Here is a 115041-nt window from a genome sequence, read left to right on the forward strand (position 1 = left end):
ACTGGTATTCCACCAAGAAATAAGCAGCCAGACCCGTGCGTCCTGCGGACTCCGGCAGCAGCATAGAATCGGCAGCACACACAGGCAGCACGCGACTAAGAGACTGCGACGAAATAAAGTACCGCTAATTTGCCGACAAAACTCCTAAAACCATCGAGATTTTGTCTTCAAAAGCGGGTACTAATTTCCTCGCAGCTCCTAAGCGGCTGCCTGTGGTTTAGAATCGGAGGAATTTCACCTGTTTGGGACGCCGGGACAACATAGCCCGGCCCTGTGCCGGGGATCAGCACCACTATCCCATCCCGTCAGGAGTGTGAATGATGACCTTCGTTTCTGTCAGAAAAACCATGGCATTATGGACTGTTGTACTGCTGATTGCTGCTTTGCTTGCCCCGATTTTCCCGGCTGGCGCCTTAACCGCTTCGGCTGCCGAGCCGGACGGAGAGGGTGCTGTCACCCAAGGAATAACCAGTGTTACCGAAAACGTGTATTCTGTAACTGATGCGGTTTATTTGGTTTCGGCGAATGGTAATGATCGGCTTGAGATGAAATATATTAATTTTAATACGGACGCCGATCCGCAGAAAGCGGATTATGCGGCTCTGTTCACAAGTGGAGCAGGAGTCACCAACCGTTCGGATCATCCTAATGAGGTTTTTGTAAAAGCAGGGAATATCGCCATTGCTGTAGATGCAACCGGTTTGGTTAGCGGTCTATATGGTCCCACCAATAAGAATCCTACAACGAATGACAAGCCAACCGCTTGGGATCCCGCTCTATATGCAGTCATTCCTCAAGGCGGCTATATTGTTTTGGCCAATGATAATAATTGGGAACAGAAGGATTTTCGCAAAAACTTATACATGAACTACCGGATCGGCCATCAGGTAACCCTCGTCAAAGGGACTCAAACCCTGACTGCCGCCGATTTTCTGAACCTGCCACCGGCTTTGGCGTTAACCACGGCCTCAGGTACGGAAGTCTCCTTGCCCACCTTTAAGATAGCAGGGGAAATCGACCATCACGCAGCGGACTTGAATCTTGCTGTTATGGTTGGAGAAACGGCTGCTGTCATTAGCGCGGACGGGAGCTTCACCGCCACGGTTTCCTTAAAGGCAGGGCTGAATACCTTAACGGTCCAGCTGCTCTCCGGAGCTTCCATTTTGGATACAGAATCGGTCACGGTGACCTACAAGCCTGTTGTGGCCGGCAATGGGGTGGAGGTAGAAGCAGCCCCGGAGGATATCACCGTTAGTATTGAAGGGCCCCGGAAGAATATCGACTACATCGATCAGGACATCACCGGCATCGACAATATTATCGCTCTGTTCACCCGGGAGTCCGGAGATACCATCACGATTCCCCAGTTCAATGTGGCGGTGCAAGTAGGCGCCGACAGCAAGGTGATGCAGGTGGTTAACCCCGCCTCTAGTGGCGGCGGTGCCCCAAATTGGGCCGGTCCCACAGAGCTGGCTATTCCCCAAGGCGGCTATGTGCTGTACGCCCAGGATACCAGCTATGCCAACAATAACATTAAACGGTTTTTGGCTACCAAGTTCAAGGTTGGGGATGTGATCAAGCTCCGCAAGAACGGCGAGGTGGTGCCGGTTACGGAGCTGATGAGCGGCCGGGTCAAGCTGACGCTGGACAATTACCAGATGGTCACCTCTACGAAAGCGCAGGAGCTGATCAGCGGGAATATTAGCGACGCGGGGGGCCTTGCTGCCGTACAGCTGCTGATTAACGGCACACCTGTGCCTGTGGCGGCGGACGGTACGTTTTCCTACAGCTATTCCCTTCAGGCCGGCATCAACTATGTCAATGTGAAGGTGATGAAAAACGGTGCGGAGAATACAAGCCGTGACCTGGTTATTTTCAGCCGGCCGGGTTTTACCTCCAACAAGGGTGTAATCCTGTGGGTGGATCAGGCCGCCAATGCCCGGAAATTCCAGACCAGCGAGCATGTATACGAATTCCTGAAGAAGGCCAAGGATAACGGGGTCACGGAAGTGGTCTTCGACGTGAAGGGTGTGGAAGGATACGCCTCTTATAAGAAGAATGATCTGACCGGGCGTCCTTATGTCAGTGAAATTACGGCTCCGGCCAAGGCCGGGTCAAACCCGGATCTGGATCTCCTGGAGGAATTCGTCACCCATGGGCACGCATTGGGGCTGAAAATCCATGCGGCAATTAATGTATTCGCCGAAGGCTCCATTGCCAGCGATGAATATGCCGTATTGGACGATCACTTGGATTGGGAGGAACGGATTTACGTTCCCGAAAACAATGGACAGATCAAACGTGTGCGGGAGAGCGCCAAGCAGGGATTGGTGGCTTTTGTAAACCCGTCCAATGACGAGGTCCGCCAGTATGAGCTGAAGACCTTCGAAGAGGTCATCAAAAACTATGATGTGGACGGTGTGGTCCATGACCGGGGCCGTTATGACAATGAGTCGGCGGATTTCAGCGATCTGACCCGGGCCAAGTTCGAAACCTTCCTCCAGGCCAAAGGCAAGCAGCTTCAAAATTGGCCTGCGGATGTGTTTTCCTACAATGGCACTACCCGGGTAAACGGGCCGCTGATTCAGGATTGGTGGGAATTCCGCTCGGGCACCATCAAGAGCTTTTTCGGCGAAGTGAAGAGTCTGGTGGATTCCTACGAATCCTCTACCGGCAGAACCATCCAGGCCTCCGCCTATGTGGGCTCCTGGTACGAAACCTACTATCTGAACGGCGTAAACTGGGGCAGCCCCAACTTCCGTTTTGACAGCAGATTGGGCTTGAAGGATGAATATGTGTATACACCGGGGTATTATGAGACCGGATATATCGAGTATATCGATTTCCTGATGATCGGGGCCTATCAGACCACCGGGCAGGAGGTAAGTAAGTATATTACCTTGGGCAACATTGTGACCAACGGGGAAATTCCTCTTTATGCAGGAATTGCTTTAACCAACGTTCAGGCACCTGAGCTGCAGCGTGATGTGTTCCAATCCGGGTTGGCCAACACCAATGGCCTGATGCTGTTCGATGCCTCCCAGGTCAACTGGCCCATCGCTTCTGCGGCTCTGAAAAACCAGGTATATGTGAAGGACTATCAGGTGGGCTTCAGCCTGCCGGGCAAACCGGAGCAGTTTTTGGAGGGGAATTTCCATAATATTAACCTGATCGAAGGAAATATCAACGCCTATACGGATTCCTTCGGTTATTCCACCGGCACCTCCCGTTTTGGGGTGGAGGTAGTGGTTGGGGCAGACGGCACAGTTTCCAAGGTTCTGAACCGGAACCAGGCCATTAACTGGAGCTGGGGCTCTCCGGAGGAAAATAACAGTGTGATTCCTGCCGACGGTTTTGTCATCTCCACTCTGGACCCGTCCGGCACCCGGACCAAACGCCAGCTTGTGGCCAATGCCTTTAAGGCGGGTGACACTGTACGTGGCGCATTGCTCAGCGGCTACCTTCCTTATGAAGGGTTGAAAACAGCCGACAGCCAGCTTGCGGTGAAAGGCAATGTTGACGTTCTGGGCAAGGGCACTGCACAGGTACAGGTAGCGGGCAAAGCGGCTGCAGTCAGCAGCACCGGCGACTTCCAGGCCACTGTTCCGCTGGTGGTGGGTGCCAACTCCGTTACCATGGCCGTGTATGTGGACGGCTACAAAACCAATGAAAAAACCGTCCAGATTACCCGGACCGAAAGCACAGGCAGCGGTAATCCGGGAGGCGGCTCCTCCAGCTATGGCGGAGGCGGCGGAACGCCGGATTTGGTGGGCAAAACAGCATTTACCACTCCGGACGGGACTGCAGGTACGCTCTTCCGGATTGATGAAGGGCAATTGGCCGCCAAGCTGAAGACGCTGGCGGAGGCTGCCGGTACGGCAGGCGGCCAGCAGGAGCTGCTTATTCCGGCAACGGACAATAGCGCCTCTGCTGCCAAGGGTGTTGTGACGGTAAGTATACCGGTTGGCCCATTTGCGGCAGCGGCTGGCACTTTGCCCAGCGGCGGGAAAATTGTGGTGCAAACCAATTTAGGTGAGGTTGTATTGCCTGTGAATGTCCTCTCCCAGTGGACAACGGAAACAGCAGCAGGGAAACATGTGGAGCTCAGCCTGCGTCCGGTCTCTGAATCTGTGCAAACCTCCCTGGCCGGCAAGCTTCAGGCTAAGGGGGCTTCCGGGCTGGTAGAGGCGGTAGAGCTCAGCTTGGGAGTGAAGGAAGGGGAAACCCTTAGCACGCTTTCTCTTCCTGCCAACAGCAAAGGTATGCTGAGTTTGTCTTTGGTAACAGATGCGGCCCCTGCTCAGCTTACTGTGATGAAGCTGAATAAGGAGGGCGGACTGTCCTTCGTGCCGGCCAAGGTTGGAGCGGCAGCTTCCGGCCGGGTGAATGCCCAGGTACGTCTGGAAAGTGCAGCCGTTACTTTGGCGGTGGCCCAAGTGGAGCAGGCTTCCTATGGGGATATGACCGGTCATTGGGCAGAGCAGGCAGTGGGTCTGTTGTCCTCCAAGCTGGTTGTGGACGGCATGGAGGGTGGCCTCTTCCAGCCGGAATCCCTGCTGACCCGGGCACAGTATGCGGCTATGCTGGTGCGGGCCTTGGGACTTGAAGCCTCCGTTTCGGCGGCAGGCGGCACCTTCACGGATGTGGCTGCAGATTCCTGGTATTCCGCAACTGTACTTGCAGCTGTAAATGCCGGGATTACCGACGGTTATGAGGACGGCAGCTTCCGTCCGGAGGCGCGGATCACCCGTGAGGAAATGGCGGTGATGCTGAACCGGGCGCTGCGTGCAGTAAACACCGCTCCTGCGGCGGATGCTTCTGCCCTCGCCGGGTTGTCCGACGGTGAAGAACTTGCCGATTGGTCCCGTGATGCTGTGTCTGCTCTGGTAAGCAGCGGCTTGCTTAACGGGCGCACCGACGGCTTTGCTCCCGCGGCGGATGCCACCCGGGCTGAAGCTGCAGCTGTACTCCAGCGGCTGCTGGGTTATCTGGAAGCCCGTTGGTTCTAGTTCTACTTCAAGGGCAACAATGCGGCAGCTGCTGCGTTGTTGCCCTGTGCTTATACAAGGCGAAGAAGATGTAAATAGAAGAAAAGGGGGCATTTTTCCATGAAAGCGGATGATGCTGTACCGCAAGAGGTAACGCGGGCGGAAGGGATTGAGGTGGAGGCGGCGCCGGAGGATATTACCATCCATGTGCAGGGGCCCCTTTGGAGCATTGCAGGTATCGACCGGGAGCGGGGGGAGTTGGAGGGCATCCTTTTGTTTACGCGGGAGTATGGAGAAACGGTGTCCATTTCCTCAGCTTATGCGGCGGTGCAGGTTGGTGCGGATAGCAAGGTGGCACAGGTGGTGCTTCCCTCATTAACGGACGGCAATGATGCCGGTGTTTCCACAACAGAAGCGGTTGAATTGGAGATTCCTGAAGGGGGATATGTGCTTTTTGCCGGGGATGAAGGTACGGTGCCTGAAGGTGCAGGGTATTTTTTGGCGGAAAGGTTTAGAGTGGGCGATTTGGTGAAGCTCCGCAGGAACGGTCAGGTTGTGCCTGTTGAGGAGATGATGGGGAGCACGGCTAAGCTGGTGCTGGACAATTACCCCATGGTGACTGCTATGGAAGCGAATCACTGGGTTACCGGAACAATCCGCCATACGGGGGATATGTCCGGCATGCAGCTTTTCGTAAATGGAGTGGAGGCGCCGGTAACACAGGACGGCAGCTTTTCCCATTGTTCTCCGCTTCAGCCGGGAATCAATTATATTCGGGTGCAGCTGCTGAGGAAGGGCGTGGAGGAGACATCGCGGGAACTGGTCATCTTTAGCCGCCCCCGTTCTGCTCCGGAGAAGGAAGTGGTGCTTTGGGTGGACCAGACGGTGAATGCCAAAAGGTTCCAAAGCAGTGCGGATGTGCTGGACTTTCTCCAGTTGGCCAGGGACAACGGGGTGACCAAGATCGCGCTGGACGTAAAAGGGGTAGAAGGGTTCGTCTCCTACAAAAAGAATGATCTCACCGGACGCCCTTACGTGAGTGAGATCAAGGCCCCAGCCAAGGCCGGGGCTAACCCGGAGCTGGACATGCTGGAGGAATTTATCACCCATGGACATGCACTTGGTCTGGAGATTCATGCGGCCTTGAATGTGTTTGCGGAGGGCTCCATTGCACGGGATGAGTATGCCGTGTTGGACCAACATTTAGACTGGGAAGAACGGATTTACATACCGGAAAATAACGGGGAAATCCGGCGCCAGCGGGAAAGTCTCAAGAAAGGACCGGTGGCCTTCGTCAATCCCTCCCATGACCAGGTCTGGGAGTATGCGCGGCTGACCTTCGAGGAGATTATTAAGAATTACCGGGTGGACGGGGTCATTCATGACCGGAGCCGCTACGATAATGAAGCAGCGGACTTTAGTGACGTCACCAGAGCCAAGTTCGAGGTGTTTCTCCGCGCCAGGGGCAAACGTCTGGCGAACTGGCCGGCAGATGTGTTTGTCTATGACGGCACCATCCGGGTGGACGGCCCGCTGATCCAGGACTGGTGGGAATTCCGGGCGGGGACCATCAAGCGTTTTTTTGCCGAGATTAAGGAACTGGTTAACTCATACCGGAACTCTACCGGACGCCCAATCCAGGTTTCCGCCTACGTGGGCTCCTGGTACGAAATATACTACCTGAACGGGGTCAACTGGGGCAGCCCCAGCTTCCGGTTCGATGAACGGCTGGGTTTGCAGGACGCCTCCTTGTATACGCCGGAATATTGCCAGACGGGCTACATCGGGTATCTGGACTTCCTGATGATCGGCGCCTACCAGACCACCGGTCAGGAGGTGGAGAAATACGCCACCTTGGCCAACATTGTCACCAACGGGGAAATCCCGCTGTATACAGGAATCGCGGTCACCAATGTCCCGGCTCCGGCGCTCCAGCGGGAGGTCATCCAGGCCGGACTCGCCGCCACCGACGGCGTTATGCTGTTCGACGCCTCCCAGATCAACTGGCCCGTGGCGCGGGCGGCTTTGCTGGGAGAGGAGTATGAGGGGGAAGTATAGAGAATAAAGAAGTTAACATTATATTTCCGTGGCCAAAGAAATCGTGAAGGTACCTTATTATGAAGTGGTGGCTACTGAATAAGTCTAATTGAAGAATAAGAGGCTATCCAGCAGTCAGTTTTAACTGGCTTTCTGGACAGCCTTCAACTTAATTTTGATTATGTAGCTGTTCATTATTATTTAAAATATACAATATGAAAGAATGATTAATCAAAAACATAATTCCGGCAAGAATTAGAACAAAATATGTTTGTCCATCCATGTTATTAAAGCTGCAATAATATTTGTAAGGCTAAAGAACGAAATGTTTTTTTTAGTGTGACTGATTAATTTCTTTCTCTTAACGATGAGAAATAAATACGCAATTTCTACACTAAGCAATAGGAGCAACCAATTGAACATAATATCCTCCCGATTTGCAATTAGAGAACAAGACGATATCCCCTTGTTGCTTAGCTTGCAAAACTACATCACAAATAAGGTGTTATAAGCTCTATTAATATCATTATCAGCGTTATTTAATGCACTATAAACATCATAACCAATGGCTCCACCAGCAATTAACTCAACAATAAGCGCAATTGGATTAAAAATAGAAGGGATTGCTAAACCTAATGCAATTGCTGCAGCTACACATGCAGCATTTAGATCATCAATGTCGTTAGCAAAAGCATTCGCATACATTTTATAATCACTGGCATAAGTGTTTGTGGATGCAAAATACTTAGAGATGTTATCCCCAGCGACACCATCGCTATCAAAGTGTTCATAACAAGCGGCATAATAAGTTCCACCTGGGGAAGATTCATAATTATCATAATAACACGAAGCTCTGGTTCCACCAAACTCCATAGTGGACATCCCTCCATTTGAAGGGCTAGTACCAGCAAATTTTTGGAATTGTTCTTTAGTAAGGGTCAATGTGTTGAGTTTGCCATTTACATAATAATTACCATCTTGTTTTTTCTCAAAGACAGTTGTAGTTTGTTTATCCTTATATATTTCCCGGTAGTTTTCCATTCCAGGTGATAGAGTATATTTGCGTATATCAACAATAGTAACTTTGGTAGTGTTTTTAGATTTTTCATTTGAAATGTTTAACGTTTGAAGTTCCACACCTATTTCGTTTCCGTCCAGAGTTTTCAATACCTGAGTTTTTTCAATAATCTCAGCATTTGTCTTGGCTGCAATTGCACTGAATGGTAAACTCGCTAACAATACCAAATTGATAGAAATACACAAAAGGATCTGATGGCTTTTTTCAAGTTCGTTCCAACCCTTCTCTAGTTAATTTTATAAAAAGGCGGGCCCGTCTTGATAATTGAAGTATTTCTATTTTATGGGTTTAGGTTACAACTATATGGTAAAATTGTCAACAATATTATAACCGCAAGGTATTTTGTGTAGTTGGTTCGCTTTCGTATAGGGGGAACTTCATGCACAGCCTCAAGACCTTTTACTTTATATTTGTAAAGTAAGAAAGATTGATTTCATAAGTCCCTTTTTGAGATATAGTATTTGGTGATAATGGAATTCCAGTCATAACCTGAACCTTTGGAGGAGACCTGGCCTAGCCTGATCCTCAAAAAAAGCTGCCCCGCCGGCAGACTCATGTCTGCTTCGGGACAGCTTTTTTTAACCAAAGCCGACGGCCAAGGTAGGCCAAGGTAGGCCAAGGTAGGCCAAGGTAGTCCGATTACCCGACTGCCTCGCCGCCTGGCTGCTCTAATCAGCGATAACCCTTGATGAACTGTACCGCCCGGCGGATGTCCTCTCCGGGGTTGGCGCCTACCTCGCGTTCGATGGTGAGGTAGCCCTTGTAGCCGATCTCCGCCAATGCGGTGAAGTAGGCATCGAAGTCCACCTTGCCCTCGCCCAGGGGCACCTCCCGGAAAAACTCGCCGGAGCTCACCATCACGGCGATCTTGGCGTGGTCCATGGGCTCAAAGCCCAATGCCCCGTACACCAGACGGGGATCGATTTCCTTCAGCCGGACCCCGTCCTTCACGTGGGTGTGCACCACATAATCCCGTAGAAGCTTAACACCCTCCACAGGATCGTCGCCGGTGACCATCACCATGTTGGCCGGGTCGAAGTTGACGGATACCCCGTTGCCGCCCAGGGAATCCAGGAACTCCTTCAGATGGGCCGCCCGCTCGGGTCCGGTTTCGATGGCGAAAAAGGCATTGCGGCTGACGGCATATTCATTGAGTTCTCTGCAGGCCTCCTGCATCGCCTTATACACGTCGCTGTCCTTATCCTCCGGCACAATGCCGATGTGCGTGGTGACCACGTTGGTGCCCAGGTCCAGAGCCAGGTCGAGAATTCGCTTGGATTTTTCCACCTTGGCCGGATTCTCGGTTTTATCCTGGAAGCCGTGGCCCCCCAGGTCGCCGCAGAGGGCGCTGATCTCCAGGCCCAGCGAAGCGATATATGCCTTTAGGTCCTGGCGGGCAGCCGCGTCCAGATTGTCCGGGTCCATCTCGCCGGAAACGGCGTAGATTTGCACTCCGTCCGCGCCAACCTCCTTGGCCTTCCGCAGTCCCTCACGGACACCAACGCCAAAGCTGTCCACGATAACGCCGATGGGATTGCCGATGCGCACTTTGGTTTCCCCCATGGGATGACCCTCCTTTTTATTCACCGCAGTCTCTTGGAGACTGTGACGAAATAAGTACCGCTAATTTGCTGATAAAACTCCTAAAACCGTGGAGATTTTATCAACAAAAGCGGATACTAATTTCCTCACAGCTCCTTAGTCGAAATAAATTTCCTTGCCGAGACGGGCGGATTCGTATACGCCGCAGAGAATCTTCATGATCTCCACGCCGTCCTCCACCGGGCTCAGGGTGGTTTTGGTGCCTTGGCACACCTCGATAAAGAAGTTCATTTCGTCCTGGAAGCCGGACACAAAATCGAAGGACAGATTATCGATTTGCGGTGTGGAATTGAGGATGGTGTCATGCTTTTCTGTGATCAGAGTCAGCTTGGGCTCCAGCTCCACGCCGCCCTTTTCGCCGAACAGCTTGACGGTCAGCTCATCTTCCTTGGCATGAAGGGTGAAGCTCACATCCACGATGAGGGAAGCGCCATTTTCGAAACGGATCATAGCATTGGCCATATCCTCAACGGTGTTCAACTCCGCATTATAATCCGCCGCCTTGTAAAAGCGCAGGTTCTTCACATTCGCCCGGTTGCCCAGACGGTTGTAGGTGTTGCCGCTGATGGACTTCACCTTGGGTTTGCCCATCAGGTACCAGCACAGGTCGATGACATGGACACCCACGTCGATCAGCGGTCCGCCGCCGGAGCGCTCCACATCGGAAAACCAGCCGCCGGGGTTGCCCAGCTTGCGGATACAGGAGGCCTTGGCATAGTAGATGGGACCGATTTCGCCCGCATCCATAAAGGATTTGACGATCCGGGTATTGGAGGCATACCGGCGGACAAAGCCGACATGCAGGGTTTTACCGGATTCCTTCACAGCCTGCTCTACAGCCAGCGCTTCCTCGACGGTTTTGCAGAGGGGCTTTTCGCACAGCACGTTTTTGCCTGCTTTCAGGGCGGCGATGCTGATTTCGGCATGGCTGTTGTTCCAGGTGCAGATGCTCACCGCGTCGATGTCCGGGTTGGCGAGAAGCTCATGATAGTCGGTATAGATGTTGGGGATATTGTACTTCTCAGCCTTGGCCTTGGCCCGTTCTTCCTTCAGGTCGCAGACAGCGCTCAGGACAGCGTCGGGATTTTTGGAGTAGGAGCTGAAGTGCATTTCGGAAATAGAGCCGGCGCCGATAACGCCGATGCGGATTTTGCCGCTCATGTGGATCACCTCATGAATTAGTGGGTTGGGATTGCTGCTTCTAAAAGATATATGCATCCGCCAAGCCGAAGCGGATATGCTAAACGCTCAAATCTGCTGCTTACACCGGCCGCAGTGCGGGCCACTTCAGCTCTACACCCTCACGGACAAGCAACTGCTGGAAGCTGGCCAGCTCCGGTGCGAAATCCCGCAGGTCCTTGGGAGTAAAGCCTTTATCCAGGCAATAGCTGGCGCAGTAGCCGGCCGCTTCACCGATGTTCCATTCCACCGGATGAAGGCGGTAGCAGCCGTTGGTGATGTGAGTGACGCCGATATTTTTGGCGGCCGCCAGTACGTTGGTGACTCGCACTGGAATCAGACTGCCCAGGGGAATCTGGAAGGGCAGGGAGGAAATATCTATATACGGCACACCTTGGGTGCTGGGATGCAGGTCGATGCGGTAACAGCCTACACCCACACTGTCAAAAAACTCCTCGGCCTTGCCATCGGGACGGCAATCTGTGGCTACATGCTGCTCCAGCACGGTGAACTGGGCCTTGATCCGCCGGGATTCCCGGATGTATGGATACATAGCCAGACCATCCTCGGTGCCCGTAACATCGGGGCGCAAACGCAGGCCGGGGTAGCCGGTTTTGCCGTCGGGGCGGGGGGCTTCGGTCTGCAGCCAGTACAGCAGGGACAGGCTCAGCTGCTTCGCCTCGTACAGATGCTTCTGCCGTTCCTCCTCCGTCACGTCGATGATCCCGCCCAGCCAATAATCGTTCTGGGGCCAGTTGATCAGTGAGATGGAGCTGTTGAACAGACCCAGCCGGAAATGCCAGCGGTCAAGAATCTGCCGATACGCGAATAAGGGGAATTTCCCCTCTGCATTGGGAAAAAGCTCGTAGTCCACCTTTTCCATGGTGGAGGGTTTTACGCCGGTGAGGCTGAGCAGCCGGTCCGGCCAGAAGTCGGCCTTGTAGCTGCGCCAGAAATCGTACATTTCGGGCTTCGGGATAGTGTGGTCCTCGTTCTCCAGGTAGTCCACCGCGAAGCAATAGGTGAAGCTCTGCATATCCATCGGCTGCGCGTCCCCGTCAACTGCGTGGGGCTCGCCGGTTTCGGCACGGCTTTCGGCGCCGGTGACATATTCGATCCCGGCTTTGGGCAGCAGGTCGCCGCATTCGGTGGCGTCGATGTAATAGGACGCCGACAATTTGGCGGTGTCGCCGCTGTCCAAGTGCTTGACGGTGACCGACGTCACCTTGTCACCGGCTGTCTCCGCCGCTTCAATCCGGTAGCGGTGGAGGATCCGGATGCGCCCGCTGTGCACATAGGGCGCCAGCATGTCCTGGAGCACCGCCAAGGCTGCGCGGGGCTCGTGGCACAAGCGGCTGACAATGCCGCTGCCGGGATTCAGGCGGGGGTTGGAGGCAGCGTCCGGCGTCAGGGGGAAGTGGTCCCGGTAATACTGCCGTACGCCCTCCCGGAAAAGCCGGTAGCTGGTCGTACAGCCGAAGGATTCGATCCAAGGATGCTCATCCGGGGGCACCGCCTGGCTGGTCAGCTGGCCGCCGACCCAGTCGGTTTCTTCGGTCATGATGACCTGTTTGCCGGCTTTGGCCGCCGCCAGTGCGGCCGCGACGCCGCCGGTGCCGCCGCCCAGGATGGCAATGTCCGCGTAGAGGTTACGTTCCATTCAAGCTGTCTCCTTTTGCCGTAAGGAGCTGTCAGGAAATGAACGATACTTTATTTCCTGACAGCCTCAAAACGTTATAGTCGGTCGGAAGGCGGGAGGCGTTCACCGCCGGCCGTTGTTGTTCAAGTTTTTGTAGGCGGCAGTGCCGATTGTGTGCATGGTGCCGCCGTTTTTCGCGTGGCTGCTGCTCTGACAGGGGCTGCAGAAGCCTAGTGAACCAGAGCGCGTTTGGCTAACGGACTCCAGAAGCGCTATTCCGCTGAAAAGCGCCTTTTCCGGAAACTAACGGACACCAGCGCGCTTAATGGAGCATCAACTGGACGAATCCGGCTCAAAAGTCCCATATAGCGGCTGCTGAGTCCGTTAGAATGCGAAGGAGGTCATTTTGAGCGGAATAAGGTCTCTGATGTCGTTGGGGTTAGGAGTGCAGGAGCGCGCTCGTCAGCAGAGCGGGTGCAACAGCAGGTGCACGTCCGTCAGCAGGGGTACACCCATCGGAAGGGTGTGCGCTCATCAGGGAGAGAGAGTGTCCCCCGCGCCAGTCGGCACTCGGCAGGAGCTCGCCCAACAGCAGGAGCGTCCCGCTCTGCTTGGAGGCTTTGCCGCTGCTGTGCCCGCCGTACCACCCCTCGGCGGTTCTTTTACACCAATGTGCCGAAATATTCGTAGCTCTTGCGGATGCCTTCGGCCTCGCTGCCCAGTCCTTCATACTCCAGCACATACGCGCCTTCGTAGCCGCGATCCTTCAAACGGCGGACAATCTCCGCCAGGTCCACATCGCCCAGACCCAGGCTGACACCTTCGAAGGAGGTCCCGGCCAGCGATTTATAACGCCCATCAGGCAGCCGCACAAAATCCTTGAAGTGCACATGCGCCACCTCGCCGATCAGCACATCCAGCGCCGTCAGCGGCTCCTCGTCCACCAGCAGGAAGTTGCCGGTATCGAAGGTGGACTTCAGATAAGGAGAATTCACTTTGTCCAGGATCGCCTTCACCTGTACGCCGCTTCCGGCAAGCTTGCCGTGGTTTTCCAGACAAAGGGTGATGCCTGCCTTGCCCGCCGCTTCTGCAGCTGCACGCAAACCCTCTACAATCCAGCCCAAGGCATTGTCGTAGGTTACATGTTCTGTCAGATTACCGGAAAATACCCGGATGACGTTCACACCCAGCGCCTGCGCTACCGGAATGGCATCCAGAATTTCCTGGAGGGCGGCTTGGCGCTCCTCGGCATTTTCCTTGGCGAAATCATTGGCCACAGCATAGCTGGAAGCCCGGATGCCTTTGCTCTTCAAGGCGGCTACCACAGTGGGCAGCTCAATAGCGGCATTTTTCCAGAATACATTCAACAGCTCAACCTGCTTAATGCCTTCCTTATTGCAAAAATCTACAAAGTCCAGTACGGTCCAGCCGTTTTCTCTCACGGTCCGGTGGACGCTCCACATGCTCAATGAAAGTTCCATCTGATCCTCCTTGGTCATTCCATGGGAAGTTTAGTGACGTTCATATTACAAGAGATGTATAGGAGTGATACCAACTATCTTTATTGTAGGAGAAGGGGTGGGGGAAGAACAGGGTAGACCGATGACCTTTTTTGGTAACTTGATGCGGATTGTGGCAGACCCTAAGCCGCAGCCCGCGAGGTCGGCAAAAAACCGCCGGCAAAGCCCGTTGTTATTGGGGCGGACAGCCAAAAAGCCTAAACCGGCTCACTGGAAAGCCGGTCCAGGCTCAAGCTGCGGAAGAAAAGGAACCTCTCCGGCGGATATGGCTGGACAACGAAGCAGAGACAGGAAAGGTACCGCTTACAGTTCAAGCTCCTGCAGGAATTCCGGGTCCAGCTGCTCGGACAGCCGTTGGGTAATCCGGATGTTCAGAGCCGAAATGACTGTGCTGTGAAGGGACTCGGGAAGATCCTTGCGCACCGCGTCAAACTGGTTGTGGACGATTACGTCCATTACCCGCGGAGCCTGGTATTCCTCCGCACTGTTCAGATAACGCTCCGAAGAGCTGAAAACGGTTTCCCCAATCGCTTGGCCGTTGCAGTAGTGGACCTCCTTGGCCACAGACTTCTGGACGATCAGGTTCCCTTTTGCTGTCAGGAAAACTTCCGTCAGGGTTGAGGGGTAGATGATGCCGCAGAAGTTGGGGTCGTTCAAATGTGTATTCTCATCTTGTTTTTTCTCGAAGTGGGCGATGCGCTTGCAGTAGACGCGTTTGACCTCCTCGAAACGGCGGAGGCGGAACAGCGTTTCCTTAAACCCCATGGATTCCAGTCTGGATTTGTTAATGTACGTGCGTAATGCGCCTGTCAAAAATAGGGATACCGGACGGCTGTCGCCTTGGGACAAGTCGATGGCCTTTACCAGCAGATCCCTGTCAATTTCCAGATCGGGACCGGACAGACTGGAGAGATACTCCATGGAACAATCCTCCATTTATACATAGGATAGGGCTTACAATCTCATTATAAGAAAAAATAGGGTGCTTTCCCCGGGAGAAAAATGATAATATCATGAAACTTTGCCCTTGCGATCTCCGCTTGCATAGGGGGAGGGGGTATGTTATGATGAATGTGTTGAAGATACCCCCACAGGGTATATTGGATCGTAATCACAAAGCAGGAATATGAGGTGATTCAGATGGAAACGACAGGAACAGCCCAAAGCTCCTTTCAGATTACAGGCATGACCTGTGCGGCTTGCGCTGCCAGAATCGAAAAGGGGCTGTCCCGGATGGACGGGGTTACCCAGGCTAATGTGAATCTGGCGCTGGAGCGGGCAACGGTTGCATATGATCCGGCCAAGGTGACCGCCGAGGCGCTGGAATCCAAGGTGGAGGCACTGGGCTACGGCATTGCCCGCCAGTCGGTGGAGCTGGACATCAGCGGTATGACCTGCGCTGCGTGTGCCGCCAGAATCGAGAAGGGATTGGCCCGGATGCCTGGTGTCACCAAGGCCAATGTGAATTTGGCTTTGGAAACGGCCCATGTGGAGTGGGGCGGAGAGCTCTCGGCGGAGGACCTGATCCGCAAGGTTACTCAGCTGGGGTATACCGCTTCCCGGAAGGAAGCGCAGGGAGGAGACCGGGAGGGCCAGCGCAAGAAGGATATCCGGCACAAACAGATTGTGTTCGGGATTTCGGCGGTTCTGTCGCTGCCGCTTTTATGGTCCATGGTGGGGCATTTCTCGTGGACCTCCTTCCTGTGGGTGCCGGATGCCTTCATGAACCCGTGGGTACAGCTTGTGTTGTCCTCTGTAGTTCAATTCTGGATCGGCTGGCCCTTCTATAAAGGAGCGGCCAAGGCTCTGTGGAACGGCAGCGCCAATATGGATGTGCTGGTGGCGCTGGGAACGTCGGCGGCCTATTTCTATAGTGTATACCTTACCGGGGTATGGGCGGCGGATGGCGGGAGTGCGCATCATATGCCGGAGCTGTATTTTGAGACCAGCGCCGTGCTGATTACCCTGATTCTTCTGGGCAAGCTCTTCGAGGCCATGGCCAAGGGCCGGACCTCGGAGGCCATCCGCACGCTGATGGGACTCCAGGCCAAAACGGCGCTGGTGATCCGGGACGGAGCCGAGCTGCAGGTACCCATCGAGCAGGTGGTGGCGGGAGACGTGCTGCTGGTGAAGCCGGGTGAAAAAATTCCCGTGGATGCGTTGGTGCTGGAGGGCAGCTCGGCGGTAGACGAATCCATGATCACCGGTGAGAGCATTCCGGTGGAGAAGGCGCCCGGGCACCAGGTGATCGGGGCAACTATTAACAAAAACGGGGCCCTAAAGGTCCGTGCGGTCAAGGTGGGCCGGGACACGGCGCTGGCCCAGATCATCCGGGTGGTGGAGGAGGCCCAAAGCTCCAAGGCTCCCATCCAGCGGGTGGCGGACAAAATATCCGGAATTTTCGTTCCCGTAGTGGTCGCTTTAGCGGCGATTACCTTCCTTCTGTGGTATTATGCCATTGCACCGGGAGAATTCGCCGGAGCGCTGGAGAAAGCCATCGCGGTGCTGGTTATCGCCTGCCCCTGTGCCTTGGGGCTGGCTACACCCACCTCAATTATGGCAGGCTCCGGACGTGCCGCTGAGGCGGGCATCCTGTTTAAGGGCGGCGAGCATCTGGAGCAAACCGGGCACATCGATACCGTTGTGCTGGACAAAACCGGCACCGTCACCCACGGCAAGCCGGTGCTCACGGATGTGATTCCCGCCCCGGGCTGGCAGGGCGGGGAGGATCTATTGCTCCGCCTGGCGGCCGCGGCGGAGAAGCCGTCGGAGCATCCCCTGGCCGAGGCCATTGTCAGGGGGGCGGAGGAGCGGGGGTTGGTTCTGGCCGCCGCCGGAGAGTTCGCCGCGGTGCCGGGCTACGGCATCCGCGCCACGATAGAGGATCGGCGTTTGGCCGTTGGCACCCGCCGTCTCCTGGAGGAGAGCGGCGTGGATTTTGGCGGCGCCGGCCGGGAGATGGAACGGCTGGAGCAAGCGGGCAAAACCGCCATGCTGGTGGCGGTGGACGGGACTTATGCGGGCGTCCTGGCCGTGGCGGACACCATGAAGGAGTCCTCCCGCGAGGCGGTGGACCGACTGTTGAAGCTGGGCCTGACCGTGGTGATGCTAACCGGCGACAATCAGCGCACAGCAGAGGCCATTGCCAAGCAGGCGGGGATTCCCCGGGTGCTGGCGGAGGTGCTGCCGGAGGGCAAGGCGGAGGAGGTCCGCAAGCTCCAGCAGGAGGGCCGCAAGGTGGCGATGGTAGGCGACGGCATTAACGATGCTCCGGCCTTGGCTACAGCCGACATCGGTATGGCTATGGGCACCGGCACGGACGTGGCCATGGAGGCCGCGGACATCACGCTTCTCCGGGGCGACCTGAACGGCATCGCCGACGCCATCTACATGAGCCGCAGAACCATGGGGAATATTAAGCAGAATTTATTCTGGGCTCTGGCTTACAACTCCCTGGGCATCCCTATTGCCGCCGCCGGGTTCCTGGCTCCTTGGCTGGCCGGTGCGGCCATGGCCATGAGCTCGGTATCGGTAGTGCTGAACGCTCTCCGGCTGCAGCGCATCAAGCTGTAACCCCTGTAGGAAACCGCCTTTTCTAAAGCATTCCCATAAAAAAAGCAGAGCCGCCCCGCTTCGGCGGACGGACTTTGCCAGAGAGGAGGCTCGAGTAAAATGGAAGACAAAATGAATCAGGACAGCCAAAACCACTGCAGCCCTTCACATGGAACGGGCCATGAGGGAGCGGGCTGCTGCGACTCCACCCAGCCCCGCAAAAGCCATCATTCCCAGGAGATGAAGTCCAGCCTCGTAAACCGGCTCAACCGGATTGAAGGACAGATCCGTGGTGTGAAGGGGCTGATCGAGAAGGATGTTTATTGCGACGATGTCCTGAACCAGATCGCGGCGATTCAGTCCGCTCTGAACGGAGTGGGCAAGCTGCTGCTGGAGGGCCATATGAAATCCTGTGTGGTGGAGCGTATTTTGGAAGGGGACAATGAGGTTCTGGATGAGCTGCTGATCACCGTCAACAAACTGATGCGGTAATTGAAGGTGGCAGCGATCAAATATAATTTTTCAAAGGAGAGATTGAACATGGCACAAGCAACTCTGAAGGTAGAAGGCATGTCCTGCAATCATTGCGTAAAATCCGTAGAGGGCGCCCTGCAAAATATCGGAGCCAAGGGCACGGTGGACCTGGCGGCCAAAACCGTCACCGTGGAATATGATGCGTCCAAGCTGGATGAAGCCGCATTGAAGAATGCTATTGAAGACCAAGGCTACGACGTAGTCTGAAACAGGTGAAAACAGGGAAGCAGCACTTGGCGGGAAAGCCGTCTGTGCTGCTTTTTTCTTGTATACGGACTTCTCCGATACTGGGTGTGAAAAGTTTCACAATAATATGATAAAAATCATATCTCCCGTCTCGCTTCCCGTGCTACGGTGGGGAAAAGAGACAGCCGGAGGCCTGTGCACCACATGGAGCGGCCGGCAAGGAGGATAACATCATGACGGATCTGCTGGATCAGCTGTTTGAGACCCATTCGCTTACCAAGGATGAGATTATAGATGCGCTCCGCATGATGGAGGACCCGCAGCATAAATCGCGGCTGTTCGATTATGCTAACCGAACCCGTCTTGCCCACTACGGGCCGCGGGTATTTATGCGGGGGCTGGTGGAATTCTCCAACTACTGCCGCCGGGACTGCATGTATTGCGGCATCCGCGCCGGCAACCGCAATGCGGACCGGTACCGCCTGGCCCCTGAGGATATCCTCGCCTGCTGCCGGGAGGGATATGAATTGGGCTACCGCACCTTCGTGCTCCAGAGCGGGGAGGATATGTGGTACACGGTAGACCGGCTTACGGATATTCTGGGTATGATCAAGGGGGAGTTCCCCGACGCCGCGGTTACGCTGTCCATTGGGGAACGCAGCCGCAGTGAATACGAGGCGTTGTACAAGGCTGGCGCTGAGCGGTTCCTGCTCCGCCACGAGACGGCCTCCCGGGAGCTGTATGAGTCTCTCCATCCAAACATGTCCTTCGATAACCGGATGGAATGCCTGCGTATGTTGAAGGAAATCGGCTACCAGGTAGGCGCCGGATTTATGGTGGGGCTGCCGGGACAAACCCTTGAGCATCTGGCGGAGGATTTGGATTTCCTCCACCGTTTCCAGCCGGATATGATCGGCATCGGTCCGTTTATCCCCCACAGTGATACCCCCTTGAAGGGTTCGAAGGGCGGCACCGTGGACAATACCTTGGTGATGGTTGCATTTGCCCGTCTGTTGGTGCCCAAAGCAAATCTGCCGGCCACCACAGCTATGGGCAGCCTGGACCCGCAGGGCCGGGAGAAGGCCATCAAGGCCGGAGCCAACGTGGTGATGCCCAACCTGTCTCCTACCTCTGTCCGGGAAAAATACGCCCTCTACGAGAATAAAATCTGCACCGGTGACGAAGCGGCCCACTGCCGCGGCTGCATCGAGATGCGTATCAAGGTCAGCGGCTTCGAGGTGGATATGGGCCGGGGCGATAGCCTGAACTGGCAGGAGCCTGTGGAGGCGTAGCGCAATTGCATATATTGGGCGGCTGCCCGTTTTCATTGCACCAAACAAACTGAAAGACCCGCACACGGCTGCGTTCTGCTGCCGGATGCGGGTCTTTTTATTAGCTGGGCCTATTTTGATGTGAGATGTGAGGGTGGGAGATGGGCGATGGGAGACGGCGACTGGCGAAACGTCCTCGACTATCCTCAACTGTTCTCAACTGTCCTCGACCGTCCTCGACCGTCCTCGATCGTCCGCTACAACCCGGAAAATCCGCCTGGATCCTCGAAATGTTCATCCACAGTAACTGTAACGGAACTGAGAAGCGCTTATAGGGAGAAAATCGGCTGGCTCCAGCGTTAACGGAACTGAGAGACTGTTAGATGGGATGTGAGCGGCCTTAAGGCTGAGTTTGCTTCTGTAAGAGCCTCTGAGTTCCGTTAAAATTCCAATAAGCCGATTTTACTTTTTTAAGAGTCGCTCAGTTCCGTAAGTGATCAGGCCGCGGGGTGTTAGTCAGCCTCATACGGACCAAACCGCGCGCGGTTGGAAGGATGCGGGCAAGCTGCGTAAGTAATCAGTGCCGTAAGCGGTCAGGCTGCGGAAGCGGGTAAGCCGCAGAAGGAAACAGGCTGCGTCAGTGAGCCGATGCGTTTAGAAGCAGAGGGAACACCATCAACGGTGTTCCTTTGTTACTGCTGCCGGTAGATCCGGTACAGCAGGACGGCAGCCTCGGCGCGGGTCAACGGGTCCCGGGGCCGAAGCAGGGCGCCATCTCCCTCGATCAGCCCGGCGTTGATGAAGGCGCCTGCTGCTTCGAGAGCGTAACCGGCCACCTGGGCCGAGTCTTCAAAGGCTGATAGCGGCTCTCTATCTGCCGGAGCGGAGGCGGCATGCGCTGTGAGCGCTTGGCCGCCCAAGGCCCGATAGAACAGCGCCATCATCTCCTGGCGACTGACGGACTCATCGGGGGCGAAACGGTTATTCTCCCGGCCTTCGATCCATCCGGCCGAGCGGGCTTGTGCTAGTGCTTCGTAGTAATACGCGGAGGCACTGACGTCGGCGAAGGGCTCTGCCCAGGCTGACGGATTAGCGGCGGCGGGTTGAAGCAGGCGGGTGAGTACCAGGGCCAGGTCCGCCCGGGTCAGCGGAGCCCCGGGATCGAAGCGCCCGTCTGTTCCGCCTTCGAAAAGCCCCTTAGCCGCCAGTACCTCCGCTGCTTCTTGGACCCATGAGTAGCTGCCCAGATCAGGGAAGTTTTTCGGTTCAGCCAGCACAACGGCAAATGTGCCCAAGTGAGCGGGACGGAACACGATGCTCTTGGTGTCCGCATCGTAGCGGCCGCTGGGTACGGGCACAGCCTTTCCTCCATCAGACAGCGCATAGACACCCAGGTAGCTTAACATGGATTGCTCGGCAGCCGCCGGTTCATAAGCCACAGCTAGTCTGACGGTGGTTTGTCCGCTGTCCCAGGACAGGGCTTTCCCGCCTGCATACAGGGTGAACTCCAACACCGGGCGTTTCCCGGTAAGGGTGGCCAATTGCAGGTTTGTTGTTTCGGGTGCCACTTTGGAAACGCTCAGGGTCACCGGCACGCCAATTGTTTGACCTTCCAGCATGTTGCCCGGCAGTGTCAGATCTACACCCGGGATTTCCACCCTGATGCGGCGGTCTGAACCGCCGGAGGTTAACGCTGCAGCAGGCAGCTCCAGCATATACCGCTCTGCTCCGGCTGCCTCCGCGATGCGGATAACCGTCTCCTTAACACCTGCCGGACCAGGGGGCGCTTGGCTGAAGGCTTGCTCCAGAAGGGCCGCCTCCACCTTGGCCAGAGCTTTGCCTTCCCCGGCCAGCGGCTGGGCGGCAATTTGCCCCTTCTCCAAAAGAATGGAGGATTGGGAGGACGCAGTGGTTTCAGAGGGAGTGGAAGCAGCGCTGCCACTGGTAGAAGAGCCGGAGCCGCTCTCCGAGCCGCTGCTGGAACCACTGCCCGATCCGGAGCCGCTGCCGGAACCACTGCCCGATCCGGAGCCGCTGCCGGAACCACTGCCCGATCCGGAGTCACTGCCGGAACCGCTGCCCGACCCGGTGTCGCTCCCCGAGCCGCTGCCCGTTCCGGGTTCGTTCCCGGAGCCGCCTCCGTTATCGCCGCCATCTCCACCTGCGGCTGCGCTCTTGAACACTGCTGTGAAGGTATGCCCCGCGGCTCCATCCGTTGCCGCCGTCAAGTGGACGCCGTCCGCATCCACCACTACGTCCACGCCTTCGTCCTTCTCCACCAGTTCCAGCCCCTCACGGGCTAACGTGATGGTGACGGAAGCCTGCTGCTGTGTGGGATCAGCTACGGACACCTTCACAGTTCCGCCGCCGCTTTCCTTCACCATCACGGCCGCCGGTTGAATGGCGGTGATGCTCTCTACCGTTCCCGCCTGCCAGAAATTAGCTGCAGTCAGCCCCAGCTTGCTCTCCTTTACGGCGTGAACAGCATTGTTGCTGCTGAGCACCTGCACATCGGGATGTGCGCTGTAGTCTGCAGTGGCGCCGGCGCTTTTGCCCGGCAGGAGCACATAGGAGTACCCGGCATTCTGCGGATTGCTCCCATGATTGAAGGCCAGACTCAGATAATTGCGGGTCCTGAGTGTGTCGGATTGAGTGGTGTTGATGTCCTTCCAGGCACCGGTTCTCGCTTCACGCAACCCGTTCACCGCCGGGGCTTCAGGGAATACATAACCAATGTCCGCCCCCGGCACATTGCCGGAGAGATGGGCCCATCGGGTGCCTTCCATCGTCTCCGACCAACCCAGGGACCCATCCTTCACAGTCCCGTTTACAGTCAGCGTGTTGCTGTTGTCGCCGGACAGCTTGCGGTTCTCCACAATGGTCTCCACCGTCCGGCCGTCCCCGCCGCTGATGCCGGAGCCAACAGCGACAATTTCGTCGTCGAAGGCGAACCAGGATTTTTTGCCGGCCAAGGAGCTTCCCGTGCTTCCGCTTAAGGAAAAGTCCATACCCGCTCCGCTGTACAGACTGTCCATGGTCACACCGCCTACCCAATTCTGCGGGTTATAATAGGCGGCCCAGGCTACCGGAGCCTGGTAGGAGCCGTCGGTGGTGGTACCGGCCAGGCGGTACGAATCCACGGTAGGCCAATAATCATCCATATATTGGGTCAGGTCACTGTTGTACAGGTAGGTCATGCCCAAGCCGGTGTACCAGCCCTTGAGATTCTCGCCGTTGCCGAACTCGAAGGCGGAAATCCGGTCGGAGAACATGGCCGTGGCGAAACCATAACCCTCCCGCAGGTTTACCACTCTGTCCATTCCGGCGAACACCTGGCTTTTCACCAGCTCGCCACGGGGTCCGGTGCCGGGGTCATCCATAATGGCCTTCAGCAGCACCATATCGTACAAGGACAATCCCGTATACGGATTTTCCACGGTAGTATCCGTAAGAAACCATTCCTTGACCATCCGCTTCATCTCCAGCGCCTGCCCGGCAGGGGCCGACTGGGCCAGCCTCAGGATGCAGAGAATGGTGGACTTGGCTTTGCCGCTGCTCTCCCGGGACATGCCCCGGCCATTGACAATATCCATCATCAGGCCCTTGTAGATCACCGGCTCGAAGGTGCTGGAAATCCAGTTGAACACATTGTTCACGTTAGGATCGGACACGGCCCATTTGGACCCTTTCAACAGATACATGATGTCCGCCGTATTGTTCAGCCATACGGAGCCGTAGCCGCCTGTGTAAGCGATGTTAAAATGCTGCACCAGAGAGCCGTCCTCATACACGCCGTCCCCTGACTTGGTGTAGATGTACTCCGGCCCGATGGCGGCGCTGCCCTGGACGATCTTGTATGGGGACTGGCCGACAATCCCCCGCACCGTAACGGCGACCGCCTTGTCCAAAAGATTGGCTCCCGTTTCCCGGAAGTCGTCGTTAAGGGACTTACGCTTCACCGGATCAGGCACAAACCGGTCGATGGCCCGGAGATAATTGGCGATCCGCACAGGACCCAGTTCATCGTACATCAGCACCATGGTATCCCCCAAGGCCTTGGGGATGCTGATCTCCCAGTGGTACCAGTTGTCGTAAATTTTGGCGATATTCTCGTTGTAGCGCTGGGCGTAAAGCCAATCCAGAGCGGAGATGATGTCATCCCGCAGCTGTATATCTTGATAGAGAGGCGACCCGGTGTAGGAATAGGCCAAGGCCATATTTTTGACCAGACCGAAGGTGTTGGAAAGCTGGGCGGACAAGGTGGTGGAGCTGTTGTCCTGCCACAGATAGGTCCGGTTGGCAGACTTGTTCAAGGTGTCCCAACGGCCTGTTCCGCCGGGATTGGTGATCTGGTAGACGGCGTTTATGACCGTCTCCTTCATGTCAGGATCGCCGGGATTGTACAGGCTGTTGCCTGTAAGCCGGTCATACCAGCGGAGCCTCAGGTCCGCTGTGGCGGCAATATCCGCAGGAGCCTCCACCACCACCGTGCATTCCGCGTACAACGCACCGTCCGGAGTAGCCGCCCGGACCACCGCCTCCCCCAGGGACAGGGCTGTTACCGCGCCGTATACCACCCCGGCCACCGTCGGATTGCTGGAGCTCCAGACCACGGTTTTGTCTGCGGCGTTGGCCGGCTGGAGAATGGGCGTAAGCTGAATTTGCCCGCCCTGCTGCAGCTCCAGGAAGGAATCCGGCAAGGCAATGCTTGTCAGTCCGTCAAATTGCACAAAAGAAGCGTCATCCAACCATACCACTCCCGTTCCCGTCTCGAACATGACTTCCACCCGGACATTGTTGGCAGTGGAGGGTACGGTAACGAACAGCTCCCGAAGGGTCCAGTCCGTTGTCCCCTTCACCGTTAAGGTGGGGCCGTTGCCGGTTTTGGTGCTGCCGTTGTAATAATACGTGCGGAATATGACGCCGCTGGAGGAAGTGACCTGATCCGTTTTCATCCAGATGCCCAGCTTGTAATTGCCGCCGGGCTGAACCGCCACACCTCCGTTAACGGACACGTTGGTGCGGGATTGTTTGGTCTGATCAATCTTCACCGAAGACTGTCCGCTGCGGTAAACCGCCTGATCCACGGATACCACTCCTCCGGCGGTGGCAAACCAGACGCCCCAGCCTTCAGGCGCTGCTCCGTTCAGCCAGGCCGAATTGGCCGCCGTTTCCTCAAAGCCGGGATTGGGAATCAAATTTTGACCCCCACTGCCGCCGCCGGCTTTGGCGGAAGGAACAATGCCGGGCCACATTCCGGCCACCAGGCTGATTGCCAAAAACAGGCATATTCTTTTGATCATGTCCCGTCCTCCTTTATACGTTAGAAGTATCATTTTCTATCATTGCGGAAGCGGGGGGCGGAAGACAATCGACGATTCATGCCTGCATCGTTGATTTTTTGTATCGGAGGTGCTGGCCCTGAAAAAATCCGTGTCATCCGGGCGGATGTCCATATCCTTCAAGCTGCAGTTCCATATAATGGGATGAACCCCTGGTATCCATGCACAACAGGGCAAAGGAGGCACAAGAGGTATGGAATTGATCAACCCCATTTGCGACGAAAAGCTTCGTCCCCATATGGGTAAACATGTGTGCGTTGTGCTGGTGGACGGCACCACCATCTACGGGACCCTGGACGGACTGAACGGCCAACAATTGATGTTGAAATCCTGCTTTGCGGGCGGCGAGGCTGTCTCCACCAACAGCACCAAAGCCAAGGCGCAGCTGACCAAAAAACAAAAAACCGCCCAAACCTCGGCATTAGGCGGTTATCCCTACGGCGGCGGCTTCGGGTACGGCGGCGGAGCTTGGGGACTGGATCTGGCTCTGATCGCGCTGCTCTTCGCCATTCCTTTCCTCTGGATCTGACGAAAGCAGCGGACCATATCGGCATTTCCTGCATAAACGGGCTTCCGGCCTCTTCAACCGGGCCCGTTTTTTGCCGTCCGGAGGGACCAAAAGCAGTACTAATTGCCAAGCCGAAAGGAATACATATGAAACTATCCGGAAGGTTAGGGACTGTTCTACAACCCGGCACAATCAGCTCCCGCATGGGTTATAAAAAAACAGCCCCGAGGAAATTTACTTGCAAAAAGGAGGTGGGCCTGCCGCTTGAATATTCAAGGGCAGGAGGGGTGTTGGATTCCGTTCCGTTGCCGCTTGGCATAAGCCTGCTGCTTGCGCTGCTTCTTGTGTTGATGAATGCCTTCTTTGCAGCGGCCGAAACAGCCATTGGCCGAACCCGGCCCGGACGGTTTCATGCGTTGAAGGAACTTGGATCTCTCTCTGGCCGGAGCGCCGGCAAAATCGGGGATAATCCGAAAGGCTTTCTGTTCGTTTGTCAAATGGGTGTCACCCTGGCCTCCCTCTGTATGGGGCTGTGGGGCGCGCTTGCTGTTGGTTCCCTATTGCAGCCGGTACTGGATTCCGGCATGCTGGCCGCATTAATCGGTATGGTTCTGGTGCTGCCGGTACATCTATTGGCCGGAGAGCAGCTGCCGAAGCATGTGGCCGCATCCAACCCGGAAAAAATGCTGCTCCATTGTGCGGTTCTTTTGACCTTCATTTACCGGATCGTTCATCCGGCCTATCGGCTGTTGACCGCCGGCTTCCGGCGAATTGCGGAAGGGGCGGGTATGGAGCCGGAAAAAAATGTGGAAGCCCTTCACAATAGCACCGACATCCGCCTTCTGGTGGAGGAATCCCGCGGCAACGGCTCGCTGGACCACACGGAGTTTACGCTGGTGCGCAATATTTTCAGCTTCTCGGAAACCAGTGCCCGGGAGGTGATGATTCCCCGTACGGAAATGGTCTGTCTGTTCGCCCAGCTCCCTTACCGGGAGAATATGGCCATTGCCCTGGAGGAACAGCTGACGCGGTATCCGGTATGCGACCCGGATAAGGATAATATTATCGGGTTTATCCATATTAAGGACTTGCTCCGCCCCGGTGTGGGGGAGAAGGACCTGCGCAGCGTCATCCGGCCGCTGATCAGCGTTCCGGAGACCATTCCCATCAGCTCCCTGCTGGGACTGATGCAGAAGCGCAAAACCCAGATCGCCCTGTTGATCGACGAGTATGGAGGAACCTCTGGTCTGGTGACCGCCGAGGATATTCTGGAGGAAATTGTCGGGGAAATCCAGGATGAATTTGATGAAGAGCGGCCTGCCGTGGAGGCGGCGGGAAACGATATATGGTCTGTGGACGGTCTTTTGCTTCTGGAGGAGGTGAATGAGCGGCTTGGCCTCAGCCTCATCTCGGAGGATTACGATACCCTGGGTGGGTGGCTGTACGCCCAGTTGGAAAGCCCGCCCCACCGGCACCAGCGCATCCGGACGGGTGGGTGTGAGCTGATGGTAGAGGAGGTGGACCATCTCCGCATTTCCCGGGTTTTGATCCGGCTCTATACGCAGGAGGAAGAAGGGGAGATCGCATAGCGGTCTCCTCTTGCTATCGAAACCTGGCCGGGGCTTTTGGCCAATTGGGCGTTGACCGTGAGGGTCAACGTTTTTTTGTTGAAGCCTTCACGGCCCGTCCGGGCGGACGCGGACTGCCGCAGTCGATACTGGTATCGCCCCGACTGAGCTACCGCCACCATCGCCACCACCATCGGCTGCTTCCTAACGAATCTCAGCAACGTTATTTTGCCAATCGCCTCTTTTCTCTGTACTAACGAATCTGTGGAAGCTTATTTCGCAGAAAGAAGCTCCCATTAGCCCGGTGACTACGAAATAACGCGGCTCAAATTCGTTACATGTTTCAACCGGGTGTTTTTGCCGAAATAAGCAGTCTCATATTCGTTAGAAGTTGGCGGGCCCGATTTGCAATTACGGCATGGTCGAGACCCCGATCACGCCGCGGTCACTTTTTTTCACTTTCTTTATTTACTTTTCTTGAAAATAATAAGCGTCTAATTGTATAATATAAAAAGCGATAATCATTTTCATTTAGGAGGCGTTATTTATGAGTTCTGTATTGTTCATTAAAGCCAATTCCCGCCCTGCCGATCAGTCTGTTACAGTTCAGTTGTATGAGGGCTTCCTGCAAGCTTACAAAGCAGCCCATCCCGGGGATGAAGTCACCGAGCTGGATCTGTTCCAAAACCCGCCTCCATACTACGATACCGTACATATGACCGCCATGTATAAACTGGCCAACGGTTACGGGCTGACAGAAGAAGAAACAGCGGCTGCCGCACAGGTGAACGGTTATCTGGATCAATTCCTGGCCGCGGATAAGGTGGTTATCGCCTTCCCGCTGTGGAATTTCTCCGCTCCGGCACAGCTGGTCAGCTATCTCCACTTCCTGAGCCAAGCAGGCAAAACCTTCAAATATACCCCGCAGGGACCTGTCGGTCTTGTGGGCAACAAAAAGGCCCTGCTGTTGAACGCCCGCGGCGGCGTTTATTCCGTGGAGCCCATGCAGTCTCTGGAAATGTCCTTGAGCTATGTCCGCAATGTCCTGAGCTTCTGGGGCATCACCGATATTGAAACCATCGTGATAGAAGGCCACAACCAGTTCCCTGACCGTTCCCAAGCCATCGTCAAGGAAGGCGTAGATCAGGCGGTTGAATTGGCGGGCCGGTTCTAACAGGCACGTCTTATAAGTAAAGCTCCTTTCCCCGCGGGGGAAGGAGCTTTTTGCCGTTCCGGCACATAAATGGACTGCAGAGGAGGGACCCTAACGGCATTCGTAAGCCAAAGGAAAAGAAGGAGCAAACGGACACATGGACAAAAAAATGAATCTGCTGATGTTCTCCGGCGAATACGACAAAGCCATGGCCGGCTTAATATTAGCCAATGCGGCCAAGGAAATCGGCGTGGATGTGACGATGTTCTTCGCCTTCTGGGGGTTGTGTCTGGTGCGGGACCCGGAGCATATGACCCTGGAGGACAAAACGCTCTACGAAAAAATGTTTGCCATGATGACACCCAAAGGGCCGGACCAGCTGCCTCTGTCCCGGATGAACTATGCCGGCTTGGGCAAGCACATGCTGGAGGAGATGCTGAAGGACGATGAAGCGCCGCAGCTGATCCATTTTTTGAAGGGAGCCCGGAAGAAGCACATCAAGTTTTATGCCTGCCGCCTTTCGGTGGAGGTGATGGGCTTTAAGCCGGAGGAGCTTCTGCCCGAGGTGGAGATAATCGATGCCAAAACCTATCTGAAGGACGCGCTGGATTCGGATATGCAGCTGTTTATCTGACAAAATATATATGGGGTGCTTGCCGGGACGTTGTCACCGGGGCGCCCTTTTGTTTATGGGATTATTTATTGAACCGTGCGGAAATACCGGTACACCCGCTCCAGCTTCGCCTGTTGTTTGCCCTTGGGGCTCTCCATACTCCCGAATTGGAAAAACCTCACGTCCTTCATGCCGACATAGTTAAACAGCGCTTTGCGCATCAGCATTTTGTGGGCGTTATTCAGCCACAGGCGCAGGTACAAGGCCGGTCCCATCATGGTGGAAATGCAAACAACAGACTTTCCCTTCAGCAGCCCCTCCGGAAGCAGTCCGCCATTGGACCGGTACCCAAAGCCGGAAACAAAGATCCGGTCGATAAAGCCCATCAGCATGGCCGGCGGCCGCCCCCACCAGATGGGATAGATGAATACAATTTTGTCCGCCCACCGGATATTGTCCCAATAAGGAACCAGCTCCGGGTCCTTGTCCAGATCCCGCCTGCGCTTCTGCTTGTTGAACACCAGCACCGGATTGAACCCCTCCCCGTACAAGTCTGTTACCCGGACCTCCTCAATCTTCCCGTTTTCTCCTGCTCCTTTTATCACCTGCTGCAAAAAAGCGCCGTTCAGACTTTCATGATTGGGATGGGTGTAGATAATCAGCAGCTTCATGCCGTTCACTCCTTTTCATTATCATTGGATAACTAAAAGGTAGCATGGGAAACACATTGTTGTCAAATGATAATTATAAATTGATAATTGTATATAGATAAGTAATTTGGTATGGTGTCAGTAAGTGAGGTGATCCCATGGACAAACATGAATTGTTCCGGCAGTTTGTTGTTTTTACGGCGGCTGTCCATCAAATAACCGAGGAGCTGACCCAGGGGGTACGGTCCGAGGACGTTACCCAGGCCCAATATAAGATTCTGGAGTATATCTCCATCAAGCAGCCGCTTACCTTGAGTGAAATCAGCAGCTGCATGCATATGTCCCTGCCTAATACCAGCCGGGAGCTGAGGAAGCTGACGGAGAAGGGGCTTTGCCAGAAGATTACCGATCCGGAGGACCGGCGCAAGCAGCTTTTCCGCCTAAGTGAAGCAGGAGAAGAGATGATGGGGCAGGCATTCCAGCGGATTGAGGAGCGGTTTGCGGCCCATATAGGAGGCATCGGGGACAGTGAGCTGGAGGAGATTGGGGCAGCCCTGAAGCTTCTGCAGGATAAGGTGTTCCGCTAGGGAGTGTCTTCATCCCCTAAGCCCTAAGACCACGGGAGGAGACTCCCGGTCGGGCTTAAGGAGCAGGCTGGAGAAGCCCGCGGCTGTAGAGGGAGGTTCAGCGGAAGGAGGAGGCAGATATGACTTATTTTGTGACTTCCGCCATGACTGTTATCACTACGAGGAACCGCATCTGGCGCGTATAGTGAAGCTATTGTTTTATTACCTATGCAAAGCAGGTGTGTGTTCATGAAAGACTTATTCAAGAATCCCAGGTTTATCAAGCTATTTGCTGCGGGAGTCACGTCCCAGTTGGGCAATACCATCGGGAATATGGCGCTGGCGTTCTTTCTGCTGGACCGTTTCTCCACCCAACCCTTCTATGCCACTCTGGCGGAGCTGATGTATTCCGCACCGACGCTCCTGGTTTTCTTCCTGGTGGGAGTTCTCGCCGACCGGATGGACCGCAAGCGGATCTGCGCCTACAGCGACTGGATCCGGGCAGGCCTGACAGTGGGGCTGTTGGGAGCTGTGACGGCAGGCTGGATGCCGCTGGTATTTCTCGTGTTATTTATCCGGAGTGCCGTCGGCAAATTCTTCTATCCTGCTCAATCGGCCCTGATGCAGAGCATTCTGAAGGAAGAGCATTACACCACGGCTGCGGGTATGAATCAGATGGTATTCAGCCTGTTTATGCTGTTCGGAACCGGACTGGGGGCTTTGGCTTATCATTACATCGGCATCCAAGGAGCCGTTCTGGTGGACGGTCTCGGATTTCTCATATCCGGGGTGCTGATCCAGTCCATGCGGATTGAAGAGAAGGACCGGCTGCCTAACGGCCGCACACGCTGGAAGGATATCGGGCTGCCGCTGATCGTGGAGGATTTCCGCAAGGGCATCGGGTATATCTGGACCAATAAGCTGCTGCTGGCGCTGATTACCGGCTTCTTTATGCTTGGTTTCATTAACGGATCCTTTGCGGTGCTGCCGATGTTTACCATGAAATACAAGCTGGCTCCTGACGATTATCAGCGCTACAGCTCGCTCTTTTCCATTTTCCTGGGGATCGGTGTTTTTCCGGGTAGTCTGGCAGGGGCTTGGCTGATCCGCAAATGGGGGTTTATCCGGATCATGATAGCAGGTCTTCTGGCATCGGGGATTGTGGGGGTGGGAATGCTCTTCGCAACCAACGTCTGGGTGTATCTGGCGGCTACGACTTGTGTTGGCCTTACTATTGGTCCGCTGAACGTAGCCATTGGAGGCTGGATGCCCCGGATTATTGATTCCGGCATCCGCGGCAGAGTCAACGCCTGGACCGACCCTATTATGATGGCATCGCAATCGGCTGCTCTGGGTCTGATTGCCGTACTGTTCCCGAAATATATGACGCTAGAGGCCGCTTATACGGCGGTGGGCGTCTGTCTGATATTGACGGCAGCCTTGTACCTGTGGAAGCTGCCGCGGCTGGCAGCCAGCCAAGGGGGCTGGAACGCCGGCCGGGAGACAGCCGGTGCCGTCCCGGAAAACAGCGGAGCTTCACTGGCCGGTGTCTCCTCTCTGGAGGAAACGCTGTAAAACGCAGGCTGGCGTGAAAACGCAGGATTGCAGTTGCATCCCGGCCCATCCCCACCCATAATATACCTATACAGGTATGATGTCTGATTATAGAGAATGGGAGGATGCCGGGATGAAATTTGACGATGACGTGAAGAAGCGGCTGAAGCGGATTGAAGGCCAGGTCCGTGGTGTGCTCAAAATGATGGAGGAGGGGGAGTCCTGCAAGGATGTGGTCAGCCAGCTGGTGGCTGTCCGCAGTGCCGTGGACAAAACCGTAGCCTATGTAGTGGCCTCCAATCTGGAGAAAACCCTTCTGGAGGAAAAAGCCGGGAGCAAAGCCAATAAGGCTGTGAAGGATGCCGTTGATCTGCTGATCAAGAGCAAATAATGGCCAAGTAACATTGGCCAAGCAGCAACAGGAGGAGGAAGCAGGTCAGTCGCCCCCGCCGCCTCCTCCGCAATCGCCTCCGCCTGAATCCGACGAGCCGCCATCATTGCTGCAGCTATCGCCGCCCCAATGGCTGTCGGAATCACTGTGGCGATGGCCGCTGTCATAAGAATCTCCTCCGTGGTAGAACCCGGAGGATTCCCCGCCGCCATTGTAATACCGGTTCCTGGCGTTTGTTCTTCGGCCCGCGAATACCGCCCCCGCAATAATCACCATCAACACTACAAAAAATCCCATGGCTGCTCCACTCCCATCTCTATATGATTGCAAGCATGGATGTCAGCACCGGGCTGTCACAAGACATCGGCGCTTTTTTGCTTGTCCAGCTTCCATTTGGTAAAGGCAAGGAATTCCTCCAATTGCTCCTTGGTGACGCCGCTTTTGCGCGCTTCCTGAAGAATCGCCACCCAATCCGCATCCAGCGGCTCCTCGTCATGATGCTGCAGCAGGTCCTGGGGAGCAACCCCCAATACCGCAGCCACCTTCTCAATAAACGAAATGGAGGGGTTTTTCTGAATGTCCCGTTCAATGGTGCTGAGATACGATTTTGCCACGCCCGCCCTGTCGGCCACATCCGACAAGGACAATCCCCGTTCCAGGCGGAGCTTCTGAATCCGTTTCCCGATCATAGCTGATGCCTCCTCATGCTGTTACCAAGATGGTTACAGTATACCATAATTGTTCGTTTTGGAGAACTACCTTCACTGGAAAAAGGAAACCGTCTTTTCCGGCTGAATTTCCTTCATTGACAAAATTCTGTAACAATTTTATAGTTATCCGTGAAGGAGATTATTCAAATTATCAATTTAGAATAATTCATTATTCGGTCGGTTGTACAGATTTTTTCACCTTTTTCGGCAAAATTTTCGGATAATAATTTTTTCTTCCCATAGGCAGAGAATCCTGTTGGTCAATTAAGGCCGGCAATAATTCCAGAAGCGGCAGCGGCAGGTGCTTTTTGGACTGTTTTTCCTATCCGGCGCGTTAGATGATTATTTAGTCCCGGTATCCTCTGCGCCGGTATCGGAGGGGGACGTTTCCTCCGACTTTGATGAAAGCCTCTTCCTTTTTTCCATTTGGCGGGAGCAAGAGAGTTCGTTTTGGGAAACAGCCGTCAGGAAAAAGGCTGTTAACCGGCTCATATTGGAGGAAAGGCGGGATGGTTGTGAGCCTCGAGCATAAAAACAGGGAAGAGTCTGCAGGCCCGCAGATAGCGGTGCAGACAATGGCTGCGGCAATGGAGGGTCAGGTTATGGAATGGGGTGGCGGAACGGTGGGAAGGGAAAGGGAGAAGCTGGCTGCCTCCGGCTTTCCCCCGGACACCCGTAAGGAAACGGGCAGCCGTATTCATCTGTTTTCCTTCACGGTTTCTGTGCTGCTCACCGTTCTGGCCTTCGGGGCCGCTCTGTACGGAGAGCTGCCGGCGGATCTGCTAGTGCCGTTTTTGATGCTTATGGCTGCACTCCAGCTGTTTCTGCAGCTGATCCATTGGACGCGGCTGAAAAGCCGGAACGACCTCTTATCTATCCTCAGCCTGGCCTTTGGAACCATTCTCACACTTGTCGCCATGGGGGCGGCGTTGTATTGGGTTTGGATCTGAGACTGGCGTGCGGCTTCATGAAATGGTATCGTTAGGAAAGAAGGGAAGGCGCCTGTCCCGGAGGGTGTGTAAGCAATCACAGCCTCGGCAGCGCTGCCCTACTTTTCATGAAACGGACGGGGATCATTCGGATATGGAAAATGTGCTTCCGACAATATGTACACTGCTGATCGCCATTAGCGCCACTTTCGTGGGATTTGGCTGGTATGCCATCGTGAAGGGCCGCCGGGAGCGGCACCAGAAGCTGATGCTTTGGGGCGCCGCGACGGCTCTGTTGTTTTTCCTTTTATATGTGGGGCGGACTGTGTTTGTGGGGAATACCTCGTTCTCTGAGGAAGCGCCGGTTTGGGTGAGGGATGCATACTACGTGTTCCTGCTGTTCCATATTGTACTGGCGACGGTGGCCGGTGCCTTCGGGCTTGTCACCTTGTACCAGGCCTACAAGAAGAATTTCGTCCGGCACCGGAAGCTGGGAAGAATTGCCGCTGTTCTGTGGCTGTTCACCGCCCCCACCGGGATTATGGTCTATGTGCTCCTGTATCTGCTGTATCCGGGCGGCGCCACCAAACCAATGATTGACGCCATTTTCCGGTAAGCCCATCGCCTGCGAAATGCGGTTTTCGGCTATTCTTCCTTGTCCTTCTTGTCCAGGCCCTTCACTTGGGAGAAGATAACCGCGAACAGAATGCCCATGGAAATCCCCAAAGCGGCATTCTTTAGAACCATGCCAAACAGAAGACCAAAGGATACACCAAAAGGAATAGCAAGTGCCAACGATTTTTTCTGCATAAGCTCCTCCTCCTTTTTATGACATACGTATTTGGAAGCAGGAGGGTTTCACAAAAATGACACAAGTTCAAAAAGCCCCCGCCAATAGTAGCGGAGGCTTTTTGTTTAGAGAGCCAAACCTTAACAGACTTACGGGGCCTGATAATAATCCATCACGGACATTTCCTGAAAGCCGCAGGAGGTGTAGATGTGCAGCGCGTTGGCATTTTTGGCTTCCACATCCAACTCCGCTTCGGGAATATTCCGTTCCCGGATCAGGTGCAGCGCTTCCCGCAGCGCCGCCTTGCCGAAGCCTTGACCCCTCAGCTCCGGCACAATGCCGAAGCCGCTGATAAAGGCGGATGAATCGGCATAGGTGATTTTGATCCGGCCGATATCCGTTCCGTCCCGCTCTATCAGATAGGTAATCTCATTGCGTATTTCCTCTTCCTCCGGAAGAACATTCTCCTCCCCGATTCCGCCGAAAATCGCCACATCCAGCCGCTCCAGCCCCGGTACATCCCCATTGTTGGCCTTCCGCAGCGTCACCAGACCTGAACGCTCCGCCGCAGGCTGCCCTCGCAGCCGCATGCGGTACTCCGAGAAGTCATACACCCCGCGGACCGAGCGGATAAAACCCTGGCCGGATTCGGATTTCCCGTCGGACAGAAGCAGAATTTTGTCGAAGCTCCGTTTACCGCATTCCTCCAAAGCCAATCCGCAGAGCCGGGTGAAAATCCCCTTCCTCCGGTAATCCGGATGGGTCATGCCGTTGAGCTCGGCAGCATTGCCGCCAAAGCTGGCGATGCCCAGATAGGACACCAGCTCTCCGTCTGCATAGTACAGGAATTCGTTCAGCTCCTTAATGCCGGGTTCGGCGGATTTGGGGCGGTGCAGCCGGTAGTCCGTCTCCAGCTTCAGGTTAGTGCCGTCCTGGCTGTGGCAGATCGCCTCCAGCCGGTTAATCTCCGCAAATTGCGTGTGGGTAATATATTGTTTGATGACGATGCTGTCATTGCGGACCGCTTCGTTTTCGTTACCATTCATGCGCATTCTCCTTTCCCTTGCCCGATAAGCATAGTATGGCAAAAGGAAGAAGAAAAGAGGCGAGTTCCGTTTTAATAAAAATTGCCGTTAGGGTTTGCAAACACAGCCTAGGGAACGGTGTAGATATTCGGCTGGGTGACAGCGCCCATGCCGTCTCCCAAATAGAAGCTGGTATGCGGCGGCTGGTTATATGCTACATTCTGCCAAGCCACACCCAGACGGTAGATGGGATCATGCATCAAGGTATAAATCTTGTTGGTCGTTACCGCTGTAGTAGTGTAAACCCGCAGCGCGCTGCTGTCGGCTGTCCGCCAGATGGCTTCCTCTCTCCAGTCGCCCAGGAGATCGGCCTGCAGGGAGGGGTTGCCCTTGGTGCCGTTGTTGGAGCTGGTGCCGGTAGCCGTCAGCAGGTTGCCGGTGGTTTTGGCGGTGTAATTCCACTTATCGATTTTGCCCACATTGGAGCTGTGGTCCAAGAGCTCACGAAGCAGATCGCCGTCCCACCAGATCCCGAAGTTAATGGAGGAGGGAATGGTTGAGCTGATCAGCGTGCCTGTGGCCGAGCGCAGGCCAACTCCGTTGGAGGCCCACACCTCCTCACCCTTGTAGGTGGGATCGATATCGGCGGACATGCCGCGTCCCGTATCGGCGCTGGTTTTGACACCCCACAGCACGGTGCCGTTTTTGGCGTCGAACATATACGCACCGTAGGCCGCCGAGGTGTTTTCATTCACCTTAAACACCTCCAGGCCTGCCCGGTCCGGGTTCAGGTCGCCCATATGCATCGCATCCCCATGGCCCATGGCGGTGTTATACAGCTTGGCCCCGTTGTCGTCAATCGTCAGGGCGCCGTATACAATTTCATCCTTGCCGTCTCCGTCCACATCGCCGACGCTGAGGTTATGGTTTCCCTGCCCGGCGGTACCGGAGTTGGTGGAGCTGTTGCTGTCGAAGGTCCACTTGCGGGTCAGGGTATTGTTCCGCCAGTCATACGCCACCACTACGGAGCGGGTGTAATAGCCCCGGGCCATAACGATGCTGGGATGTACCCCATCCAGATAAGCGACACAGGCCAAGAAACGGTCTACCCGGTTGCCGTAATTGTCGCCCCAATCGGAGACATTGCCCCGGGCAGGCAGGTAATCCACGGTGGTAAGGGCTTTGCCGTTGGTGCCGGAGAATACTGTCAGGAATTCCGGGCCGCTCAGAACATAACCGCTGGAATTCCGGTAATCCGCGGAGGCGCTGCCGATGACCACACCTGTGCCGTCCTTGGTGCCGTCCGCTGTTTTGCAGACCACCTCGGCTTTGCCGTCCCCGTCGAAATCATACACCAGGAACTGGGTGTAATGGGCCCCGGCCCGGATATTCTTGCCCAGGTCAATGCGCCACAGCCGGGTGCCGTTCATTTCGTACGCGTCCAGATAAACATTGCCCGTGTACCCGGATTGGGAATTGTCCTTGGAGTTGGAGGGATCCCACTTGAGGATGATTTCATAGTCGCCGTCCCCATCCAGGTCACCCACGCTGGCATCGTTGGCATTGTAGGTATAAGCGACACCGTCAGGGGTAGTGCCGCCGGCCGGCTTCTGAAGCGGGATATCCAGATAATTGTTGGCCCACACGGTGACGGTAGGCGAGGCGGCCTGTTCGGCGCCGTTCACCACTGCCTTCACATAATAGGTGGAGGAGGCGGTGCCTCCGGCATCCTGATAATTGGTGCTGTTGGTGATGGGGGCGGAGTTCAGCTTGGTGCCATTGCGGTATACGTTGAAGCTTGTATTGAGAGCTTCCGTTCCCAGAAGGCGCCAGCTTACAAAAACACCGCCGTTTGCTTGTACAGCTACCAGTCCCCGGTTCAGCTTTTCCATCTGCCGGGCGCTTGCGGCGGATACCGGCTGGGGAGCGGGACTTAGTCCCAAGGGGATCAGCAGGGCGGCGGCAAGCAGAAGACAGCCTGCTTTCCGGGGGTTCAACCATTGGCGCAATTTCATCATAATTCCTCCTTTGTTTTTTGAAGTAAGCGATTACAAAAATTCCGGTTGAGCAGAACGTGGCTGATTGCAGCCTCCTTTCCGTGAGGTTGTGGGAATATATGGATTTTCTTGTTGTATACCCCTAGTATAGGGAAAATGGGAAATATTGCATTCTAAAAAACCGACATTATTGTTTAAAAATCAGGGATACTCGTCCAAATTTAGGGTTTTAATGTCAAAAATATGCTATGTGATCAGGCGATGCGTTGGGCTGGATGGTGTAACGGAACTCAGTGACTCTTACAGCGGAAATTGGCCCTGCTGCAGATTTAACGGAACTGAGAGGCTGTTAGAGGAGGGGGGAGACGCCAAGCAGCGCATTTTTCAGCTCTAAGGATCAATCAGTTCCGTTATAGAGCAAAAAGTGTGATTTTGGAGCGCTAAGAGCCGTTGATTTCCGTTAGCGCATGGAGGAGTAGAGTTAGCTTGGCGAGTGTAAGTGAGGGAGGCGGTTAGCGTATGATTTGGAGGAACAGGAAGATTGGGGAAAGGGGCGGCGGCACAAAATAGGTTGCCAATCCCAGAACATCGTGTATACTGTGTATATAGATATATACAGAATAACACTGGAGGCGAGGATATGCCGAAAGGCTATGTCTACATGCTGGTGAAGCAAGAAACCCGGAAGCTGCTGCTGCCTGCTATTCTGACAGGGATTCTCTTCGCATTCCTGGGTGCGGTTACGGGGATTATGTACCTGGGGCAGAATGACCCGGATTTGATGGAAGGGGCAATACGGATCATACGGCACACCGCGGCGGATCTGGTGACCGTATCCATGACAAGCACCTTGGGCTTTGCTTTTACCAAGGAGTATCTCAGCCATTATTGGACCGATGCCTTCTCCCGGAAGCTGGCCTTCTACCGCAAGCTGCCGGTGACGGATAAGGAAATTGTGGCAGCGCGGTATCTGGTGTTTTTAATCACCCTTCTGCCCATGGCGCTGTGCTATTTTGCCGCTTTATATCTCCCGGTCAGATTGGAGCATTTGGCTACTGGGACCGAGTTTGTCCAGGCTGCCGTGTTGTGGTTGGGATTCTCATTGGCAGGCGGGGCGGGATTTATGTATATGGAGCTGGGGATGGCCGGCAAAACCTATATGCGGATGACTCTGTTGGTGATGGTGGTGCTTTTGCTGGTTATCGTGCTTCTGAATTTGAGCGGCATTCATCTTGTGGCCGGCAGCTTGGCCCTAGTGCGGAGCTACGGGTTATGGGCGTCTTTGGCCGGGGTGGCCGTTGGCGGAGCCATTGCCTGGGGAATGGCTCCGCTGATGGTTCGAAGGCTGGCTTCACGCGACCTCATATGATGAATACCCTTATGAAGCAGAGCTGGAAGGAGGAATGCCTATGCTGCTGCCGATACAATTATCCCCGGCCAGTCCTGAGCCCATGTACCACCAGATCGAGGTGCAGCTAAGGGGGCTGATACTGGGAGGCAAGCTGACAGAGGGAACACCGCTCCCCTCCATCCGGGAGCTGGCGTTGGACCTGTCCTGCAGCGTGATTACCATCAGAAGGGTATACCAGGACCTGGAGAACGAGGGTTTAATCCGGACCCGGCAGGGCACGGGCACCTTCGTGGCTCGAGTGGAGACGGAGGACCGGGAGCGCAATCGGCTGGAGACAGTGAGCCGGGCCTTCCGGGAGGCCGTCTCGACGGCTTCCCGTTATGATTGCAGCCCCGAGGAGATGCGCCGGCTGCTGGAGCAGGCTATTGCGGAGCGGAAGCTGGAGAGCAGACAGGACGGGAAAGGAGAGCATGCCCATGAGTGAGCAAACGGTGCTGGAAGTGAAGAATCTGGCCAAGTTATACGGGGAGTTTCAGCTGGGTCCTGTGAGCATGATGCTGGAGGAAGGCTACGTTTATGTGATTATGGGACGCAACGGCTCGGGTAAAACAACATTGTTCCGAATGCTGAATGCCATTGTGCAGCCGGAGAGGGGAATGCTGGAATGGTTCCCGGCAGCAGCCGCTCCAGTGACGGAAGCCCCCTCCGGGCAAAACAGCAGACCTGCCGCCCCGGAGAATCGAACACCTGCCTCCGCAGAGGTTGAGACTTTGCGGGAAAAGCGGCGGCGGATCGCCTATATGCCCGATGAGCTGGATATTCCCGATTTGGGCTGGAGCCTCCGGGACTGGCGTGATGCCGTCTTCCCGTTTTTTCCGGCGTGGGATGATGCCTGCTACCGGCGGCTGGTTGGCCGTTACGGTCTGGATGACCGGAAGGCGATGCGGAAGTCGTCCAAGGGCACCAAAAAGCTGGCTGCCTTTATTATCGCCCTGTCCCAGTCTCCCCGGGTCCTGGTGCTGGATGAGCCGTCGGCGGGTCTGGATCCTTTTTCCTGGAAAATGATGCTGGAAGACTTGTCCGCCTTTATGTCCGCCGGAGACAAAACCATCCTCATGGCCACCCATATCATAGAGGAAATACGGAGGCTGGGGGACTATCTTCTCTTTTTGGAAAATGGGAAGGTGCACGGCCCCTTTGAGAAGGATGCGCTGTCCGAAAGCTGGCGGACGCTGTGGGTCAGTGAACTGCCGGCCAGTGCGGAGGCCCTTCCCGGTGCCGCTGCCGTGGAGAAGGGAACACCCCACCGGCTGGTCACCCGGTCGCCGGGGGCAACCCGGGAGGCGTTGGAGAAGCTGGGGATTGCTGTGACGGATGAACGTCCGTTGGAATGGGATGAACTTTTTTGGCATGTGGTACGTAATAAAGGCAAGGATATGTAATAGAGAGGAGAATGAAGCCATGAGTGTGCTGGATGTCTCGAATGTAAGCAAGCAGTACGGCGACAAAACAGCGGTGGACAGCATCAGTCTCCAGGTGGAGCGCGGGGAAATCTACGGACTCCTGGGCGCCAACGGTGCCGGCAAAACCACCACCATGCGGATGGTGCTGGGACTGATTTATCCCGATGCCGGGTCCATCCGTTATAACGGGAAGCCCTACACCAATGACATTACCCGGATGCTGGGGTACTTGCCGGAGGAACGGGGACTGTACCCCAAGATCAAGGTCAGCGAGCAGCTGGTTTATCTGGCCCAATTGAAGGGGATGGAGAAGAAGAAGGCGGATGCCAATCTCAAGCGCTGGCTGGAACGCTTCGGTGTGCCGGAGTATTACGACAAGCGGGTGGAGGAGCTGTCCAAGGGCAACCAGCAGAAGATCCAGTTTATTGCAGCGGTAATTCATGAGCCGCAGCTGATTATTCTGGACGAAGCCTTCAGCGGCTTGGACCCGGTGAATGTGGAGATCTTGAAGGGTACGGTGAAGGAGCTGCGGGACAGCGGCGTCAGCATCCTGTTCTCCACCCACCGGATGGAGCATGTGGAGGAGCTGTGCCGCAACATTACCATTTTGCACAAGTCCAAAACAGTCATGAAGGGGAATCTCCGGGACATCAAGAACCGCTTCCCCAAGGAAAGAGTGCTGCTCTCTACCACAGGGGAGGTGGACGGTCTGGCGTCTATTCCCGGCGTGACGGCCGCCCTCCGCCACGAGAACGGCTACGAGCTGCGGGTGAGCCGCCCGGAAGCGGCGCGGGAGATTATTACTCTGGCGCTAAGCCAGACGGATGTGCACCACTTTGAGGTCAAGGAACCGACGCTGAATGAAATTTTCATCAAAACAGTAGGAGGCGATGGACATGAATAACGGCTTTCTTACGGTGATGGGGTTTACCGTCCGCAATAAATTCCGTTCCAAGTCCTTTATTGTCACCTCCGTGATTTTGGCGCTGCTGGTGATTGTCGGCTCCAACCTGCCCTATATCATCTCCAAGTTCCAATCGGGCGAAGCTTCGGAAATTGGTATGGTGGCGGGGGATGTAGCCGCGCGGCTGGACCAGTTTTACGGATCCCAGGAGAAGGCGGAGGTTATTGTGCGTCAATTCCCGGACCAGGGCTCCGCTGCCGCTAATGAAGCGGCGATGAAGGAGCGGATTTCCTCAGGCGAAATCAAGGGTTATCTGGAGCTGGGAGAAATGGACACGGCTTCGGGTTTCCCCAAGGTGGCCTACAAGTCGAAGGCAACCATGGATTTCGGCTTTACCAACAAGCTGCAATCCGGCCTGCAATATGTAAAGAATGAGGATGCGGCCAAAGGCCTGCCTCCCGCAACCCTGCAAAAGCTGATGGCCCCGGTGGTTATCGACAATGTGCAAATATCCACTACAGACGGAGGCGCCGGCTCTGTGGGCAAAAACGGCAAATCCGCCGAAGAGGTGGTGATTGCCACAGGTATGGTTTATATTCTGGTGATTGTGCTGTTTATGGGCGTGATGATTACCGGCCAGCTCATCGCAACCGAAATTACCGCGGAGAAAAGCTCCCGTGTCATGGAGGTGCTGATCACCAGTGTGTCACCGCTTAAGCAGATGTTCGGCAAGATCGTCGGTATGCTGATTGTGGGCTTAAGTCAAATCCTGCTGATCGCGGGTGTGGCGGTGATTAATCTGACGCTGCCGCATAATATCGATACGCTGAAGGATCTGAATATCGATCTGGGGGCGATCGATCCGCTCTTGATCGTGTTTGCAGTCATCTTCTATCTGCTGGGGTATTTCCTCTACTCCACGCTGTACGCGGCGGTGGGCTCCATTGTCAGCCGGACGGAGGATTTGGGGCAGGCGGTAATGCCCTTGACGCTGTTTTCCCTGGCGGGCTTCTACCTGGCCATCTTCGGGCTGACTACGCCCAACGCCACCTATGTGGTGATATCGTCCTTTATCCCCTTCTTCTCGCCGTTCCTGATGTTCATGCGGATCGGCCTGACGGACCCGGCCTGGTGGGAGGTGGCCCTGTCACTGGCCATCCTCTGCGGCACCATCTTCGGCCTGGGCTGGCTGTCCGCCAAGATCTACCGCACCGGAGTACTGATGTACGGCAAACGCCCCACCATGAAGGAGCTGCGCAAGGCCATGAAGGCGTACAAGGTGTAAGGAATTGGTTAGTTGGAAGAGCCGGGGGCTGGATGCCTCCGGTTCTTTTTTTGGATGGTATAAAGGAATTCTTTTATTTAATAATTTTTTGTGCTTTCATAAAAGAGAAACGCTGAGGAAGGCGTGAATAAAGGGGAGATGAAACCATGACAAAAGCATATGTAATTGGAATTGCAGGTGGCAGTGCCAGTGGGAAATCTACTTTCTCGGACTCCTTGGAAAAGGAGCTTCAAACTTTAAGGATTCAAACCTTTCATATGGATAAATATTTTAAGCCTAAAGAAAACCGCCCTGTAACCGAGGCGCCCATAACCGGAAAGATATATATGGATGACAATCATCCGGAGACGGTTGATCTGGCAAAGCTGAAGGAGGATTTTTTTGCGGTACTGGAGGAGCAATACGATGTAATTATTATTGAGGGACTGCTCACCCTGTGGGATAAGGATATTTATCAAGCCTGTGATTTGAAGCTGTTTGTCGATTGCAAGGCTGATGAAAGAATTGTCAGGCGAATCCGCCGCAATATGACATGGGGACTCACCTATGATCAAATAACAGATGTCTATTTGGACATGGTCCGCTATCGCCATGACGAATATGTAGAGCCTACAAAATGGCGGGCGGATCTGATCTTGAACGGATCTCTTCCGATCAGACAAGCTCTTGACATCATTGCCTGCTATATTAAAACAGCCCATTCTACTGGAAAAGATGGATGAGGACAAATTGGCAAAATAACGAATCCTCTGTCCACAGTGGACGGGCAGAGGAAAGATCATTTGCAAAAACTAATGATATTAGTTAAAATGTTAATATAATTATTTATTCGGTTAATGTGAGTAATCAATAGGAGGAGGAACCCCGATGAAAAGCACAACGGTTCAAACCGTCACCCAACTGGCTTTTTTGCCGCGGCTTTTCCCGATTAACTGCTACCTGGTGGAGGAGCAGGATGGACTGACCCTGATTGACTCCGGTATGGCCTTTTGCCAAAAGGGGATTCTAAGCGCTGCCTCCCGTTTGGGAAAACCCATCCGCAGAATTGTGCTCACCCACGGCCACCAGGATCACGTGGGGGCTTTGGATGGTCTGAAGGCTGCTCTGCCTGACGCGAAGGTATATATTTCCGCCAGAGATTCCCGGCTGCTGGCAGGGGATGTCTCCCTGATGTCCCATGAGCCGAATCTACCCATCCGGGGAAGTGTGCCTAAAGGGATCAAAACAAAGCCCGACATTCTCCTCCAAGACGGGGACATGGTCGGCTCCCTCCAGGCAGTGGCGGCCCCCGGGCATACTCCCGGCTCTATGGCTTTTCTGGATACGCGCAACCGGATTCTTATTGCGGGGGATGCTTTTCAGGTGCGGGGAGGTGCGGCCGTTTCGGGGAAGCTGAAGCCCTTATTCCCCTTTCCGGCCATGGCCACCTGGAGCAAACAAGAGGCCTTGGCCAGCGCCCGCAAGCTGCGGAGCCTGGAGCCTTCGCTGCTGGCCGTGGGACATGGGCGGATGCTGCAGCAGCCGATTCCCCTCCTGGACCGGATCATCGCAGAGGCGGAAGCGGACACCGGATTCCTTCCCCAGACAGGGGGCAAGCGGCTGTGACCTCCAAAACCAGATTAAATTCCGACCTGATTATCCGCGCAGCGGTCCGCATTGCGGATGAGGAGGGAGTGGAGGCGCTGACTCTGGCCACTCTGGCCCAGCGGCTGGACATCCGCTCCCCCTCCCTGTATAACCACATCGCCGGACTTCCCGAGCTCCGCAGGCTGCTGTCTCTCCATGGTCTGGAGGAGCTGCGGTCCGAGCTGCTTCATGCCGCCGTTGGCCGGGCGGGAGAGGGCGCTATCCGGGCTATGGCCTACGCCTACCTCGGTTTTGCCAGAGCTCATCCCGGGCTGTATGAGCTCACGCTGCTCTCCTCCAAACAGGAGGATGCGGAGTGGGCGAAGGTGGCCAACGGGATTGCGGAGCTGGTGGTCCGGGCATTGGAGTCCTACCGGCTGGACCCGGCCGCCGCTATTCATACCGCCCGTGCTCTGCGGAGCCTGCTGCATGGTTTTGCTTCTTTGGAGCGGCATGGCGGGTTCGGGCTTCCGTTTGACCTTAACGAGAGCTTTGCCGAAATGGTGGGTTTGTTTCTGGCGGGTCTGCAGGCGCAATCTGCCGGTCCGGAAAACGGGCGGAAATCCGATTGACAGCTCTGACACTGTATGTTATCGTGTGGGAATACTTGAGGCATTCCGTGAAAAAAACGGGATGTCTCGTTGTATTTTTAAGAAAATTTTACATTTAATGTATGAACCACCCGCAACTATAACATGTAATGAGGTGCTTTTGGTGAAGCTCACCCTGGAAACCTTTTTTAAGCTGGTTTCAATCGGATCAACTGCTGCCATCGCAGTTATTTTTCTATACCTGCTGCTGATCCGTTAAGCATGGAAACCGCCCCCGACACATAAGATGTATTCTCCCCTTATTCCTCTATTTTTCCAAAAAAATGCATAACAAATAGAGGAAATTGAAAATTTTTGTAGAATATTGGGGAGAATGCGAGAAATGTACGTCAAATGTGGAGGGAGTCCATGCTGCGGATTCAAAGAAATGATAATCAGCCCAACATGAAGAACAAAAAAAAGGGCGGCGAGCTGCCCTTGGCTCCCTTGTCCAAACAAGCCTTCAGCCCCTGGAAGGGCGCAGGCAGGATTGCGCTGGTCTACCTGGTTTTGGGCTCTCTGTGGATTCTGTTCACCGACCGTGCGGTATCCGCCCTGGCACTGGATGAACAGTGGATCACCAAAATCAACATGATCAAGGGCTGGTTCTTTGTATTTACTACAGCCGTGCTGATCTTTAGCCTGATCTTCCGGATGCTGGCGGAAATTAAGCGCAAAGAGACGTTTCTGGAGCTGGCCTACAAGGATGCGGTGGGCAGCCATGAGCGGCTGGAGTCCGCCTATGAGGAAATCATCGCCACCGAGGATGAGCTTCGGATGCAATACAGCCAGCTCATCGAGAACCAGCGGAGGCTGGCGGAGAGCGAGGAGATGCTGCAGCATCTGGCTTACCATGATCCGTTGACGGGGCTGCCCAACCGGCTGGCGCTGTTCGAGCTGGCGGGCAAGGAGCTGCTGGAGACGGGTGAAACCCGGGCTGCACTGTTGTTCGTGGATATAGATAATTTCAAATATGTCAATGATACCATGGGCCACGCCTTCGGCGACCGCCTGATTCAACATGCGGGACAGCGCCTGGAGGAGATTATCGGGGAGAGGGGCGGCATCTACCGCTTCGGCGGCGATGAATTTATCGTGCTGCTTGCTATGTCCCGGGAAGAGGCGGATGAGGCTGCCGCAGAAATTTTGTCCGCTTTTAAGGAAACGGTGGATGTGGACGGAAGTCTGCTGCGGATCAGCATGAGCATCGGGATGAGCTTGTATCCGGAGCATGGCAAGGATATCGAGGAGCTGCTGAAGTATGCGGATATCGCCATGTTTCAGGCCAAAAGCGCAGGCAAGGGCAGTTATGTCGTATTCGAGTCCTGGCTGACCGACTCCTTCTCGGAGCGGATGCGGATCGAAAACCGGCTTTACGCGGCCATGGAGAACAACGAATTTCATCTGGTATACCAGCCTCAAGTGGATCCGGCGGGGAAACGGGTGACGGGCCTGGAGGCGCTGGTGCGCTGGAACAGCCCCGAGCTGGGGCAGGTTTCCCCGGTGCGGTTTATTAAGGTGGCCGAGGATACTCATTTTATAATCCCGCTGGGAGCGTGGATTCTGGAGGAGGCCTGCCGCTACTTGAAGTCCCTCCACGACAAGGGCTTCCCGGAGCTGACCATGTCCGTGAACATCTCCATGCCCCAGCTTCTGCAGACGGATTTTTATGAGCTGGTGCTGGAGACGCTTGCCTCCTCGGGACTGTCTCCCAAGGATCTGGAGCTGGAGCTGACGGAGACGGTTCTGTTGAAGTCGTACGATCATGTTCTGCCTAAGCTGGCCGCGCTGCGCGGCATCCAGGTGAAGATTGCGCTGGATGACTTTGGAACGGGTTATTCCTCCCTGAGCTACTTGACCAATCTGCCGATTACCACGCTGAAAATTGATAAGTCCTTCATCGATCTTCTGTCCACAGATGATCCCCAGGGTTCGCTGGTGGAGGAGATTATCCGCATCGGACGCCGGATGAATCTGACCGTGGTGGCGGAGGGTGTGGAAACCCGGGATCAGTTGGACCGGCTGACGGAGCAGGGCTGCGACCGGATTCAGGGCTATTATTTCAGCCGTCCGCTGCCGCCGGAGGAGCTGGAGGTATTCCTGGCGGGCTGGAGTAGTACACCTGGAGCTAACGGGTAAAATAATTCAAAAAAAAGCCGGCTTTGCAGATGCAGCCGGGAGAATTGTCTCCCGCTGCTCTGCAAAGCCGGCCTTGTAGCTGTTACGGCAATTAGGGCAGTTTGTTGCCTGCCGCCCGGTAAATCTCGTACCATTCGGGGCGGGTGAGTGTAATGTCGGATGCCCGGCAGATATCGGTGAGCCGAGCCTTGCTGGTGGTGCCGACAATCGGCTGCATCCGGGCCGGGTGGCGAAGCAGCCAGGCGATGGCGATGGCCGTATTGGGCACACCTTTGGCTTCGACGAGCTCATCGATCTTGGCATTCAGCTCCGGGAACTTGGGGTTGTCCAGAAACACCCCTTCGAAGAAGCCGTACTGGAACGGAGACCAAGGCTGGATGGTGATATCCTTCAGCCGGCAGTAGTCCAGGATGCTGCCGTCCCGGTCAATGGACCGGTCGATCTTCATGTTGACGTTGATTCCGGCGTCGATCATCCCTGTATTGGTAATGGACAGCTGAAGCTGGTTGGCAATAAGGGGCTGCTTGACGTATTTGGCCAGAAGCTCGATCTGCATGGGGTTCTGGTTGCTGACGCCGAAGTGGCGTACCTTGCCGCTTTTGTGCAGCTGGTCAAAGGCCTCGGCCACCTCCTCCGGCTCCACCAGCGTGTCCGGGCGGTGCAGGAGCAGCACATCGATATAATCGGTGCGCAGGCGCTTCAGGCTGCCTTCCACGGAAGCGAGAATATGCTCCTTGGAGAAATCGAAAAATCCCGGACGGATGCCGCACTTGGTTTGCAGCAGCAGCTTGTCCCGGCCAATGCCCTCCCCGGCAACCGCCTCCGCGAACAATTCCTCGGACTGGCCCTTTGCATAAATATCCGCATGATCAAAAAAATTGATTCCCTCCGCCAGCGCCGTCTGAATCAGCGCCCCCGCTTCCGCTACATCCAGTTCCGTGATCCGCATACACCCCAGGGAAATTTCCGAGGCGTGAAGCGCGCCGTTTGCCATGCCAATCGTTTTCAAAACAAGCACCCCCTCTGGTAAAATGGATTCATGTCTAAGCATACCAAAAGAGGAGGGTGAATGTGAAACAACACGCTATGCCGCAATTCGATCTGTTCATCCGCAGTGCGGTGCTGAAGCGGGAGCAGGTGGATCAGTGGGGGAGCTATCCCTTTTGTCTGCCGGTGGTCCGAACGCTGGACAAGCTGGATTTCCGCAGCCGTGTTACCTTCCTGGTCGGGGAAAACGGTACGGGCAAATCCACTCTCCTGGAGGCCATCGCCGTCAACTACGGCTTCAATCCGGAGGGAGGCTCCAAAAATTTTAATTTTTCCACGTTTGAAACCCACTCGCCGCTGGGCGATTTTCTTACCCTGTGGAAAGGACCTTACCGGGCGGAGGATGGTTTTTTCCTGCGGGCGGAAAGCTTCTACAATGTGGCATCCGAGGTGGACCGGCTGGCCTTGTGGGAGAGCTATGGCGGTTCCCTCCACCGCCAGTCCCACGGGGAAAGCTTCATGTCGCTTCTGCTGCACCGCTTCAGGGGCAAGGGCATCTACCTGCTGGACGAGCCCGAGGCAGCCCTGTCGCCTATGCGCCAGCTGGCCATGATGGCCCGGATGCGGGACCTGGTGGAGGACGGTTCCCAGTTTATTATCGCCACCCACTCGCCGATCCTGCTGGGTTACCCAGGGGCGGATATTCTGGTGCTGGGGGAGGACGGGCCTGTTCTAACGCCTTATGAGGAGACGGAGCATTACACCCTGACTCGAGCCTTCCTCCAGCATCCACAGCGGATTCTGGACGAGCTGTTCCGGGAGTAGGAGTGGGCGATGTTAACCAGCTCACACAGACCAACCATGTCCACTCAGTAAACGGGCAGAGAGCGGGCGGAGTGGTACTGGGGAGTACGTGGTGACGGGAGAAAGGTGCGGGGACCGCGAGTGTAGCATGGTGATGGGAAGCGGCGTATTGGAAAACGAGCAATAAGGAGCAGAATGCAAAATGGAGGTAAGTGGAAACTGGGCAGCAGCGGTTGGTGCCGGACTGGAGCTGAGGCTAACGGCAGCAGGAGCCCTTATTTCCCCGGATTTGCCTCCGAAAAAAATCTAACGGCGGTGACAGACGCTATTTGACCCTTTTGGCCTGCTGATGGCCCAAAAATGAGGAAATAGCGTCCGTGGCCGCCGTTAGATTTTGGGAAGGACAATTTTGGGCCCAATAGCGGCGCTCACCGCCGTTAGAATCAGGACAGCGCTGGTAGCGGGGCAGGTTGGGTGGCTGAAGCAGCAGACTGGTGGAGCATTCCGGGGATACGCCGGACCGCTAACAGAACTCAGAGGCGCTTAGCGGCTGAAAAGGGACCAATTTGATTTTTAACGGAACCCTGCGCCTCTTAGCGCACATTATGCACCCAATTTGCCCTAGCTGCCCCGGCTAAGCATCTCTTAGTTCCGTTAGAGCGCCAAGGCAGCCGATTTCGGCCTCTAAGCGCCTCCTGGTTCCGTTAGCGGATAACCGGCTCAGCCGGTTCCCCCCTAGCCGGCCAACCGGCCACTCTGGCCACACTCCGCCAGCCGGCCAACCGACCACTCTGGCCACACCTCCGCCAACCGGCCAGCCGGCCTCTCTGTCTAACCCTAGCTTAACCGACCAATCTGGTATCCCTCGGCTCCGGCTGTCAGCCCGCCATATTATTCTTTGAGTCCTGGGGCGAAAACACCGAGATGTGGCTCACCTTGCCGGTAGCCGCCGGAATAATGAACTTCAGCTCGAAGTCCTTCCCGGCGGGGTAGACATAAATGGTGTCGTCGCCGTTTTTGCGGATGTCCTCCGATTTGCCAAGGGCTGCTTCAATGTCGGCCAGCTTCAGTTCTTGCAGGTTAGGGGCACTGGAGCGCACATCGAAAATCTTGCTGCCTTTATTGAAGCCGAATACGGTATTTTTCTTGCTGTAGGTGGAGTAGATGCCCTGACCGGCAGAATCCTTATTGTCCGGCTCGCCCCAAGCCTTCTCCACATCTTCGATCAGGCTGGTATGCGCGGCGAATTCCACCCCCGGCGCCTTGCCTTGTTTGGCTAGCTCCAGAACCTCGTGGAGGAGCTGTTTTTTATCCGTCGCAGGGGAGGCGGTCGGCGCAGCTGTAGCCGGTTTCGATGAGGCCGCGGCAGAAGCGCCCGGCGAAGCGGCAACCGGCGGCGATGCTGCCGGGACAGAGGCTGCCGGAGCAGTAGCGCCGGACGGAGCCGTAGACGGAGCGGCCGTGCTGCCGTCATTGCAGCCGGCCAATACAGCAAGGGCTGCGGACAGGGCAATCGCGGCGATAGCAGAATATTGAAGCTTCATCATGATGCCTCCTTGTGTGTACATGGTGTGGACAACAGGATTAAAAGAACCTCTCCATATCTTTACCCCATTTCTTCAACCTATGGACATGGGGCCTCCGGCGGGAACCAGATTTGCCGCAGATCAATCCAGCCCTGGCTGTTGAAGGACAGCCCGCGGACAGAGGGCAGATAGGCGGTTTCCAAGGGTTTCTCATAGAGAATCCCCAGCAGCCGTTCCTCGTCCAGAAGCTCCTCCAGCTGCCGGAAAAACCCGGCACGCTCCTTCACATCTGCCTTATGCCGCACCCCGGAAAGCAGGCTCTGGACCCTGCTTTTGATGGAAGGCTCCATATGCTCACTCACCGTATGGTAGAGGTCGAACAGCCGCAGTTCCTCGTCCTGGTCCCGGATTAGCGAAAAGATAATCAGGTCGGCCTGCAGCCGGGCCGACCCCTTGAACGCCTCCGGCTCCAGAAGCAGCAGCCGGCTGGGAATGCCCCGCCCGAGAAGCCGGGCGGCAACAAGCTCACCATCCTCCCGGTACTGGGGGATGGTGGCAATTAACAGCGGCCTGTCCGCCAAAAGCGGCAGAGCCGTGTCCTTCACCTCTCCGATGTCCCCGGTATCACCCGCCCCATCAAACTCCCCGCCACGGATCCCCTGCATAACCGCTGTTCTTAACGCCGGCTGCTGAAGCGGCCCGCCCGACCCGGTATTGCAGGTGACGAACTTGCGGATGGACGCATGGGAATGCATCCGGCTCCAGCCCGTTTCCGCTTCTGCTCCCGGGTTGTGGATCAGGTGGAAGGGAGAGCCCTCCACCTCCGGTCCGGCAGGATCGCCGCCGGTCCAAGGGACATGGATAATCTCCGCCCGGTCCAGCTGGGCCCTGCCCAAATGGTAGGCGGGAAAAGCCTCCAGAATGCAGTGGCGGCCGTTCAGCTCCGCTACCCGGAACGGCCCCGTACCCACAGGCTTCAGTCCGAAGGCCTCCTCATCCGTCCCATGCAGCTCCTCCGGCAGGATGGAAGCCCGGCTGGTGCACAGAAACGGCAGGAAGAGCTCATTGGGCTCCGCCAGCTCCATCATCACCGCCAAGGGACCCAAGGCTTCGATCCTGCGCAGGGTTTTGACAATAGAGCTGTACAGAAGCGGCCGTCCGCTGCCGGACAGGCGCCGGAGGGAATACACCACATCCCGGGAGGTCAGGGGCTGCCCGTTGTGGAACTGGATCCCCTTGCGCAGATAAAAAACCCAGCGGGTGCGGCTGCCGTCTGTTTCCCAGGCATGGGCGGCAAGGGGCTCAATCTCCCCGCTCCTCCCGTTCCGGCGGACCAGACCGTCGAAAACATGGCTCGCCACAAAGGACTCTGCCGTAAGATTCATATACAGCGGGTCAACGGTATGCAGCTTTTGCCGGAGGGGGAGACGCAGGGTATCAACCTGGCTGTCTGGCCCGCTTTCCCGGTGATGACCGAAAAAACCCAACAACCGGCTTTGAAGCGCCTGCTCCAGCTGGGGGGTCTGCACATATGCACGGATCTGCCTCACCGCCTGCTCCAGCTCCCGGCCGCTTAATGCCGCTGTCACCGCCTCAACGGCGATTTGCTCTGCGGCGACCGCAAATTCCAGACCGGAGCGGCTGCCCCGTCCCCGTTTGGGAGACCAGACGATCCACCCCAGCCGCACCATGGCCGTAACCACATTCAGGGCGTGACGGTGGGTGCAGTCCAGCACCCGGGCGATTTCGTCCAGAGTGGTTTCCGTTTTGGCGCCGGAGCCGCCGTAATGGGCATGGAGCCTCAAGAATTGGGGATGCAGCTTCATGGATCCAACCCTCCCGGACTTTATAGTCCTTGTTCCTAAAATACGAAATAAACCGTGCCCAGCTTTCTATTTATTTTCTTATTTTATCAGGTAAGATGGGAGATAGAAAGAATTAGGAGGTTATTTCCATGAAGGCTGCGGCCAGCCGGCTTTACGGCAAACCGCTTGCGCTGCTGCTGGTGGCGGTGCTGGTGGGAGCGGTGCATCAGTGGCTGTTTTTTGAGCATGAGCCCGGAGTTTCGTTTCCGTTGTTTGTGCTGCTGTTTTATCTGTTTATGTATGCGGGGGCAAAGGACAAGCTTCGCCCTGTAACCGGATTCGCTTGTTATCTGGGGGTTGTGGTGGGGCTGCTGGCGTTGTCCTTCCTGTTTATTGATTCGGATCTGTTCAGGGGGCTGAATGCGTTGGCTGTTCCCGGGCTGGCGCTGGTCCACATGGCGTACTGCCTGGACTGGAGACGTCCGGATTGGGGCCGGGCCGGCCTGATTTTGATTGCCCTCGATCATGTCATCACCCAGAACCTGCGGCATTGGAAAACCGCGATGGAGCTTCTTTTTGCTTCTGTGGCCGGAAGGATGGAGGCGAAACGCCGGGAAACGCTGAAGGCGGTGCTGCTTGGGCTGGCTATTGCTATCCCGCTGTTGGCGGTAGTGGTATCCCTGCTGGCATCTGCCGACGGTATTTTCCATCAGGTGCTGGGCGGCATTCCCGGCTGGTTCGCCGGATTATCCCTGACTGAAGGCGGCATTAGGCTGCTGTGGACGGTTCTGTTGGGGCTGGGCCTATTCGGATATGTATACGGCTTCCTCAAGCCTGACCGGGGGGATGAAGAGGAAACGGAGACGGCTGTCCGGGATGAACGGGAGACCCGTGACGGGCTTCTTATGGACTTTAGAATAAGCCCTGTTACAACGGCAACGGTGCTGGCTATGATCAATGTGGTGTATGTGCTGTTCGTGGCCCTTCAGTTCAGCTATTTGTTCGGGGCATGGGAGGGTGTGCTGCCGGAAGGGGTCACCTATGCGGATTATGCCCGCAAGGGCTTCGGCGAGCTGGTGGCGGTTACGGCGCTGAATTATATTCTCCTGCTGGCCAGTTTGACTGCCGCAGATGGTCCCGCCAAAGGGGCTGCCCGCTTCAACCGGTGGATGCTTTATCTTCTGGTAGGCTGTTCCTGTGTCATGCTGTATTCGGCATACAGCAGGCTTGCCCTGTACGAGGAGGCTTACGGCTACACGGTGCTGCGTTTTCTGGTCCATGCTTTTATGATTTTCCTGGCGCTCCTGCTGGTGCTGGCCGCCATCCGGGTAAGACTGCCCCGTTTTCCACTCATGCGCTGTTATATTGTGCTGGGACTGGGCGCTTATGTACTGTTGAATTACATCGGGATGGAATCGATAATCACAAGGCTGAATATAGAGCGTTACGAGCAAAGCGGGAAGCTGGACACGGACTATCTGATGGGCTTGTCCAGCGATGCCCTGCCCAGACTGTCGAAGCTGGACAGTACGGCTGCTCCGGATTTCGAGGAACGCCTGCGCCGTAAGCTGGAGCTGATCCGCCAGAAAAAGGACTGGCAATCTTTTAATCTGGCGGACTACCGGGCGGAGCAGGCATTGAACAAACGCTTCGCGGACTGATCTTGTAGTGACCTCCGGCCGGGACACTGCGGCACATAGGACGACTTCCCTCTTTCATAAAGTAGTAAAAAGACAAGGGAGGCGTTGGTATGAGCGGCTTGCGCCAGCTGGATTGGCAATTGGTGTCGTTCGTGGCGGTAAGCGTATGCATAGAGCTGCTGGGCGGCTTGCGTTATCCCCGCATCTATTACTGCGGCCCCAGACGGGATACGGGGGACAAAATGTAACGGACGGAGTGGCTGCTGACGTTACATGTCTGCAAGCGATGAGGCTGATTTGAGGGTCATCTCCGAAGTAAGGCTTGCCGGAAAACGGCAGGCCTTTTTTTATGGGGATCGGAATAATGAAATAAAGGATATGGTCCGAATAAAGAATGTGTATGTTAAAAGGGTAACTCCTGATTTACAATGAAATGGAGGATAAATACTATACTTGTTACGGGGTGATCCTGCAATGAGGGAAGAAGTGGTCCGCTCAGATATTACGGTGGTCGGCGGCGGTTTGGCGGGAGTATGTGCAGCCGTGGCGGCAGCCAGACTGGGACAGACAGTGGCGCTTATTAACAACCGTCCGGTGTTGGGCGGCAATTCCAGCAGCGAGGTAAGAGTGTGGGTATGCGGAGCCACGGCTCACGGTACCAACCGTTATGCCCGGGAAACAGGGATTATGGGAGAGCTGTTTACGGAGAATCAGTACCGTAATCCGGAGGGGAATCCGTATTTTTGGGATTTGACCATTCTGGAAACGGTGCGGGCGGAGCCGAACATCAGTCTCTTTTTGAATACGGATGTGCATGAGGTGGAGGCGGACGGAGATGCGGACAACCGGGTGATCCGTTCCGTCACCGGCTGGATGATGGGGTCCGAGCGGCGGATCCGTTTTGAAAGCAGCATGTTTCTCGATTGCTCCGGAGACGGTCTGGTGGGGTTCCTGGCGGGAGCCAAATACCGGATCGGCCGGGAGGCGTTCAGCGAATACGGCGAGGATTGGGCGCCGGAGGTTTCCGACAGCATCACGCTGGGAAGCACCCTCCTGTTCTATACCAAGGACACGGGCAAGCCGGTGAAGTATGTACCGCCAACCTTCGCCAAGGACATTACCCAAACCAATATCCCCCTGCGCCGGGTTATCCGGAGCGGCGACAACGGCTGCGCCTATTGGTGGATCGAATGGGGCGGCGAGCTGGATATTGTGGACCAGAATGAGCGTATCCGCGATGAGCTGTGGTCGGTGATTTACGGGATTTGGGATTATATCAAAAATTCCGGCCAATTCGACGCGGACAACATGACTCTGGAGTGGATAGGCTCTGTGCCGGGCAAACGCGAGTACCGCCGCTTCGTCGGAGATTATGTAATGAAGCAGCAGGATATTATCGCCCAGGAGCCTTTTCATGACCGGATCGGCTTCGGCGGCTGGTCCATTGATCTCCACCCGCCCCAAGGGGTGTATTCCGAGGAGAGCGGCTCCAAGCATCTCCATGCGGACGGGGTGTATCATATTCCGTATCGCTCCTTGTACTCTGCGAATGTATCCAATCTGCTGTTCGCCGGACGGAATGTCAGTGCATCCCACGTGGCCTTCGGCACCCTCCGGGTGATGGCGACCTGCGCCATTATGGGTGAAGCGGCAGGCACCGGTGCAGCGCTGGCCTCCTTCATGGGCATCACCCCCCGTGAGGTTGGGGAGCGGCATCTGGCTGATTTGCAGCGGACCATGCTCCGGCAGGATGCCTCCATTATCGGTTTGGCGCTGGACGATCCGGAGGATCTGGCCCGGTCGGCCGAGGTCCGCGCCTCTTCCACATTGGCGTACCCTGTTTTGGAAAAGCCCGGTGCTGAAGCGCACCCGCTGACCCATGATACGGGGCTTTTGTTCCCGGTTGGCTCTTGTGGCCTTGGCAAGCTGGAGCTTCTGGCAGATGTGAAGGCGGATACTGTGCTTCGTGTGGAGCTGTGGGATACAGGGAAACCCGAGAACTACGTACCGGCCGGTTTGGTTGGCGAGGTTTCCGTTGAAGCTGCTGCAGGAGAGGGACAATGGCTGGCGCTGCCGCTTTCGTGGAAGCCGGAACACCTGCAAAATGCCTTTGTGGTTATCCGGGCCAACGATGCGGTTTCCCTGCGGCATGCAGACGGGACGTTGACCGGTGTGCTCACCTTCCTCAAAGGTGACAAACCCCGGGTTTCCTCCGCCATGGAGGACCATCAGCCCGACCAGCCGGTGGTCCAATGGAGCATGCGGCAGCTGGTGCGCAAGGCATTCTGCTTCCGGGCTCTGCCCATGGGGACTGCTGAGGGCGTTGGGGCCGGTGAGGCGGCAGCGGCTGTTTCACCCTATGCGCCAGCCTCCGTTACCGACGGTTATCTGCGTCCGTATGGCGGCCCCCATTCCTGGGTATCCGCCCCGCTGGCGGAGGAGGGAGAGGCGTGGCTGGAGCTGGTATGGCCGGAGCCGGTGCGTTTTAACGAAATTCAGGTGATTTTTAATGATGATGTAAATGAGGACCTGATTAACCTGCATCACCACTTCACCCCTTTCCCGGTTATTCCGGAGCTGGCCCGGGCGTACCGCCTGGAGGTTCCCGCCCCCGAAGGGGACGGGTGGGTGGTCCTGGCGGAGGAAGCCGGCAACCGCAAGCGCAACCGGGTGCACCGGCTGGCGGCTGAGGCCAAAACCAGCCGGCTGCGTCTCACCGTCGCCGGCACCAACGGCGGCGAGTACGCCGAGGTGGTACACATCGGCGTTAGGGTGTAGGGCGCGCAGCGGCGGGGTTGGCCCCCGCTGCGGAGAGGGGATTCGAATAGCGGAAACGGATTTCCGCTATTCGAATCCTTGGTTTGTGAAACGGGGGATAACGGAAGCACATTTCCGTTATCCCCCGTTTTTGGTGGGGCGCCGGCCCATGGGGGAGGGAATAGCGGAAGAGGGCTTCCGCTATTCCAGGGCCGCGGGCCGCGTGGGGGCTCATAGCGGAAAGGTGCTTCCGCTATGGGCCCAGCGCAGCCTGCAGCTAAGGACCCCGCCGCGGCAGCATAACGGATAGCGGAAGGCTGATGGCCGCTATTTTGCCCGATAAACAGCAAACAAGCGAATAACGGAAGGGTATCTTCCGCTATTCGCTTGTTTTGATGCTCGCAGAGCCTTGGGTGGGCTCAATAGCGGAAGACCTCCTTCCGCTATAACCCTTCGCAGGCCTGTCGGTTGAAGATAGCGGAAGAATCCCTTCCGCTATTGACCTTCGCATGTGCTTTACCGGATACAGTTAGCGGACGCGCCTCCAAGTTCCCGTTGCCAGCATCCGATCCACGCCTTCAGCGTAGCCATCCGCTCTTGCACTCCGGTCCACGCTTCCGGCGCAGCCGCCCGCTCTTGCCCCTCAGCTGCCCTTACCCTCAGCCCTTAGCCTCCGCCACCAGCTTGGGCAGCGCCTCCGCCACGGGAGTGGCCGGACGGCCCAGCAGCTTTTCGAAGTCGCTGCTGGCTCCGTCCAGGGAGCCCTTGCGGATGTCGGCTTGGATGGCCACCAGCATGGGAATGACGAAGTCCGGCACACCGGCGCCCTTCATAATCTCGCCGTAAGTGGCGTCATCCACCTGCTGCACCGGAACCTCCTTGCCCAACACGGTTCCCAAAGCAGCGGCAAATTCCCCTTGGGTCAGCGGCTTGCCGGACAGCTCATAGATGGAGTTCTCATGCCCGCTGCCTGCCAGCACAGCTGCTGCTGCCTCCGCATAATCCTCCCGCAGCGCCCATCCAACTCTGCCCTCGCCTGCGGAGGTTACCCACGGTGCTCCCGCCAGCACACCTTGGATGCTGGACAGCTCATTTTCCAGATACCAGTTGTTGCGCAGGAAGGAGTAAGGGATGCCGGTGGCCTGAATAGCCTTCTCCGTGTGGCTGTGGACCGGGGCCAGGAACAGAGTGCTTTCCTGGGCATTGCCCACGCTGGTATATGCGATAAAGCCCACCTTGGCTTTGGCTGCGGCTTCAACGGCATGGGTATGTTGGCGGATGCGGGTTTCGTTGTCCCCGTCTGCGGAGATGATCAAGAGCCGGTCAATGCCGGCGAAGGCCTTCTCCAGTGTCTCCGGCTGGTCAAAGTCGCCATGCCGCACTTCAATCCCCAAGCTGCGGAGTCCCTCGGCTTTTTGCGGATTGCGGACACTGACGGCCAGTTGATCCGCAGGAACCTTCTTCAAGAGAGCTTCCACCACTTTGGAGCCCAGTTTACCGGTTGCGCCTGTCACAAGAATTTTCATGTTTCTATTCCTCCTAAAATATGATGGTGTATTTTGTTATAACTTGATTGGTTACAACAAGTCTATAAAAAATGCTTCAACAAAGAAGCATTTTGGCAAAACCATTCTTCATGATAACGGACCGCGGCAATAACCGCTTCTGTTCTAAGCTTACTCTTGGAATTGGCATACAAGCTGATCCAGAGTAACACCGGATAACTGCCGCTCCATAGCCAATTGCGCCGCTTGGAACTCGGCCTGGAGGACGTTCTCGATATTGCGTCCAACGGGGCACTTGATGTTGGAATTCACATGGATTCCGAACAGCTGCTCCTCCTCGGCCGCGTCCACCGCCCGGAATACGTCCAATAGGGTAATCTCCTCCGGACTGCGCAGCAGGTACGCACCGCCTACGCCGGGCCTAACATCCACCAGCCCCGCCTTCTTCAGCATGCCCATAATTCTGCGGATCACCACAGGATTCGTGTTCACACTACCGGCGATAAAATCCCCCGTGCATTCCTGGGGCACCATCGAAATGAGGCATAGGGTATGGACAGCCATGGATAACCGTGTGCTTATTTGCTTCATGTATGTCACCACCGTTGTAACTAGTATAGTTATAACAAGGACGGATGTCAACCCAACACAGTATTCCGTTTCCCTACAGGTTTTCATTCAATTCCTGCTGATGGGCGCATATATTAAAGAACGCTCCACGCATGCGCAGGGAACGAAGTCGGGAGAGGCATGCTGCCGGGCGGAGGAGGCATTTTTGTGCTCGGGAGGGTATGCAATGGATTATATGGATATGCTGGCGAAGCTGGGAATTGGCAATGCCCATCCCGGCGGGTATGCAGGGACCCTGCGGCTTATCACCCATTTTGGCTTCGGGCATGGCCAGTCCGTGCTGGAGGTAGGCTGCGGAACCGGACGGACGGCCTGCCGCCTGGCAGCATTGGGCTGTCATGTAACAGCGGTGGACAGCCATCCGGTCATGCTGGAGAAAGCGGAGAAACGCGCCGCCGCGGAGGGGGCCCGTATCTGTTGGCTGCGGGGAGAGGCGGAGCGGCTGCCTTGTCCTGACAACAGCTTTGACCGGGTGCTGGTGGAATCGGTAACCGTATTTGCGGACGCGGGGAAGGCGGTTTCCGAATATCTCCGCGTTCTGAAGCCGGGAGGGTTACTGCTGGACCGGGAGCTGTTGGCAGCGGGGCCCCTTCCGGGAGAGCTGGCGGCGGAGCTGGCAGGCAGCTACGGGATCGGGCATTTGCGTACAGCGGAGGAATGGAGGCGGCTGCTGGAGGAAACAGGCTTCGGTGAAACGGGAATTTGGGATCACCGTTCCATGACGCCCCAACTCTGGGAGGATGTTGTGATGTTTCCGGACACCCACCAGTTTGCGGACCGGGATCTGGGACGTTTCCCCACCTTATGGGAAACCGCCCGCCGTTACGAGGAATTGATGAATGCTAACCAGGCTTTGTTTGAGCATGGGGCGATCATCGGGCGCAAGCGGCAGGCGGGTATTTAAGCGGAGCTTACCATCCCGAACACATTTGGCAGTCTGTTTAACCGATGTCACGGCTTCATTACAGCATCTTGTTTTTGCGCATCAGCTTCAGCACCTTGCCGAAGGAATAGTCCGGGGATCCGTACAGCTTCATCAGATCCTCGGACCAGTCTGGAGCCGTCCCCGCCCGCGCATGTTTGCGCAGGGTTTTCATGGACCCCTTCAGCCTGGCCCTTTCCTTCTCCAGCTCCTTCCTGAGCGTGGTCATGCCCTTCATGGCATCACGGGCTTCTTTTTTGCTGATCATGGCTGTTTAGCTCCTTTACAGGTATTTTCACCGGACATATGAAAAAGCGGCTGCCCGAAGGCAAGCCGCTTTACCGGTTTATACATTACAGGATAAACGGGCGGGAGATGATAACCAGCAGAATGAACAGAACCAGAATAAATCCAGTCGAGGTGTAAAGCCCGGCGGCTGCGCTCATGGTTCCTTCCTCCTTTCGTTCTTGATCTGCTGTATCTTATGCGGAGGAAGGCACCTGTGCATGGTTATCTGTCCCGGTTTGGCGGGCTGCTGTTACTTTTGGGCGGTTGTACCGTAAGATATCTACCCACCCGGCTGCCCGGTGGAGGCTTCCCCGGCCAGAGCGCTGGTGCCTCCTCCGGACTCCGCCAGCCCCTGGTAGGGCTCCTGCTCCTTGGCTTCCTCGGCTGTATCATATTGCCGGATATGGTAGGTCCGGTTTTCCAGATCGACGAGCTTGGAACTGCCAATCTGCAAAACCGCCGCCGCGGATAACCCGTAAATGGACACCGTGCCCACCCGGATTTCCCGGCAGGCATCCCGTCTGTTCATCGTTACCTCTCCACCGGGTGTAATGACCGGGAACTCGCGGTTATAAAACGGATACCCGCTCCAGTCATCCCCCTCGCTGCCCCGAAAGTTGGCTGTTTCCTGCTGCACTGCCAGCACCCGGGACGCCGCCGCCATTCCCAGGGAATCCCCGAACTGCACAATGGAGCTGATTTGGCTGGAGATAATCCGGACCCCGCCGACTATGGAGGTCCGCATGGTCAGGTCGACCCTTCCGAGGCAAAAGGCACCAGCGGGCCGATAATCAGGGACTCCGCAGGGGTGTCAAAAACGGAGGAGGCGGTAATTGCCTCCGTATCCCCGATGAGCACCACCGAGGCGCTGCCCACCCCGACGATATGGATGCTGCCTACCTGCAGCCCGTTATTGGTCACATTCATCTCAATCATGAAGGACTCTCCTTTCCATATCCGGCAAAAAAGCTCCTGAGACCGTCGCGCACATCCTGTCTGACCTTCTCCACGACGGGAGCGGCATCCGCTGCCGCCGCATTCTCAGCAAAGGGATGCTCCTTTATATATAGCATAAAGCGCTGCTCCGCCTGCCGGGACAGGTCCTCGATAATCCGTTCCCGCAGCTCCGGAACCAGCGGAATGCCGGCTTCGTCCGCCGCCTCTTCAATATCCCGGGGTAAATCCTGCCGCAGATAGTCCTGCATGGAAGCCATAGCCTGGGTGTATGCCTGGTCGGGGGAGGCTGGACCGGACAACTGGAGATCCTTGGCATCCACATTGGCTGCCTGCAGATCCTCAATCAGCCCTTGCGCTCCGTGGGCCAAGCCGATATGTAAGGAGCCCGACAGCGTATCCACCTTCAGCTGCTCGAACCTGTATTCGATTTTATCGATGCGGGTGGAGGGCTGATTCTGAAGGTCGGTAACACTTGCCTCCAGTCCGTCCAAGGCGGGGGCAAGACGGGCCAACTCCCGTTCCACCGCCTTCAGCTGCGCCGACAAACCGGCTACGGACTGCTCCAGTCCCGCCAGCCGTTCTTCGGTTTGGATTTGTTTCTGGGCCATCCATCCCAACCGCCGCAGGATCTCCTGAAGATGCCATAGCAGCACCGGGTCCATCCCAACACCCCCTCGTCTCATGTGTACGCCCGGGAGGCGGGAACTATTACTTCATCGGAGCTTCATGGTAACGCAGCGCAGGCAGGGGCACCAAGGGCACGGAGGGCAGCGCCGACTGGGGCGCGGAAACCGTGTCCCCCAATTCGGGAGCCGGTGAGGTGAACCCTCCTGTGTTGAAGTTGTTGGACAAGCTTTTGACCAGACCGGCCGATCCGACCTGGAAAACCGAGGAATTGGCCAATGAGCTGATGGTCAGGCTGCGGATAGTGATGGTCTGGTACACATTCACAATCATGGCGACGCCACCTTGCTGTTGGAGGCATCTACCAGATCGGGGTCGTTGGTGTTGGTGGAGCTCAAGCCGTTATTGGTGACCGGCAGGTCACCTGTTATGAAGGAGCCGGAGCCGGCAAAGGTTTTGGTGCTGCTGGTGGGGGAGAGGAACACAGCGTCACCGAATTGGACGATGGAGCTGGAGCCTACGCTCACGATTTTGACATAACCGACAATGGCGGGCATGCAGCATTCTCCTTTCCGCGCTGGCGTTAAATACGTTGTGACTTAGTATATGTGGGTGAACGCCCAGATGTGCCGCTTTTTGCCCGGCGGAGTGTGGCATATGCCCATTCTGCGCATAGAATAATCTAAGATGAAGGCTGTTCTGGCCAAAAATTCCATCAGAATGCGGAAATGGGGGGGCACCATGGCACAACGGGGAAAGAGCGGCCCGGATTGGGGCGGAATGGAGCAGTTTATGGGCGGGCATTTCCCGTTCATGAACGATAAAATCAAAAAGAAAATGGGAGCGGGCGGCACGGACTGGGTGGAGGAGTATGTCCAGGATGTGCTGAAGAAGTCTTTTTCCCAGCGGACAGGGTCCTTTTTCCCCGAGGAGAGCGCCCGCGCGGAAACCTCCGAATCGAGCCAGGGGCTGGATTATGATTACGAAACCTTCGAAACTCATAATAATGTCATCGTCCGGATCACCGTTCCGGAGGATGTGCAGGTGAAGAACGTGCGTCTATATGCAGGCAGTATGCAGCTGAAGGTGGAGCAGGATCCCACACGAAGCAGCATGTACATCCCGCTGCCGTCGGAGGTGGACGGAGGCAGTGTCAAGGCCAGCCTGAAGGACCGGGTGCTGGAGGTGCGCTGCCCCCGCCGGCAGGAGGCGGAGGTTTTCCAGGAGGTGCGGGTCCGGTTTCTGTAGAAGTTGGGCGCCGAAACCGTCAACATTGCGGTGCAGATCGCTTATGATATACAAACAGCCTGTGCAAAAGATCGAAAGCGGGGCAAGCGTATGGACGAGGAACGCCAGGAGCAGTTTCAGGACGCCTATCTCATCATTGCGACGGTGGTTGTGTTTACGCTGCTGTTTGCCGGACGGGCGACGGAATTTTACGACGGGGATGATTAGGAGGCTGCCGCAATGGCCGGTGGGGATGCCGTGGACAACGGCGATGAATTCAAACGCAAGCTGCTGCTGGTGGTAGGCATTGTGGTGATACTCTCTTTTTTATATGGCTATGGGAAACCCGGTGGCACTACGGAAACCATAATTCCGGGAGGCTGACCGGCGTTCCCGCTGAATCCGGTATTCCCGAGGGGTTGGATCTGGAGGGAGGGCAGGCAGAAGTGGCGGCGTACAGCGGTGGACAGAAGGGCAAGGGCTGCAGCAACGGCAAGCGGGGAAAGAACGGCAAACCGGACAAAGGCTCTCTGTTCCCGACAGGGTTGCCCCTTTCCTTAGGCAAGCTTTCGCCTCAGCAGCTGGCGGTGATTACAGCATTGTTGTCCAATGCCCTGAAGGTGGATTCGGTGCTGGTGGACCGGAACAAGGACCTGCAGATTGTCCTCACCGGAACCCTCCGGCGGAAAACCAAAACCGACAAGCTGCTGGAGGAGCTGGAGGAAATCAATATCGGCGATCTGCTCGATGCCATCTCCAACCGCTGATGCCGGGGGGGAAGGCGCCGGGTTTTTCGGCGTTCTACCCGTCCTCCGGCACTTCCTGGTTCACCTTTATATGACCATCCCGTTATTCGGGCTGATAATTTGTCCGGTCATAGAATCTTGAGCAGCGATAGCACATATTAAATCCGCGATATCCTCCGGTGAGGATATCCGTTGTAAAGGAAGATGTCCGCTTAACCGCTTCATTTTCTCCTCCTCCCCTTTCCACCAACGCGTCGAAACCGCGGCGGGGGCAATACAATTTACACGTATTTCCGGGGCAAGGGCATGGGCCAGTGATTTCGTCAGTCCGTGGACAGCCGCCTTGGATACGGCATAGGGCAGAGAAGAGCCGGAGCCGGTAATGCCGGCAATGCTGCCCATATTCAAAATCGACCCCATTTTTTGCTGCTTCATCACAGGTGCAACCGCCCGCGCACAATAAAACATCCCTTTTACATTCACATCCAGCAGATTACGCCAAATATCATCGGTCACCGCTTCCAGATCGGACAGTTCAATTTGCTTGGTTATGCTTGCGTTGTTTATCAGGAAGTGGACACCCCCGAAGTGGTCTGCCGCTTTTTTTACCATTTCGCGGACTTCGTCATCGCAAGACACATCTGCCTGAAGCAGCAGAACCTCCGCACCGTTATCCTTCAGTTCCTTTCCCGTTAGGACCGCTTCCTGCTCCGATCGGTTATAGTTCAGTACGATTTTGGCTCCTCTTTCCGCAAATCGTTTGCAGGTGGCCTTACCAATTCCAGTCCCGCCTCCGGTTACAAGGACAACCTTGTTTTTCATATCCATGATATAACCTTCTTTTTTCTAAAGTTTATGCCTTTATTATATCTTTTCCGAAGGTACTGTATAATAGTTAGGACTGATACCATCCATCTGTTTCGATGATGAAAGGAACCCCTATGGAAAGCTTGGAGTTGCGCATTTTTAGAGAGGTGGCCTATGCCCAATCCATATCCGGAGCGGCGGAAAAAATGGGATATGTCCAATCCAATGTAACCGCCCATATCCGCAGGCTGGAGGAGGAGTTAAACACCGGGCTGTTCATCCGCCACAGCAAAGGAGTTTCTCTTACCGAAGCGGGAGAACGGTTATTATCCTATGCGGATCAAGTGATCCGGTTATTGGATAATGCCAAGAGCCAATTTGCACAAAGCCCGCCAACCTTACATATCGGAGCCACTCAAACGCTTGCAGCGCACAGGCTGCCGGTGTGGCTGTCCGCCTTTCAAAAACAATATCCGCAAGTGGGCCTATCCGTTACAACGGGCCTGCAGGCTGATCTGATACAGTCCGTTGCAGACGGACATTTGGATTGTGCCTTCGTGAATACCGAGTTCAATCATCCGGGACTGGCGTCGGTGTTTTCGTTTCAAGAGGAGCTTGTGCTTATTGCACCCAAGAATCTAAGCGATGAAGAAATTCCCCATCAACCCATTGTGGCGGCCAAGCTCAACGGCTGTCCTTACCGCAAGCTGCTCGAAGCCTGGATAGTCCAAAACACGTCCCGCCAGCCCGCTGTCATTCAATACGATACTGTGGAGGGAATCATCAAGGCGGTATCCCTGGGCATGGGAATCTCCCTGTTGCCCCGGAATGTATTGCCGGAGGCAGAGGGAGAGGGGATTCAATCCTATCCGGCGGATGATATAGGCGCAGTGTATGTTCAACTCGTCCTGCCCAAGATTAGGTCCAACCCCGCTGTGGACCAGTTCCTCGCCATGATTCAAGATTATTCCGGGTTATAAAAGTGAAAAAACAGCGTTCTCCGGATGGCCGGACGAACGCTGCCTGATGATACGCCAAGCTTTGGCGTATTTTTTATTTTTCTACTGCGGTCAAATGGTATAGCTTGCTCTTGAAGTCCCCGCCCAGGTCCGGGACGGGCAGGCCGGCATACATCAGACGGTCGCCTCCGTACACCTCTCCGGTTTCCTTCAACAGATAGTCCTTCTCGGGATCAAGCCCGGCCAGACGGACCCTTGCCCGCGGGGCATTGGGCTCCGCCAGCACCTGGAAGTAACCGGCCAGGGCTTCGTTCTTGTCGGCGGATACAAACATCCATGCCGTCACATTGCCCTCGAAGGGGCTTTTCAGCCGGTACATATCCCCTTGCTGCACCAGGGTGCGGATTTCCTTATAGAAAGCCACCTGGGCCTTAACCGCTTCTTTTTCCTCCTCGGTAAATACCGTCAGATCCAGCTCATACCCGAAGTTACCGGACATGGCTACGTCGCCCCGCATGGAGAGCGGAGTCGTCCGGTGCACCTGGTGATTGGGCACGGCGGAAACATGGGCGCCCATGGCACTGGCGGGATAGGCCAGGCTGGTGCCGTATTGGATTTTGAGCCGCTCCACGGCATCCGTGTTGTCGCTGGTCCAGGTTTGCGGCATGTAGTAGAGAATGCCCGGGTCGAACCGTCCGCCGCCGCCGGAGCAGCTTTCGAACAGTACCTTCGGGAAGCGGGTGGTGATGGCGTCCATCACCTTGTACAACCCCAGCATGTAGCGGTGGGCGGTTTCGCCCTGGCGCTCTGCGGGCAGAAGGGCGGAGCCCACCTCCGACATATGGCGGTTCATGTCCCATTTCACATAGGAGATGGGGGCGGAGTCGAGAATGGCGGATACGGCCTCAATAATATAGGTGCATACATCCTCACGGCTCAGGTCCAGAATCAGCTGGCTCCGCGCTGTGCTTCTGCGCCGGTCCGGCACATGCAGGCACCAGTCAGGATGGGCCTTGTACAGCTCGCTGACCGGGGATACCATCTCCGGCTCGAACCACAGGCCGAACTGCAGGCCCAGTGCGTTGACGCGCCGCGCCAGATCGTCCAGACCCTGGGGCAGCTTGTTGGTGTCCACCACCCAGTCTCCCAGAGAGGTGGTATCGTCATCGCGCTTGCCGAACCAGCCGTCATCCAGCACCATCAGCTCAATGCCCAGCTCCTTGGCTGTTTCGGCGATGGCGACAATCTTGTCGGCGTTAAAATCAAAGTAGGTGGCCTCCCAATTGTTGACCAGCACCGGACGGGGTTCATCCCGGTAGAAGCCCCGGACGAGACGGGTGCGGTACAGGCGGTGGTAGGTGCGGGACATGCCGCCCAGTCCTTCCGCGGAATACACCATCACGGCTTCGGGAGTCTGGAAGGCGGTGCCCGGCTCCAGGAGCCAATTGAAGCCAAAGGGGTTGATACCTATGGCCACGCGGGTATTCTGGATCTGGTCCACCTCGGCGTATGCGGTGAAATTGCCGCTGTACACGAGGTTCAGTCCGTAGGCATCCCCATGCTCTTCACCGGTTCCGGGGGAAACCAGCGCCAGGAACGGGTTTTGCTGATGGCTGCTGGCCCCGCGTTTGCTGTTGACGCCCTGATAGCCGTATACCAGCGGACGGCGGACAATGTGGCGTTCCCGCCCCCATGCTCCAGAGAGCTGGATCAGCTCCATACCCGCGCCGTGAAAGTCCACGCTGAGGGATAAGGCCCGCAGCAGCTTCAACGGGGCGGAGCCGGTATTGCTGAACCGGACGGAGCGGGTAATGGCATCCAGCTCCTCCAGAACCGTATACGAAAGCTCCGCTTGCAGTCCGGCCAGCTTGTCCTCCAGGACGATAACCAGCGTATCGGCTTCGCTGTCGTTTTCCACATACACCGCGGGCAGCCCCTCCAAAGCGGGTTTGCCTTTTTGGATGGAGTGGGACACATAGGTCAGTTCGGTAATTTTTGTGCCGTTCGAAAGCTCAGCCTGGTAAGCGGGCTCGCGGAAATCACCGGCTCCATACGCCGGGTACTCCTGGGGAATCGTATCCAGGGAAACCGTCCGGTTATCCGTCAAATTGGGGGAAAACGCCACGTCCTTGAAGATCAGCAGATCGGACAATTGGGGAGAACGGAGCTTTTTGCCCCAGTAGAGATGAGTCAGATAACCGCCCTCCATCAGGGACATGACGTAGCTGGTGGTGCGGGTTTGCAGATGGAACAGCTTGCTCTCGCGGTCAAAAGAAATGGACACAGGGAAACCTCCTCAGGGCTTTCCGCAAGGAAAGCCGGCATCGTAAGCATAAACTGGGCATTCCGTCAGGAAAGCCGGCACCGTAAGCGTAAACTGGGCATTCCGTCAGGAAAGCCGGCATCGTAAGCGTATTTGGAAAATATCGCATCATCTCAGAACACGCCGCAATTGGCAAAGTATCGCGTCACCTCCATTATATCCGGCGCCGGCCCGCTTTCGAATGGAGCGAAGCAGGATACATATGGACAAATGTAGTTTTTAGTAGAGTTGTGGATAAGCTTAACATGATAAAACTACACGGGGACATCTTTTGGGTAAAAGGATGGACGGAGGGTGATTACACGTGTTATCATAGGCTCATCAGTACACGTGTTATCACTCGGGAATGTTATGATCCAAGCTTACGGAACTCAGAAGCTCTTAGCGGTGCAAAATCGAGCCGTTACGATTCTAACGGAACCAAGAGGCTCTTAGAGCAAACTTTTGCGGGAAAAATAGCGAATTCAGGCGTTTAACGGCGTCTCAGTTCCGTTACAGCTGCCGAAGCTCCATTTTTGCCTTCTAAGGTCCGCTCCGTTCCGTTACGCCACCGTCACCGCCACCGCACATAGTAATCATCATTATCCTCATACAAAGGAGCTAAACCCATGAAACGGCCTACCAGCCAAGATGTAGCCAAGCTGGCCGGGGTCTCCCGGGCGGTAGTCTCCGCCGTGCTGAACCGGACGCCGGGCATCCGCGTCAGTCCGGACAGGCGCCAGGCCGTATTGGATGCCATCGCCCAACTGGGATACCGGGTGGATGCCCAGGCCAGAGGGATGCGCACCGGCCGCAGCCGTACCATTGCCGCTTACGGCAATTTGGACAATCCGATGTTTTTGCAGGTGCTCCAGGGGGCACAGCAGAGCTGCATGCAAGCGGGTTACCAACTCCTTCTCTATGGCAAAAACGGCCAGCCCCAGGAGCAGGAGGAGCTGCTGGCCCTCTATCAGGAACGCCGGATCGACGGGCTTCTGACCAAGGATACTACGGGCTTTGCGGATGAAGCCTTCGCCGCCCTGGTGCAGCAAGCGGGCCTGCCCTTCATCTCCGTGGAGGGCTATCCGGACGAAGTCAATGTCCTGTCCATCCTGATGGATTACGGCGAAAGCATCCGCATGGCATTGGACTATATTTGGCAGCGAACCGGAGGTTACCCGGTATATATTGCGGCTTACCACGGCAAGCCTGGTGAGCCCCGCTGGGGGGACCGCCACCGCCTGGCGGCCTATGAGGCTTGGATGGGGGAGAGGGGGGAATCTCCCCGGATCTTCCGGCTAAGCCTAGACGAGCCGGAAGCGTTGACCGAGCTGATGGCCGGTCTTCCTCAGCCATCATCGGTGCTGTGCAATTGGTTTGCAGCAAGCGCTCTGGTGTACCGGGCCGCCGCCGGGCTGGGGCTGGCTGTTGGCCGGGACCTGTATGTCATGTCCGCCGACAACACAGCCCAGGCCAACCGCTACATGGTGCCTAGTCTCAGCTCCATTGAGGTGCCCTACGCCCAGATGGGGGCGGCCGCCGCTGAACGGGTCATCCGTTTGGCCGAGGGCAGAGAGCCATCGGATGCACCGCCCAAAATCTGGATCCCCCCGCGCCTTGCGCCGGGTGAGAGTGTGTAGGACTCAACAAACTCAGTGAAATCAAAGGAGGATAAAGCCATGTTTTGGACAGTGGAAAAGCTGGAGCAGCGCATCCGGACCCTTGATCCCTTCAGATACAGGGATGCGCGGGCGATCGGAGGAATGATATTGACCGAGGATCCCCATGGGGAGATTGGGGCCCGTCCGCGTGAAGCAGGCGCCGGGAACAATGAAGCTCCAGCCATCCCCTCCGGTGGGGAGCCCGGGCGTATCGTGGAACAAGGAAGCGCTTGGAGCGGGCGGGACCGTTATCTGTGGCTGTCGGCCTCGGTAACGGTGCCCGCAGAGTGGCAGGGCCGCAGGGTACTGGGCCGCTTCGATTTTGGGCAGACGGGAGGCGGCAACAACAGCGGCTTCGAATCTCTCCTGTATGTCAACGGCGACCCCTGGCAGGGGGTGGACAGCAACCACCAGGAGGTTTTTCTGACGGAGGCGGCTCCGGGTGAAACCCTTCGCCTGGATTTCCGCCTGTGGTCCGGGCTGGGCGGATACCAGCCTAACGCCGTGCCGGAGCACCGCCTGAATCGGGCGGAGCTGTGCTGGCTGGATGAAGCGGCGGATGACCTGTTTTTTACCGCGTGGTCGGCTCTGGAGACGGTAAAGCAGCTCTCCGAGGACAATCCGGACCACGCGTCACTCCTGTCCCTGCTGGACGCTGCCTTCCTGCGCCTGGACTGGTCCCGGCCCGGGTCCGAGGCCTTCTACGCCTCTGTGGCCGAGGCCAATACGGTGCTGGCGGAGGGGCTAGGCCGGATGAAACGGGAGCATCCGGTGGAGGTTCGCTGCGTCGGCCACACCCATATTGATGTGGCCTGGCTGTGGCGGCTGGCGCATACCCGGGAGAAGGCGGCGCGTTCCTTTTCCACAGTGCTGCGGCTGATGGAGCAGTATCCGGAGTACCTGTTTTTGCAGACGCAGCCCCAGCTTTACGATTACATCAAGCAGGATTATCCCGACATCTATGCCCGCATCAAGGAGCGGGTGGCGGAAGGCCAATGGGAGGCCGGAGGGGCTATGTGGCTGGAGGCGGACTGCAATCTGACCTCCGGGGAGTCCCTTGTTCGGCAGCTGCTGTACGGGACTCGGTTTTTCCGGGATGAATTCGGGGTGGAATGCAAGTACCTGTGGCTGCCGGATGTTTTCGGCTACAGCTGGGCTCTGCCGCAGATTCTCCAAAAAAGCGGCATCGAGATGTTCATGACCACCAAAATCAGCTGGAACCAGTACAACCGGATGCCTCATGATACCTTTCTGTGGCGGGGGATGGACGGTACGGAGATTCCCGCCCATTTTATTACCACCCCTGATCCGGGCCATCAGGAGGGCTCTTTTTTCTACACCTACAACGGGTTAATCACGCCTTATACGGTGCAGGGCATCTGGAAGGCTTACCGGAACAAGGAGCTGAACCGGAAGCTGCTGCTGGCTTACGGGTACGGCGACGGGGGAGGCGGGGTCAACCGGGAGATGCTGGAGGTGCGCCGCAGGCTGGAGGATATGCCTGGGCTGCCGAAGGTAACCACAGGCCGTGCGGATGAATACTTCCGCGAGCTGAAAGAAACGCTGGACGCCTCCCCCGCCTATGTTCATACCTGGGACGGGGAGCTGTATCTGGAGCTCCACCGAGGCACCTACACCAGCCAGGCGTACAACAAACGGATGAACCGCAAGCTGGAGCTGGACTACCGGGAGGCGGAATGGCTGGGGGCGGTTTCCAGGGCGGTGTCCGGCAACTGGGCAGGTTTCCTGCAGCCGGATCTGGCTGAGGGGTGGCGGATTATTCTCCGCAACCAGTTCCACGATATTATCCCCGGCTCCTCCATCCGGGAGGTGTACGAGGACAGCCGTATGGAATATGCGCAGGCGGAAGCCCTGGGGCAGGCTGTCAAGCAAGCCGCGCTGGAGCCCCTGGCCGAGTCTGCCCACAGCAACGATTCAGTCGGGCCGGAGACGTACACCATTCTCAACAGTGCTTCTTTCCCGAGGCAGGAGGTGGTCAGGATTCCTTTGGCATCCCCCGGTGATGAGACTCCCGTTTATGTGGACGGCGGCGGCCGGGCGCTTCCGGTGCAGCGGGAGGGAGCAGTGCTTGCTGTATTAGCCGGCCCTGTTCCGGCTATGGGGGCGGTGAAGCTGATGCAAGCGGATGGAGCCCCGGTCGAAGCACGAGGTGATTTGCAGCAGTCTGATGGTACCCGAGAACAAAGTAATCTGCAGCAGCCTTTTACCTATGAGGCAGGAAGCTTGGAGACGCCTTTTTATCTGCTGGAGTGGAACGCTTCCGGGCAGCTGACCCGGATCTATGACCGGGCGGCGGAGCGCGAGGTGCTGGCGGCGGGGGCGTTGGGCAATCAGCTCCAGGTGTTTGAGGACCGGCCCAAGGGCAGGCATGAGGCATGGGATATCGACATTTTTTATACGGAAAAAATGACGCCTGTCACCCACCTGGAGATTGTGGAGCTAACCGCCTGTGGTCCGCTGTATGCCTCCATCCGGTTTGTCTACCGCTATCTGGATTCACGGATCGAGCAGACCCTGGTTGCTTATAGCTACTCCCGCCGGCTGGACTTTCAGACCCATGTGGATTGGCATGAGTCCAGGCAGCTTCTGAAGGTTGCGTTTCCTGTGGACATCCGGGCAACTGAGGCTACCTACGACATCCAGTTCGGTAATGTGAAGCGGCCTACCCACTGGAACACAAGCTGGGACTGGGCGCGCTTCGAAACGGTAGGCCACCAATGGGCGGACCTGTCGGAGCGGGACTATGGGGTCAGTCTTTTGAACGACTGCAAGTACGGTTACGCCATCAAGGACAACATCATGCAGCTGACACTGATCAAATCCGCCATGGTGCCGGATGAAACCGCCGATCAGGGGGAGCATGTATTTACCTATGCGCTGTATCCCCATAATGGCGATTGGTATGAGGGAGGCACCGTCCAAGAGGCGTGGTCGTTGAACAGCCCGCTGGTCTGCGCTCCCGGAGCGCTTCGGGTGCCGGAGGGTTCTCTGTTCCGCACGGATGCGTCCCACGTGTTCATTGATGCAGTGAAAAAAGCGGAGGACTCCGGCGATATAGTGGTGCGTCTGCATGAATTCGCCGGCAAACGGGGTCCCGTGCGGCTGACCGGGGACTGGGGTGTGCTGTCATACCAGGAATGCGACCTGCTGGAGCGCTCGTTGGGTGAGCCGATGGAAGGCCCCGAGCTGCTGCTGTCTGTCAAACCATATGAAATCCGGACCTTCCTGGTCCGGCTCCGGGACTAACAAGGGGCGCCAGGCGGGCGGGCTGGGTAGGGCCGCCACTATGTCCTACGGCCCCCCCTTGTCAGGCATTATCCCCTTAGCTCAGGAACGGTTGGAAGGCTGCTATTCCGGTTGCCTTGTTGGATACTATCCCACTAGCTCAGGAACAGTTGGAAAACCTGAGCCAATGGGATGGTGACAGAAAGGGGCACACACAGCTCTCCCTACGCCCTTGGTCCCCCTTGTCGGGCATTATCCCACTAGCTCAGGAACAGTTGAAAAACCTGAGCCAATGGGATAATGGACGGAAAGGGCGTGAACGGGGAAGATACGGTAGGGGCGCCTGCGGAACTGAAATGAAGTGAACTGGGCTATGCTGTGCTGTGCAGTGGAGATCCTCCATGCCATGCGCCTTCCACCAATGAACGAGGGGTTGACACTCTCTTGTGACTATGCTAAAGTTATGAGAAAATTCTCATAACAATACACGCTATGATCGGAATCAGTACGGGACATTCACACCCTCAGAGAGCCGCGACACGGTGCAACGCGGCGGGTGAAGAACCGGAAGACTCATCCGGGAGCGGCGGTATGGAACGTTTCAGCAGGCAAATTCACCGCCTGGGAAACCAGTATATGCCGACGGTTCATCCCCGTAACGGGATGGCGGGATTATGGCCGAGGCCATGATGCCGCACAAAGCGGATTTGCCGGTGCTTCATGAACCCATGAAGAGCGCCTCAGGGCAAATCAAGAAGAGTGGTACCGCGACGGTTACAAGCCTGTCGTCTCTTCCCTACACGGGGAGGGGCGGCAGGCTTTTTGATGTTTTTCTGCCACTCCTCCCGCATACAACATAAACATAAAGACCGGGAGCGGGAGCCCCCGACGCCTAACAGAGAGCCGCGGAATTGGTGCAACGCGGCGGCGTCCGGCTCCTTCCTCGCCCGTGAATGGCCGCATGGAACGTGAACTGCCCTCTCCCCAAGAGGGCTAACTACAAGTACATGCGGACGGCCTAGCCCTCGTTACCGGGCGCGCAGCGGAGCCTCCGCTGCGGCTAAGCGGGTCCGGATCAGCGCCGGACCAACAAGAGTGGTACCGCGACAGGACATGATGGCCTGCCGTCTCTTTCAGACATGAAGGAGACCGGCAGGCCTTTTGGCGTTGCGGCAGAGACAACTAACCAACCCACCCAAGGAGGATGACCAAACTATGGAAAACCGCAGAATCCGCATTTTTGACACAACCTTACGCGACGGCGAGCAATCGCCGGGTGCAAGCCTCTATCCGGAGGAGAAGATTGTTCTGGCTCGTCAGTTGGAGAGGCTGGGCATCGATACCATCGAGCCGGGTTTCCCCGCCAGCAGCCCTGGGGATTTCCGGGCCGTTCAGGAGATTTCCAGGATGCTGCAGCGTACCGAAATCTGCGGCTTCGGCCGGGCCGTGAAAAGCGACATTGACGCCGCCGTGAACGCTACCCGTGATGCCAACCGACGCCGGCTGCATCTGTTTCTTTCCTCCTCCCAGATTCATATGGATTTTCAGCTGAAAAAAAGCCGGGAGCAGGTGCTGCAGATCGCCCGCGACATGGTGGCATATGCAAAGCAATTTGTGGATACCATCGAATTTTCTCCTATGGATGCCACCCGCTCCGGGGATGAATTCTTGTATGAGATGCTGGAAACGGTGATTGCCGAAGGCGCCACCATCCTTAATATTCCCGACACGGTGGGGTATGCCCTGCCGGAGGAATACGGGAACCTGTTCCGTAGGGTGCGGGCCAATGTCCGGGGCGGCGACAGGGTGGAATACAGCGCCCATTGCCACAACGATCTGGGTCTTGCCGTGGCCAACAGTCTGGCGGCCATTGCCGGCGGAGCCACCCATGTGGAGGTGACCATTAACGGCATCGGCGAACGGGCGGGCAACTGCTCCCTGGAGGAGCTGGCGATGGCCATCGCCACCCGGGGCCAGGACAGCGGGCTCTCGACCGGCATCGATGCCTCTCAAATTTATGAGACCTCCCGGATGGTCAGCCGGATTATGAATCTGCCCATTGCGTATAACAAGCCCATCGTCGGGCGCAACGCCTTCCAGCATGAAGCGGGCATCCACCAGGACGGACTGTTGAAGAACCGGAGCACCTACGAGATTATGGACCCGGAAAGAATGGGCATCCCCCGGGATATGATTGTACTGGGCAAACATTCCGGGCGCCACGCTCTGAAGCATCGCCTGGAGCGGTACGGAGTGACTCTGGGTGAAGCGGAGCTGGCACGTTTTACCGAGCAGTTCAAAGAGGAGGCCGACGCCTGCAAGGTGATTTCCGACGCGCATCTGCTGCGGATTCTCGACAAAACTCCGGGAGGCGGCGCAGGGCCGTATTCCATGACGGATTTTCAGGTGGTCTCCAACCACCGCAAGGCTAAGGTGGCCTCCGTTACCCTGCGCAACAACCGCACCGGCGCGGAAAACACCTATGCCGCCGCAGGGGACGGCCCCGTGGAGGCGATTGTGGCCTGTATGAAGCAGGCGGTGGACTTCCCGCTGGAGCTGACGGATATGGAGATCCATTCCCTCTCCGCCTCGGAAACCGCCCAAGGAGAAGCGCAGATTACCGTCCGTACGGAGGAAAACCGGACCTTCCGGGGCAGCGGCATCCATAACGATATTCTGGCGGCGGTGGCAGAGGGATTCCTGTCGGCGCTGAACCAGGCGGTGTCGGCCAGAGAGGAGAAATTGTCAGAAAACATTTGTTGACAATGATAATCATTATCAATTAACATGGAGGAAACGATCCCACGTGAAAAGGAAAGATGCTAGATGCTTACCAATCACTCGCTCCTCCATGAGCAAAACCAGCACGGACTGCTGCTGACCTCCGTTGCTGCAGCTGAAGACGGCAGGCTGTACGCTTCCGCGGTGAATGAAGGCATCTTCCGCATCGACAATACCGCTGCCTGGTCCCGCCTTCCCCATGAGCTTCCGGCTGGCGTTACGGTCAACCGGCTGGAAGCAGAGGATGGCCAAATCTTTGCCTGCACGGAGCAAGGACTGTTCCAGCTGCGGGAAGACGGCTGGCGGACGACCAAGATAACGGTGCCCTGCTACAGGCTGAGAAGCAAGGGCGGAGTCCTCTATGTGGCCACGGGCAACGGATTGTGGTACCGGTTCAACGATAATTGGGTACGGACCAGCTACTCCGAAGAGGCGGTGTTCGATCTGTTTATGACGCCGCAGATGATATTCATGGCCCGTTCTACAGGCATTTTCCTGTTTGACCGGTACACCCAGTCCTCCGAGGAGTTTAAGGTGGGGAGCTCCGTATCCAGCCTTTGTGTGCTCCACGGTTATTTACTGGGGGCCGACGGATTGGGGAATTTAGTCGCCGGAGATAAGCGGGGGCGCTTCAATACCCACCACTATAAGGGGATCCGGATTTTTTCGCTGGAATCCTGCGAGGGCCGGATTTATGCCTGCACCAGCAGGGGCCTGTACCAGGTTCTGTATTGGAAGGACCGGTTCCACCTGTGCTCGGCGGTCACCGGTTTCCCTGTGACGGATGTGGCCTTCGACAAGGATAATCTATATTTGTCCACCTATTTTGAAGGGCTGCGCATTCTGCCCAGACGGCGGAGCCATGTGTCCGGTGAAGCCTGAACCATTTTTCTACAAATGATGTCTGCCAAACCCGGGCCTGCCCGGGTTTTTGGTGCGAGAACGGCTCCCTGGGCAGAAGCTGCCAACATTTATGAAAGGGCTATTTCGCACTCGTACAGGTTTAGTGTACAATTGAGGGGACGAACGCGCATGACGAGGAAGGAGAATGGATTGAATGACCGTCAAAATTATAACCGACAGCGCTGCCGATCTTCCCAAGGAACTGGTGGCACAGCATGGCATAGAAGTGCTCCCGCTAATGGTTTACCTGGATAACCAGGAATTCCGGGACGGAGAAACCATGAACCCCCAGGAGATGTTCCGGGGTATGCGGGAGGGCAAGGTTTACAAAACGGCCCAGGTCCCACTTCAAATCTTCCGGGAAGTGTTCCAGCGTCATGCCGAAAACGGCGATATCTGCATCTATGTGGCATTTTCCTCCGCTTTGTCCGGAACCTACCAGTCCGCCGTCCTGGCGAAGAATGAAATTCTTGAGGATTACCCGGATGTGAAGCTTGAGGTTATCGATACCAAATGCGCTTCCATGGGCTTCGGTCTGGTGGTGCTGATGGCAGCGGAGCTGGCTGCAGAAGGCAAAAGCCAGGATGAAATTATCGAGGCAATCCGGTTCCATGCCCTTCATATGGAGCATATTTTCACAGTGGATAATCTGGAGTATCTGTACCGGGGCGGACGTGTCAGTAAAACCGCCGCTTTTATCGGTGGGCTTCTGAATATTAAGCCGGTGCTGCACGTGGAGGATGGCAAGCTGATCCCCATCGAGAAGCTGCGTGGCCGGCGCAAGGTCCTGGACCGGATGGCAGCCATTATGGCGGAGCGGGGGATCAGCCAAGACCAGCAGGTCATCGGTATCTCCCATGGGGACGATATCGAAGCGGCCCACAGTCTGCGCGACATGATCCGGGAGCGCTTCGGCTCCAAGGAATTCATCATATCCCAGATTGGCGGTGCGGTAGGCGCTCACTCTGGACCGGGGACTCTTGCTCTTTTTTTCCTGAACAAGCTGAATCCCGGCCGCTAATCCCTTCACAGCATCTTTTACAGAAGAACCTTATGCGCCCTGCAGTCAGGGCGGTAGGGTTTTTTCGTTTTTTGGTACAGCGGATGAAATTTCCAAGGGATAGCCATACTACAAATATTGCGGGGAAAATATAAACATTTTGTTAAACTTGGCTGAAAGTTTACGATGAAAGATGTCGCTTTGTTTACAAAATCTTAATACAAGACGATTAAATTGTGATATGATGGCAAATGGAGCACATGACAGCTCTTGTTAGACTCAAGGAAACGTTCAGGGGGATTTTTCGTGACATTCATCATTATTATTGTTGCTTTGGCCTTGTTGTTCGACTTCATCAATGGTTTTCATGATACGGCCAATGCTATCGCTACTGCTGTGTCCACCAAAGCCCTTTCACCGAGAGTTGCCATCTTGATGGCCGCTGTGCTGAACTTTGTCGGAGCCATTCTGTTTGACGGCGTCGCCAAAAACGTAGGAGGCAGCATCGCCGATCCGTTCCACGTCAGCAACGGTATGGAGATTATCACCGCTACGCTGATCTCGGCTATCCTGTGGAATCTGCTCACCTGGTACTTCGGCATTCCGTCGTCGTCCTCCCATACGCTTATCGGTTCTTTGGCCGGTGCGGTTATTGCCGGTGCGGGCATGGACGCTCTTCACTGGGGCGGCTTCCAAAAGATTGTACTGGGTCTGATCCTTTCTCCCTTCCTGGCATTCGGCTTGGGCTTTCTGATGCTGGTTCTGATCCGCCAGATCGTGAAGGTGCTGGGCAATCGCAGCCCGGGCAAGGTGAACCGGAACTTCCGGCTGCTGCAAATTGTGTCTGCGGGTCTGCAATCCTTCTCCCACGGGGCCAATGATGCCCAGAAGGCAATGGGGATTATCGTATTTGCCCTGGTAGCGGGAAACTTCCACTCGGATATGTCCGTTCCGATATGGGTCAAGCTGGCTGCCGCCACCTCCATGGCGCTGGGTACGTCCATCGGCGGCTGGAAGATCATCGAAACCGTCAGCCGCAAGATCATCAAGATCGAACCGATGAATGGCTTCGCATCGGACCTGACCTCCACGGTCATCCTTCAATCGGGTACAGCATTGGGTCTGCCTTTGTCCACGACTCACGTTATTACCTCGTCCATTATCGGTACCGGGTCGGCCATCCGCTACAAGTCCATTAACTGGGGTGTAGTCGGCAAGATGGTCATGACGTGGATTATTACGATTCCGATTTCCATAGCCCTCGCCTATGTGATCTACCAGCTGATCTTCGGTTGGTTTTAAGAGGGTCCGGGTTGAATAAAAAAACCGTTATTCGTACGGCCGGGAATCCGGCCGTTTTTGCTTTTTTGCGGAAGACTCCCACCCAAATGGAATTAACAGGAAAAAAGCCGCTGGTCAGACCGGTGTATTTTGGGGTATTATTTTTGTATCCTATTTTTTACATAGTGAAATGAGGTGCGGAAGTTGAAATTGGCCAAAAGTTTGTTGGCTTTGGTCCTTCTTGGAGCGCTGGCCGCCGGCTGCGGAAGCAAGACGGGGAATGAGGCTTCGCGGGGGGAAAATACCGAGTTGGAAACCATCCAGAACGGCGTTGTCCTTTATTATGACAGTTCCCCGCAATCCCAAAGCCTGCTTGGTGCGCTGACAGAGCTGTCCAAGTCAGAAAAGTTCGATCTGGTGACCATCGATGTGGCGAAGGACAAAAGCAAGCTGGACAAGTACGAGAAGGACAACCAGAAGCTGATTGCCGGTTATCAGGAAGTGCGTAGCCTGGAAGCAGGACTGTCCAAGCTGAAGCTGGCCGGTAACGCCAACAGCAAGGACCAGCTTAACAATGTAATGCTGAATTACCGCAAGGCGCTGAATCTGGTGAAAAACGGCAAGCTGAATGCCGACCAGGAGAAGGAGCTGGACGGGCTGGTGAAGGATATAGCCGGCAAGCAGGAGCTGTCGGAGGCCGATCTGAAGAAGCTGCTGGAGCTTCAGAAGGATGCCCGGCTGAAGGTTCCGGTGTACAGCGCTCTGGACGGGGATGCGGCGCCGGAGAAGCTGCCTGTGATGAAGGTCATTTATGAAGGCAACCACCGGACCTCTTTCTATTTCGGCCAAAAGCCGATTCCGGCGGAAACGCTGGCTAATGCTGAAAACCTCCGCTTTTATCTAAAGGAAAAGGCCTGGATCAGCAACTTTCAGGTTTCCAGCGACGGCCCCACCATCGAGAAGAAGCTGGAGAACAAGGACACCTTTATCCTGCTGGTCTGGGGCAACAGCTGCCCCCATTGCCACAAGGTGATGCCGGTGTTGGACAAGCTGACCAGCCAGACCGGAATCAAGGTGGAACGGATCGACACCTTCAATGAAAGCAACAACAAGGCCTATGCCAAGATGGCGGCCTCGGGCAAATACGGGCTCACCCAAATCAAGTGGGTGCCGACGCTTGTGTTTATCAAGGACGGCCAGCAGCAGTCGACCATCGGCGTTTACGATTGGGCGGTGGAGAATGCCACGGCCGATATGGGCTATGATATTGACGACTCCAAGATCAAGGCCTTTATGGAAAAGGCCAAATAGAACAGACAAGCGACGGCGCCGCCTCGGCTTGCAAAAGGCTGTTCCTTCTCCTGCCCGGGAGGAGGGGCGGCTTTTTTTGGGTGGTGGTGCGAGGAGGTGGGGGAGGGGGTGCTATACGACGGCTAACGGACACCACGGCCCTTATTTGCCGTTTTTTCGGTTGTTTTTGGATCTAACCCCACTCCGTATGGTACAAAGATCAAACAAATCTGGCCTTATCCTGCAAAAGTGCAGCTATTCTGCTGGAATTCCGCCTCTTCCTGCCCTCAAATGCAAAAGTACATCTATTTTCCTCAGCGGGGCACATCTTGCTCACATCTGACGAAAATAACTGCACTTTTGCAGGATAGACCGTAAAACGAAGGTTTGTCTACAAAATAACTGCACTTTTACATTTCGGAAGAGGTTGGGAGTCACGTTACATGTGCGCGCTCCCTCCACAATTCCTAGAATACGCTACTAGCTGCCGTTATCCCTCTCCAGCAGTGTTACCCGCCAGGGGCAAATCTCCACCATTCCTGCGCGGAGATAGACGCTCCTGGCCGCCGGATTGGTGTAAAACAAATACGGAAATTTCCCCTCCTGCAGCAGAAGGTTAAACAGTGCCGTCAGCACTTGTGCAGCATATCCTTTGTTCCGGAAATCCGGATGGGTTACTACGCCGGTAATAAGGGCGCTTTGCTTCCGCTCGTGGAAGGTAGAGACGGCTGCCACCATCCTGCCATCCGTACGGAGATAGACTGTCCGGTCAGGGGAGGAGGCGAGCCTGTTCCACTCCCGGCTGATGTACCCCTCTTCGTCGCCGGATAAGCCGGCATATTCTTCCGCTGACACAAGGAGACGGTAGTGCTCCCGCAGCTCTTCTCGAGCGGTTATCGTGCAAACAGCGGTACCCCGGGAGCGGCTCAGAGGAACGGCCTGCTTTACCATGCCCAGGTGGGAAAGAGTGTTTCTGGAGGGGGTGTAATCCCGGCAGACCCGTTGGACCAAGCTGTCGGGACCGGATACCTTGGCAAAGGATAGCTGTCTCAGAATATGCCGGTAAGCCTCCGGTTCCCGGTCATCAGGACTATAATAGGTCAGATTATTGAAGTTGTTCAGCAGCAAAGACATCAGCCGTCCTGACTCAAATTCTCCGAATACGAGAAAATGTTCCCCCGCGTAGCCGTTCCATATCAAATCATCGAGAAGAAAATGGTAATGGTCCATTTCATTCCCAAACAGGGTAAGCACTTCTGTGTGGTTGGCCGCAGTTAAGCGTCTGACTCCCATATACGAAAACCTCCGCGTCTTTCCGAATAATCCTGATATGTATGTTCTCCTTATCTTACGGCGGTTTGGATTTGCGGGGAAAGGTAGAGTTTGGCTGATAAAAAAACCGGCCCTCAGCAGGCCGGATTGATTCACTTTATGTACGTTTTCTTTTGAAGATGCAAACGACCTCTCGGGAGGCCCCTTGGCCCATGCTGGTGTCGAAGGTGTTAGCCAGCTCCCAGCCCAGACCGCCCAGGGCATTGAGCTCCTCCTCTAATTCGTGCAGGTCAACCTTGCCTCCGAAAAAGCCTTTTGTTTCTACCTTGAGGGTTTTGTACTCCCAGGTTTCCATACTGATCATCTCCTTGAAATGTTCTTGCCGATATGCCTTTATACGGCTTAGCCCCGTGGCGGTTTCACCGGAAGAAGGGCCTGGGGCAGGCTGTTCGGCGATAAGTCCAATGTTTTCCAGACAGGATGTGCCCGGCTTGCCAAAGCCTGCTATAATGAGACTATTGATTTTAAGGTGTGTGGAAGGGATGGTAGGCTGCTAATGGGAAAATTGACGGTTCAAATCGAGGAAGCGGGTTATGAGGGCAGAAGCCGCGTCATTTCGGATATTGCATTTACGGTGGGGGAAGGGGAACTGGTGGGGCTGATCGGCCCCAACGGCGCAGGCAAAAGCACCACCATCAAGGCGGTGCTGGGGTTGCTCAAGGATGTGAAGGGCAAGGTGGAGTTTCCCGGTGGATCGCCCAATTACGCGTACATTCCCGAGCATCCCGTGCTGTACGATGAGCTTACCCTGTGGGAGCATCTGCGGCTGGCGGCCTCGGCATTCGGTCTGGATGACGCCACCTTCGAGGCGAGGGCCACGGAGCTTCTGGAGCGCTTCCGTCTGACGGGGGCAAAGCATGATCTGCCTACGGGTTTTTCCAAAGGGATGCAGCAGAAGCTGATGCTTATCATCGGCTTCATCCATGAGCCGGAGCTGTATATCGTGGACGAGCCCTTCATCGGGCTGGACCCGCGGGCCATTAAGGAGTTTCTCGACATGCTGGATTCGGAGCGCAAACGCGGAGCGGGCGTCCTGATGTCCACCCACGTGCTGGATACGGCGGAGCGGATTTGCAGCTCTTTTCTACTGGTGAATGAAGGCAAGCTGATCGCTTCGGGCGAAATGCAGGATATCCGCGCCAAATGCGGGTTGCCCGGGGCATCTCTGTTCGATTGCTTTCATGCGCTTACTTAGGATGGGCATACGCACCCTAAGCTTTGCCGCAAGGCAAGGCCGTTCCCGTAAGCAACTTCGAATAGGAGGCTTCCCAAGATGAGTAACATGCTCACTCCCCAAAAAGTAGCCTGGCAGCGGATCCGGAGCAATGCAGGGTTCCAATACCGGGCATGGAAAATGGCCATAGACTGGGTCATCGCCCTTTATATTGTGCTGCCCGCAGCCGCCGTGCTGATTTATCAATATATCTCCTGGTGGAAGGGGACGCCCGTTTGGCTGGAAATGGTGCCCTATACCGTGTTCCGGGCTTATTTGTTCGTGGCGGCCATTACCGGTACCATCCGGTATTATGTGGAGGAGGCGGACCAGCTTTTCCTGGTCCAACGGACCTCCTGGTTCCGCAAGCTAATGCGGACGGGGACGGCCTTTTCCTTAATCTCGAGTGCCTTGGTGCTGGCAGGAATGGGAGTGCTTCTGTACCCCCTGTTGCGCAATGGCTACGGGGTCAATCCGCTGGAGGCGGTGTTCCTGTTTCTTCTGACGTACCTGGTCAAAATCTACCTGATGCTGGGCAAGCAGCAGCTGGAGCTGGCGGCATCCGGCTGGAGAAGTGTGGTCATCCGGATTATCGCCACTCCGGTGCTGGCTGCCGTGTTTGGCTTCCTGACCCACTGGACGTCGGTGAGCCATCTTTATGCGGCGCTGATTGCGCTGTGCCTGGCGGCGCCACTTTTCTGGCTGGTACCCGCCCGGATCCGGGCCAGGGGCACCTTTTATAAGGATGCCCAGCGGGAGCGGGAGGAACGGATGAAGCTGGCGGGGATGCTTATGAGCGCAGCCGGATACCGTGTTCCGCGGAAAACAAGGTCCAAGAAGAAGCGGGCCTTCCTGTTTCCGGCCTCCCGCAAGCTGTTTAAGGAGCGCACCCAGGAGAATGTGCTGGCGGAGTCCCTTATCAAGGGGATTTTGCGCAACGGCTCCAAGCTTAAGCTGGCGGGAATGCTGCTGCTGGCGGCTACAACGGCAGTGGCTGTTTGCCCCAATAGCACCATCCGTCTGATCGTGGCTGTGGCCACAGGAGCGCTGTTCGCCTGGATGTCCAAATCCTTTGCCCGGGAAGCGGCCACGGAGGAGTATGTCCGGCTTTTCCCGTGGAAGGATACGGTGCGTATGGAGGCCTTCGTCAAAGCGGGTGGCAGCCTTACAGGACCGGCCTGCGCCTGGCTGGGATTACTGTGCGGACTGCTGAACGGGGACCTGCTGCAAGCGGTAGTGATGCTGCCGCTGGGTTATTTCTTCGGCAAGATGGCCTCGCGGATGTTCGGCATGAACGGGCTGTAGGACAGGGCTGATTGGGTGAGGGCAGCGAACCTAGCCCAACGTCATTGGAGGCAAACATGCATATAAATGGCTGCTCCCGAAGGTACATTGGTGCTATGCAAGAAAAAGGCAACCTGCGGGTAAGCTAGCTAGGTGACCAAAACGTGCATATGGCCAAGAAAGGGGACCTTTACAATGCTGGCTCCCATTTATTTTCAATTTGAGGACAAAAAAGCGGCTCTGCTGGCGTTGGACACTCTGCAGGAGCTGGGTTTCACCGGCCAGATGCTGGAGCACCGCCACCCCGAGCACAAGCCGGTGCTCCAGTTGACCATCCGCCAGGGGGACCTGGTTGCGGCCTTGGAGATTGCGCAGGCCCATGGAGGGGTTTTACTGGAGACAGAGGCGCAGCCGGAGCAGGAGGTATACAACAATGCCTACGACTTGGCAGGAGTCCCCATCCCGGCCCATACGGTGACGGAGGATCTGCCGGAGGCCTATCTGGCAGGGGAGGAAGCCGCGGAGCTGCCCCGGTATAAGCGGCACGCTGATACCAGAGAGGAAGCGGAGGCCATGGTGGCAAGGAATGCCGCCCAGCAGTTCCGGGCCCCTGGTCCGGGTTTGTTTGATCCGTCGGATGATGACCTGGATCAGTTCGACGCAGGGATCCATTTGTAGTGTGGGGAAAAGCCTCCGGCCGGAGATAACGGCCGGGGGCTTTTCAGTGGGGTGGCCGCGAGAGGGGCAGGGAAGGAATAGGGGAAGCCAGGCTTCCCCTATTCCGGTCTCGCGGTGGAGTGAAAGCGTGATAGCGGAAGGGAAGAGTCCGCTATCACGCTTTGTTGGGGTGGAAATGCGGCCCGGTGCCGCAGATAGGGGAAGCGGGGCTTCCGCTATTGGGGGCCCGCAGGGCCAAAATGTTGGAATAGCGGAAGGATGGCTTCCGCTAAGGGGGTTGCCCCGGGCGACTAGCGGAAAAGGAGCAGCGCGGTCGCCCATCAAAGGACTGCGGTGCGGAAATAGCGGAAGTCACCTTCCGCTATTTCCCTTCTGCCCGCGCAAACAAGAGGATAACGGAAGCCAGCTTCCGTTATCCCCCTTCAAACGGCCGGGATACCTGGCCTATTTGCGCTGTTAGCGGAAAAATGCTTCCGCTATTCCGACCGGCGTACCAACTTAGCAGCTGTTAGCGGAAAAATGCTTCCGCTATTCCACCAATATGTCAGCCCGGCAGTATGTAGCGGAAGTTTGTTTCCGCTATTTCCGCGCTGCCCATCTAAATGGAGAAGGGGGCTGGAGAAGTGCTGGGCCACCGCCCCGCCCACACCAAAACGGGCTGGCCTGAGGTTCTCCCTCCGCCAGCCCGCTTCCGAGGGGCCACTTACCCGGCCCCGCTTCACCTTACTTTTTCAAACAAAGAGCCAGCAGATCGTCAACATGCGCGGTGGCCAAACATTCCACCGTGTCCGCGGCGCCGTAGTAGATTTTGACCTCGCCGCTGTCCTCGAGGATCATGCCGCCAGGGAAAATTACATTGGTGCGGAAGCCTTCGTCCTTTTCGTAGACAGCCTCCGGCGCCAGCAGGGGCTCCTGGCTCATGCCGATAACCTTGTACGGGTTCTCCAGGTCGAGAAGCATAATTCCGGTGGTGTAGCGCTTCTTCCAGGTATCCTCCCAGCCGTTTTTGCCACGGGAAGGATCGCGGTCCACAGCGTGGAACATGGTCAGCCAGCCTTTGTCCGTTTTGATGGGAGGCGCCGCCGGGCCCAGCTTGTCGTTGGCGAAGGGAACCTGCTCCACGGCCAGCAGCAACTCGGTATTGCCCCAGTATTTCAGGTCCGGGGAATCGGAAATCCACATGTCGAAGCGGTCTTGGCCGCCCCGGCTGTATACCGGGAAAGGACGTTCCAGACGCACATAACGCCCGCCGATTTTTTCGGGGAACAGCACCATGTTGCGGTTGTCGGGGGCTGTCATGGACAGAACCTCGAAGTGTTCGAAGTCGTCGGTGACGGCAATGCCGCCGCGGACGCCGTGTTTGGTATCCACCGCAAAGCACATATACACGCGGCCGTCGATCACCGTCAGCCGGGGATCGTAGGTGCGCACGATTTCTTTATCATTCAGACCGAAGCAGGGGCCGGGCTGCACATCCCACTTGACGCCGTCGTCGCTGTAGGCCAGACCCAGATTGGTGGTACCGGCCGGCAGCAGAGTCTTGTTAACGGGATCGCCGTAATCATTGCGGAACACCATGACATATTTGCCTTGGAACTTGGTGACGCCGGCATTAAATACCAAAGCCGGAGAATAAGGCACATCCGCCGGAGTGAGAATGGGGTTGGCAGGATGACGGACAATAACGCTGCTGGATTTCAGATCGCCGATGATGGGCAGAGACATATGCGGTAAACCTCCTGGGCAGATAGGATAGTAAAAAAATGAAAGTCTTGTGCGATGTGCGAACCGTCCGGATCGGACTATTGGCCCCAAAGCATCTTGTCACTTATGGGGGGTTAATTTTTGGTTACGCCTTCATTATAAAGGCCCCGGCCCGCTGTCCCCGGGCCGGATTTTCATTTTTTTATCCCGGAATTTAAGGTGGAGCCGAAAAACTCAGCCTTTTACGGACCCCGCCGTCATTTGCATAAAGGACTTGTTGGCCAGCATGTAGACCAACAGCAGCGGCAGGATGGACAAACACGCTCCCGCCATCATGTAGTGGGTTTGGGAAGCGGCCGAAGCGCCGTAGCGCAGATTGGCCAGGCCCACGGTCAGGGTTTGCAGCTTGGGGCTGCTCATGGTGAAGACCAGCGGCAGAAGATACTCGTTCCAGGCTCCGCGGAAGGTGAACAAAGCGGCAACACCCAATCCCGGACGCAAGAGCGGCAGGATAATCCGCCAGAAGGTGGAGGCGGGGGAGGAGCCGTCGATCAGGGCTGCCTCATCCAGATCCCTGGGAATCGCTCCCATGAAGCTCAGCAGGATGAAGAAAATATAGGCATGGGCGCTGATCAGGATAATGATGACGCCCCACAACGAGGTGTGCAGATGCAGCTTGATCATCAGATTGTACTGGGGGCGCAGCACTACGGCGCCGATGGAGATGAACATCATTGCCGCTTGAATCCCCACATAGATGCGTTTGCCGGGGAAATTCATCCGGTCCACCACGTAAGCGGCCATGGCGGTGACGATCAGGGTGCCCACGGTGACGGTGGCGCTGATCCACAGGCTGTTCAGGGTAAACCGGGAAAAGTTGGCCTGCTGCCAGGCCTGGACATAGTTGGAGAACTGCCAGGAAGACGGGAAGAAGGTGGCACCCGCCGTCAGCTCCGCATTGGTTTTGAAGGAGCCGAGAAAGGCCAGAAGAACGGGAATCACCGTCAGGAAGGCCATGCCCAGCAGGAAAAGCCAGAGGACGGTTTTGCTCAATACCCTGGCGGCGGAAAACCGCCGTTCGGGAGTGGTCCCAAGAGGTACGGATAGCTGTGTGCTCATGTCGGAATGCTCCTTTCTGCAGCTGCGGCGGCACCGCCGCAAAGCCGCTTACAACCGGTTCAAACGTTTGGAGGCCAGCTGGTAAATAAGGGTGATGCTGCCCACAATCAGAGCGGTGACAAAGCCTGCCGCGCTGCCGTAGCCCATCTGCTGCTCCACCAGGTTGCCTTGGCCCGCTATAGGGAAGAACAGCTTGTAAACATAGAGGAACATGACCTCTGTTTTGCCGATGGGGCCGCCCTCTGTAAAGACCATGATGCTTTCATAACCCTTAAGGGCATTAATAATGGCCAGCATAATAACCATTTGCAATACCGGACCCAGCATGGGCAAGGTAATGAACCAGAACTGCTGGGGTTTGTTGGCCCCGTCCAAGGCGGCGCTTTCGTACACATCCTCGGGGATGTTCTGGAGTCCGGCGATAAAAAGCAACATATAGTTGCCCACCGCACCCCAGACGGCCACCAGAATGGTGGTCAGCATGGCCAGATCGGCGCCCAGCCAGTCCACGCTCCGGTCCACGATATTCCATTTCATCAGGTACTGGTTCAGGATGCCGTTATACGAGTTGAAAATATTGAAGAACACAACGGCGATAACCGCCGAGCTGATGACTGTAGGCATAAAGTACACGGCCCGCAGGAAATGCCGCCCCCGGAGGCCCCGGTTAAGCAGAACCGCCAGCACCAGGGACAGGGGCAGGGTGATGATCAGCTTGCCGCCCGCATACACGAAGGTGTTGATGACAGAGTCCCAGAACTGGCCGTCCTGGAACAGCTGCCGGAAGTTATCCAGACCCACGAAGCGCTCCTGGCCATACCCCTTGTAATCATAGAACATGTAGCGCATGGCCCAGGCGATAGGGTAGATTCCCAGGGCCAGAGTCAGAAACAGACTCGGTAAAATAAAACTATAGGAAAAGACGGTTTTACGGATGGAATTCATGATGCTCCTCCTTTCAGGCGGTGAGGATCGGGTCCCGGGCATAAAAGAGGCGGGCGTGACAGCAGATTCCCTCTGTGCCTTCCCGCCTTTCATTTACCGCCGGGTCATTATTTGGCGTACTTGCCGCCAAGCTTCGCCGGATCGAAATCCGGAATGGCCTTTGCCTTGACTTCGCCGGCTGCAACGGCTTTATCCAATGCGTCATTATAGCGTTTGTTCAGATCGTCAACCATCTTGTTCAGGTCGCCGCCCTCCAGCATGTACTTGAAGAACGCATCATAATACTTGATGCCCTGTACATTGACGGTGGGGGAGATGGGCCATACGCCGTCGGACTTATTGGGCAGGAACCCTTCGATGCCGCCGATATCCGGAGCTTTGGCCTTGGCAGCCACTTCAGGAACCATGGAGATGCCGAAGCCCTTCTCATGGTACGTTTGCAGAACCTCATTTTGGTACATGTAGCTCAGGAACTTCCAGGCTTCGTCCTTATGCTTGGAATCCTTGCTGATGGCCAGCCATTGACCGCCCAGGAAGCCGGAGGCACCCTTCACTTCACCGGTAACGGTGGGAGCGGGAGCCGCTGCCCAGCGGATTTTGGCAGGGAATTGATTCTTGTATACGCCCGGTTCGGAGGAGAAGGACATGTACATGCCGATTTTGCCTTCGGCGAATTGGGCGCGCAGCGGGTCGATGTCCAGGGATTCCACACCCGGCAGCATGCTGCCGTCATCCTTCATTTGCTTGAAGGAGTTGATGATGTCCTTCCAGCCGTTAAAGTCGAAGCGGCCGGTTTTGAAGTCGTAGCCGAAGCCGCCGTAGCCGCTTAACTCTGCAATCAGCCGGGCAGAGCGGCCCAGAGCGCTGTTGGGGCTCTTCAGGTTGAAGGCGATGCCGTAGGCGCCGCTGGCCTTGCCCACTGCGGTGATTTTCTTGGCGTCCTCCACCATTTCCTTCAGGGTGGTGGGCGGATTCTTGATGCCTGCTTTTTCGAACAGATCCACGTTGTAGACCAGCCGCATGGTGGTGCCGTAGTTGGGCAGGCTGTACATTTTGCCGTCGAAGGAGTTTAGCTCGTCCATAGCCGGGAACTTGCTCTTCAGCTCGGGGGTGAGATAACCGTCCAAGGGTGCCATGTAGCCCTTCTTGTAATGCATCTGAATGGTGTTTTCCTTGGTGCGGAAAATATCCGGAGCTTGAGCCGAGGTAAAGGCCAGGTCCAGCGCCTGGTCGAAATCCTCCGAGCGCACCACCATTTCAACCTCGATATTATCCTTGTTGGTGGTGTTGAATTTCTGGATGACTTCCTTGATATAATCCGTATCATGACGGTCGCCGGTCCAATACGTCAGCTTGACCTTCTCGCCGCTTGGAGCCTTGGTGGCTCCTGCTCCGGCGGAGGGTGCCGCGGATGCTCCGGTGCTCCCGCTGCCATTGTCGCTTCCGCCGCCGCATGCGGTAAGGCCTGCCGCCAGAACCACGCTCATCGCCGTGAATGCCGCTTTTTTCATCATGCTTGATGTGCCTCCCTTATAAGATCGGTAATTTTCTCTCGTGCACCTTGATTATAGAAGAAGCGCCATTCAAGCATAATGAGGCAAACTCCACATGAAGGGCAGGTTTCGCTACAGGTTGGCGTCACGGAACTCCGATGGGGTTTGGCCGGTGTATTTTTTGAACACCTCGCTGAAGTAACGGCGGTGCTCATATCCCAGCTCCCGGGCAATTTCCTGTACCTGATGGTCGGAGAGCAGCATGGCCTTGGCCTTTTCCATTTTCTCCTGGATGACAAAATGCTGGAAGGACATGCCCGATTCCTTTTTGAACAGATTGGAGAAATAACCGGGGCTGAAATTAAACTGCCGTGCGCAATGCTCCAGGCTCAAATCCAGCTGCAGATGGGAGCGGATATAGGCCATCGCCTCCAGAATAATCCGCTTGGATTCCAGCCGCCGGCTGCCCTCCACCCGTTCGCAGCCCTCTCTGGTAAACTCCAGCAGGAGCTCCCGGAGGCGTTGGAAGGACACGGGGCCAGCGCTTTTGATAACGGCCAGCTGTGTTTCGAAGGTGGTGAGCTGATCCTGGGGGAACAGCTCCAGAAGCACCCGGTAGAGCTTGGAGGCCAGCTCGCAGCAGAGGGTCTCAACAAATTCAGGTGCAAGAAGAACCCCCAGCTCCCCGGTCAGGCTGTCCAGCATCCCCTCCAGCAGCGGGATGCACTTGCCCTTGTTGCCGGAGCGCAGAGCGAAGAGGAGCTCCGGCTCCCGGGAGAAGAAGGCCTCCGGTACAGGCTCCCGCTCCAAGGTCAGGGCGCCGAAGCCAAGAGCTCCGTTGCCGCCGGTATAGAAATGATAGGACAGGGCCTTCAGCGCCTGGTTATAGGAGCGGGGCAGCTCGTCCACCCCGGCCGCGTAGAGGCCAGTCCCGATAGAAATGGTGAATTTGGTATAGGTGGCGATGTTCACGCAGCAGGCCTCCGCCACAGCAAGCGCCTCGGCATCGTCGCGGCAGTTGATGACCACCACGTAGCGGTTCATGGATTCCCGGAAGATGATGCCCTTGGTGAAACGGGCCACGGTTTCCTCCAGAATATTCTGCAGGGAGAAACGGACCAGCTCCATCTCCTGGACGGGCATGTCCCGGTACTTCTCCGACAAATGGTCAATTTCCGCAATCAGCACGGCGAAATCCCGCGGCACAAGCTCCAGCTGGAGGAACTCCCAACGGGCCGCCGCCCGGGGAATATCGGTGGAATGATGCATCAATAAGTGAAAATACTCCTGCCGGAGGACTGGCAGGCTGTCCCGCATCTTCTGCTCCATCGCCTGCACATGGGCCTGCCCCTTCATTTCCTCCAACCGGGCGTCCCGGGCCTTCAGCACAATGTCGGCAATCTCCTTGACGGAGAAGGGTTTCTTCACAAAGTCGAAGGCACCCAGCCGGATGGCTTGCTGGGCGTAGGCAAAATCCGTATAGGCGCTGAGAATGATCACCTTGCAGTGGGGCAAAGCCTCGAGAATCCGGCGGGTCATCTCCAACCCGTCCATACGGGGCATACGGATGTCGGAGAGTACAATATCCGGCTTCTCCCGCAGCACCAGCTCCAGCCCCTCATCCCCGTCCAGAGCGCTGCCCGCTGTTTCGATGCCATGCTCCTCCCAGGGGATGCGGGTCGTGATCATATCGGCTACACTTTTAATATCGTCAATGACACACAGCTTCAGGCGTTTACCGCTCATCCTTATGCTCCTCCTCTACTATGGGCAGCCAAATCTCAACCGAAGTTCCTTCCCCCGGGCGGCTTGTCATGGCCATGCCGGCTTCATTGCCGAAGTACAGCTGCAGGCGGTGGGTAATATTAGGCAAGGCGTAGCCGTGACGGGAACGGGGGCGGTTTTCCACAGTGGGAGAGTCGGCCTTCGCAGACGGTATACCCTCGCCGTTGTCCTCTACCGTAAGCCGCAGAATGCCATCGCCGGACTTGACGGTTACGCGGATCTCCCCGCCGCTCCGCCGGTTGCGGAAGCCGTGAAGGATGCTGTTTTCCACCAGCGGCTGCAGGATAATCTTCGGTACCAGGCATTGGAGCAGCTGCTCCTCCTCCACCTCCGACGCATATAGAAACAGATTCTCGTAGCTGATCTGCTGGATGGCCACATACTGCTCCGCATGGCGCAGCTCATCCTGGAGCGGAATCAGCTCCTTGCCGGCGTTCAGGCTCAGCTGGAACATCTCCGATAAGGCCAGAATCATGGCGCTGGCATCCTCATTTTCGCCAAGCACCGATTTGCAGTAGATGGTATTCAGCGTGTTATAGAAAAAATGCGGGTTCATCTGGGCGGTCAACGCCTTCATCTCGGACCTGCGCTTCTCGGTTTCACCCTTCCTCACATCCTCAATCAGGCGGGTGATCTCATCCAGCATCCGGTTGAAGCGGGATCCCACCTGGGCCACCTCGTCCTGAAATTTGCTTTCGAAGCGGACGGACAGATCATTGTCCTCCACCCGGCGCATCAGGGTTTGCAGCTTATAGAGCGGCCGGAGAAGCACTGTGGTCAGCTTGTTGGCGAAAAGCAGCGACAGCAGCACAAAACCCAGCATGGTGAGATACGCGGTTTGTTTGATCTGGCTGACCTCCCGGAGCAGTTGGTCCTTGGACTGCACCCCAACCACCATCCAGCCCCGGTCGTGGTTAATATCCAGCCGTTTATAGTTCAGCATGTAGGTTTCCGATTTGCCCTCGTAGAAAAAAGAGCCCTGATCCTCTTCGCCCATCAGCTTCGGGAAATCCGGAGGTGTGTCTCCCCAAACCGGGGAGGAGTCGGAACGGATCACCTGCTCCCCTTGGGGATTAATCACATAATACTCCCGACCGTCCTTGGACAGATTCTGGGTGGACAGCCGCAGGAGCTCTCTTTCCTTAATGTTGACGATGACATAGGTATCGAAGGGAGGAAATTGGGGGTCCTCGCCTACTCCCTCCACCACCAGAGACAGCACCCGCTGCCGGCTGGAGAAAAAGGTATCCTCATGGCCTTGGACCCATACGCCGCGGCGGGTGTTTTTGATCTCCCGGTACATATCCGTGTTGTAGAAGGAGGCTGCGGGATTGCGCACAAAGTTAAGGAAATAGAATTCCCCGATGGGCGTGGCCACCAGTATATTCTCGATTAGCGGGTCGCTGAAATTGGCCTGGGAGAAAACCGCCTGCAGGGCAGATAAATGATGATAATAACGGCTAACGTTGCCGCTTTGCACATCGCGGATCAATTGCTTGAAGGGGTCGCTGAGCATGAGCGCGCGTACGGAGTTGGCCGTGTTGCGCAGCTTGTCGTCTACGATCTGGGCGGCTTTGTTCACCGTATCCTGGCTGGACTGGAAGGCATTCTTCTGGACCACCCGGGAGGCGATGAGATAGGAGATGGAGCCGGTGGCGGCAATGGCCAGTGTAATCAGCAGCACAAAGGAGGCCCAGATGCGCTGCTTGAAGGAGAGCTTGTAGAGCATGTTCCGCGACGCTGCCGATTTTATTCTGTCCGGATGCTTCCTCAACCGCATCACCCCCCTGTTTAGTGCCAGTCCCTTTCATCTTATCATGGGAAACAGAGCAAAAAGAATGCGGCCTATCCCACAAGAAGGGCGGGAAATCCAAGCGGTTTTGCCTTTGGTGGAAGATGGGCTCGTAAAACCGCCGAATACAGGGAACATCTGCCTACCTCTTGGAATAAAATAGCATCGTTACTGTTGAGCGGCGTTTGGTCTTACTATAAGAAATTCTTATGGACACTTCCAAAAAATGAAATAAAACTTCGCCCAAACCATTGACGAAAGGGAAGGCGGGGTGCTAAAATGAGCACAATATAAATCATAGTAAATTTATAGGATTAATTATGATCTACCGGACCACCGGCGATCCTCACCAAATTCAACCTGAAGGCAGGAGAAAACATATGAAAAAACATATTTTGGCGGCGACGGCGGTATCACTGGCATTGGTAGGCATTCTGGCCGGCTGCGGCGGCAAGGAGGAGGCCTCCGCTCCGGCAGGTTCCACAGCGGCAGGAGCGGCGTCAACCGCACCGGCTCCCAAGGCTGTGGAGCTGACCAACGTTTCTTATGACCCGACCCGGGAGCTCTATGAAGCTTATAATAAATCCTTTGCAGACTACTGGAAGCAGAAAACCGGCCAAACCGTCACCGTGAAGCAGTCCCATGGGGGATCAGGGGCCCAAGCCCGGAAGGTAGTGGACGGCCTGGAGGCGGATGTGGTTACGCTGGCGTTGGCCTATGATATCGACTCCATCGTCGAATCCGGCCAGATCAAGACAGGCTGGCAGTCCGAGCTGAAGGATAACAGCTCTCCCTACACCTCCACTATTGTGTTCCTGGTGAAGAAGGGCAACCCCAAGGGCATCAAGGATTGGGATGACCTGGTGAAGCCGGGGATCAGCGTAATTACCCCCAACCCCAAAACCTCTGGCGGCGCCCGCTGGAATTATCTGGCGGCTTGGGCTTATGCCAAAGAGAAGAACAACGGGGATGAGGCCGCAGCCAAGGATTTTGTCACCAAGCTGTTCAAGAACGTGCCTGTTCTCGACTCCGGGGCCCGCGGCTCCACTACTACCTTCGTAGAGAAGGGGATCGGCGATGTCCTGATCGCCTGGGAGAATGAGGCGTACCTGTCTCTGAAGGAATTCGAGGGCAAATTCGAAATCGTCAATCCGTCCATCAGCATTCTGGCCGAACCCCCGGTAGCCATCGTGGATAAGGTGGCCGATAAGCGCGGCACCGCCGAGGTAGCCAAGGCGTATCTGGAATACCTGTATACCGAAGCTGGCCAGGAGATTGCCGCCCAGAACTTCTACCGCCCGCGTCTGGAATCCGTAGCCAAGAAGTACGCGGATAAGTTCCCCAGCATCAAGCTGGTTACCATTGACAAGGATTTCGGCGGCTGGGCCAACGCCCAGAAAACCCATTTTGCCGACAACGGCGTATTTGACCAAATTTATAAGCCGTCCAAGTAAGGCGCAATCAAATCGATTTTATACCGGATCAGCCGGCTAAAACGGGAGTGTTGGTATGAGCTGCTTGACCAAAAGGCGGCATTTGCTGCCGGGCTTCGGCCTATCCATGGGATACACGATTTTCTATCTGAGTGTAATCGTGCTGTTCCCCTTATCCGCGTTGTTTCTGAAATCCGTGTCCATGGGTCTCGGGAAGTTCTGGGATACGGTCACCGATGACCGTGTTCTGGCCTCCTACCGGATCAGCATCACCACTTCTTTATCCGCTGCTCTTATCAATGCCTTCTTCGGACTTCTGGTAGCCTGGGTGCTGGTCCGTTACAAATTCCCCGGCAAAAAAATCATCGACGCCATGGTGGATCTGCCCTTTGCCCTGCCGACGGCGGTAGCCGGCATTGCCTTGACCTCCATTTACAGCGAAAACGGCTGGATGGGCAGTCTTTTCGCCAAAATCGGGATCAAATCGGCTTATTCGCCAATGGGCATTACCATCGCCCTGATCTTCATTGGCCTGCCCTTTGTGGTGAGGACGGTGCAGCCGGTATTGGAGGAGCTGGACAAGGAGATCGAGGAAGCGGCTGCTTCCTTGGGTGCTTACCGGCTTAAAACCTTCTTCCGGGTTATTCTCCCGGAGGTGCTGCCCGCCCTCCTGACGGGTTTCGCCCTGGCCTTCTCCCGTGGCATCGGGGAATACGGCTCGGTGGTGTTCATCTCCGGCAATATGCCCATGAAGACGGAAATCGCCCCGCTGCTTATCATGATGAAGCTGGAGCAGTTCGATTATACGGGAGCGACGGCCATTGCGGTGGTGCTCTTGCTGTTCTCCTTCCTGATGATTCTCATCATTAACTATCTCCAGTGGCGCGCCAGAAGGAGGATGTCGGTCCATGATGCATAAACGGCTGTATTCCTTCACAAGCGGCGGATTCTCCATCGAGAGGGGGCGGATTCCATGGCAGGCGGAGTAGCGGGAAGGCTGAATACCCCCGGCAACCAGCCCAAAACCGGCTCCACCACAGAGCCGTTGGCGGTGCGCATCATTCTGATTTCCATTGCGCTGTTGTTCCTGGTATTGGTGCTGCTTATGCCCCTTGTCACAGTGTTTATGCAGGCCTTCCGCAAAGGGGCCGAGGTTTACTTCGCAGCTCTCCGGGATAAGGATGCGTTGGCGGCGGTACGGCTTACCCTGCTGACGGCTCTTATTGTAGTGCCTCTTAACACGTTGTTCGGGGTGGCGGCGGCTTGGGCCATCACCAAGTTCCGGTTCAAGGGCAAGAATTTCCTGATTACCCTGATCGATCTGCCATTTGCCATCTCACCGGTTATCGCCGGTCTGGTCTTCATCCTCCTGTTCGGCGCCCACGGCTGGTTCGGGCCTTGGCTGCAGGCCAACGACATCAAGATTGTGTTCGCTTTGCCCGGCATTATTCTGGCTACCAGCTTCGTCACCTTCCCCTTCGTCGCCCGGGAGCTGATTCCCCTGATGCAGGCCCAGGGCTCCCAGGAGGAGGAAGCGGCGGCTACTCTTGGCGCCAAGGGCTGGCGGATTTTCACCAAGGTGACGCTGCCCAATATCAAATGGGGCCTCCTGTACGGCATCATCTTATGTAACGCCCGGGCCATGGGCGAATTTGGGGCCGTGTCCGTGGTGTCGGGACATATCCGCGGGGAAACCAACACCCTGCCGTTGCAGGTTGAGATTTTGTACAACGATTATAAATTTTCCGCGTCGTTTGCGGTTGCCTCTCTTTTGGTGCTCCTGGCTGTGATCACGCTGATTGTCAAAGCAGTGGTCGAGTGGAAGCATCACCAAGGGTTGGCGAAGGAAGGAGAGTGACCGGCTATGCATATTGAAGTCCAGCAATTGCGCAAAACCTTCGGGAGCTTCGTCGCGTCCAATGATGTCAGCTTCAGCATTGAGAAGGGCAAGCTGATCGGCCTTCTGGGACCCTCCGGCGGCGGAAAAACCACCATTCTCCGCATGCTGGCAGGACTGGAGCAGCCTGACTCGGGGGAGATCCGGTTCAACGGCCAGGTGATTAACCATCTGCCTCCCCAGGAGCGGCATATCGGCTTTGTGTTCCAGAACTATGCCTTGTTCCGGCATATGAATGTGTACGACAACATTGCCTTTGGGCTGACAGTGAAAAAATGGAAAAAATCGGATGTGGACCGCCGTGTCCGTGAGCTTCTGGAGCTGACCGGTCTGGCCGGTCTGGAGAAGCGTTATCCCAACCAGCTGTCCGGCGGCCAGCGGCAGCGTGTGGCCTTCGCCCGCGCCTTGGCTCCGGAGCCGGAGCTCCTGCTGTTGGATGAACCCTTCGCCGCCATCGACGCCAAGGTCCGCAAGGAGCTCCGCGCCTGGCTGAAGGAAACCATCCGGCGGGTAGGCATTACCACCGTGTTCGTCACCCACGATCAGGAGGAGGCCATGGAGGTGGCCGATGAGATCATGATCATCCAGGGCGGACGGCTGGAGCAGAAGGGAGCGCCGCTGGCTATTTACAGCGAGCCGGACACTCCGTTTGTGGCGAACTTCGTGGGCGAATCCCGGGTGCTGGATAATCCGGGGGTGCTGAAGGGCTTCGCCGATTATGAGGACTACGGCAAGGCCATTGTGCGGCCGGAGTTTATCGAGGCGGGCAGGCGAAGCGAGCTGTCCCAGCCCTTGGCGGCAGATGAGGGCCGCATCGTAGACACTCTCTTCTGCGGCAGCCGCTGGCAGCTGGAGGTGCAGCTGGGCGGACACCGGCTGACCATTTACCGTCCGCTGGAGAAGGCGGTGCTGAATACGGGGGATGACATCTGGGTGATGATTCACCGCCTCTATGTATATGAAGGCCCGTCGCCTGCCATTGTGGAGAATGCCCTGAAGGCGGAGCATGCGGTACTGGGGCTATAGGCGGCTGGGCGCTGCAAGGCACCCTGAACACTTCGGGATTTACACACATGGAGCAACTGCAAGGCACCCTGAACACTACGGGGTTTGCATACATGTAGGGAAGAAGGCTGTGGGGAGGTAGGAGAATGGGTTCTCCGCTGGAAATCAATGAGGATTGGCTGGAGCGCATCAGGCAAAGTCTGAACGGACTGGAGTTTGGCAATGTGCAAATTATCGTCCATGGCGGCCGCATCGTCCAGATCGAGCGGACGGAACGCAAGCGGTTCGAAGGGGAGTCCGGGTCCAACGGAGGGGGCTCGGCCTCCGTACCTGTCCTGCAGCCGGCCCGCCCGCAGCGGAAAGCCCAGGGCCAGCATAGGCATGATTGACAATGGCGCCGTAAGATTGTATAACTGATTCAACAGGATAGTGGAACATGAAATTCATTGAAGAGAACGAGTACGCGGATGAAGCTTCCGCTCCAGAGAGTTGGCGATTGCTGCGAGCCAATGCGAGAGGTCTCCGCCGAATATCATCTCCGAGAAGCCGGTTGAACCTGCCATAGTGCGTGTGTGTGAACTCCCTAGGGTTTGCGCATACACGTCCTACCGGGCGGAAGTAGACCTGTGCCGGCAGCCTGCCGTTATACGGGCCCCGCATCAGCAGTGTGCGCGGATGGAGTGGCCGTTTCCCTTGAGGACCGGCGGAGAGAGGGCGATGGCTTGTCCTCCGGCCGTGGGATCTTACGGGCGCGGAACAAGGGTGGTAACGCGAGATATGAATCTCGTCCCTTAGGGGACGGGATTTTTTTGTGTTCCGGCGGACTGCCGGTGGCGGGTGGCGGACGGCGTAAGCGCGACCGCCCAAGCGCGACCGCTGGAGCGTCACCATTTTTGCGGCGTGCTTCTGGTGCCTTACTGCAAAAGTACAGCTATTTTTGCTGAAAATGCCCTATTAGCACATTTATCCTGCAAAAATGCAGTTATTTTAATCCCAATTCCAAAAATTCCAGTCAAACGGGTAATTTAACTGCACTTTTGCAGGTTGGGCTCATCCCAGGCCATTTTCGGCGAAAATAACTGCACTTTTGCAGGATGAGCTCATACCAGAAACCAGTAATCCAGCAAACCAATCAATCAAACCAAGCAAACCAAGCAAACCAATCCAGTAATCCAGCAATTCAACCAATCCAACCAATCCAACCAATCCAGCCAATCCGTCTAGCAAACCGGCAAATCAGCTCTGGTCGCACCGGAAATGACGGCATATTTGCATTTTTGGACCAGCCGCTAACGCTTTTACAAATGAACACTCACTGCTTCATATAGACGAGTAAATCAATAAATTGGAGGAACAGCACATGGCAAACACCAATCCCGGCTCCAACTCCGGCTCAGGCCAAACCCAAACCGTGGGAATGGGCGAAATCATCATGGCGCATCATGCGCTGAAGGAGGTTATCCGCAGAACTCCTCTCTTACGGGACCCGTATCTGTCGAAGAAATACGGCTGCGAGGTTTTCCTGAAGCGGGAGGATCTTCAAGTGGTCCGCTCCTTCAAAATCCGCGGCGCTTACCACAAGATCCGCAGTCTCTCCGAGGAGGAGCGCCAAAAGGGAATCGTCTGCGCCAGCGCAGGCAACCACGCTCAAGGTGTGGCCTATTCCTGCAATGCTCTCGGCATCCATGGAAAAATCTACATGCCCAGTACCACTCCCGGCCAGAAGGTGAACCAGGTGCGTATGTTCGGCGGCGCTTCGGTGGAGGTTATTCTGACCGGGGACACCTTCGACGATGCCTTCGCTGAAGCCATGAATGCCTGCCGGTCGGAGGGGCTGGTGTTTATCCATCCGTTTGACGATCCCGGGATCATTGCGGGTAACGGCACCGTAGGTATGGAAATTCTCGAGGACAGCCAGGGTCCGGTGGATTATCTGTTCGTAACCATCGGAGGAGGAGGTTTGTCCGCCGGGGTAGGGGCTTATGTCAAGACGGTGAGTCCGGCAACCCGGCTGATCGGTGTGGAGCCGGAGGGTGCGGCCTCCATGACAGAGGCTTTTGCCCAGGATCAGGTGGTGACCTTGAACCAGATCGATAAATTTGTGGACGGAGCGGCGGTTAAGCGGGTAGGCCAGCTGACCTATGATATTTGCAGACAGCTTCTGGACGGCATTGTGCTGGTTCCGGAGGGCAAGGTATGCACCACCATTCTGGAGCTGTATAACCACAATGCCATTGTGGCCGAGCCGGCAGGAGCCTTGTCCATTGCCGCGCTGGACAGCATGAAAGAGGAAATCCGCGGCAAGCGGGTGGTTTGTATTGTCAGCGGCGGCAATAACGATATCGACCGGATGCAGGAGATCAAGGAACGTTCCCTGATCCATGAGGGGCTGAAGCATTATTTCACTGTCAACTTCCCCCAGCGGGCGGGAGCGCTCCGGGAGTTCCTGGACGAGGTGTTGGGTCCTAACGATGATATCGTCCGGTTCGAATACACCAAGAAGCATAACAAGGACAACGGTCCGGCCCTGGTAGGCATCGAGCTGAAGCACCGGGAGGATTATGAACCGTTAATGGAGCGGATGGGCAAAAAAGGCATTTCCTATATTGAATTGAATAAAGATCCGGTATTGTTTAATTTGTTGATTTGACTGTTCGTCCCGGCAGAAGGGATAAAACTGGATGTAGGACAAAAGAAGCAAAAAAAGTTTCAGATTTAGCTAAAAAATTGTTTAAATCTGATTTGGACATGGTTAAAAAGAAGGAATAAGAGTTCTTTCGAGCGAACTGTACCTTTACATTATGTACGAGCCGAAGGGGTATGCTCCATGATCCAGCCTTTTATCTCCAATGCATCCATTTTGCTCCTTTGTGTATTCGGGCACTACCTGCTGATCCTGCGGGCCCAGCGTGAGGGCCAAGTCAGGCAGGGCCCTGCCGGGGACAGCGTCTGCAGCGTGACCACCGGGATATTGTTTGGAACCGCCGGGGTTTTACTGGTGGTTTCTTCGGTTTTGCTGGAGGGCGGCGTACGGCTGGATCTGCGCAATATCGGTATTCTGTTGGCTGCTCTGCTGGGCGGGCCCAAAGCCGCTCTGATCGCTACCGGCTTTATTGCGGCAGCACGGCTTACCCAAGGCGGATTTTACTTGGCCTCCGTTGTTGGCTTGCTTAGCGCCTTGGCGACCATGCTGGCCAGCATTCTCCTGGTGCGCCGTCTTCCCGTGTACCGTTTGACCACGTGGCTGTCGGGCTACATCATCAGTTATCTGATCATTTTTGCCACCTATGCCATTGTGCTTCCTTCCGATGGTCTTCTGTTGCGGTCGATGACGTATTATGTTGTGGTTTCCCTTCCCGTTATCGGGCTTTGTTATCTGCTGCACAGCCAATTGGCTCGGGTCAATGAGCTGTATGCGGAAGCCCAGTACAACGGGGAGAAATACCGCCAGCTGTTTTACAGCGCTCATGATCTGGTGTATCTCTTTACAGTAGAGGACGGCCAGCCGCAGCGGATTCTGGATGCCAATACGGCCGCTGCTCAAGCGCTGGGTTATGAGCGGGACGAGCTGCTGGCGCTTTCGCCCAAGGACATGTATGATCCGGCTTTTCTCGCACTGGAGCGGGATACGGAGAACAGCTGTCTTCTGAAGGGGGAGCAGCGGATGTTCGAGTGGAGTCTGGTGCGCAAGGATGGCAGCTTCATTCTGGTGGAGATATCGGGAAGGATGCTGCGGTTGTCGGGACAGCTGGTCTGTTTGGCGGTGGCCCGGGATATCTCCCTGCGCAAGGAATCCGAGAAGGCATTGCTGGAGGCGAATCAGAAGCTGGAGCGGCTATCGGTGTCGGACGGGCTGACGGGGATCTACAACCGGCGGGGAATGGATCTGTATTACCGGATGTTCTGGGACCGTACGCTGGATACCGGCGCTCCATTGGCGGTGCTGTTGATGGATATCGATTATTTCAAGGCGTATAACGATACATACGGGCATTTGGCCGGAGACCATTGTCTCAAAAGAATCGCTATGACGCTGGAGGCTCAGGCTGCTGCTGCAGGGGGGATCGCCTGCCGGTACGGCGGAGAGGAGTTTGCGGTGGTGCTGCCGGAGGCGGACAGCTTGAAGGCGCTGGACATTGCCGGGAGCATCCGGGATGCGATTAACGGGCTGGCCCTGCTTCATGCCGGCTCCGCGGTTTCCAGCTGCGTTACGTTGAGCATCGGCATTGCCATCCACTCTCCGCATGAGGCGGGCTCCATCCGGGAGGAGCTGCTGCAGCGAGCCGATCAGGCACTATACATGGCCAAACATGGTGGCCGGAACCGGGCGACGTTGTGGGAGAGCAGTCAGGGAGACGCGGAGGCCGAGGATTTGATCGGGTAAAGTGGACGCGGTGGGGAACGGATGAGCGGAACGGACAAGTGGATGGGTCAACGGACGAGCGAGTGGCTGATGGGCAGGAGTACGGACCGGCCGACGAACAAGTGTGACTACGCGACGGGGCGGACGGAAGCCTAAACCGAGCCATGCAGCCGGGCAGCGTCGGACTGGCGTAAAGGATTCATGTGACCGTCCGGCAAGTGGACTGCGTAAGGGAACTACGAGGACCTTACAGCGTGAATTTCGACCGTTTGGAGTTTTAACGGAACTGTGAAGCTCTTAGCGGGAGAAAATTGCGCTCCATCAGCTTGCGAACCCCGCTGAGAGTCGCTCAGGTTCCGTAAGAATTCGAATCGGCCGGTTTCCCCCCGCTAAGCGTCACTGAGTTCCGTTAGCCCCTACGCCCCGCTGCCCATATTTGCTTAACCGGTTCTCTCTCCAAATGTACAAGAACCCATAAAGGTCTACCCAGCATTGAGCAGGCGGATGAGCGTGTGGCGACGTGTAAAAAGCTTAGGTTTATGGAAGACGGTTGCAGCTCATGAGGGTCCCCAAACGGACAGATGCGCGTGGAGTCACGAAGGAGAATTCCCTTACCTGCCTCCACTAATCAGAGTCCAGCAGCCGATGCCAACCATAGGGATGAAAAACACAAACCGGGGACGGAGGTTCCCGGTTTTTTGCGCGTTTACACTGCAGCCTCTCCTTTGCCGGTAGATTTGGTAAAGTTTTGTATGGTCTTCACACCTTCGGCCAGCAGCAGAGGACGGTTCCTGTTAGGCTGATTCCTGTACCAGCCCTCACTTTTCCCCGCGGTTTGGACGGTAATCCCCAGGTATCCGGCGGGTCAGGCTGTGGAAGGCCTTGTAGAAGTTGGAGATATTCTGGAAGCCGCAGTCCATGGCAATATCCAGAATGGTCCGGTCCGTCTCCTCCAGAAGGCGGATGGCTTGGGCGATGCGCTTGCGCTTGATGTATTGGGCGGGGCCGATGCCGTTGTACTTGGTGAAATAACGGGAAAAAGCAGTGCTGCTCATATGGGCGATCCCTGCCAGCTCCGTCAGCGTAATCCGCCGGGTGTAATGCTCGTCAATATAAGCCAGTACCTGCTTTATCAGCGGATTCACCCGCGGTCCGCCGTCGGGTGTGAAGCCGGTCCGTCTGGCGGATAATGCCAACAGCTGCATGACGGAGGAGATGAGAATCAGGTTGGTGAGGCCGTCCTGGTTGTGGGACTCGTCCATGATGCTCTTCAGGATAAGAAGCATAGCGTCGTCCGCCGCTACAATCCGGTGGGCATAACCGTCCACCTGCTCTGTGAACAGGGGAAGCAGGCCGGAGTCGAAGAGGAGACGCGGCTCGAATTCCATTATAAAAAATTCCAGTTGCTCCTCTGAAGTAACCTGTTCAATGACCCGCTCTTCCTCATTGTTCAACAGGACCAGGTCATTTGCCTTGACCCCGCATACATCCCCGGCAATATTCCAGAAGCCGCTGCCCTTCCTGATCCAGACAGCCTTGAAGCGGTGGGAGACGTGGAGCTTCTGGGAGATCGTCTGATTGGTGAATGATTTGAGTTGAATCGAAATGCTTCGCTCAGGCTCCATTCCTGGCCCTCCTGCAAAAAAGTAGATATTACCGTCAAAAGAGTAGACGAGGAAATTCAGGTTTATTTATATGATAAAGCCAGAACGGCAGTATCACAAGTCGCAAAAAAGTGGAGATGAACAGAGTCTCCCTTTTTCAAAAGGAGGAAGCTGGGATGAGGTATGATCTGGTGATTATCGGAGCCACGGCAGCCGCTCTCGGATTGGCCAAAACGGTCCAGTCCGGTTTGAGCACCCTGATCGTGAACCAAACGGAAATGGTGGCCTATGAGTTTGTCAATACCTTCCGGGAGCCGGAGGTGTATGCTCGGGGAGCATTTTATCATAAGGCGTTCAAGGAGCTGGAGGCGGATGTGCTGCTGGGTACGGAGGTAGCCGGAATGACGCGCAGTGCAGAAGGCGGTTATGTACTGGAGCTGTATAACACAGCCGGTTTTCAGACTGTAGAGACATCCCGCCTGGTGGACACCACAGCGGAGGCGCCCGAGGTTCGGCTGCAGGGCAAATCCTTAAATGCGCTTCTGATCCAGCAGCAGGGAAAATCCGTGCCGGATATGGAATGGGAGGCCTTCAGCCTGGTTCCCGAGGCCCAAAGCCATGCTTACAGTACGGCTATTCTGAAGATGGCCTGCCCGGAGGGGGAAACGGTGGCTACAGCGCGGCACCGTCTGGTGGAGGCATGGCTTTCCCGGCCGGAGGCTCTTGGGGAGTGGGAAATAGCCGCGATTGCTTTTGTCTTCGAGCAAATTCCGGTTCAAGGGAAGTTTATGGCAGAGGATGGACGCCGGTTCCTGGTTTCCGCCGCATATGCCGGACCCGCCCAAAGTGAGGAAGCGGGAATCCAACTGGGAAGGAGCTTGTTGGCATGCTGAATTATAGAAGAATGGTAAACGGCTATTTGACGGAAACAACGGCAGAGGGAGCAGTGTTTGCAGAGCAGGTCGATGTGCTGGTGGCCGGTGCAGGCACGGCAGGAGCGCTTGCTGTTATTGCGGCTGCTGCCCAAGGAGCCAATACGCTGGGAGTGGACCGGCTGCCCGGAATCGGCGGAATGGGCACGATGGGGTATGTATCCAGTTATTATTACGGTCTGGACGGCGGATTGCATGTAGATATCGATAGAGAGGCTCAGGGGATAGGCAGGGAGCATTTTCTGGATCGGGTGGAAGCGAAGAAATATCTGATGGAGAACCGGATTGCCGAAAAGGGTGGCAGGCTGTCTCTGGAAACCGCTGTAACCGGCGTTTATATGGAGGGCGGTACGATCAAGGGGGTTTCGCTGCTGTCGGGGGGCAACCAATGGAATGTCGGCTGCAAGGTGCTGATTGATGCCACCGCCGACTCTGCTGTGGTGACGCTGGCAGGCTGTGCCACCGTTACCGGACGGGAATCTGACGGCAAAACCAGACCTTTTACCAGTGTGAAGGTCTGGCTGCATGAGAATGGCACCATTACCCGGACCAATCACGACAGCGGGTATGTGAACCAATATGATCCCTTCGAGCTGTCCCGGGGCATTCTTCAGGCCCACGCCAGCCAGTTGCTGGAGGAATTCAGCGACGAGAAGAAGAGGGTCTTGTTCTTTGCTCCCTTCATCGGCATTCGAGAGGGCCGGATCATCGACGCCGAGAAGAATATTGCCATTGATGAGGTTATCACGGGCATGCAGGAGGAAGAAACCTTATTCTACGGCTACTGCGATTTTGACAAACATGGTAAGGACCATGCCCTGGAAACCGATGCACTGCAGGATTTATATGTGGCGGCCAATCTGAGCACCGTCTGCTTCACGGTTCCGGTAACTCTTCGCTCCATGACGCCCAAGGGCTTCACGAATCTGCTGGCGGCCGGACGCCATGTGGGTATGGATCATGATGTAGCCAGTCTGCTGCGAATGCAGCGGGATATGCAGAAATGCGGTGAAAGTGCAGGCGTTGCGGCTGCTCTTGCCGCTCTGGACGGTGTTGCACCGGCTCAGGTGCCGTACAGCAGGATCAAGAGGATTCTGGAAGAATCGGGCTGCCTCACGGAGGAGCATAACAAGGGCATGTGGTTCGATGATTCCTTCCGCAGGGAGAAGATCCATTGGATGAAGGACCCGGAGGCTATTATGGCGGAGCTTGCCACCGACAAGCCGGGGATTGCTATCTACTCCTGCAAGCTGCTGGGTGCGACGATTGCTCCTCTGTTGAAGGAATGGCTTACTTCGGAGGACCGGCTGCTCCGGTATGCCTCCGCCATTAGTTTGGGGCTGACCGGTGACCCGGCTGCCGCTCCGGTGCTCAGGGAGATTGTCCGGGAGCGGGACGCCTTCTATTACAAGGACTGCCGCCGCACCAACCAGTTCCGCAGCGTAATCGCCATTTATGTGCTGGGCAAGCTGGGGGACCGGGAGGCTCTGCCGCTGCTTCGGGAAATCCTGTGTGACGAAGGGGAATATGACAAGCCGCTGTACCACGAGATCAAGGAGCCCAGCTATAAGCTGAATACCAGCAAGAACTTTAATGAGCTGTATTACCAGATCATCTCCCATGCGGCGGTGGCCCTGATGCGTATGGTCAAGGCGCACCCTGACTTGACAGAGGAAATACGGGGAACGCTGCTGCGAGCCTTCAAGGATGACCGCCACCTGCTGAATGTGACCACGCTGCCGAAGCTCACCTTTGAATATGAGACGGTGGAAAACATCAAGAGCCAGGTGCTTCGTTTCTGTAAGGCATCCCAATGAGCTGTCCACCTTCTTCAAGTATCCGCCCAAGCATTCAAGCTGCCTGCGGAGTAACGCCGGTCAGTGCTTCTCCATTAAGCCGGACGATGCAGCAGCTTCCTGTTGCGGTAACCGAAGCTCTTTTCCGTTATGTAGTGCAAGCCATTATTCAGCGCACCTCATCTCGGCCGCTTCCGCCGGACACCTTAGCTCTCATCGATGCCACCAAGGAAAAAGTCTTGTGGATGTACGCCTGATAAAATCAAAATTTAGTGCAAAAAAAAGCTAAAATAAGTGGATGGATTAGCCGGGAAATTATGTTACTCTTTCCTTGCACGAATTGGAGAACCACATCAACTGATGAATTGTTCGCAAAAGGAGGAACCGTTTGAAGGTGCTGGACCGGATTCGTGAAACGGCCAGTATGTGGATGAGGTCCGCTGGGGCGGATTGCTCTGGCCGCTTGCCTGCAGGTGGATGTAACCGCGTTGATCCTAACATATTTGACTACACTGACGGGTATGTAAAAGTTCCGCAAGCCCCATGATTGGGAATTGAGATTAAAGAAGAATATGTGCGGGAGCGGGAGGGGCAGATGTGCTGCACAGAGGCGTCATGCAACCAGAGGTGAAGAATCGGCAGGACGGTAGCTGCAGTCAAGGGTAGTATCCGACAAAGGAGAGGGTCAGGTAATGGGCAAGCCGGTAGTATTTATACCATCCAGGGTGCCGGAGGAAACAGTGCAGTACTTGTCTACGGTTGCAGATGTGGACTACCGGGACGAAGAGGAGATGCTGGACGAGGAAGACTTTCTGGAGGGAGTGAGCCGGGCTGACGGGCTGCTTATATACTCTCGCAACAAAATCAAGCATGACGTGCTGGAGCGGGCTCCCAAGCTGAAGGCAGTGTGCAATATTGCCGTGGGGTACGACAATCTGGATCTGGAGGATTTGACTCGCAGAGGGATTGCCGCTACCAATACACCGGATGTCCTGACGGAGACCACCGCTGATCTGGCCTTCGGTCTGCTCATAGCCGCCGCCCGGCGCATTCCAGAAGCCGATCATTATGTGAAAAGCGGCCAATGGTCCGGCTGGCTGCCCAGCCTGATGCTGGGCAAGGATGTCTACGGAGCCACTCTGGGGATTGTCGGCTATGGCCGGATTGGAAGCGCTATTGCAAGGCGGGCCCGGGGGTTTGAAATGAAGGTGCTCTACTGCAATCCGGAGCGGATCCTTGGAGATGAACAGCAGTTGGGTCTGGAATATGCTTCCTTGGACGTATTGCTGCGTCGCTCAGATTTTGTGCTGCTGCAGGTTCCGTTAACCCCCAGAACCTGGGGGATGATAGGGGAGAGAGAGCTAGCCTTGATGAAGAAGGATGCCTTCCTCATCAATTCATCCAGGGGCGGGGTAGTGAATGAGGATGCACTAATCAAAGCGCTTACTGAACAATGGATCGCCGGAGCGGGACTGGATGTGTTCGCGCAGGAGCCGCTACTGGCAGGACATCCGTTTCTTACCATGAAGAATGTGGTGACTTTGCCCCATATCGGCAGCGCCACCAGGGAGACACGGGCGGCTATGGCTATGAAGGCTGCAGTAAATATGGCCTTCATTCTGCGGGGAGAGCGTCCGGCCAATCTGCTTAATCCTGCCGTATGGAAGTAATAATGAAGCAGAAAGAAGGGGAATGCTGTGCAGGATTGGCGTAATATTATTCACGGCCATCATATTCCGAAGGAGCATTATTGCGATCAGCCCTATGTCGTAGTAGCCAAAGACGACAGTTGGGTCTGCGTGATGACTACCGGGCAAGGGGAGGAGGGCGAGCGGGATCAGCATATTGTTGCTACGATCAGCAAGGACCAGGGCAAAACTTGGTCGCCTCTCATTGATATTGAGCCCTCCGGTCCTCCCGAGGCTTCGTGGGTTACTCCGTTTCTTGCTCCCAGCGGCCGCATTTATGCGTTTTACACCTATAATGGGGATAACATGGAACGGGTAATTGCCCGGTACGAATGGGCGGCCAGACGGGTGGATACCTTGGGTGACTTTGTCTTCAAGTATTCCGACGACGGAGGATGGACCTGGTCTGAGCAACGTTATACGATACCGGTGCGCCGCTTTGAGATTGACCGGAACAATCCCTACGGGGGTGAAGTGTTATTTTTCTGGAGCGTGTGCAAGCCTGTCGTCCATAAGGGCAGCCTGTACATCGGCCTTGCCAAGGTAGGCAGCTTCGGCGATGGCTTCATGGAATCGTCCGAAGGGGCATTCGTGCGAAGTGACAACCTGCTCACAGAGCAGGACCCTTCCCTGATCCGCTGGGAGACTCTTCCCGATGGCGATGTGGGACTTCGGGCTCCTGCCAGCCCAGTAGCCGATGAACATAATCTGGTCAGTATGGGAGACGGGAGTCTGTACTGCACTTACCGGACTACGGAAGGGCATAATTGCCATGCGTACAGCAGGGATGACGGGCACACCTGGACTGCCCCTGCCCACGCGGTATACATCCCTGGAGGGCGCAAGATCAAGCATCCCCGGGCAGCCAACTTCGTGCGAAGGTTCGCTAACGGCAACTATATCCTGTGGTTCCACAACCACGGAAAAAATTGGGCGGCAGAAATGACGCCGGAGAAACAGGGACAGCCCTATGAGCTGCGCAATCCCGTATGGTTGGCGGGCGGAGTGGAGCAGGATGGCTTCATCTACTGGTCTCAGCCAGAGATTGTGCTGTACGCGGATGATCCTGCGGTAAGAATCAGTTATCCGGATTTTATTGAGGATGGAGAACGGTATTTCATTACAGAAACTCAGAAGAAGGTTGCCCGCGTACATGAAATTGACCGGGAACTGCTTGAAGGCATGTGGAAGCAGGCAGCGCGCCTGGCGAAAGGAGAGTCTGGAGAGGTAGCCGTTGCAGTGGAGGGGTTAGTGCTTGAGCTCTCGGGAAGAGAGTGCTCCAACGGAGTAACGGCAGATTGCCCGCCGCTTCCAGATTTGCTTAAGGGCGACAGTTTCACATTGGAGCTGCGGTTCGTGCTGGAGAGTCTGGCACCGGGACAGATTCTGACTGACTGCCGGGGAGCCGACGGGGCAGGCGTGGTCCTGCACACCAACGCTGAAGGCAGCGTGGAGATGGAGTTGAATGACGGGCGGACCCGTTCCGTGTGGGATTGCGATCACGGTTTGTTGTCGGTGGGAACGGAGCATTGTGTTGCGGTTATTGTGGATGGGGGAGCGAAGATCATCAGCTTCGTGGTGGATGGGACGCTGTGCGACGGCGGAACAGCCCGACAATTCGGCTTCGGCCGCTTTAACCCGTTCATGCGCAGCGTGAACGGCTCCGGCCGGCTTGTCGCGGCTCCTTCTATGCAAGGCAGGCTGAGCAGCCTGAGGCTCTACAACCGCTATCTGACTGTTGCCGAAGCAGTAGATAATTACCAGGCAGGGCAGCTGCAGCCGCTTGGCTAAAGGGGCATTTCCCGGCAGATATCCCCACCTGCACTCGAATAAACATACAGAATGCCGCCGCAGCGCCAAGAAGGAGCACAGGTGTCGCCGCAGGTATCTGCGGCGACAGCCTCAGGAGGCTTTTGGGTATCCCCGCCAGCCCTCAGGCTAGGGGCTTGTGCTCCTTGCGGTAAGAGGCGGGGGACATCTGCTCTTGTCCCGTTGTGCTCTGAAATCCCAGATAGGAAGCAACCGAATCCAGCCTGTGATAAAGCAGAACGGGAATATCCTGGAATACCGATTCAACTGCCAACCTCAAGTCCTCTGCTGTCTGGAATGTAACTTCATCTCTTGTTCAGCGCTCCTCGCTCACTTTCACTTTTTTTCAGGACGTTTCCTCAGTCTTCCCCAACTCTCAACCTCCTAGAGCTGTTGCGTTTCCTCTGAGCTTCTCGAGCTTCTTGAACCTGTCTTTGTCCCCCATGATCTAGGACGTATAACTCGTGTACATTATGCTGTAAAGTCGCTCCCTCCTATCGGAGCAGCTTGGCGATGAAGAGTCATCGCTTCAGGTTGTGACCGGGACTGTGAGCTGATGGCTCAACAAGTTATCAATGCATAAGAGAAGTAATCAAATGCTCGTAGCCTAGCTCCCGCCTGCGGCACTATAATAGGGCCAGAAGCACATTATTGACCACCCGGGGGGAAGAGCATGAGCGTTGTATTCAACAAAACAGTGGCAGCGGCATTGGCCGGCTGCCTCACCTTATCGCTTGCCGCAGGCTGCAGTAGCAAGGAGGAAGGAAACACAGCCGCCAACCAGAATCCGGCGGTAACGGAAGCACCAAAGCAGAGTCAGGCCAATCTTCCCGCCAACTCCTTCAATCCGCCGATTGAAGTGACTACCGCCAAGCAAATGTACAACGCCGCCAAATTTGTCGATGGCCAGACCAACGACAAGAACGTATGGACCGATCTGTTCGAAAAGGAATTGGGTATCAAGCTGAAGTACGCCTGGACCACCCCCGAAGGAACAGATTACAAGACCAAGGTGAATGTAACCATCGCCTCCAACGCCCTGCCTGACTTCATGCAGGTGAATGACAGCCAATTCGGCCAACTTGCCGAGAACAAGCTGATTGCCGATCTGACGGATGTGTATGACAAATACGCCTCTGCCGATCTGAAGAAAATTATGAATGAGGCGGGCAACGCCTTGAAGATGGCCACCATCAATGGCAAACTGATGGCTCTGCCTTTGCCGGCCGCTTCCGTGGATCAGGCCCAACTGGTATGGATCCGCGCAGATTGGCTGAAGGCGCTGAACCTGCCTGAGCCTAAGACCATGTCGGACCTGTATGCCATTTCCAAAGCCTTCACTGCCAAAGATCCGGACGGCAACGGTAAAGCCGATACCTACGGCATTTCTTTGTACAAATCCTTCAACACCAACAACGCCAGCCTGATGGGCTTTGTCAATGGCTTCCATGCTTACTATGATCAATGGATAGAGGACAGCACAGGCAATCTAGTTTACAGCTCCATCCAACCGGAGATGAAAGCGGCTCTGCTGAAGCTGAAGGAAATGTTTAAGGCGGGCCAGATTGATAAGGAATTCGCCGTTAAAGACCGGACAAAAGCTATTCAGGATCTGTCCGCAGGCAAAAACGGAATCAACTTTGCCACCTTCTCTTCCCCTACCACTACCTATCAGGCCGGATATGATCTTGACCCCAAGGTGGATTGGAAGCCGTATCCGCTTTTATCGGTGGACAGCCAGCCGGTCAAGGCGCAAATAACCGCCGATGCAGCGGGTTATTTCGTAGTCAGCGGCAAGTCCCAGCATCCCGCAGCGCTGATTCTGCTGGCCAACAAGGTTGTGGAGAGGTACAAGAATATTCAGACCAAGGATGACCCGTATTTCTTCTCCGCTAACAACTATCACCTGTATACCGATCTGGGCAGCTTCATTCCTGCTACCCGCAATCTGGAGAAGTACAAGGCGATCAGAGAGGCGCTGAAATCAAAGGATTCCTCCAGGCTGGTAGGCGATCAGCTTACGGATTACAACAACATCCAGAGCTTCTTGAAGGGCGAAGCCCCCAAAATGTGGAGTGTGAACAAGCTGTATGGGGAAGGGGGAGCGTTCTCCATCAATCAGTACTATTACGACAACAAGCTGTACAGCAGATCCCTTTTCTATGGGGCGCCCACAGCCAGCATCATCGAGAAGAAGGCATCGCTGGATACGTTGCAGAGCACCGTCTTCACCAAGATCATCATGGGAGATGATGCGCCGGACGAATTCGAGAAATTCGTCAGTGACTGGAAAAAATTAGGTGGAGAACAAATTATCAAGGAAGTTAACGAATGGTATAAAAATACGAAAAAATAAAGAGAAACCGGATGTACACCCGGGAGCGGCGGGCAGGCTCCGCACAGCGGCAATCACTTAAGCCCGGGTGTATATCAGAAAATGGAAAGGAGTGCGCCATGCATGCCAAAACCAGGAATTCCACATTGCCTCTGCATCTTATGCTGCTGCCCGGGCTGATCATTCTGCTCATCTATCAATATACACCTATGGGTGGGATCGTGATTGCCTTCGAGAAGTTCCAGGCAGCCAAAGGGGTATTCGGCTCCGATTGGATCGGCTGGGGCAACTTCAGATATGTGTTCCAGCTGCCCAACTTTATCCAAGTGCTGTGGAACACGGTAATCATTGCTTTCATGAAAATAGTCGTGGGACTGCTGGTCCCGATTGCCGTCTCCCTCCTGTTGAATGAGATCCGTGTGGTCTGGTTCAAGCGGACGGTGCAGACCCTGGTTTACCTGCCTCACTTCCTCTCCTGGGTTATCCTGGGGGGCATTCTTATTGATGTGCTGTCTCCCTCCCACGGCATTGTCAATCAGGTGCTGCAGGGTGTAGGAATGGAGCCAGTGTTTTTTTTGGGAGACAATGACTGGTTCCGGTACGTGCTGGTCATTACGAATGAGTGGAAGGAGTTCGGCTTCGCTACCATCGTTTATCTGGCGGCACTTACCAACATTGACCCGTCCCTATATGAAGCCGCTGCTCTGGACGGCGCCTCCCGTCTCCGTCAAACCTGGCATGTGACACTGCCCGGTATGGCCCCCATTATCATTCTGATGGTGACCTTGGCCATGGGACAGGTATTGAATGCCGGCTTCGAGCAGGTATTCAACCTGTATAATCCTGCTGTATATCAAAGTGGTGATATCATCGACACCTTCGTTTACCGGATCGGCATTCAGGAGGCGCAATACGGCGTGGCTACCGCCATTGGATTGTTCAAGTCGGCGGTGTCCTTCCTGTTCATCTCCTCCTCCTATTACCTGGCGTACAGGTTTGCCAACTACCGGATTTTCTAATCGAAGGGGGAAGATAGCTATATGGTTGAACGCATTTCTTTATCCCGTAAGCTGTTTCTCGCAGGTGCTTACGGCCTGCTTGCCTTACTGTCATTACTGTGTATGATGCCGATCATCCATATTCTGGCGGTATCTTTCAGCGGCAGTGCGCCTGCAACGGCAGGCTTGATCAAATTCTGGCCAGTCCAGTTTACCTTAAGCTCTTACGAGTATGTCATGAACAAGCCTGAATTTTTCCGGGCTTTCGGGGTTTCTGTACAGAGAATTGGACTAGGAGTGACCCTGAATATTTTCCTGGCTGTTATTATTGCCTATCCGCTGTCCAAAGAAATCACTGTTTTCCGGGCCAGGACCTTGTATACCTGGATCTTTGTTTTCACGATGCTGTTTAGCGGGGGTCTGATCCCCACCTTCCTGACCATCAAGGCTACAGGTCTGCTGGATACGATCTGGGCACTGGTATTGCCCGGTGCGGTCCCTATCTTTCTGGTGATCCTGCTGCTGAACTTCTTCCGGGGAATTCCCCGAGAGTTGGAGGAGGCCGCATTCATGGACGGAGCGGGACATTGGACCACCCTATGGCGGATCTTCGTTCCTTTGTCCCTCCCGTCACTGGCCACTATCACGCTGTTTTCCACGGTCAACCATTGGAATGCCTGGTTTGACGGCTTCATCTACATGAACCGGCCGGAGCATATGCCCCTGCAGACCTATCTCCGGTCTGTAGTGATAGACCGGGACACGACTCTGCAGAATCTGCCGGAGCTTCAGGAGGTGACGGACCGGACCTCTATTGCGGCTCAAGTATTTCTGGGTTCGCTGCCGATTCTGCTGGTTTATCCGTTTCTGCAACGCTTTTTCATAAAGGGGATGGTGCTGGGAAGCGTGAAAGGATAGAATGGTTGTATCTATTGCCCCGGGAGGGAGCCAACCTTGTTTAAGGCACATATCCAGAAGCTGAGCCTGTCGATTTTTCCGAAAATCATCATGATGTTTTTGCTTCTTCTCCTTCCGCTTTATACAGCGGGCCTGCTCGTCAATCAAAAGGGAGAGAATAATGTGCGCAGGGAGATAGCAGGGTCGGTGCAAGCCCGGGTCCAGTATTTCAACCGTTCCTTGGAACGGGAGATTGAACGTATGGTGCAGCTCCAGCAGCAATATGTCAATGACAAGAACCTGCTCGATCTAAGTGTTTCCTCTTCCATTCTGAGCGACTTCCAGAAATCCCAGGCGATCAACGCCCTGTATGATAATTTGCTGCTGCTGAAGTCTTCCAGCCCTTATGTGCAAAGTGTCAGTGTCCATTTGTCAACTATGGGCAAGACCATCACGACGCAAGGCTACGTGCTTCCTCTGGAGGAGGAGAAATTCGATTTCCTGAAGCTGTCCGCCTCCCAGTCGTCGGGTCCCCTAATTATCTGGTCGAACCGTCTGTTTTTGCGGAGTGTCTACCCCGACCGGGTTTATGATGCCGGCCAGAGCCGCAATCCCCTGTATATTCTGGAGATTGAACTGTCTAGCAGCGAGGTGAAGGAGGAATTGGAGCATATTCTGGAGCCGAACAATGGGGCTGTATTGCTGCAGAACGACAGTTGGGTGCTGACAAGCTCAACAGCTCCGGAACTTGCGGAGGAACTGCAGCAGTATGCCAACGGGAGCGGAAGAGTGGAGCGCGAGATGTATACCACTTCCGTGGAATCGCTGCGGCTAACCAGGGGTGATTTCCTCATTGCTCAAGCCTCCTCCCCTCTTCTGGGAACACGCCTCATGATTGCCATGCCGGAGCGGGAAATATTCGGGCCGTTGCAGACATACCGGCAGATGTTCTGGGTGCTGCTCCTGGTGTCCATTGTCGTGGTGGTTATCTTTGCCCTCTGGATATTCCGCTATATTCACCGCCCGCTGGTCCGCCTCATGAAGGTATTCAGGCAGATGGAGAACGGTAATCTGGAGATGGAGATTTTCCACCGGGCCAAGGATGAGTTTCATACCCTGTACACCCAGTTCAATACCATGGTCCGCAAGCTGAAGGCAGCCATTGACGAGCTGTATGAGCAGAAACTCCATACTCAAAAGGCGGAGCTCAAGCAGCTCCAATCCAATATTCATCCCCACTTTTTGTACAACACCTTCTATATTATTTACCGCATGGCCAAGGTAGAGGACTTGGACAGTGTCCGCAAGCTGGCACGCCTTCTGGGTGATTACTTCCGCTTTATCTCTCGCAATGCCGGAGATGAGGTGCCCTTGCTGCTGGAGGTGGAGCATGCGCGCAACTACATGGATATTCAGGCCTTCCGCTTTGGCAACCGGATCAAGATGAGCTTTGGAGAAATTCCTCCAGGCTGCGGACACATACAGGTGCCCAAGCTGATATTGCAGCCGCTGATCGAGAACGCCTTTCACTATGGGCTGGAGCATAAGGGC

At 55.9% G+C, this 115041-nt stretch carries 97 protein-coding genes and 1 other annotated feature (2 of these 98 cut by a window edge); of the genes, 59 read left to right on the plus strand and 38 right to left on the minus strand.

Going from position 1 to position 115041, the window contains the following annotated elements:
- The 3 genes from ACI1P1_RS07385 to ACI1P1_RS07395 all read left to right on the plus strand — a co-directional run.
- A protein-coding gene (locus ACI1P1_RS07385) for an extracellular solute-binding protein (protein ID WP_416215723.1) crosses the window boundary here: on the plus strand, positions 1 to 23 show its final stretch. It extends 1498 nt beyond the left edge of the window; 23 of the gene's 1521 nt are visible here — the last part of the coding sequence; its start codon lies beyond the left edge, outside the window; its stop codon occupies positions 21 to 23.
- 294 nt (positions 24 to 317) lie between these two features.
- A complete protein-coding gene (locus ACI1P1_RS07390; protein ID WP_416215724.1) occupies positions 318 to 5009 on the plus strand; it encodes an S-layer homology domain-containing protein in 4692 nt (1563 codons plus the stop codon).
- A gap of 99 nt (positions 5010 to 5108) precedes the next feature.
- Positions 5109 to 7046: a family 10 glycosylhydrolase gene (locus ACI1P1_RS07395; protein WP_416215725.1), complete on the plus strand. Its 1938-nt coding sequence runs from the start codon at positions 5109 to 5111 to the stop codon at positions 7044 to 7046.
- A gap of 465 nt (positions 7047 to 7511) precedes the next feature.
- On the opposite strand, the gene ACI1P1_RS07400 is transcribed toward ACI1P1_RS07395, so the two are convergent.
- The 6 genes from ACI1P1_RS07400 to ACI1P1_RS07425 form a co-directional block, all read right to left on the minus strand.
- Positions 7512 to 8270 (minus strand): hypothetical protein, encoded by a 759-nt coding sequence (locus ACI1P1_RS07400; RefSeq protein ID WP_416215726.1) that lies wholly within the window; start codon positions 8268 to 8270, stop codon positions 7512 to 7514.
- Positions 8271 to 8775: 505 nt separating this feature from the next.
- Positions 8776 to 9666, minus strand: coding sequence for a sugar phosphate isomerase/epimerase family protein (locus tag ACI1P1_RS07405; RefSeq protein WP_416215727.1), 891 nt, complete (start codon positions 9664 to 9666; stop codon positions 8776 to 8778).
- Positions 9667 to 9801: 135 nt separating this feature from the next.
- On the minus strand, positions 9802 to 10866 hold the full coding sequence (locus tag ACI1P1_RS07410) for a Gfo/Idh/MocA family protein (RefSeq protein WP_416215728.1): 1065 nt from the start codon (positions 10864 to 10866) through the stop codon (positions 9802 to 9804).
- 100 nt (positions 10867 to 10966) lie between these two features.
- Complete coding sequence (locus tag ACI1P1_RS07415; protein ID WP_416215729.1) at positions 10967 to 12544, minus strand: FAD-dependent oxidoreductase; 1578 nt, start codon at positions 12542 to 12544, stop codon at positions 10967 to 10969.
- A 641-nt stretch (positions 12545 to 13185) separates the two neighbouring features.
- Positions 13186 to 14004, minus strand: a complete 819-nt coding sequence (locus ACI1P1_RS07420) for a sugar phosphate isomerase/epimerase family protein (RefSeq protein WP_416215730.1) — start codon at positions 14002 to 14004, stop codon at positions 13186 to 13188.
- Between the two features lie 342 nt (positions 14005 to 14346).
- Positions 14347 to 14964: a hypothetical protein gene (locus ACI1P1_RS07425; RefSeq protein ID WP_416215731.1), complete on the minus strand. Its 618-nt coding sequence runs from the start codon at positions 14962 to 14964 to the stop codon at positions 14347 to 14349.
- A 219-nt stretch (positions 14965 to 15183) separates the two neighbouring features.
- Between ACI1P1_RS07425 and ACI1P1_RS07430 the strand changes: the two genes are divergently transcribed.
- The 4 genes from ACI1P1_RS07430 (at position 15184) to hydE (ending at position 19607) form a co-directional block, all read left to right on the plus strand.
- The gene (locus tag ACI1P1_RS07430; RefSeq protein ID WP_416215732.1) at positions 15184 to 17616 is read left to right on the plus strand and encodes a heavy metal translocating P-type ATPase; all 2433 of its coding nucleotides are present in this window, start codon (positions 15184 to 15186) and stop codon (positions 17614 to 17616) included.
- A gap of 99 nt (positions 17617 to 17715) precedes the next feature.
- The gene (locus tag ACI1P1_RS07435) at positions 17716 to 18087 is read left to right on the plus strand and encodes a metal-sensitive transcriptional regulator (RefSeq protein WP_416215733.1); all 372 of its coding nucleotides are present in this window, start codon (positions 17716 to 17718) and stop codon (positions 18085 to 18087) included.
- 48 nt (positions 18088 to 18135) lie between these two features.
- A complete protein-coding gene (locus ACI1P1_RS07440; protein WP_416215734.1) occupies positions 18136 to 18336 on the plus strand; it encodes a copper ion binding protein in 201 nt (66 codons plus the stop codon).
- A 212-nt stretch (positions 18337 to 18548) separates the two neighbouring features.
- Positions 18549 to 19607, plus strand: a complete 1059-nt coding sequence (gene hydE, locus ACI1P1_RS07445) for a [FeFe] hydrogenase H-cluster radical SAM maturase HydE (protein WP_416215735.1) — start codon at positions 18549 to 18551, stop codon at positions 19605 to 19607.
- Between the two features lie 671 nt (positions 19608 to 20278).
- On the opposite strand, the gene ACI1P1_RS07450 is transcribed toward hydE, so the two are convergent.
- On the minus strand, positions 20279 to 24889 hold the full coding sequence (locus tag ACI1P1_RS07450; RefSeq protein WP_416215736.1) for a polysaccharide lyase family 8 super-sandwich domain-containing protein: 4611 nt from the start codon (positions 24887 to 24889) through the stop codon (positions 20279 to 20281).
- A gap of 232 nt (positions 24890 to 25121) precedes the next feature.
- On the opposite strand from ACI1P1_RS07450, the gene ACI1P1_RS07455 reads away from it, so the two are divergent.
- The 4 genes from ACI1P1_RS07455 (at position 25122) to ACI1P1_RS07470 (ending at position 28791) form a co-directional block, all read left to right on the plus strand.
- Entirely contained in the window at positions 25122 to 25457 is a 336-nt protein-coding gene (locus ACI1P1_RS07455) for a hypothetical protein (RefSeq protein WP_416215737.1), read from the plus strand.
- Positions 25458 to 25726: 269 nt separating this feature from the next.
- Positions 25727 to 27025: a hemolysin family protein gene (locus ACI1P1_RS07460; protein WP_416215738.1), complete on the plus strand. Its 1299-nt coding sequence runs from the start codon at positions 25727 to 25729 to the stop codon at positions 27023 to 27025.
- A gap of 526 nt (positions 27026 to 27551) precedes the next feature.
- A complete protein-coding gene (locus ACI1P1_RS07465) occupies positions 27552 to 28178 on the plus strand; it encodes an FMN-dependent NADH-azoreductase (protein ID WP_416215739.1) in 627 nt (208 codons plus the stop codon).
- Positions 28179 to 28314: 136 nt separating this feature from the next.
- Positions 28315 to 28791, plus strand: a complete 477-nt coding sequence (locus ACI1P1_RS07470; protein ID WP_416215740.1) for a DsrE/DsrF/DrsH-like family protein — start codon at positions 28315 to 28317, stop codon at positions 28789 to 28791.
- A 65-nt stretch (positions 28792 to 28856) separates the two neighbouring features.
- Here ACI1P1_RS07470 and ACI1P1_RS07475 read toward each other — a convergent pair whose 3' ends face one another.
- Complete coding sequence (locus ACI1P1_RS07475; protein ID WP_416215741.1) at positions 28857 to 29441, minus strand: NAD(P)H-dependent oxidoreductase; 585 nt, start codon at positions 29439 to 29441, stop codon at positions 28857 to 28859.
- A 137-nt stretch (positions 29442 to 29578) separates the two neighbouring features.
- On the opposite strand from ACI1P1_RS07475, the gene ACI1P1_RS07480 reads away from it, so the two are divergent.
- The 3 genes from ACI1P1_RS07480 (at position 29579) to ACI1P1_RS07490 (ending at position 31931) form a co-directional block, all read left to right on the plus strand.
- Entirely contained in the window at positions 29579 to 30007 is a 429-nt protein-coding gene (locus tag ACI1P1_RS07480; protein WP_416215742.1) for a MarR family winged helix-turn-helix transcriptional regulator, read from the plus strand.
- A gap of 228 nt (positions 30008 to 30235) precedes the next feature.
- A complete protein-coding gene (locus tag ACI1P1_RS07485) occupies positions 30236 to 31561 on the plus strand; it encodes an MFS transporter (protein ID WP_416215743.1) in 1326 nt (441 codons plus the stop codon).
- A 112-nt stretch (positions 31562 to 31673) separates the two neighbouring features.
- Positions 31674 to 31931, plus strand: a complete 258-nt coding sequence (locus ACI1P1_RS07490; protein ID WP_416215744.1) for a metal-sensing transcriptional repressor — start codon at positions 31674 to 31676, stop codon at positions 31929 to 31931.
- A 45-nt stretch (positions 31932 to 31976) separates the two neighbouring features.
- Here the strand turns inward: ACI1P1_RS07490 and ACI1P1_RS07495 are convergent, their stop codons facing one another.
- Entirely contained in the window at positions 31977 to 32228 is a 252-nt protein-coding gene (locus ACI1P1_RS07495) for a hypothetical protein (RefSeq protein ID WP_416215745.1), read from the minus strand.
- Positions 32229 to 32284: 56 nt separating this feature from the next.
- On the minus strand, positions 32285 to 32620 hold the full coding sequence (locus tag ACI1P1_RS07500; RefSeq protein ID WP_416215746.1) for a helix-turn-helix domain-containing protein: 336 nt from the start codon (positions 32618 to 32620) through the stop codon (positions 32285 to 32287).
- A 530-nt stretch (positions 32621 to 33150) separates the two neighbouring features.
- On the opposite strand from ACI1P1_RS07500, the gene ACI1P1_RS07505 reads away from it, so the two are divergent.
- Positions 33151 to 33591 (plus strand): hypothetical protein, encoded by a 441-nt coding sequence (locus tag ACI1P1_RS07505; protein WP_416215747.1) that lies wholly within the window; start codon positions 33151 to 33153, stop codon positions 33589 to 33591.
- Positions 33592 to 33724: 133 nt separating this feature from the next.
- Positions 33725 to 34186 (plus strand): DUF420 domain-containing protein, encoded by a 462-nt coding sequence (locus ACI1P1_RS07510; RefSeq protein ID WP_416215748.1) that lies wholly within the window; start codon positions 33725 to 33727, stop codon positions 34184 to 34186.
- Between the two features lie 29 nt (positions 34187 to 34215).
- Here the strand turns inward: ACI1P1_RS07510 and ACI1P1_RS07515 are convergent, their stop codons facing one another.
- From ACI1P1_RS07515 to ACI1P1_RS07525, 3 genes are all read right to left on the minus strand, one after another.
- Positions 34216 to 34380, minus strand: coding sequence for a hypothetical protein (locus ACI1P1_RS07515; RefSeq protein WP_416215749.1), 165 nt, complete (start codon positions 34378 to 34380; stop codon positions 34216 to 34218).
- Positions 34381 to 34509: 129 nt separating this feature from the next.
- Complete coding sequence (locus tag ACI1P1_RS07520; protein ID WP_416215750.1) at positions 34510 to 35406, minus strand: GNAT family N-acetyltransferase; 897 nt, start codon at positions 35404 to 35406, stop codon at positions 34510 to 34512.
- A 107-nt stretch (positions 35407 to 35513) separates the two neighbouring features.
- The gene (locus ACI1P1_RS07525) at positions 35514 to 37403 is read right to left on the minus strand and encodes a rhamnogalacturonan lyase (protein WP_416215751.1); all 1890 of its coding nucleotides are present in this window, start codon (positions 37401 to 37403) and stop codon (positions 35514 to 35516) included.
- A 619-nt stretch (positions 37404 to 38022) separates the two neighbouring features.
- Here ACI1P1_RS07525 and ACI1P1_RS07530 point away from each other — a divergent pair.
- The 9 genes from ACI1P1_RS07530 to ACI1P1_RS07570 all read left to right on the plus strand — a co-directional run bounded on the left by ACI1P1_RS07530 (position 38023) and on the right by ACI1P1_RS07570 (position 46740).
- Positions 38023 to 38751, plus strand: coding sequence for a hypothetical protein (locus ACI1P1_RS07530; protein WP_416215752.1), 729 nt, complete (start codon positions 38023 to 38025; stop codon positions 38749 to 38751).
- A 40-nt stretch (positions 38752 to 38791) separates the two neighbouring features.
- A complete protein-coding gene (locus ACI1P1_RS07535) occupies positions 38792 to 39217 on the plus strand; it encodes a GntR family transcriptional regulator (RefSeq protein WP_416215753.1) in 426 nt (141 codons plus the stop codon).
- Positions 39210 to 40175: an ATP-binding cassette domain-containing protein gene (locus ACI1P1_RS07540; RefSeq protein WP_416215754.1), complete on the plus strand. Its 966-nt coding sequence runs from the start codon at positions 39210 to 39212 to the stop codon at positions 40173 to 40175. Before ACI1P1_RS07535 ends, ACI1P1_RS07540 begins: the two co-directional genes overlap by 8 nt.
- A gap of 19 nt (positions 40176 to 40194) precedes the next feature.
- Positions 40195 to 41100 (plus strand): ABC transporter ATP-binding protein, encoded by a 906-nt coding sequence (locus ACI1P1_RS07545; RefSeq protein WP_416215755.1) that lies wholly within the window; start codon positions 40195 to 40197, stop codon positions 41098 to 41100.
- Positions 41093 to 42385: an ABC transporter permease gene (locus ACI1P1_RS07550; protein WP_416215756.1), complete on the plus strand. Its 1293-nt coding sequence runs from the start codon at positions 41093 to 41095 to the stop codon at positions 42383 to 42385. Before ACI1P1_RS07545 ends, ACI1P1_RS07550 begins: the two co-directional genes overlap by 8 nt.
- A 146-nt stretch (positions 42386 to 42531) precedes the next feature.
- A complete protein-coding gene (locus ACI1P1_RS07555) occupies positions 42532 to 43107 on the plus strand; it encodes a uridine kinase family protein (protein WP_416215757.1) in 576 nt (191 codons plus the stop codon).
- 145 nt (positions 43108 to 43252) lie between these two features.
- Positions 43253 to 43990, plus strand: a complete 738-nt coding sequence (locus tag ACI1P1_RS07560; protein ID WP_416215758.1) for an MBL fold metallo-hydrolase — start codon at positions 43253 to 43255, stop codon at positions 43988 to 43990.
- Positions 43987 to 44583 carry a TetR/AcrR family transcriptional regulator gene (locus ACI1P1_RS07565; RefSeq protein WP_416215759.1) on the plus strand — a complete coding sequence of 199 codons (597 nt, stop codon included), beginning with the start codon at positions 43987 to 43989 and terminating at the stop codon, positions 44581 to 44583. Before ACI1P1_RS07560 ends, ACI1P1_RS07565 begins: the two co-directional genes overlap by 4 nt.
- A 387-nt stretch (positions 44584 to 44970) precedes the next feature.
- Complete coding sequence (locus tag ACI1P1_RS07570) at positions 44971 to 46740, plus strand: putative bifunctional diguanylate cyclase/phosphodiesterase (protein ID WP_416215760.1); 1770 nt, start codon at positions 44971 to 44973, stop codon at positions 46738 to 46740.
- A 91-nt stretch (positions 46741 to 46831) separates the two neighbouring features.
- On the opposite strand, the gene ACI1P1_RS07575 is transcribed toward ACI1P1_RS07570, so the two are convergent.
- Positions 46832 to 47734, minus strand: a complete 903-nt coding sequence (locus ACI1P1_RS07575; protein WP_416215945.1) for an aldo/keto reductase — start codon at positions 47732 to 47734, stop codon at positions 46832 to 46834.
- Between the two features lie 92 nt (positions 47735 to 47826).
- Here ACI1P1_RS07575 and ACI1P1_RS07580 point away from each other — a divergent pair, with 92 nt between their 5' ends.
- The gene (locus tag ACI1P1_RS07580; protein ID WP_416215946.1) at positions 47827 to 48552 is read left to right on the plus strand and encodes an AAA family ATPase; all 726 of its coding nucleotides are present in this window, start codon (positions 47827 to 47829) and stop codon (positions 48550 to 48552) included.
- Between the two features lie 857 nt (positions 48553 to 49409).
- Here the strand turns inward: ACI1P1_RS07580 and ACI1P1_RS07585 are convergent.
- Entirely contained in the window at positions 49410 to 50078 is a 669-nt protein-coding gene (locus ACI1P1_RS07585) for a YjgB family protein (protein WP_416215761.1), read from the minus strand.
- Positions 50079 to 50155: 77 nt separating this feature from the next.
- Positions 50156 to 51883 carry an ABC transporter substrate-binding protein gene (locus ACI1P1_RS07590; protein WP_416215762.1) on the minus strand — a complete coding sequence of 576 codons (1728 nt, stop codon included), beginning with the start codon at positions 51881 to 51883 and terminating at the stop codon, positions 50156 to 50158.
- Positions 51884 to 52011: 128 nt separating this feature from the next.
- Here ACI1P1_RS07590 and ACI1P1_RS07595 point away from each other — a divergent pair, with 128 nt between their 5' ends.
- From ACI1P1_RS07595 to ACI1P1_RS07605, 3 genes are all read left to right on the plus strand, one after another.
- Positions 52012 to 53523, plus strand: coding sequence for a DUF4153 domain-containing protein (locus ACI1P1_RS07595; protein WP_416215763.1), 1512 nt, complete (start codon positions 52012 to 52014; stop codon positions 53521 to 53523).
- Between the two features lie 89 nt (positions 53524 to 53612).
- Positions 53613 to 53750 carry a hypothetical protein gene (locus ACI1P1_RS07600; RefSeq protein WP_416215764.1) on the plus strand — a complete coding sequence of 46 codons (138 nt, stop codon included), beginning with the start codon at positions 53613 to 53615 and terminating at the stop codon, positions 53748 to 53750.
- Positions 53751 to 53976: 226 nt separating this feature from the next.
- The gene (locus tag ACI1P1_RS07605) at positions 53977 to 56280 is read left to right on the plus strand and encodes an FAD-dependent oxidoreductase (RefSeq protein WP_416215765.1); all 2304 of its coding nucleotides are present in this window, start codon (positions 53977 to 53979) and stop codon (positions 56278 to 56280) included.
- Positions 56281 to 56918: 638 nt separating this feature from the next.
- Here the strand turns inward: ACI1P1_RS07605 and ACI1P1_RS07610 are convergent.
- Together ACI1P1_RS07610 and ACI1P1_RS07615 are read right to left on the minus strand one after the other, a co-directional pair.
- Positions 56919 to 57785: an SDR family oxidoreductase gene (locus tag ACI1P1_RS07610; protein ID WP_416215766.1), complete on the minus strand. Its 867-nt coding sequence runs from the start codon at positions 57783 to 57785 to the stop codon at positions 56919 to 56921.
- Between the two features lie 150 nt (positions 57786 to 57935).
- Positions 57936 to 58355 carry an Rrf2 family transcriptional regulator gene (locus tag ACI1P1_RS07615; protein ID WP_416215767.1) on the minus strand — a complete coding sequence of 140 codons (420 nt, stop codon included), beginning with the start codon at positions 58353 to 58355 and terminating at the stop codon, positions 57936 to 57938.
- A 205-nt stretch (positions 58356 to 58560) separates the two neighbouring features.
- On the opposite strand from ACI1P1_RS07615, the gene ACI1P1_RS07620 reads away from it, so the two are divergent.
- A complete protein-coding gene (locus ACI1P1_RS07620; protein WP_416215768.1) occupies positions 58561 to 59298 on the plus strand; it encodes a class I SAM-dependent methyltransferase in 738 nt (245 codons plus the stop codon).
- A gap of 58 nt (positions 59299 to 59356) precedes the next feature.
- On the opposite strand, the gene ACI1P1_RS07625 is transcribed toward ACI1P1_RS07620, so the two are convergent.
- The 7 genes from ACI1P1_RS07625 to ACI1P1_RS07655 form a co-directional block, all read right to left on the minus strand.
- Positions 59357 to 59584 carry a hypothetical protein gene (locus ACI1P1_RS07625; RefSeq protein WP_416215769.1) on the minus strand — a complete coding sequence of 76 codons (228 nt, stop codon included), beginning with the start codon at positions 59582 to 59584 and terminating at the stop codon, positions 59357 to 59359.
- Between the two features lie 85 nt (positions 59585 to 59669).
- The gene (locus tag ACI1P1_RS07630) at positions 59670 to 59762 is read right to left on the minus strand and encodes a sporulation protein YjcZ (RefSeq protein ID WP_113023658.1); all 93 of its coding nucleotides are present in this window, start codon (positions 59760 to 59762) and stop codon (positions 59670 to 59672) included.
- A 122-nt stretch (positions 59763 to 59884) separates the two neighbouring features.
- Positions 59885 to 60349 (minus strand): spore germination protein GerPE, encoded by a 465-nt coding sequence (locus tag ACI1P1_RS07635; protein WP_416215770.1) that lies wholly within the window; start codon positions 60347 to 60349, stop codon positions 59885 to 59887.
- Between the two features lie 2 nt (positions 60350 to 60351).
- Positions 60352 to 60540, minus strand: a complete 189-nt coding sequence (locus ACI1P1_RS07640; protein ID WP_416215771.1) for a spore gernimation protein GerPD — start codon at positions 60538 to 60540, stop codon at positions 60352 to 60354.
- Positions 60537 to 61223: a spore germination protein GerPC gene (gene gerPC / locus ACI1P1_RS07645; protein WP_416215772.1), complete on the minus strand. Its 687-nt coding sequence runs from the start codon at positions 61221 to 61223 to the stop codon at positions 60537 to 60539. Before gerPC ends, ACI1P1_RS07640 begins: the two co-directional genes overlap by 4 nt.
- A 46-nt stretch (positions 61224 to 61269) precedes the next feature.
- A complete protein-coding gene (locus ACI1P1_RS07650; protein ID WP_416215773.1) occupies positions 61270 to 61518 on the minus strand; it encodes a spore germination protein GerPB in 249 nt (82 codons plus the stop codon).
- Positions 61515 to 61742 (minus strand): spore germination protein, encoded by a 228-nt coding sequence (locus ACI1P1_RS07655; protein ID WP_416215774.1) that lies wholly within the window; start codon positions 61740 to 61742, stop codon positions 61515 to 61517. The genes ACI1P1_RS07650 and ACI1P1_RS07655 overlap by 4 nt, the downstream gene beginning before the upstream one ends.
- A 184-nt stretch (positions 61743 to 61926) precedes the next feature.
- Here ACI1P1_RS07655 and ACI1P1_RS07660 point away from each other — a divergent pair, with 184 nt between their 5' ends.
- The 3 genes from ACI1P1_RS07660 (at position 61927) to ACI1P1_RS07670 (ending at position 63179) form a co-directional block, all read left to right on the plus strand.
- Positions 61927 to 62433: an Hsp20/alpha crystallin family protein gene (locus ACI1P1_RS07660; RefSeq protein WP_416215775.1), complete on the plus strand. Its 507-nt coding sequence runs from the start codon at positions 61927 to 61929 to the stop codon at positions 62431 to 62433.
- Positions 62434 to 62652: 219 nt separating this feature from the next.
- Positions 62653 to 62796 (plus strand): hypothetical protein, encoded by a 144-nt coding sequence (locus ACI1P1_RS07665; protein ID WP_416215776.1) that lies wholly within the window; start codon positions 62653 to 62655, stop codon positions 62794 to 62796.
- A 62-nt stretch (positions 62797 to 62858) separates the two neighbouring features.
- Positions 62859 to 63179, plus strand: a complete 321-nt coding sequence (locus ACI1P1_RS07670; protein ID WP_416215777.1) for a hypothetical protein — start codon at positions 62859 to 62861, stop codon at positions 63177 to 63179.
- A 66-nt stretch (positions 63180 to 63245) separates the two neighbouring features.
- Here ACI1P1_RS07670 and ACI1P1_RS07675 read toward each other — a convergent pair whose 3' ends face one another.
- Positions 63246 to 63986, minus strand: coding sequence for an SDR family NAD(P)-dependent oxidoreductase (locus tag ACI1P1_RS07675; RefSeq protein WP_416215778.1), 741 nt, complete (start codon positions 63984 to 63986; stop codon positions 63246 to 63248).
- A 128-nt stretch (positions 63987 to 64114) separates the two neighbouring features.
- Between ACI1P1_RS07675 and ACI1P1_RS07680 the strand changes: the two genes are divergently transcribed.
- Positions 64115 to 64945, plus strand: a complete 831-nt coding sequence (locus tag ACI1P1_RS07680) for a LysR family transcriptional regulator (RefSeq protein ID WP_416215779.1) — start codon at positions 64115 to 64117, stop codon at positions 64943 to 64945.
- Between the two features lie 73 nt (positions 64946 to 65018).
- Here the strand turns inward: ACI1P1_RS07680 and ACI1P1_RS07685 are convergent, their stop codons facing one another.
- Positions 65019 to 67208 (minus strand): alpha-galactosidase, encoded by a 2190-nt coding sequence (locus ACI1P1_RS07685; RefSeq protein WP_416215780.1) that lies wholly within the window; start codon positions 67206 to 67208, stop codon positions 65019 to 65021.
- Between the two features lie 647 nt (positions 67209 to 67855).
- Between ACI1P1_RS07685 and ACI1P1_RS07690 the strand changes: the two genes are divergently transcribed.
- The 7 genes from ACI1P1_RS07690 (at position 67856) to ACI1P1_RS07720 (ending at position 79409) form a co-directional block, all read left to right on the plus strand.
- Positions 67856 to 68866 carry a LacI family DNA-binding transcriptional regulator gene (locus ACI1P1_RS07690; RefSeq protein ID WP_416215781.1) on the plus strand — a complete coding sequence of 337 codons (1011 nt, stop codon included), beginning with the start codon at positions 67856 to 67858 and terminating at the stop codon, positions 68864 to 68866.
- 39 nt (positions 68867 to 68905) lie between these two features.
- Positions 68906 to 72154 carry an alpha-mannosidase gene (locus tag ACI1P1_RS07695; RefSeq protein ID WP_416215782.1) on the plus strand — a complete coding sequence of 1083 codons (3249 nt, stop codon included), beginning with the start codon at positions 68906 to 68908 and terminating at the stop codon, positions 72152 to 72154.
- A 462-nt stretch (positions 72155 to 72616) separates the two neighbouring features.
- Positions 72617 to 72929: a binding site (T-box leader), on the plus strand.
- Positions 72930 to 73348: 419 nt separating this feature from the next.
- Positions 73349 to 74896, plus strand: a complete 1548-nt coding sequence (locus ACI1P1_RS07700) for a 2-isopropylmalate synthase (RefSeq protein WP_416215783.1) — start codon at positions 73349 to 73351, stop codon at positions 74894 to 74896.
- A 63-nt stretch (positions 74897 to 74959) separates the two neighbouring features.
- Positions 74960 to 75796 (plus strand): ligand-binding sensor domain-containing protein, encoded by an 837-nt coding sequence (locus ACI1P1_RS07705; RefSeq protein ID WP_416215784.1) that lies wholly within the window; start codon positions 74960 to 74962, stop codon positions 75794 to 75796.
- A gap of 175 nt (positions 75797 to 75971) precedes the next feature.
- Positions 75972 to 76838 carry a DegV family protein gene (locus tag ACI1P1_RS07710; RefSeq protein WP_416215785.1) on the plus strand — a complete coding sequence of 289 codons (867 nt, stop codon included), beginning with the start codon at positions 75972 to 75974 and terminating at the stop codon, positions 76836 to 76838.
- Between the two features lie 285 nt (positions 76839 to 77123).
- Complete coding sequence (locus ACI1P1_RS07715) at positions 77124 to 78119, plus strand: inorganic phosphate transporter (protein ID WP_416215786.1); 996 nt, start codon at positions 77124 to 77126, stop codon at positions 78117 to 78119.
- A 183-nt stretch (positions 78120 to 78302) separates the two neighbouring features.
- Positions 78303 to 79409 carry a thioredoxin family protein gene (locus ACI1P1_RS07720; RefSeq protein WP_416215787.1) on the plus strand — a complete coding sequence of 369 codons (1107 nt, stop codon included), beginning with the start codon at positions 78303 to 78305 and terminating at the stop codon, positions 79407 to 79409.
- A gap of 459 nt (positions 79410 to 79868) precedes the next feature.
- Here ACI1P1_RS07720 and ACI1P1_RS07725 read toward each other — a convergent pair whose 3' ends face one another.
- A complete protein-coding gene (locus ACI1P1_RS07725) occupies positions 79869 to 80681 on the minus strand; it encodes a GNAT family N-acetyltransferase (protein ID WP_416215788.1) in 813 nt (270 codons plus the stop codon).
- 136 nt (positions 80682 to 80817) lie between these two features.
- Positions 80818 to 81015, minus strand: a complete 198-nt coding sequence (locus ACI1P1_RS07730) for a DUF4177 domain-containing protein (RefSeq protein WP_416215789.1) — start codon at positions 81013 to 81015, stop codon at positions 80818 to 80820.
- 201 nt (positions 81016 to 81216) lie between these two features.
- Here ACI1P1_RS07730 and ACI1P1_RS07735 point away from each other — a divergent pair, with 201 nt between their 5' ends.
- The 3 genes from ACI1P1_RS07735 (at position 81217) to ACI1P1_RS07745 (ending at position 83895) form a co-directional block, all read left to right on the plus strand.
- The gene (locus ACI1P1_RS07735; protein WP_416215790.1) at positions 81217 to 81915 is read left to right on the plus strand and encodes an ABC transporter ATP-binding protein; all 699 of its coding nucleotides are present in this window, start codon (positions 81217 to 81219) and stop codon (positions 81913 to 81915) included.
- A 78-nt stretch (positions 81916 to 81993) separates the two neighbouring features.
- Positions 81994 to 83238, plus strand: coding sequence for an ABC transporter permease (locus tag ACI1P1_RS07740; RefSeq protein ID WP_416215791.1), 1245 nt, complete (start codon positions 81994 to 81996; stop codon positions 83236 to 83238).
- 174 nt (positions 83239 to 83412) lie between these two features.
- Positions 83413 to 83895: a hypothetical protein gene (locus ACI1P1_RS07745; RefSeq protein WP_416215792.1), complete on the plus strand. Its 483-nt coding sequence runs from the start codon at positions 83413 to 83415 to the stop codon at positions 83893 to 83895.
- Positions 83896 to 84618: 723 nt separating this feature from the next.
- Here ACI1P1_RS07745 and ACI1P1_RS07750 read toward each other — a convergent pair.
- From ACI1P1_RS07750 to ACI1P1_RS07775, 6 genes are all read right to left on the minus strand, one after another.
- Positions 84619 to 85620 carry a glycoside hydrolase family 130 protein gene (locus ACI1P1_RS07750; RefSeq protein WP_416215793.1) on the minus strand — a complete coding sequence of 334 codons (1002 nt, stop codon included), beginning with the start codon at positions 85618 to 85620 and terminating at the stop codon, positions 84619 to 84621.
- A gap of 213 nt (positions 85621 to 85833) precedes the next feature.
- A complete protein-coding gene (locus ACI1P1_RS07755; RefSeq protein WP_416215794.1) occupies positions 85834 to 86718 on the minus strand; it encodes a carbohydrate ABC transporter permease in 885 nt (294 codons plus the stop codon).
- A gap of 48 nt (positions 86719 to 86766) precedes the next feature.
- A complete protein-coding gene (locus tag ACI1P1_RS07760) occupies positions 86767 to 87663 on the minus strand; it encodes a carbohydrate ABC transporter permease (RefSeq protein WP_416215795.1) in 897 nt (298 codons plus the stop codon).
- 107 nt (positions 87664 to 87770) lie between these two features.
- Positions 87771 to 89177: an ABC transporter substrate-binding protein gene (locus ACI1P1_RS07765; RefSeq protein WP_416215796.1), complete on the minus strand. Its 1407-nt coding sequence runs from the start codon at positions 89175 to 89177 to the stop codon at positions 87771 to 87773.
- Positions 89178 to 89288: 111 nt separating this feature from the next.
- Positions 89289 to 90902 (minus strand): response regulator, encoded by a 1614-nt coding sequence (locus ACI1P1_RS07770; RefSeq protein ID WP_416215797.1) that lies wholly within the window; start codon positions 90900 to 90902, stop codon positions 89289 to 89291.
- Positions 90892 to 92715, minus strand: a complete 1824-nt coding sequence (locus tag ACI1P1_RS07775) for a cache domain-containing sensor histidine kinase (RefSeq protein WP_416215798.1) — start codon at positions 92713 to 92715, stop codon at positions 90892 to 90894. The genes ACI1P1_RS07770 and ACI1P1_RS07775 overlap by 11 nt, the downstream gene beginning before the upstream one ends.
- A gap of 398 nt (positions 92716 to 93113) precedes the next feature.
- On the opposite strand from ACI1P1_RS07775, the gene ACI1P1_RS07780 reads away from it, so the two are divergent.
- The 5 genes from ACI1P1_RS07780 to ACI1P1_RS07800 all read left to right on the plus strand — a co-directional run bounded on the left by ACI1P1_RS07780 (position 93114) and on the right by ACI1P1_RS07800 (position 97457).
- Positions 93114 to 94187 (plus strand): sulfate ABC transporter substrate-binding protein, encoded by a 1074-nt coding sequence (locus ACI1P1_RS07780; RefSeq protein WP_416215799.1) that lies wholly within the window; start codon positions 93114 to 93116, stop codon positions 94185 to 94187.
- A gap of 55 nt (positions 94188 to 94242) precedes the next feature.
- A complete protein-coding gene (gene cysT, locus ACI1P1_RS07785) occupies positions 94243 to 95085 on the plus strand; it encodes a sulfate ABC transporter permease subunit CysT (protein ID WP_416215800.1) in 843 nt (280 codons plus the stop codon).
- Positions 95086 to 95139: 54 nt separating this feature from the next.
- On the plus strand, positions 95140 to 96024 hold the full coding sequence (gene cysW, locus ACI1P1_RS07790; RefSeq protein WP_416215801.1) for a sulfate ABC transporter permease subunit CysW: 885 nt from the start codon (positions 95140 to 95142) through the stop codon (positions 96022 to 96024).
- 6 nt (positions 96025 to 96030) lie between these two features.
- Positions 96031 to 97089 (plus strand): sulfate/molybdate ABC transporter ATP-binding protein, encoded by a 1059-nt coding sequence (locus tag ACI1P1_RS07795; RefSeq protein ID WP_416215802.1) that lies wholly within the window; start codon positions 96031 to 96033, stop codon positions 97087 to 97089.
- Between the two features lie 125 nt (positions 97090 to 97214).
- Positions 97215 to 97457, plus strand: a complete 243-nt coding sequence (locus ACI1P1_RS07800) for a YezD family protein (RefSeq protein WP_416215803.1) — start codon at positions 97215 to 97217, stop codon at positions 97455 to 97457.
- 661 nt (positions 97458 to 98118) lie between these two features.
- Here ACI1P1_RS07800 and ACI1P1_RS07805 read toward each other — a convergent pair.
- Positions 98119 to 98256 carry a hypothetical protein gene (locus tag ACI1P1_RS07805; protein WP_416215804.1) on the minus strand — a complete coding sequence of 46 codons (138 nt, stop codon included), beginning with the start codon at positions 98254 to 98256 and terminating at the stop codon, positions 98119 to 98121.
- Between the two features lie 172 nt (positions 98257 to 98428).
- Here ACI1P1_RS07805 and ilvA point away from each other — a divergent pair, with 172 nt between their 5' ends.
- Together ilvA and ACI1P1_RS07815 are read left to right on the plus strand one after the other, a co-directional pair.
- Positions 98429 to 99718: a threonine ammonia-lyase IlvA gene (ilvA, locus tag ACI1P1_RS07810; protein WP_416215805.1), complete on the plus strand. Its 1290-nt coding sequence runs from the start codon at positions 98429 to 98431 to the stop codon at positions 99716 to 99718.
- A 177-nt stretch (positions 99719 to 99895) separates the two neighbouring features.
- A complete protein-coding gene (locus ACI1P1_RS07815; RefSeq protein ID WP_416215806.1) occupies positions 99896 to 101452 on the plus strand; it encodes a diguanylate cyclase in 1557 nt (518 codons plus the stop codon).
- Between the two features lie 797 nt (positions 101453 to 102249).
- On the opposite strand, the gene ACI1P1_RS07820 is transcribed toward ACI1P1_RS07815, so the two are convergent.
- On the minus strand, positions 102250 to 103056 hold the full coding sequence (locus ACI1P1_RS07820) for a helix-turn-helix domain-containing protein (RefSeq protein ID WP_416215807.1): 807 nt from the start codon (positions 103054 to 103056) through the stop codon (positions 102250 to 102252).
- Positions 103057 to 103211: 155 nt separating this feature from the next.
- Here ACI1P1_RS07820 and ACI1P1_RS07825 point away from each other — a divergent pair, with 155 nt between their 5' ends.
- The 4 genes from ACI1P1_RS07825 (at position 103212) to ACI1P1_RS07840 (ending at position 109242) form a co-directional block, all read left to right on the plus strand.
- Positions 103212 to 103928: a hypothetical protein gene (locus ACI1P1_RS07825; RefSeq protein ID WP_416215808.1), complete on the plus strand. Its 717-nt coding sequence runs from the start codon at positions 103212 to 103214 to the stop codon at positions 103926 to 103928.
- Positions 103922 to 105784 (plus strand): FAD-dependent oxidoreductase, encoded by a 1863-nt coding sequence (locus ACI1P1_RS07830; RefSeq protein WP_416215809.1) that lies wholly within the window; start codon positions 103922 to 103924, stop codon positions 105782 to 105784. The genes ACI1P1_RS07825 and ACI1P1_RS07830 overlap by 7 nt, the downstream gene beginning before the upstream one ends.
- Before the next feature lie 671 nt (positions 105785 to 106455).
- A complete protein-coding gene (locus ACI1P1_RS07835; protein WP_416215810.1) occupies positions 106456 to 107433 on the plus strand; it encodes a 2-hydroxyacid dehydrogenase in 978 nt (325 codons plus the stop codon).
- Between the two features lie 27 nt (positions 107434 to 107460).
- The gene (locus tag ACI1P1_RS07840; protein WP_416215811.1) at positions 107461 to 109242 is read left to right on the plus strand and encodes an exo-alpha-sialidase; all 1782 of its coding nucleotides are present in this window, start codon (positions 107461 to 107463) and stop codon (positions 109240 to 109242) included.
- A 142-nt stretch (positions 109243 to 109384) separates the two neighbouring features.
- Here the strand turns inward: ACI1P1_RS07840 and ACI1P1_RS07845 are convergent, their stop codons facing one another.
- Positions 109385 to 109534 (minus strand): hypothetical protein, encoded by a 150-nt coding sequence (locus ACI1P1_RS07845; protein ID WP_416215812.1) that lies wholly within the window; start codon positions 109532 to 109534, stop codon positions 109385 to 109387.
- 399 nt (positions 109535 to 109933) lie between these two features.
- Between ACI1P1_RS07845 and ACI1P1_RS07850 the strand changes: the two genes are divergently transcribed.
- The 4 genes from ACI1P1_RS07850 to ACI1P1_RS07865 all read left to right on the plus strand — a co-directional run.
- Complete coding sequence (locus ACI1P1_RS07850) at positions 109934 to 111616, plus strand: extracellular solute-binding protein (RefSeq protein WP_416215813.1); 1683 nt, start codon at positions 109934 to 109936, stop codon at positions 111614 to 111616.
- A gap of 98 nt (positions 111617 to 111714) precedes the next feature.
- Positions 111715 to 112614, plus strand: coding sequence for an ABC transporter permease (locus ACI1P1_RS07855; RefSeq protein ID WP_416215814.1), 900 nt, complete (start codon positions 111715 to 111717; stop codon positions 112612 to 112614).
- A 21-nt stretch (positions 112615 to 112635) separates the two neighbouring features.
- The gene (locus tag ACI1P1_RS07860) at positions 112636 to 113511 is read left to right on the plus strand and encodes a carbohydrate ABC transporter permease (protein ID WP_416215815.1); all 876 of its coding nucleotides are present in this window, start codon (positions 112636 to 112638) and stop codon (positions 113509 to 113511) included.
- Between the two features lie 36 nt (positions 113512 to 113547).
- A protein-coding gene (locus tag ACI1P1_RS07865; protein ID WP_416215816.1) for a sensor histidine kinase crosses the window boundary here: on the plus strand, positions 113548 to 115041 show its 5' portion. It continues 309 nt past the right edge of the window; the window shows 1494 of its 1803 coding nt (coding positions 1-1494); it begins with the start codon at positions 113548 to 113550; its stop codon lies off the right edge, out of view.

Source organism: Paenibacillus mesotrionivorans (genome assembly GCF_046098205.1).
GTDB classification, from domain to species: Bacteria; Bacillota; Bacilli; order Paenibacillales; family NBRC-103111; genus Paenibacillus_AR; species Paenibacillus_AR mesotrionivorans.

What these genes read in the sequence shown, in the direction of transcription:
- ACI1P1_RS07390 (WP_416215724.1), top strand. Translation starts at nt 318, where the DNA reads ATGATGACCTTCGTTTCTGTCAGAAAAACCATGGCATTATGGACTGTT.
- ACI1P1_RS07395 (WP_416215725.1), top strand. Translation starts at nt 5,109, where the DNA reads ATGAAAGCGGATGATGCTGTACCGCAAGAGGTAACGCGGGCGGAAGGG.
- ACI1P1_RS07405 (WP_416215727.1), bottom strand. Translation starts at nt 9,666, where the DNA reads ATGGGGGAAACCAAAGTGCGCATCGGCAATCCCATCGGCGTTATCGTG.
- ACI1P1_RS07410 (WP_416215728.1), bottom strand. Translation starts at nt 10,866, where the DNA reads ATGAGCGGCAAAATCCGCATCGGCGTTATCGGCGCCGGCTCTATTTCC.
- ACI1P1_RS07415 (WP_416215729.1), bottom strand. Translation starts at nt 12,544, where the DNA reads ATGGAACGTAACCTCTACGCGGACATTGCCATCCTGGGCGGCGGCACC.
- ACI1P1_RS07420 (WP_416215730.1), bottom strand. Translation starts at nt 14,004, where the DNA reads ATGGAACTTTCATTGAGCATGTGGAGCGTCCACCGGACCGTGAGAGAA.
- ACI1P1_RS07425 (WP_416215731.1), bottom strand. Translation starts at nt 14,964, where the DNA reads ATGGAGTATCTCTCCAGTCTGTCCGGTCCCGATCTGGAAATTGACAGG.
- ACI1P1_RS07430 (WP_416215732.1), top strand. Translation starts at nt 15,184, where the DNA reads ATGGAAACGACAGGAACAGCCCAAAGCTCCTTTCAGATTACAGGCATG.
- ACI1P1_RS07435 (WP_416215733.1), top strand. Translation starts at nt 17,716, where the DNA reads ATGGAAGACAAAATGAATCAGGACAGCCAAAACCACTGCAGCCCTTCA.
- ACI1P1_RS07440 (WP_416215734.1), top strand. Translation starts at nt 18,136, where the DNA reads ATGGCACAAGCAACTCTGAAGGTAGAAGGCATGTCCTGCAATCATTGC.
- hydE (WP_416215735.1), top strand. Translation starts at nt 18,549, where the DNA reads ATGACGGATCTGCTGGATCAGCTGTTTGAGACCCATTCGCTTACCAAG.
- ACI1P1_RS07450 (WP_416215736.1), bottom strand. Translation starts at nt 24,889, where the DNA reads ATGATCAAAAGAATATGCCTGTTTTTGGCAATCAGCCTGGTGGCCGGA.
- ACI1P1_RS07455 (WP_416215737.1), top strand. Translation starts at nt 25,122, where the DNA reads ATGGAATTGATCAACCCCATTTGCGACGAAAAGCTTCGTCCCCATATG.
- ACI1P1_RS07465 (WP_416215739.1), top strand. Translation starts at nt 27,552, where the DNA reads ATGAGTTCTGTATTGTTCATTAAAGCCAATTCCCGCCCTGCCGATCAG.
- ACI1P1_RS07470 (WP_416215740.1), top strand. Translation starts at nt 28,315, where the DNA reads ATGGACAAAAAAATGAATCTGCTGATGTTCTCCGGCGAATACGACAAA.
- ACI1P1_RS07475 (WP_416215741.1), bottom strand. Translation starts at nt 29,441, where the DNA reads ATGAAGCTGCTGATTATCTACACCCATCCCAATCATGAAAGTCTGAAC.
- ACI1P1_RS07480 (WP_416215742.1), top strand. Translation starts at nt 29,579, where the DNA reads ATGGACAAACATGAATTGTTCCGGCAGTTTGTTGTTTTTACGGCGGCT.
- ACI1P1_RS07485 (WP_416215743.1), top strand. Translation starts at nt 30,236, where the DNA reads ATGAAAGACTTATTCAAGAATCCCAGGTTTATCAAGCTATTTGCTGCG.
- ACI1P1_RS07490 (WP_416215744.1), top strand. Translation starts at nt 31,674, where the DNA reads ATGAAATTTGACGATGACGTGAAGAAGCGGCTGAAGCGGATTGAAGGC.
- ACI1P1_RS07495 (WP_416215745.1), bottom strand. Translation starts at nt 32,228, where the DNA reads ATGGGATTTTTTGTAGTGTTGATGGTGATTATTGCGGGGGCGGTATTC.
- ACI1P1_RS07500 (WP_416215746.1), bottom strand. Translation starts at nt 32,620, where the DNA reads ATGATCGGGAAACGGATTCAGAAGCTCCGCCTGGAACGGGGATTGTCC.
- ACI1P1_RS07505 (WP_416215747.1), top strand. Translation starts at nt 33,151, where the DNA reads ATGGTTGTGAGCCTCGAGCATAAAAACAGGGAAGAGTCTGCAGGCCCG.
- ACI1P1_RS07510 (WP_416215748.1), top strand. Translation starts at nt 33,725, where the DNA reads ATGGAAAATGTGCTTCCGACAATATGTACACTGCTGATCGCCATTAGC.
- ACI1P1_RS07515 (WP_416215749.1), bottom strand. Translation starts at nt 34,380, where the DNA reads ATGCAGAAAAAATCGTTGGCACTTGCTATTCCTTTTGGTGTATCCTTT.
- ACI1P1_RS07520 (WP_416215750.1), bottom strand. Translation starts at nt 35,406, where the DNA reads ATGAATGGTAACGAAAACGAAGCGGTCCGCAATGACAGCATCGTCATC.
- ACI1P1_RS07525 (WP_416215751.1), bottom strand. Translation starts at nt 37,403, where the DNA reads ATGATGAAATTGCGCCAATGGTTGAACCCCCGGAAAGCAGGCTGTCTT.
- ACI1P1_RS07530 (WP_416215752.1), top strand. Translation starts at nt 38,023, where the DNA reads ATGCCGAAAGGCTATGTCTACATGCTGGTGAAGCAAGAAACCCGGAAG.
- ACI1P1_RS07535 (WP_416215753.1), top strand. Translation starts at nt 38,792, where the DNA reads ATGCTGCTGCCGATACAATTATCCCCGGCCAGTCCTGAGCCCATGTAC.
- ACI1P1_RS07540 (WP_416215754.1), top strand. Translation starts at nt 39,210, where the DNA reads ATGAGTGAGCAAACGGTGCTGGAAGTGAAGAATCTGGCCAAGTTATAC.
- ACI1P1_RS07545 (WP_416215755.1), top strand. Translation starts at nt 40,195, where the DNA reads ATGAGTGTGCTGGATGTCTCGAATGTAAGCAAGCAGTACGGCGACAAA.
- ACI1P1_RS07550 (WP_416215756.1), top strand. Translation starts at nt 41,093, where the DNA reads ATGAATAACGGCTTTCTTACGGTGATGGGGTTTACCGTCCGCAATAAA.
- ACI1P1_RS07555 (WP_416215757.1), top strand. Translation starts at nt 42,532, where the DNA reads ATGACAAAAGCATATGTAATTGGAATTGCAGGTGGCAGTGCCAGTGGG.
- ACI1P1_RS07560 (WP_416215758.1), top strand. Translation starts at nt 43,253, where the DNA reads ATGAAAAGCACAACGGTTCAAACCGTCACCCAACTGGCTTTTTTGCCG.
- ACI1P1_RS07570 (WP_416215760.1), top strand. Translation starts at nt 44,971, where the DNA reads ATGCTGCGGATTCAAAGAAATGATAATCAGCCCAACATGAAGAACAAA.
- ACI1P1_RS07575 (WP_416215945.1), bottom strand. Translation starts at nt 47,734, where the DNA reads ATGGCAAACGGCGCGCTTCACGCCTCGGAAATTTCCCTGGGGTGTATG.
- ACI1P1_RS07580 (WP_416215946.1), top strand. Translation starts at nt 47,827, where the DNA reads ATGCCGCAATTCGATCTGTTCATCCGCAGTGCGGTGCTGAAGCGGGAG.
- ACI1P1_RS07585 (WP_416215761.1), bottom strand. Translation starts at nt 50,078, where the DNA reads ATGATGAAGCTTCAATATTCTGCTATCGCCGCGATTGCCCTGTCCGCA.
- ACI1P1_RS07590 (WP_416215762.1), bottom strand. Translation starts at nt 51,883, where the DNA reads ATGAAGCTGCATCCCCAATTCTTGAGGCTCCATGCCCATTACGGCGGC.
- ACI1P1_RS07595 (WP_416215763.1), top strand. Translation starts at nt 52,012, where the DNA reads ATGAAGGCTGCGGCCAGCCGGCTTTACGGCAAACCGCTTGCGCTGCTG.
- ACI1P1_RS07600 (WP_416215764.1), top strand. Translation starts at nt 53,613, where the DNA reads ATGAGCGGCTTGCGCCAGCTGGATTGGCAATTGGTGTCGTTCGTGGCG.
- ACI1P1_RS07605 (WP_416215765.1), top strand. Translation starts at nt 53,977, where the DNA reads ATGAGGGAAGAAGTGGTCCGCTCAGATATTACGGTGGTCGGCGGCGGT.
- ACI1P1_RS07610 (WP_416215766.1), bottom strand. Translation starts at nt 57,785, where the DNA reads ATGAAAATTCTTGTGACAGGCGCAACCGGTAAACTGGGCTCCAAAGTG.
- ACI1P1_RS07615 (WP_416215767.1), bottom strand. Translation starts at nt 58,355, where the DNA reads ATGAAGCAAATAAGCACACGGTTATCCATGGCTGTCCATACCCTATGC.
- ACI1P1_RS07620 (WP_416215768.1), top strand. Translation starts at nt 58,561, where the DNA reads ATGGATTATATGGATATGCTGGCGAAGCTGGGAATTGGCAATGCCCAT.
- ACI1P1_RS07625 (WP_416215769.1), bottom strand. Translation starts at nt 59,584, where the DNA reads ATGATCAGCAAAAAAGAAGCCCGTGATGCCATGAAGGGCATGACCACG.
- ACI1P1_RS07630 (WP_113023658.1), bottom strand. Translation starts at nt 59,762, where the DNA reads ATGAGCGCAGCCGCCGGGCTTTACACCTCGACTGGATTTATTCTGGTT.
- ACI1P1_RS07635 (WP_416215770.1), bottom strand. Translation starts at nt 60,349, where the DNA reads ATGCGGACCTCCATAGTCGGCGGGGTCCGGATTATCTCCAGCCAAATC.
- ACI1P1_RS07640 (WP_416215771.1), bottom strand. Translation starts at nt 60,540, where the DNA reads ATGATTGAGATGAATGTGACCAATAACGGGCTGCAGGTAGGCAGCATC.
- gerPC (WP_416215772.1), bottom strand. Translation starts at nt 61,223, where the DNA reads ATGGACCCGGTGCTGCTATGGCATCTTCAGGAGATCCTGCGGCGGTTG.
- ACI1P1_RS07650 (WP_416215773.1), bottom strand. Translation starts at nt 61,518, where the DNA reads ATGATTGTGAATGTGTACCAGACCATCACTATCCGCAGCCTGACCATC.
- ACI1P1_RS07655 (WP_416215774.1), bottom strand. Translation starts at nt 61,742, where the DNA reads ATGCCCGCCATTGTCGGTTATGTCAAAATCGTGAGCGTAGGCTCCAGC.
- ACI1P1_RS07660 (WP_416215775.1), top strand. Translation starts at nt 61,927, where the DNA reads ATGGCACAACGGGGAAAGAGCGGCCCGGATTGGGGCGGAATGGAGCAG.
- ACI1P1_RS07665 (WP_416215776.1), top strand. Translation starts at nt 62,653, where the DNA reads ATGGCCGGTGGGGATGCCGTGGACAACGGCGATGAATTCAAACGCAAG.
- ACI1P1_RS07675 (WP_416215778.1), bottom strand. Translation starts at nt 63,986, where the DNA reads ATGGATATGAAAAACAAGGTTGTCCTTGTAACCGGAGGCGGGACTGGA.
- ACI1P1_RS07690 (WP_416215781.1), top strand. Translation starts at nt 67,856, where the DNA reads ATGAAACGGCCTACCAGCCAAGATGTAGCCAAGCTGGCCGGGGTCTCC.
- ACI1P1_RS07695 (WP_416215782.1), top strand. Translation starts at nt 68,906, where the DNA reads ATGTTTTGGACAGTGGAAAAGCTGGAGCAGCGCATCCGGACCCTTGAT.
- ACI1P1_RS07700 (WP_416215783.1), top strand. Translation starts at nt 73,349, where the DNA reads ATGGAAAACCGCAGAATCCGCATTTTTGACACAACCTTACGCGACGGC.
- ACI1P1_RS07705 (WP_416215784.1), top strand. Translation starts at nt 74,960, where the DNA reads ATGCTTACCAATCACTCGCTCCTCCATGAGCAAAACCAGCACGGACTG.
- ACI1P1_RS07710 (WP_416215785.1), top strand. Translation starts at nt 75,972, where the DNA reads ATGACCGTCAAAATTATAACCGACAGCGCTGCCGATCTTCCCAAGGAA.
- ACI1P1_RS07725 (WP_416215788.1), bottom strand. Translation starts at nt 80,681, where the DNA reads ATGGGAGTCAGACGCTTAACTGCGGCCAACCACACAGAAGTGCTTACC.
- ACI1P1_RS07730 (WP_416215789.1), bottom strand. Translation starts at nt 81,015, where the DNA reads ATGGAAACCTGGGAGTACAAAACCCTCAAGGTAGAAACAAAAGGCTTT.
- ACI1P1_RS07735 (WP_416215790.1), top strand. Translation starts at nt 81,217, where the DNA reads ATGGGAAAATTGACGGTTCAAATCGAGGAAGCGGGTTATGAGGGCAGA.
- ACI1P1_RS07740 (WP_416215791.1), top strand. Translation starts at nt 81,994, where the DNA reads ATGAGTAACATGCTCACTCCCCAAAAAGTAGCCTGGCAGCGGATCCGG.
- ACI1P1_RS07745 (WP_416215792.1), top strand. Translation starts at nt 83,413, where the DNA reads ATGCTGGCTCCCATTTATTTTCAATTTGAGGACAAAAAAGCGGCTCTG.
- ACI1P1_RS07750 (WP_416215793.1), bottom strand. Translation starts at nt 85,620, where the DNA reads ATGTCTCTGCCCATCATCGGCGATCTGAAATCCAGCAGCGTTATTGTC.
- ACI1P1_RS07755 (WP_416215794.1), bottom strand. Translation starts at nt 86,718, where the DNA reads ATGAGCACACAGCTATCCGTACCTCTTGGGACCACTCCCGAACGGCGG.
- ACI1P1_RS07760 (WP_416215795.1), bottom strand. Translation starts at nt 87,663, where the DNA reads ATGAATTCCATCCGTAAAACCGTCTTTTCCTATAGTTTTATTTTACCG.
- ACI1P1_RS07765 (WP_416215796.1), bottom strand. Translation starts at nt 89,177, where the DNA reads ATGATGAAAAAAGCGGCATTCACGGCGATGAGCGTGGTTCTGGCGGCA.
- ACI1P1_RS07770 (WP_416215797.1), bottom strand. Translation starts at nt 90,902, where the DNA reads ATGAGCGGTAAACGCCTGAAGCTGTGTGTCATTGACGATATTAAAAGT.
- ACI1P1_RS07780 (WP_416215799.1), top strand. Translation starts at nt 93,114, where the DNA reads ATGAAAAAACATATTTTGGCGGCGACGGCGGTATCACTGGCATTGGTA.
- cysT (WP_416215800.1), top strand. Translation starts at nt 94,243, where the DNA reads ATGAGCTGCTTGACCAAAAGGCGGCATTTGCTGCCGGGCTTCGGCCTA.
- cysW (WP_416215801.1), top strand. Translation starts at nt 95,140, where the DNA reads ATGGCAGGCGGAGTAGCGGGAAGGCTGAATACCCCCGGCAACCAGCCC.
- ACI1P1_RS07795 (WP_416215802.1), top strand. Translation starts at nt 96,031, where the DNA reads ATGCATATTGAAGTCCAGCAATTGCGCAAAACCTTCGGGAGCTTCGTC.
- ACI1P1_RS07800 (WP_416215803.1), top strand. Translation starts at nt 97,215, where the DNA reads ATGGGTTCTCCGCTGGAAATCAATGAGGATTGGCTGGAGCGCATCAGG.
- ilvA (WP_416215805.1), top strand. Translation starts at nt 98,429, where the DNA reads ATGGCAAACACCAATCCCGGCTCCAACTCCGGCTCAGGCCAAACCCAA.
- ACI1P1_RS07815 (WP_416215806.1), top strand. Translation starts at nt 99,896, where the DNA reads ATGATCCAGCCTTTTATCTCCAATGCATCCATTTTGCTCCTTTGTGTA.
- ACI1P1_RS07820 (WP_416215807.1), bottom strand. Translation starts at nt 103,056, where the DNA reads ATGGAGCCTGAGCGAAGCATTTCGATTCAACTCAAATCATTCACCAAT.
- ACI1P1_RS07825 (WP_416215808.1), top strand. Translation starts at nt 103,212, where the DNA reads ATGAGGTATGATCTGGTGATTATCGGAGCCACGGCAGCCGCTCTCGGA.
- ACI1P1_RS07830 (WP_416215809.1), top strand. Translation starts at nt 103,922, where the DNA reads ATGCTGAATTATAGAAGAATGGTAAACGGCTATTTGACGGAAACAACG.
- ACI1P1_RS07835 (WP_416215810.1), top strand. Translation starts at nt 106,456, where the DNA reads ATGGGCAAGCCGGTAGTATTTATACCATCCAGGGTGCCGGAGGAAACA.
- ACI1P1_RS07850 (WP_416215813.1), top strand. Translation starts at nt 109,934, where the DNA reads ATGAGCGTTGTATTCAACAAAACAGTGGCAGCGGCATTGGCCGGCTGC.
- ACI1P1_RS07855 (WP_416215814.1), top strand. Translation starts at nt 111,715, where the DNA reads ATGCATGCCAAAACCAGGAATTCCACATTGCCTCTGCATCTTATGCTG.
- ACI1P1_RS07860 (WP_416215815.1), top strand. Translation starts at nt 112,636, where the DNA reads ATGGTTGAACGCATTTCTTTATCCCGTAAGCTGTTTCTCGCAGGTGCT.